Origin of the sequence: Pacificoceanicola niger, from assembly GCF_048553275.1 — a bacterium.
Taxonomy (GTDB): Bacteria; Pseudomonadota; Alphaproteobacteria; order Rhodobacterales; family Rhodobacteraceae; genus Pacificoceanicola.
Genome location: NZ_JBLZMW010000011.1, coordinates 1 through 115054, shown reverse-complemented (window position 1 = coordinate 115054; position 115054 = coordinate 1). Strand labels below are relative to the sequence as shown.

At 63.9% G+C, this 115054-nt stretch carries 98 protein-coding genes, 3 tRNA genes and 2 pseudogenes; 57 read left to right on the top strand and 46 right to left on the bottom strand.

Features of this window, described 5'->3' with window-relative positions; genetic code table 11:
* Positions 1-30 precede the first annotated feature (30 nt).
* Complete coding sequence (locus ACN2XU_RS14790) at positions 31-585, top strand: DUF1993 domain-containing protein (RefSeq protein WP_419411227.1); 555 nt, start codon at positions 31-33, stop codon at positions 583-585.
* Positions 586-844: 259 nt separating this feature from the next.
* On the opposite strand, the gene ACN2XU_RS14785 is transcribed toward ACN2XU_RS14790, so the two are convergent.
* From ACN2XU_RS14785 to ACN2XU_RS14730, 12 genes are all read right to left on the bottom strand, one after another.
* Positions 845-1441, bottom strand: coding sequence for an Isoquinoline 1-oxidoreductase subunit (locus ACN2XU_RS14785; RefSeq protein ID WP_419411226.1), 597 nt, complete (start codon positions 1439-1441; stop codon positions 845-847).
* A gap of 3 nt (positions 1442-1444) precedes the next feature.
* Entirely contained in the window at positions 1445-3607 is a 2163-nt protein-coding gene (locus ACN2XU_RS14780; protein ID WP_419411225.1) for a xanthine dehydrogenase family protein molybdopterin-binding subunit, read from the bottom strand.
* Between the two features lie 3 nt (positions 3608-3610).
* The gene (locus ACN2XU_RS14775; RefSeq protein WP_419411224.1) at positions 3611-4069 is read right to left on the bottom strand and encodes a (2Fe-2S)-binding protein; all 459 of its coding nucleotides are present in this window, start codon (positions 4067-4069) and stop codon (positions 3611-3613) included.
* Positions 4070-4253: 184 nt separating this feature from the next.
* A complete protein-coding gene (gene mprF / locus ACN2XU_RS14770; protein ID WP_419411223.1) occupies positions 4254-6866 on the bottom strand; it encodes a bifunctional lysylphosphatidylglycerol flippase/synthetase MprF in 2613 nt (870 codons plus the stop codon).
* 223 nt (positions 6867-7089) lie between these two features.
* Complete coding sequence (locus ACN2XU_RS14765; protein WP_419411222.1) at positions 7090-8004, bottom strand: substrate-binding domain-containing protein; 915 nt, start codon at positions 8002-8004, stop codon at positions 7090-7092.
* 51 nt (positions 8005-8055) lie between these two features.
* Positions 8056-8874 (bottom strand): ABC transporter substrate-binding protein, encoded by an 819-nt coding sequence (locus tag ACN2XU_RS14760; RefSeq protein WP_419411221.1) that lies wholly within the window; start codon positions 8872-8874, stop codon positions 8056-8058.
* 18 nt (positions 8875-8892) lie between these two features.
* A complete protein-coding gene (locus ACN2XU_RS14755) occupies positions 8893-9648 on the bottom strand; it encodes an ATP-binding cassette domain-containing protein (protein ID WP_419411220.1) in 756 nt (251 codons plus the stop codon).
* Positions 9641-10348 carry an ABC transporter permease gene (locus ACN2XU_RS14750; protein WP_419411219.1) on the bottom strand — a complete coding sequence of 236 codons (708 nt, stop codon included), beginning with the start codon at positions 10346-10348 and terminating at the stop codon, positions 9641-9643. Before ACN2XU_RS14750 ends, ACN2XU_RS14755 begins: the two co-directional genes overlap by 8 nt.
* A gap of 264 nt (positions 10349-10612) precedes the next feature.
* Complete coding sequence (locus ACN2XU_RS14745) at positions 10613-12007, bottom strand: hypothetical protein (RefSeq protein ID WP_419411218.1); 1395 nt, start codon at positions 12005-12007, stop codon at positions 10613-10615.
* Entirely contained in the window at positions 11985-12848 is an 864-nt protein-coding gene (locus ACN2XU_RS14740; RefSeq protein WP_419411217.1) for a PPC domain-containing DNA-binding protein, read from the bottom strand. Before ACN2XU_RS14740 ends, ACN2XU_RS14745 begins: the two co-directional genes overlap by 23 nt.
* Positions 12845-14455 (bottom strand): acyl-CoA synthetase, encoded by a 1611-nt coding sequence (locus ACN2XU_RS14735; protein ID WP_419411216.1) that lies wholly within the window; start codon positions 14453-14455, stop codon positions 12845-12847. Before ACN2XU_RS14735 ends, ACN2XU_RS14740 begins: the two co-directional genes overlap by 4 nt.
* On the bottom strand, positions 14452-15621 hold the full coding sequence (locus ACN2XU_RS14730) for an acetyl-CoA acetyltransferase (protein WP_419411215.1): 1170 nt from the start codon (positions 15619-15621) through the stop codon (positions 14452-14454). Before ACN2XU_RS14730 ends, ACN2XU_RS14735 begins: the two co-directional genes overlap by 4 nt.
* A 279-nt stretch (positions 15622-15900) precedes the next feature.
* On the opposite strand from ACN2XU_RS14730, the gene ACN2XU_RS14725 reads away from it, so the two are divergent.
* Positions 15901-17139 carry a sensor domain-containing phosphodiesterase gene (locus tag ACN2XU_RS14725; RefSeq protein ID WP_419411214.1) on the top strand — a complete coding sequence of 413 codons (1239 nt, stop codon included), beginning with the start codon at positions 15901-15903 and terminating at the stop codon, positions 17137-17139.
* 171 nt (positions 17140-17310) lie between these two features.
* Here the strand turns inward: ACN2XU_RS14725 and ACN2XU_RS14720 are convergent, their stop codons facing one another.
* Positions 17311-17895 (bottom strand): HNH endonuclease, encoded by a 585-nt coding sequence (locus ACN2XU_RS14720; RefSeq protein ID WP_419411213.1) that lies wholly within the window; start codon positions 17893-17895, stop codon positions 17311-17313.
* Positions 17896-18171: 276 nt separating this feature from the next.
* Between ACN2XU_RS14720 and ACN2XU_RS14715 the strand changes: the two genes are divergently transcribed.
* Together ACN2XU_RS14715 and ACN2XU_RS14710 are read left to right on the top strand one after the other, a co-directional pair.
* The gene (locus ACN2XU_RS14715; RefSeq protein WP_419411212.1) at positions 18172-19263 is read left to right on the top strand and encodes a carboxynorspermidine decarboxylase; all 1092 of its coding nucleotides are present in this window, start codon (positions 18172-18174) and stop codon (positions 19261-19263) included.
* Positions 19264-19312: 49 nt separating this feature from the next.
* Entirely contained in the window at positions 19313-20560 is a 1248-nt protein-coding gene (locus tag ACN2XU_RS14710; RefSeq protein ID WP_419411211.1) for a saccharopine dehydrogenase family protein, read from the top strand.
* Positions 20561-20639: 79 nt separating this feature from the next.
* Here ACN2XU_RS14710 and ACN2XU_RS14705 read toward each other — a convergent pair whose 3' ends face one another.
* The 3 genes from ACN2XU_RS14705 to ACN2XU_RS14695 all read right to left on the bottom strand — a co-directional run bounded on the left by ACN2XU_RS14705 (position 20640) and on the right by ACN2XU_RS14695 (position 32255).
* On the bottom strand, positions 20640-30593 hold the full coding sequence (locus ACN2XU_RS14705) for a hypothetical protein (protein ID WP_419411210.1): 9954 nt from the start codon (positions 30591-30593) through the stop codon (positions 20640-20642).
* A gap of 64 nt (positions 30594-30657) precedes the next feature.
* Positions 30658-31407, bottom strand: a complete 750-nt coding sequence (locus tag ACN2XU_RS14700) for a hypothetical protein (RefSeq protein WP_419411209.1) — start codon at positions 31405-31407, stop codon at positions 30658-30660.
* A gap of 119 nt (positions 31408-31526) precedes the next feature.
* Positions 31527-32255, bottom strand: coding sequence for a hypothetical protein (locus tag ACN2XU_RS14695; RefSeq protein WP_419411208.1), 729 nt, complete (start codon positions 32253-32255; stop codon positions 31527-31529).
* A 551-nt stretch (positions 32256-32806) separates the two neighbouring features.
* Here ACN2XU_RS14695 and ACN2XU_RS14690 point away from each other — a divergent pair.
* From ACN2XU_RS14690 to ACN2XU_RS14610, 17 genes are all read left to right on the top strand, one after another.
* Positions 32807-34864 (top strand): DEAD/DEAH box helicase, encoded by a 2058-nt coding sequence (locus ACN2XU_RS14690; RefSeq protein WP_419411207.1) that lies wholly within the window; start codon positions 32807-32809, stop codon positions 34862-34864.
* Positions 34865-34961: 97 nt separating this feature from the next.
* Positions 34962-35037 (top strand) — tRNA-Thr (locus tag ACN2XU_RS14685).
* 262 nt (positions 35038-35299) lie between these two features.
* The gene (ggt, locus tag ACN2XU_RS14680) at positions 35300-37093 is read left to right on the top strand and encodes a gamma-glutamyltransferase (RefSeq protein WP_419411206.1); all 1794 of its coding nucleotides are present in this window, start codon (positions 35300-35302) and stop codon (positions 37091-37093) included.
* 389 nt (positions 37094-37482) lie between these two features.
* On the top strand, positions 37483-38874 hold the full coding sequence (locus tag ACN2XU_RS14675; RefSeq protein WP_419411205.1) for a serine/threonine-protein kinase: 1392 nt from the start codon (positions 37483-37485) through the stop codon (positions 38872-38874).
* A 2-nt stretch (positions 38875-38876) separates the two neighbouring features.
* Complete coding sequence (locus ACN2XU_RS14670; RefSeq protein ID WP_419411204.1) at positions 38877-39884, top strand: FHA domain-containing protein; 1008 nt, start codon at positions 38877-38879, stop codon at positions 39882-39884.
* A complete protein-coding gene (locus ACN2XU_RS14665) occupies positions 39877-40785 on the top strand; it encodes a PP2C family protein-serine/threonine phosphatase (RefSeq protein ID WP_419411203.1) in 909 nt (302 codons plus the stop codon). Before ACN2XU_RS14670 ends, ACN2XU_RS14665 begins: the two co-directional genes overlap by 8 nt.
* Positions 40782-41951, top strand: a complete 1170-nt coding sequence (locus ACN2XU_RS14660; RefSeq protein ID WP_419411202.1) for a hypothetical protein — start codon at positions 40782-40784, stop codon at positions 41949-41951. The genes ACN2XU_RS14665 and ACN2XU_RS14660 overlap by 4 nt, the downstream gene beginning before the upstream one ends.
* 44 nt (positions 41952-41995) lie before the next feature.
* Positions 41996-44029 (top strand): dynamin family protein, encoded by a 2034-nt coding sequence (locus ACN2XU_RS14655; protein WP_419411201.1) that lies wholly within the window; start codon positions 41996-41998, stop codon positions 44027-44029.
* Positions 44026-44916, top strand: a complete 891-nt coding sequence (locus ACN2XU_RS14650; RefSeq protein ID WP_419411200.1) for a dynamin family protein — start codon at positions 44026-44028, stop codon at positions 44914-44916. Before ACN2XU_RS14655 ends, ACN2XU_RS14650 begins: the two co-directional genes overlap by 4 nt.
* Positions 44917-44985: 69 nt before the next feature.
* Positions 44986-45363 carry a hypothetical protein gene (locus ACN2XU_RS14645; protein WP_419411199.1) on the top strand — a complete coding sequence of 126 codons (378 nt, stop codon included), beginning with the start codon at positions 44986-44988 and terminating at the stop codon, positions 45361-45363.
* A complete protein-coding gene (locus tag ACN2XU_RS14640; protein WP_419411198.1) occupies positions 45360-46151 on the top strand; it encodes a hypothetical protein in 792 nt (263 codons plus the stop codon). The genes ACN2XU_RS14645 and ACN2XU_RS14640 overlap by 4 nt, the downstream gene beginning before the upstream one ends.
* A gap of 75 nt (positions 46152-46226) precedes the next feature.
* Positions 46227-49211, top strand: coding sequence for a hypothetical protein (locus ACN2XU_RS14635; RefSeq protein WP_419411197.1), 2985 nt, complete (start codon positions 46227-46229; stop codon positions 49209-49211).
* Positions 49212-49590: 379 nt separating this feature from the next.
* Entirely contained in the window at positions 49591-51420 is a 1830-nt protein-coding gene (ilvD, locus tag ACN2XU_RS14630; RefSeq protein WP_419411196.1) for a dihydroxy-acid dehydratase, read from the top strand.
* Between the two features lie 381 nt (positions 51421-51801).
* On the top strand, positions 51802-52074 hold the full coding sequence (locus tag ACN2XU_RS14625) for a hypothetical protein (protein ID WP_419411195.1): 273 nt from the start codon (positions 51802-51804) through the stop codon (positions 52072-52074).
* Between the two features lie 45 nt (positions 52075-52119).
* On the top strand, positions 52120-54165 hold the full coding sequence (locus ACN2XU_RS14620; protein WP_419411194.1) for a LodA/GoxA family CTQ-dependent oxidase: 2046 nt from the start codon (positions 52120-52122) through the stop codon (positions 54163-54165).
* The gene (locus tag ACN2XU_RS14615; protein ID WP_419411193.1) at positions 54158-55318 is read left to right on the top strand and encodes an FAD-dependent monooxygenase; all 1161 of its coding nucleotides are present in this window, start codon (positions 54158-54160) and stop codon (positions 55316-55318) included. The genes ACN2XU_RS14620 and ACN2XU_RS14615 overlap by 8 nt, the downstream gene beginning before the upstream one ends.
* Positions 55315-57981 carry a hypothetical protein gene (locus tag ACN2XU_RS14610; RefSeq protein WP_419411192.1) on the top strand — a complete coding sequence of 889 codons (2667 nt, stop codon included), beginning with the start codon at positions 55315-55317 and terminating at the stop codon, positions 57979-57981. Before ACN2XU_RS14615 ends, ACN2XU_RS14610 begins: the two co-directional genes overlap by 4 nt.
* 144 nt (positions 57982-58125) lie before the next feature.
* Here ACN2XU_RS14610 and ACN2XU_RS14605 read toward each other — a convergent pair whose 3' ends face one another.
* Entirely contained in the window at positions 58126-59025 is a 900-nt protein-coding gene (locus ACN2XU_RS14605; protein WP_419411191.1) for a DUF1353 domain-containing protein, read from the bottom strand.
* Between the two features lie 170 nt (positions 59026-59195).
* Here ACN2XU_RS14605 and ACN2XU_RS14600 point away from each other — a divergent pair, with 170 nt between their 5' ends.
* Positions 59196-59375: a CTP synthetase gene (locus ACN2XU_RS14600; protein WP_419411190.1), complete on the top strand. Its 180-nt coding sequence runs from the start codon at positions 59196-59198 to the stop codon at positions 59373-59375.
* Here the strand turns inward: ACN2XU_RS14600 and ACN2XU_RS14595 are convergent.
* On the bottom strand, positions 59366-59815 hold the full coding sequence (locus ACN2XU_RS14595) for a low molecular weight protein-tyrosine-phosphatase (protein ID WP_419411189.1): 450 nt from the start codon (positions 59813-59815) through the stop codon (positions 59366-59368). The two genes, ACN2XU_RS14600 and ACN2XU_RS14595, sit on opposite strands and share 10 nt — an antisense overlap.
* Before the next feature lie 46 nt (positions 59816-59861).
* On the opposite strand from ACN2XU_RS14595, the gene ACN2XU_RS14590 reads away from it, so the two are divergent.
* On the top strand, positions 59862-60548 hold the full coding sequence (locus tag ACN2XU_RS14590; RefSeq protein ID WP_419411188.1) for an NAD-dependent deacylase: 687 nt from the start codon (positions 59862-59864) through the stop codon (positions 60546-60548).
* A 76-nt stretch (positions 60549-60624) separates the two neighbouring features.
* Here the strand turns inward: ACN2XU_RS14590 and ACN2XU_RS14585 are convergent, their stop codons facing one another.
* The 4 genes from ACN2XU_RS14585 to meaB form a co-directional block, all read right to left on the bottom strand.
* Positions 60625-61131 carry a copper chaperone PCu(A)C gene (locus tag ACN2XU_RS14585; protein WP_419411187.1) on the bottom strand — a complete coding sequence of 169 codons (507 nt, stop codon included), beginning with the start codon at positions 61129-61131 and terminating at the stop codon, positions 60625-60627.
* 78 nt (positions 61132-61209) lie between these two features.
* On the bottom strand, positions 61210-61563 hold the full coding sequence (locus ACN2XU_RS14580) for a hypothetical protein (RefSeq protein ID WP_419411186.1): 354 nt from the start codon (positions 61561-61563) through the stop codon (positions 61210-61212).
* Positions 61564-61735: 172 nt separating this feature from the next.
* Positions 61736-62023, bottom strand: a complete 288-nt coding sequence (rpmB, locus tag ACN2XU_RS14575; RefSeq protein WP_419411185.1) for a 50S ribosomal protein L28 — start codon at positions 62021-62023, stop codon at positions 61736-61738.
* A 158-nt stretch (positions 62024-62181) separates the two neighbouring features.
* On the bottom strand, positions 62182-63159 hold the full coding sequence (gene meaB, locus ACN2XU_RS14570; protein ID WP_419411184.1) for a methylmalonyl Co-A mutase-associated GTPase MeaB: 978 nt from the start codon (positions 63157-63159) through the stop codon (positions 62182-62184).
* Between the two features lie 165 nt (positions 63160-63324).
* Between meaB and hrpB the strand changes: the two genes are divergently transcribed.
* The gene (gene hrpB, locus ACN2XU_RS14565; protein WP_419411183.1) at positions 63325-65769 is read left to right on the top strand and encodes an ATP-dependent helicase HrpB; all 2445 of its coding nucleotides are present in this window, start codon (positions 63325-63327) and stop codon (positions 65767-65769) included.
* A 1-nt stretch (position 65770) separates the two neighbouring features.
* Here the strand turns inward: hrpB and gnd are convergent, their stop codons facing one another.
* Positions 65771-67171 (bottom strand): NADP-dependent phosphogluconate dehydrogenase, encoded by a 1401-nt coding sequence (gene gnd / locus ACN2XU_RS14560; protein WP_419411182.1) that lies wholly within the window; start codon positions 67169-67171, stop codon positions 65771-65773.
* Positions 67172-67316: 145 nt separating this feature from the next.
* On the opposite strand from gnd, the gene ACN2XU_RS14555 reads away from it, so the two are divergent.
* Positions 67317-67508, top strand: a complete 192-nt coding sequence (locus ACN2XU_RS14555) for a hypothetical protein (RefSeq protein WP_419411181.1) — start codon at positions 67317-67319, stop codon at positions 67506-67508.
* Between the two features lie 6 nt (positions 67509-67514).
* Here ACN2XU_RS14555 and ACN2XU_RS14550 read toward each other — a convergent pair whose 3' ends face one another.
* From ACN2XU_RS14550 to truA, 4 genes are all read right to left on the bottom strand, one after another.
* The gene (locus ACN2XU_RS14550) at positions 67515-67877 is read right to left on the bottom strand and encodes a hypothetical protein (protein ID WP_419411180.1); all 363 of its coding nucleotides are present in this window, start codon (positions 67875-67877) and stop codon (positions 67515-67517) included.
* Between the two features lie 56 nt (positions 67878-67933).
* A complete protein-coding gene (gene argF / locus ACN2XU_RS14545) occupies positions 67934-68860 on the bottom strand; it encodes an ornithine carbamoyltransferase (RefSeq protein ID WP_419411179.1) in 927 nt (308 codons plus the stop codon).
* A gap of 70 nt (positions 68861-68930) precedes the next feature.
* The gene (locus tag ACN2XU_RS14540) at positions 68931-70106 is read right to left on the bottom strand and encodes an aspartate aminotransferase family protein (RefSeq protein ID WP_419411178.1); all 1176 of its coding nucleotides are present in this window, start codon (positions 70104-70106) and stop codon (positions 68931-68933) included.
* Positions 70107-70507: 401 nt separating this feature from the next.
* Positions 70508-71275: a tRNA pseudouridine(38-40) synthase TruA gene (truA, locus tag ACN2XU_RS14535; RefSeq protein WP_419411177.1), complete on the bottom strand. Its 768-nt coding sequence runs from the start codon at positions 71273-71275 to the stop codon at positions 70508-70510.
* A 182-nt stretch (positions 71276-71457) separates the two neighbouring features.
* Between truA and ACN2XU_RS14530 the strand changes: the two genes are divergently transcribed.
* The 6 genes and pseudogenes from ACN2XU_RS14530 to ACN2XU_RS14505 form a co-directional block, all read left to right on the top strand.
* On the top strand, positions 71458-72867 hold the full coding sequence (locus tag ACN2XU_RS14530; RefSeq protein WP_419411278.1) for a YcjX family GTP-binding protein: 1410 nt from the start codon (positions 71458-71460) through the stop codon (positions 72865-72867).
* Positions 72864-73334 (top strand): GNAT family N-acetyltransferase, encoded by a 471-nt coding sequence (locus ACN2XU_RS14525; protein WP_419411176.1) that lies wholly within the window; start codon positions 72864-72866, stop codon positions 73332-73334. The genes ACN2XU_RS14530 and ACN2XU_RS14525 overlap by 4 nt, the downstream gene beginning before the upstream one ends.
* Positions 73327-74340 carry a YcjF family protein gene (locus ACN2XU_RS14520; protein WP_419411175.1) on the top strand — a complete coding sequence of 338 codons (1014 nt, stop codon included), beginning with the start codon at positions 73327-73329 and terminating at the stop codon, positions 74338-74340. Before ACN2XU_RS14525 ends, ACN2XU_RS14520 begins: the two co-directional genes overlap by 8 nt.
* A gap of 78 nt (positions 74341-74418) precedes the next feature.
* A complete protein-coding gene (locus ACN2XU_RS14515) occupies positions 74419-77121 on the top strand; it encodes a DUF2339 domain-containing protein (RefSeq protein WP_419411174.1) in 2703 nt (900 codons plus the stop codon).
* 64 nt (positions 77122-77185) lie between these two features.
* Positions 77186-77899 (top strand): VIT1/CCC1 transporter family protein, encoded by a 714-nt coding sequence (locus tag ACN2XU_RS14510; protein ID WP_419411173.1) that lies wholly within the window; start codon positions 77186-77188, stop codon positions 77897-77899.
* A 104-nt stretch (positions 77900-78003) separates the two neighbouring features.
* Positions 78004-78204, top strand: a pseudogene (locus ACN2XU_RS14505) (CBU_0592 family membrane protein); the annotation flags it as partial.
* Between the two features lie 70 nt (positions 78205-78274).
* On the opposite strand, the gene ACN2XU_RS14500 reads toward ACN2XU_RS14505, so the two are convergent.
* The 4 genes from ACN2XU_RS14500 to ACN2XU_RS14485 all read right to left on the bottom strand — a co-directional run bounded on the left by ACN2XU_RS14500 (position 78275) and on the right by ACN2XU_RS14485 (position 81758).
* A complete protein-coding gene (locus ACN2XU_RS14500) occupies positions 78275-79444 on the bottom strand; it encodes an FAD-dependent oxidoreductase (RefSeq protein ID WP_419411172.1) in 1170 nt (389 codons plus the stop codon).
* Positions 79445-79516: 72 nt separating this feature from the next.
* Positions 79517-79930 (bottom strand): group III truncated hemoglobin, encoded by a 414-nt coding sequence (locus ACN2XU_RS14495; RefSeq protein WP_419411171.1) that lies wholly within the window; start codon positions 79928-79930, stop codon positions 79517-79519.
* Positions 79931-80217: 287 nt separating this feature from the next.
* Complete coding sequence (locus tag ACN2XU_RS14490; protein ID WP_419411170.1) at positions 80218-81048, bottom strand: polyamine ABC transporter ATP-binding protein; 831 nt, start codon at positions 81046-81048, stop codon at positions 80218-80220.
* Positions 81049-81215: 167 nt separating this feature from the next.
* Complete coding sequence (locus tag ACN2XU_RS14485) at positions 81216-81758, bottom strand: extracellular solute-binding protein (protein ID WP_419411169.1); 543 nt, start codon at positions 81756-81758, stop codon at positions 81216-81218.
* Between the two features lie 241 nt (positions 81759-81999).
* On the opposite strand from ACN2XU_RS14485, the gene ACN2XU_RS14480 reads away from it, so the two are divergent.
* From ACN2XU_RS14480 to ACN2XU_RS14430, 11 genes are all read left to right on the top strand, one after another.
* On the top strand, positions 82000-82167 hold the full coding sequence (locus ACN2XU_RS14480) for a hypothetical protein (RefSeq protein WP_419411168.1): 168 nt from the start codon (positions 82000-82002) through the stop codon (positions 82165-82167).
* Between the two features lie 86 nt (positions 82168-82253).
* Entirely contained in the window at positions 82254-85193 is a 2940-nt protein-coding gene (ileS, locus tag ACN2XU_RS14475; RefSeq protein WP_419411167.1) for an isoleucine--tRNA ligase, read from the top strand.
* A 221-nt stretch (positions 85194-85414) separates the two neighbouring features.
* Positions 85415-85894, top strand: a complete 480-nt coding sequence (locus ACN2XU_RS14470; RefSeq protein WP_419411166.1) for a histidine phosphatase family protein — start codon at positions 85415-85417, stop codon at positions 85892-85894.
* A 543-nt stretch (positions 85895-86437) separates the two neighbouring features.
* Positions 86438-86788: a hypothetical protein gene (locus tag ACN2XU_RS14465; RefSeq protein ID WP_419411165.1), complete on the top strand. Its 351-nt coding sequence runs from the start codon at positions 86438-86440 to the stop codon at positions 86786-86788.
* On the top strand, positions 86785-87333 hold the full coding sequence (locus tag ACN2XU_RS14460; RefSeq protein ID WP_419411164.1) for a head-tail connector protein: 549 nt from the start codon (positions 86785-86787) through the stop codon (positions 87331-87333). Before ACN2XU_RS14465 ends, ACN2XU_RS14460 begins: the two co-directional genes overlap by 4 nt.
* A complete protein-coding gene (locus tag ACN2XU_RS14455; RefSeq protein ID WP_419411163.1) occupies positions 87330-87554 on the top strand; it encodes a hypothetical protein in 225 nt (74 codons plus the stop codon). The genes ACN2XU_RS14460 and ACN2XU_RS14455 overlap by 4 nt, the downstream gene beginning before the upstream one ends.
* Positions 87555-88144: 590 nt before the next feature.
* The gene (locus tag ACN2XU_RS14450) at positions 88145-89635 is read left to right on the top strand and encodes a terminase TerL endonuclease subunit (protein WP_419411162.1); all 1491 of its coding nucleotides are present in this window, start codon (positions 88145-88147) and stop codon (positions 89633-89635) included.
* Positions 89626-89964 (top strand): HNH endonuclease, encoded by a 339-nt coding sequence (locus ACN2XU_RS14445; protein ID WP_419411161.1) that lies wholly within the window; start codon positions 89626-89628, stop codon positions 89962-89964. Before ACN2XU_RS14450 ends, ACN2XU_RS14445 begins: the two co-directional genes overlap by 10 nt.
* A gap of 3 nt (positions 89965-89967) precedes the next feature.
* On the top strand, positions 89968-91239 hold the full coding sequence (locus tag ACN2XU_RS14440; protein WP_419411160.1) for a phage major capsid protein: 1272 nt from the start codon (positions 89968-89970) through the stop codon (positions 91237-91239).
* Positions 91239-91817, top strand: coding sequence for an HK97 family phage prohead protease (locus ACN2XU_RS14435; protein WP_419411159.1), 579 nt, complete (start codon positions 91239-91241; stop codon positions 91815-91817). Before ACN2XU_RS14440 ends, ACN2XU_RS14435 begins: the two co-directional genes overlap by 1 nt.
* Positions 91818-91819: 2 nt before the next feature.
* Positions 91820-92884: a phage portal protein gene (locus ACN2XU_RS14430; RefSeq protein WP_419411158.1), complete on the top strand. Its 1065-nt coding sequence runs from the start codon at positions 91820-91822 to the stop codon at positions 92882-92884.
* Positions 92885-93047: 163 nt separating this feature from the next.
* On the opposite strand, the gene ACN2XU_RS14425 is transcribed toward ACN2XU_RS14430, so the two are convergent.
* Together ACN2XU_RS14425 and ACN2XU_RS14420 are read right to left on the bottom strand one after the other, a co-directional pair.
* Entirely contained in the window at positions 93048-93224 is a 177-nt protein-coding gene (locus ACN2XU_RS14425; RefSeq protein ID WP_419411157.1) for a hypothetical protein, read from the bottom strand.
* On the bottom strand, positions 93205-93453 hold the full coding sequence (locus ACN2XU_RS14420; protein ID WP_419411277.1) for a helix-turn-helix domain-containing protein: 249 nt from the start codon (positions 93451-93453) through the stop codon (positions 93205-93207). Before ACN2XU_RS14420 ends, ACN2XU_RS14425 begins: the two co-directional genes overlap by 20 nt.
* An 83-nt stretch (positions 93454-93536) precedes the next feature.
* On the opposite strand from ACN2XU_RS14420, the gene ACN2XU_RS14415 reads away from it, so the two are divergent.
* The 5 genes from ACN2XU_RS14415 (at position 93537) to ACN2XU_RS14395 (ending at position 96114) form a co-directional block, all read left to right on the top strand.
* On the top strand, positions 93537-93869 hold the full coding sequence (locus tag ACN2XU_RS14415) for a hypothetical protein (protein WP_419411156.1): 333 nt from the start codon (positions 93537-93539) through the stop codon (positions 93867-93869).
* Positions 93866-94225: a hypothetical protein gene (locus tag ACN2XU_RS14410; RefSeq protein WP_419411155.1), complete on the top strand. Its 360-nt coding sequence runs from the start codon at positions 93866-93868 to the stop codon at positions 94223-94225. The genes ACN2XU_RS14415 and ACN2XU_RS14410 overlap by 4 nt, the downstream gene beginning before the upstream one ends.
* 97 nt (positions 94226-94322) lie before the next feature.
* Positions 94323-94865: a hypothetical protein gene (locus ACN2XU_RS14405; protein ID WP_419411154.1), complete on the top strand. Its 543-nt coding sequence runs from the start codon at positions 94323-94325 to the stop codon at positions 94863-94865.
* Positions 94865-95047 (top strand): hypothetical protein, encoded by a 183-nt coding sequence (locus ACN2XU_RS14400; protein WP_419411153.1) that lies wholly within the window; start codon positions 94865-94867, stop codon positions 95045-95047. The genes ACN2XU_RS14405 and ACN2XU_RS14400 overlap by 1 nt, the downstream gene beginning before the upstream one ends.
* The gene (locus ACN2XU_RS14395) at positions 95044-96114 is read left to right on the top strand and encodes a tyrosine-type recombinase/integrase (protein ID WP_419411152.1); all 1071 of its coding nucleotides are present in this window, start codon (positions 95044-95046) and stop codon (positions 96112-96114) included. Before ACN2XU_RS14400 ends, ACN2XU_RS14395 begins: the two co-directional genes overlap by 4 nt.
* 20 nt (positions 96115-96134) lie before the next feature.
* On the opposite strand, the gene ACN2XU_RS14390 is transcribed toward ACN2XU_RS14395, so the two are convergent.
* The 5 genes from ACN2XU_RS14390 to ACN2XU_RS14370 form a co-directional block, all read right to left on the bottom strand.
* Positions 96135-96209 (bottom strand) — tRNA-Glu (locus tag ACN2XU_RS14390).
* Positions 96210-96399: 190 nt separating this feature from the next.
* Complete coding sequence (gene recJ / locus ACN2XU_RS14385) at positions 96400-98142, bottom strand: single-stranded-DNA-specific exonuclease RecJ (RefSeq protein WP_419411151.1); 1743 nt, start codon at positions 98140-98142, stop codon at positions 96400-96402.
* 82 nt (positions 98143-98224) lie between these two features.
* Complete coding sequence (gene glpX, locus ACN2XU_RS14380; protein WP_419411150.1) at positions 98225-99190, bottom strand: class II fructose-bisphosphatase; 966 nt, start codon at positions 99188-99190, stop codon at positions 98225-98227.
* A gap of 199 nt (positions 99191-99389) precedes the next feature.
* A complete protein-coding gene (locus tag ACN2XU_RS14375; RefSeq protein ID WP_419411149.1) occupies positions 99390-100676 on the bottom strand; it encodes a homoserine dehydrogenase in 1287 nt (428 codons plus the stop codon).
* A 132-nt stretch (positions 100677-100808) separates the two neighbouring features.
* The gene (locus ACN2XU_RS14370) at positions 100809-101144 is read right to left on the bottom strand and encodes a hypothetical protein (protein WP_419411148.1); all 336 of its coding nucleotides are present in this window, start codon (positions 101142-101144) and stop codon (positions 100809-100811) included.
* A 78-nt stretch (positions 101145-101222) separates the two neighbouring features.
* Between ACN2XU_RS14370 and ACN2XU_RS14365 the strand changes: the two genes are divergently transcribed.
* The 3 genes from ACN2XU_RS14365 to ACN2XU_RS14355 all read left to right on the top strand — a co-directional run bounded on the left by ACN2XU_RS14365 (position 101223) and on the right by ACN2XU_RS14355 (position 103300).
* Entirely contained in the window at positions 101223-101810 is a 588-nt protein-coding gene (locus ACN2XU_RS14365; protein ID WP_419411147.1) for a TetR/AcrR family transcriptional regulator, read from the top strand.
* Positions 101811-101874: 64 nt separating this feature from the next.
* Positions 101875-102987 carry a pyridoxal phosphate-dependent aminotransferase gene (locus tag ACN2XU_RS14360; protein ID WP_419411146.1) on the top strand — a complete coding sequence of 371 codons (1113 nt, stop codon included), beginning with the start codon at positions 101875-101877 and terminating at the stop codon, positions 102985-102987.
* 97 nt (positions 102988-103084) lie between these two features.
* Positions 103085-103300 (top strand): histidinol phosphate aminotransferase, encoded by a 216-nt coding sequence (locus ACN2XU_RS14355; protein ID WP_419411145.1) that lies wholly within the window; start codon positions 103085-103087, stop codon positions 103298-103300.
* Between the two features lie 2 nt (positions 103301-103302).
* Here ACN2XU_RS14355 and ACN2XU_RS14350 read toward each other — a convergent pair.
* Positions 103303-104507, bottom strand: a pseudogene (locus ACN2XU_RS14350) (pyridoxal-phosphate-dependent aminotransferase family protein).
* Positions 104508-104636: 129 nt separating this feature from the next.
* On the opposite strand from ACN2XU_RS14350, the gene ACN2XU_RS14345 reads away from it, so the two are divergent.
* Together ACN2XU_RS14345 and ACN2XU_RS14340 are read left to right on the top strand one after the other, a co-directional pair.
* A complete protein-coding gene (locus tag ACN2XU_RS14345; RefSeq protein ID WP_419411144.1) occupies positions 104637-105362 on the top strand; it encodes a fused DSP-PTPase phosphatase/NAD kinase-like protein in 726 nt (241 codons plus the stop codon).
* The gene (locus ACN2XU_RS14340) at positions 105359-107122 is read left to right on the top strand and encodes an ABC transporter ATP-binding protein (RefSeq protein ID WP_419411143.1); all 1764 of its coding nucleotides are present in this window, start codon (positions 105359-105361) and stop codon (positions 107120-107122) included. Before ACN2XU_RS14345 ends, ACN2XU_RS14340 begins: the two co-directional genes overlap by 4 nt.
* Before the next feature lie 3 nt (positions 107123-107125).
* Here the strand turns inward: ACN2XU_RS14340 and ACN2XU_RS14335 are convergent, their stop codons facing one another.
* Positions 107126-107803, bottom strand: a complete 678-nt coding sequence (locus tag ACN2XU_RS14335; RefSeq protein WP_419411142.1) for a TIGR04283 family arsenosugar biosynthesis glycosyltransferase — start codon at positions 107801-107803, stop codon at positions 107126-107128.
* 70 nt (positions 107804-107873) lie between these two features.
* Here ACN2XU_RS14335 and ygfZ point away from each other — a divergent pair, with 70 nt between their 5' ends.
* On the top strand, positions 107874-108611 hold the full coding sequence (gene ygfZ / locus ACN2XU_RS14330) for a CAF17-like 4Fe-4S cluster assembly/insertion protein YgfZ (RefSeq protein WP_419411141.1): 738 nt from the start codon (positions 107874-107876) through the stop codon (positions 108609-108611).
* A complete protein-coding gene (locus ACN2XU_RS14325; RefSeq protein ID WP_419411140.1) occupies positions 108608-109408 on the top strand; it encodes a fructosamine kinase family protein in 801 nt (266 codons plus the stop codon). The genes ygfZ and ACN2XU_RS14325 overlap by 4 nt, the downstream gene beginning before the upstream one ends.
* A gap of 19 nt (positions 109409-109427) precedes the next feature.
* Here ACN2XU_RS14325 and ACN2XU_RS14320 read toward each other — a convergent pair whose 3' ends face one another.
* Together ACN2XU_RS14320 and efp are read right to left on the bottom strand one after the other, a co-directional pair.
* On the bottom strand, positions 109428-109859 hold the full coding sequence (locus ACN2XU_RS14320; RefSeq protein WP_419411139.1) for a GNAT family N-acetyltransferase: 432 nt from the start codon (positions 109857-109859) through the stop codon (positions 109428-109430).
* An 89-nt stretch (positions 109860-109948) separates the two neighbouring features.
* The gene (efp, locus tag ACN2XU_RS14315; RefSeq protein ID WP_419411138.1) at positions 109949-110512 is read right to left on the bottom strand and encodes an elongation factor P; all 564 of its coding nucleotides are present in this window, start codon (positions 110510-110512) and stop codon (positions 109949-109951) included.
* 217 nt (positions 110513-110729) lie between these two features.
* On the opposite strand from efp, the gene ACN2XU_RS14310 reads away from it, so the two are divergent.
* Positions 110730-111053, top strand: a complete 324-nt coding sequence (locus tag ACN2XU_RS14310; RefSeq protein WP_419411137.1) for a DUF6280 family protein — start codon at positions 110730-110732, stop codon at positions 111051-111053.
* Positions 111054-111171: 118 nt separating this feature from the next.
* Here the strand turns inward: ACN2XU_RS14310 and ACN2XU_RS14305 are convergent, their stop codons facing one another.
* A complete protein-coding gene (locus tag ACN2XU_RS14305) occupies positions 111172-112167 on the bottom strand; it encodes a hypothetical protein (protein WP_419411136.1) in 996 nt (331 codons plus the stop codon).
* Positions 112168-112565: 398 nt separating this feature from the next.
* The gene (locus tag ACN2XU_RS14300) at positions 112566-113219 is read right to left on the bottom strand and encodes a protein-L-isoaspartate O-methyltransferase family protein (protein WP_419411135.1); all 654 of its coding nucleotides are present in this window, start codon (positions 113217-113219) and stop codon (positions 112566-112568) included.
* A gap of 187 nt (positions 113220-113406) precedes the next feature.
* Here ACN2XU_RS14300 and ACN2XU_RS14295 point away from each other — a divergent pair.
* Both ACN2XU_RS14295 and ACN2XU_RS14290 read left to right on the top strand, forming a co-directional pair.
* Positions 113407-113480, top strand: a tRNA-Cys gene (locus tag ACN2XU_RS14295).
* Between the two features lie 152 nt (positions 113481-113632).
* A complete protein-coding gene (locus ACN2XU_RS14290) occupies positions 113633-114295 on the top strand; it encodes a DUF6946 family protein (RefSeq protein WP_419411134.1) in 663 nt (220 codons plus the stop codon).
* 283 nt (positions 114296-114578) lie between these two features.
* Here ACN2XU_RS14290 and ACN2XU_RS14285 read toward each other — a convergent pair whose 3' ends face one another.
* Both ACN2XU_RS14285 and ACN2XU_RS14280 read right to left on the bottom strand, forming a co-directional pair.
* Positions 114579-114818 carry a hypothetical protein gene (locus tag ACN2XU_RS14285; protein ID WP_419411133.1) on the bottom strand — a complete coding sequence of 80 codons (240 nt, stop codon included), beginning with the start codon at positions 114816-114818 and terminating at the stop codon, positions 114579-114581.
* On the bottom strand, positions 114815-115054 hold a 240-nt coding region (locus ACN2XU_RS14280; RefSeq protein ID WP_419411132.1), incomplete at its 5' end, for a toprim domain-containing protein. The genes ACN2XU_RS14285 and ACN2XU_RS14280, both read right to left, overlap by 4 nt.

Below are 115054 nucleotides of genomic sequence, written 5' to 3'. Positions count from 1 at the left end.
TAGGGGCCGTCGCAAGATCATAACTAGATCATGACAACGTCCCTCTTCGATCTGAGTGTTCCGACCTACTTGCAAACGGTACGTTCAATCGGGGCGTGCCTCGACAAGGTAGTCGTCCATTGCTCCGAGACCGGAATCGACCCTGATGATTTCGTGGAAGCACGTCTGGTGTCGGACATGGCACCGTTCTGGTTTCAGATTGAATGCGTCGACAACTATTCCGTCTGGGGACTGGACGCTCTCAGGCATGGTGCCTTCAACCCACCTGAACTTGTCGGAGCGATCCCATTCGGCGAGCTGCGCAGCAGACTCTCAAAAACGGAGGCCGCGTTGTTGGAGTTCAAACCCGACGAGGTCAACGCATGGTCCGGAAAGCACCTGGACATGCAAATACACACAAATCCCCAGACGTCGGCGTTTACCTCTGAAACGTACCTGCTGTCATTCCTGCTGCCCAACTTCTACTTCCACGCGGTGACCGCCTACGACATCCTTCGCACGCGCGGCATGCCAATCGGGAAGAGCGATTTCGAGGGCCAACTGCGCGTTCTCGACACCTCAAACCTCGCAGGCGCTCATCACTGACATTCAATCGGTCAATGGGATGGCAGCTTCGTCCGCGAAGCAGACCATCGTGCGCCCTGTGTCCAATGTCTGGTTCGAGTGAGCAGTGCTTGGAGTTCGGGGCAATTGTTCCGGGCACGACCGACTGGGAAGAGTAAGAGAAACCGGCGGCTTGTCTCAAAGAAGTACGGCCTTCGACCTCTGCGCCGCAGATGCCCCGAAGAGCACGAAAAAGGCGACCACACGCGGTCGCCTTTGTGACGAAGCGGGCTTCCCGGACTTAGCTGTTCGGGCAGGCGGCGCCTGTGTCGATCCAGGCCTGAGTGAGCTCACCGAAGATCTCCTGCGTCCCCGGTGCCGGTTCACGCCCCTCACCCGGCTTCCAGCCCCAGCCGACAAGCCCGTCTTCTGCGTTGTGTTCATGCAGCTCCGCCAGTGTCCGATCCCCGTTGCGCTCGGGGTCCTTGAGCTGGGCACAGATCTCTGCCGCGCTTTTTCCGATCCAGCCCATGCTGATCGGTGCGAGCCGCCACGGCTCATGCCCCGGAATCGAGCCTTCGCCGGTCTCGAAGGCCATGTTCTCCGTGCCATGGCAAGTGCTGCACCGCATGCCCGGCGCGCCGAAATCCGCCACGCCGCGGACAACTGGCGGCTGATGCACGGCCATCTCCATACCCTGCCGCGGGGTGTTGTCCACCGGGTGACAGTTCATGCAACGCGGATGCTCGATCACGGCCATCATCTCACCGAAGAGCGCGGAAGAGCGCTCTGCCTCGTTCTCGATGGTGGCGAATTCGTCCGGTGTGCGCAGGCCGTTGACGGTGTCTGCATAGGCCGGGGCGGCGCAGAGCAGCGCCGCAATCAGATAGGTCTTCATGGTTCAGGCTCCGGCTTTGGCAAATGGCAGGGTGGTCACGGTCTTGCCGGTCAGGGCGCGCCATGCATTGGCAACGGCGGGGCCGACAGGGGGCAGACCTGGCTCGCCCACCCCTGTTGGATCGGCGTCGGACTGGATGATTTCCACCATCACCTCCGGCATCTCGTCGATGCGGAGCATGCGGTAGGTGTCGAAGTTCGACTGCTCCACCGTGCCGCCCTCGCCGAGGGTGATCTCATCGAAAAGCACAGAGCCAAGGCCATAGCCAATACCACCCTCCATCTGGGCGCGGATCACGTTGGGGTTCACGGCAACGCCGCAATCCACCGCGCACCAGACGCGGTGCACCTTGGGCATGCCGCCCTCATCCGACACCTCGGCGATTTGCGCCACGTAGGTCTCGAAGCTTTCATGCAGTGCCACGCCGTACGCCTTGCCCCCCTTGACCGACGTGCCGTCCCAGCCCGCCATCTCGGCAACCTTTTCAAGCACGGCGCGGTCGCGCGGCTTGTCTGCCTTCAGCAGGTCCAGCCGCCCCTGCACCGGGTCCTTTCCCTGCGCCTCCAGCACCATGTCGAGAAAGACCTCTGTGGCATAGCCGGTGTGAGAGTGCCCCACCGAGCGCCACCACAGCACCGAAACCGGGCTTTCCATCGCGGCCCAGCCGATGCGTGCATTTGCGAAATCATACGGCATCCTGGTCGAACCTTCATAGGCCGTGGGATCCATGCCGTCCTGCATCATCTGCGCCATCGGCCCACCGGCCATGATGGACTGGTTGGCAACGATGTTTTCCCAGCCGGTCAGGCTGCCGTCTTCGGCAAGGCCTGCGCGGAATTTGTGCACGGTGAGCGGGCGGTAGTATCCACCGTGCAGATCATCTTCGCGCGTCCAGACCAGTTTGTAGGCGCCGGGTCCGCCCGCCTTGGCAACAGCGGCCAGCTCCGAGGCGAAATGCGCCGTGTCCTGCGCGCGGCGGCCAAAACTGCCCCCGGCCAGCATGACATTGATCGAGACCTTGGACGGGTCCAGCCCGAGCGTACCCGCCACCGTTGGCAAATCGAGCCCGGGAAACTGCGAGCCCATCCAGACCTCGGCACCCTCTTCGCTCAGTTCGAGCACACCATCGAGCGGCTCCATCGGGGCGTGGGCAAGATAGGGAAAGCGGAACTCCGCTTCGATCACGCGGGCCGCGCCGTCGATGGCTGCCGCGCCGTCGCCGATCACTTCGGCATCCTTGCCGCCCTGTGCTGCAGCCTCGGAAAAGGCCGTGTAGATTTCATCGCTCGTGCGGGTCTCCGCCGCGCTTTCATCCCATTCGATGCTGAGCGCGTTGCGCCCCTTGATTGCCGCGTAGGTCGACGCGGCATAGACCGCCACGCCCTGCGGGATCTGCCGCACGGCGCTGACGCCCGGAACCTCAAGCGCGGCGGCATCGTCGAACGAGGCGACTGTCGCACCGAATTTCGGCGGGTGGGCGACGACAACGGTCTGCATCCCGTCACGGTAGACATCCATCGTGAAAGTCGCCGTGCCATTGGATTTGGCCACAGTGTCAAGCTTCGGTCGGTCCTTCCCGATCAGCACGAACTGATCCGGGGTTTTCACAGCCGGATCGTCCGGCGGGGTCTGTTGCGCGGCTTTTTCGGCCAGCGCACCGAAACTGGAGGTCTTGTCACCGTGCGCGATGACACCTTGCGAGACGGTGATCTCTTCGGCGGGAACGCCCCATTCCTCGGCAGCGGCAGCAACCAGCATGGCCCGCGCGGCGGCGCCCGCCTTGCGCATCTGCATATAGCTGTTGGCCATGGCGGTGGACCCGCCGGTTCCCTGCATCCCGAACGCGAGGTTCTTGTACAGTTCATTGTTCGCCGGCGCGCTCTCGGCGCGCATCTGTGACCAGGCGGCGTCCATTTCTTCCGCGACGAGCGTGGACAGCCCGGTGTTGGGCCCCTGTCCGAACTCAATGTGCTTGATCATGACGGTGATGGTGTCATCCGGTGCCACCCGCACAAAGGCGTTGGGTGCGAACGTGGCCTCATCGGTTGCGCCGCTGGCCAGCGCCAGCGCCGCGCCGGACTGGGCACGGGCGGCGATGGGCAGTGTCATGCCGATTACCAGACCGGCGGAAGAGGCAAGAAACCCCCTGCGGTTCATCTTTGTCATGGGTCAGCCCTCCAGCGTATCGGCAGCATCATGGATCGCCTTGCGGATCCGCACATAGGTGGCACAGCGGCAGACGTTGCCCGCCATCGCGTTGTCGATATCCTCGTCGGTCGGCTTGGGGATTTCTCGCAGCAGCGCCGTGGCGCTCATCACCTGTCCTGACTGGCACCAGCCGCATTGCGGCACGTCCAGCGACGCCCATGCGCCCTGAACCGCCTCTGCTTCCGGTCCGTCGACGCCTTCGATGGTGGTGACGAAACTACCGTCAACCATTGAGATCGGCGTGACGCAGGAGCGGCGGGTCATGCCGTTCAGCATCACGGTACAGGCCCCGCATTGCGCGACCCCGCACCCGAATTTCGTCCCTGTCATCTGAAGTTCGTCCCGAAGGACCCAAAGCAGCGGCGTGTCCTCGGGGACATCGACCGTTACCTCTTTACCGTTTAGTTCAAACGTGGCCATGCGTTTCCGCTTCCTTGCTCAAGTTTTCTGGACTGTTGGATCAAACGTAGATTGAAACGACAAATCGTCGAACACTAAAAAGGGGCAATTTCATGCTTTGCCGCTGTCGCACGCGGATCGCTCTGCGTGCCGGACCGTGCATCGCCCGCGCAAGGCGCGGCGCTGCGGACCCGGGATAACCGGCTTAATGCGCGGGAACCGATGGTTTCTTTGGTGACGAAACCGTGGACCGTGCGCCGCCGCCGATGAGGGTCACGATGGCCGTTGCGACCGCAAGAATATTGGCGCGCGGCGGCAGCGCGACGTAGATCGGGCGCCATTCGGGATCGAACTTCTCCTTGAAACCGCGCAGGCCCTCGAAATTGTAGAACTGCCGACCGTGTTTGTACACGAAGGCTCCCATGCGCGCTGTCAGCCGCGCACCGCGCCGGGCCTCCAGGCCGGAAAGCGGCGCGTTGCCAAGGGAAAACTCGCCGAATCCCTCCGCCGCAAAATGCAAGAGCAGCTCGGTAAAGAGAAACTCCATCAGGCCTGGCGGAGCATCATCCACATAACGCATCAGATCAAGCGACGCCGCCACCTTCTGATCCGTCACCCAAAGCGAGGCAAAGGCGACAATCCTGTCGTTCAGGCGCACAAGCGCGATGGGCGATTGGCAGAGCACCTCCGGATCGAACCGGCCCACCGAGAAGCCCTTCTCCCCGCCGGATTTCGAGGTCAACCAGGCATCAGAAATGCCGCGCAGCTCCTCCAGGAGGTCAGCCGCGATGGGCGGCTGAATCACCTCGAAGCGCAGACCATCGCGCATCGCGCGGTTGTGCGCCGTGCGCAGGCGCTTTCGGCGCGGGCCTTCAAGGCTGAAGTCCCCGAGCGGGACCACGGCCTCCTCGCCCATCTTGATCAGCGCCAACCCCATGTCGATGCAGAGCGGAACATGCCCGGTTGACACCGAATAGAAGATCGGCCGGGCATTGGCAGAATAGGCCGCATCGTGAAAGGCCCAGGCCAATTGCCGGACTTCGGACGGATCGCCGAACGGCTCGTGCAGCGCAATCCAGCTGCGCCCATGAATCCGGTACATCAACGCGGTGCGCCCGCTATCCGAGAACATCAGGCATTTATCCCCCGTCAGCGCGATATGCGCCTCCGGGTCCGGCTGGGCCATGACGAGGGCGCGGGCGCGCTGCAGCTCTTCGGGTGTGGCCAGAGCGTGGCGCAGACTGCCAGGGCGCAGAGCAAAGACCAGCAAGGCAACCGTCAGCACAATTCCCCCGATCAGCGCCGCCCGCAACGCGCGCGGGGCGCTCTGATCCGAGGCGAACTGCCACCACAGATCATGGGCATAGGGCGTGGCCTTATGGGCAAAGAACAACACCGCCAGCAGGGCAACCACCAGGCTGATCATCATCAAGGACCAGCGCAGGCTGAGCACATCGCGGGTCAGGCGCGTGGTGCGAAAAAACTCCCGCCGGGTGGGCAGAAGGATCAATAACGCCGCAGCCAGCATAAGGGCGCGGTCGTAATCGAGACCGTTGGCAAGGCTCGCCGCTATGCCCCCCGAAAGCGCCAGCACCGCCAGCCACCACGCCCCCTGCACCCGGCGCAGCAATCCATGCGCGATAACCAGCATCGACGCACCGATGGCACTGGTCAGCAAGGCGCCGCCTTCGATGAGCGCCGTTGGCAAAAGCATCTCAAGATCCTCGGCGAAGTCCGATGTGGCCGGGATCAGGCTGGAGATCATCATGATCACGCCCGACGCAAAGATCATGGCAGCCATCGCAAGCGGAACAAGCGCACTGATCGAGCGAAAGACACCTTGCAGCGCCGGATGCACGGCGCGACCGGACGCCAGCCGCAACTCCGTCAGGGCGAGGATCACCAGCGCAACGCAGAACGGCACAAGATAGTAGATGAGGCGAAAGAGCAGCAACCCGGTCGCGGCCTGCTCGACCGAGACGGAAGGCGGCAAAGCGGCAATGATGACGGTCTCGAACACGCCGACACCGCCGGGCACATGGCTGATGACCCCGGCCATGACAGCCGCGGCAAAGACCGCAAGAAACGTGGCAAAGCCAAGATCCACCGGCGGCAACAGCAGGTAGAGCGTGATCGCGGCCAGCATGAGATCCACACCGGTAAAGATAAACTGCCCCGCCATGATCCCCGGAGATGGCGGCCGAAGGGTGATGCCGCGGATCGTCACTTCCGATTGCCGGGCCGCGATCGCGAACAGGATCGCGGTGGAGGCGGCGACGATGGCCAAAGACACCCAGCGTATGGTCTCTGGCGCCATCGGGATCATGTGGCCAAGGGCATTCGGATGGTAGGCCAGCGCGCCGAAACCGATGATTGTGGCCCCGAAGCCGAAGGCCATCGCACCGAATGCGGCGATGGCGGCAATGTCATAGGCCGACAGGCCAAGCGCCGAGTAGATCCGATAGCGTACCGCCCCGCCGGTGATCGGCCCGGCGCCGATGGTATTGCCAAATGCATAGCCAAGAAAGGCACCGAGCGCCGTCACCGAAGGCGGCAGCCGCTTGTCGATATAGCGCAAAGCGGACCAATCATATCCAATCAGCGTCGCATAGCTTGCGGCGGTGGTCAGCAGCGCCAGCGCGATGACGTGCATGGGCGTGGCGCGCACCTCGGTCATGACGGCCCGCAGGTCGACCGGTGCGAGAAGATGATACAGCGCCCAGGTTCCCGCCGCAAAAAGTGCGGCCGTGACGAAATACGGCAATACCGTCTTGATGCGATACCACGAAGCGGTTTCGGAACCGGTCTCGTCCGTCATGCGTAAGTGCTCTCCCCCGTGGTGTTCACAGCTGACCTGTTCTGACGCTGTCATTCTCTAGGACAAAGGGATCGGCCAGAAAAGCCATGCTCGTTCGTCCCACGACAAAGCGCGCACGCCGCAGGCCTGCGCAAGCCGTTTTTCCCCGGGCCATCGTGCAAGACATCCGCCGCACTGTAGAGCCAAAGTGTATCAATCGTGCAAATGACGGCGTGCGTCTGTCTCAGGCATTCCAGAGCACGTCGCCCAAACCCCGGATGTCGTATCCGCCGTACCCCTCGGCCCGGATTTGGAACGCCTCGCTGCTCAGAAATCCCAGGAGCGTTTGCAGCGGCGCGTCGAAAAACGCCCGGCGATCGACCAACAGGGCAAACTCCTCGTCGATCAGATGCGTGAACGACAGCCCATATCCCTTGGCAACCGCCTCAAGACCGAACGTGACATCGGCGCCGCCGCGCCGGACCGTCTCGACCGCATCGTCTTCGGTGCGCGCGACCTCGGCGAACGCGACATCCGCCAGCGCGACACCGTCCCGCTCCGCAAGGCTCAGGAACAGCCGGTCGGTGCCGGAGCCCGGCTGCCGGGGGACAACGCGCAGCCCGCGTATATCAGACATCGCGCCAAGCGGCTGGCGGTCCGGGCGATAGACCAGGCCGCGCCGTCGCGTGGCCAGCCGGATCAACACAACATTCAGCCCCTGCACGTGCCGCTCCACGTCGGGAATATTCCAGCCACCACTTGCCGCGTCATACAAATGCAGACCGGCGGCCACTCCTTCGCCCTGTTCGAACCGGCGCAGACCATCGGTAGAGCCGTCAAAGAACGTCGGCAGCCCGCAACCCGACTGACGGATCGCCCAGTCCAGCAACGGATCATGGCTGCCCAGAAAGACTGCGGGGCGGCGCTGTTCCGTCCCACTCGGCGCATTTGTTGACGCGGCGGGAAACTGCCCCGATTGCGCCTGCTCCAGCCAGGCGCGCACTTCGCCCGCCGGAAACAGCAATTTTCCGGTCGCGCGCGAACAGGGCACCGCGCCGGAAGCCGCGAGGTCATAGATCTTGCGCTCTTTCAGCCGCAGAAGCGCGGCCAGTTCCCTGACCGTCAGGTAGTCGTGCGGTGGAAAATCCGTGTGTGTCATGGCCTCGGCGGGGTTTGGCAAGGGCGCCCGATGCGCCCCCGTCCCTGTCTATCAATTCGCGGGCGCGTTGGGAAAGAAGAGTTGCTGATCGGCGACCTTGTAGCCGGCGATGGCCGCCTGCCCTTCGGCCGAGATCAGCCAGTCGGAGAAGGTCTTGGCCGCCTCGACTTTCACCGAGGGGCATTTCTCCGGGTTCACCGGGATGACGCCATATTGGTTGAACATGTCCGGATCGCCCTGCACCTGGATGGCGTAATCCTGTTTGTTGCCAAAGCTGATCCACGTGGCGCGGTCGGTCATGACATAAGCGCCCATGCCGATGCCCGCATTCAGCGTGGCGCCCATGCCGGAACCGGTTTCCCGATACCAATCACCGGAGCCGGCGGTCGGATCGAGACCGGCATCGGCCCAGAGCGCGCGCTCTTTCTTGTGTGTGCCGGAATCGTCGCCGCGTGACGCAAACAGCGCGCCCTCTTCCGCGATTTTCGACAAAGCGCCTTCAACATCATCCATGCCACCCACGCCCGCCGGGTCCGCCGCCGGACCGACAATGACAAAATCGTTATACATCAGGTCCGTGCGGTCGGTGCCATAGCCAGCGGCAACGAATTTCTCCTCGGACGGCTTGGCATGAACCAGCAGCACATCGCCATCGCAATTCTCGGCGTTCTTGATCGCCTGCCCGGTGCCGACGGCGACCACGTTGACCTGAATGCCGGTCTTGTCCTGAAACATCGGCAGCAGGTAGTCGTACAGGCCCGAGTTTGCCGTGGACGTGGTCGATTGCACGATGATCGACGCGTCATCCGCATACGCCGCACCCGTCAGCATGACCAGCGCCAGTGCTCCGGTGATCCCTGTCTTTTTCATGAGTTTAACTCCCTTGTGTCAGACCGTGATACGGCCATTCAGATAGTCCCGCGCAACCGCGCTTTGCGGCGCGCGAAAGAAGATGTCCGCCGGGCTGTGTTCGGCCACGCGCCCCGCGCTCAGGAACAGAACGTCATCCGCGAGGCGGCGCGCCTGTCCGATGTCATGGGTGACGAAAATGATCCGCACTCCGCGATCCCGCGCCTGCGAGACGATGGTTTCAATGCTGCGCACGGAGGCCGGATCGAGGCTGGCGGTGGGTTCATCGAGGAACAGCACCTCCGGCTCCGTGGCAAGCGCGCGGGCCAGCGCCAGCCGCTGCGCCTCACCCCCGGACAAGAGCCGCGCCGGTTGACGCGCCTTGTGCAACAAGCCGACATGATCGAGCAGCGCGTCCCGCCGGTCCCTCGGTTTGCTCCGGCTGCGCAGCACGAAATCCACGTTCGCCGCCACGGAGCGGCGCAGCAGAACCGGCCGTTGAAACACAAGCGACTGTCGCGCCGTGGCCTCCAGGGCCGAATGCCCGCCCCAGTCGATTTGTCCGGATGTCGGCACGGTCAGCCCATGCAACACCTTGAGAAGATGCGTTTTCCCGGCGCCATTCGCGCCCATGACCATCGTGCAGCCACGCGCAGAGAGATCAAGATTCACATCCCTCAGCACCTGCGCCGAACCGAAAGTGAGGCCGAGCGCGCGCACCCGCAACGGCAACAGCGGCGCGGCCTCCTGTATACCCGCGTCTCGCGCGGACCGGATCAGCGCCGCGTCAGACATAGGCCTGCCGTACCGCAGTCATCCGGACGGAATAGACGGCGGCATTGACCCCCAGCGCAATGACCAGCAGCACGATGCCCAGCGCCAAAGCCATGGCCAGATCCCCTTTCGACGTCTCAAGCGCGATGGCGGTGGTCATGACGCGGGTCAAATGGTCGATATTGCCGCCCACGATGATCACCGCGCCGACCTCCGCCACCGCCCGGCCAAAGCCCGCCAGCCCCACCGTCAACAGCGAATACCGCGCATCCCAAAGCAGCGCCTGAACCGACTGCAACGGCCCGAGACAGAGCGAGCGGAACTGCTCGGCGTATTCGCTGTGCAGGTCTTCGAGCACTTGCCGCGACAGCGCCGCCACGATGGGCGTAATCAGGATGGTCTGGGCGATGATCATCGCCGTCGGGGTATACAGCAAACCAAGAAAGCCCAGAGGCCCGGACCGGGACAAATGCAGATAGACCATCAAACCGACGACGACCGGCGGCAGTCCCATCAGTGCGTTCATTAAGATCAGAAGGAGGCCCCGACCACGGAACCGCGCAATCGCCATGAGCGCGCCCAGCGGCAGTCCGATCAGACAGGCCAGCGCAGTCGCGGTCAGGCTGACGCGCAGGGACAGGCCGACGATCTCCACGAGATCCCCGTCGCCCGTCGCAACCAGCGAGATGGCCAGCCCGAAGGCATCTCCCAAATCTTGCAAAATTTTCCTCCACTCGGGCGCATCCGAAAATTGCGGAAACTTTGCAGTGTTGAGGGGCGCGATGCAAGAGCCATTCGCGCGGACAGGGTATCAAAATTTATCCATGACAGGCAGATTCGCCGCATCGCGGGCAAAGAGGGAACTGCATAATTTCCGAAAGGCCCTGCCGATGCGCAGGCCTGGCATTTCAGGATGCAGGCAACGCCGCAGCGCGATCAGGCCCGAATGGGGCCACACCCGATCCTGCGCAGGCGATCAGGCGTCTCAGCGCAGCAACGCGATGGCCACCGCAAGCCAGACCGCCCCGAGACTGAAGAACACGCTGTTCCATCGCCACGCGATCGTAAAGGACGAGACCGGCGAAAATTGTGACATGAACAGGGTTGTACCCGAGAGCGGGGAGACAGCGGTGCCCATGCCCCAAAGCGCCATGAAGACCGCCCCAAGCAGCGGCAGCGGCAAGCCCAGCGCGGCGGGGTCGGCCAGGGTGGTAAAAACCACGAGCAGGATCACCGGGTGGAGACCCGCCGCGCAGACCGCGAGATAGGCCCAGATCGCAAGCAGGGTATCGACAAAGTCAACGCCGGTGCCAAGCCCGGCCCAGGGAACGGCACCGTTCGTGCCATGATCATGCGGAAGTGACGCAGAGATCGCGACCCCGAAGATATTCGCCGCCACGAAGAGCGTGCTTTCCGTGCGCATCCCCGGATAGGATTGGATAACGCCGCGCACCACCTGCGCAATGCGCTGAGGATCGCGCCGGGCATGCACCAGTGCCAGCCAGGACAGGCCGAAGCACGGCGCCGCAATGGCAATGGCAGTCGTCAGGCGCAGCCCGCCGATCTCGATCAGCGACAGGGTCAGGGCGAACAGCAAAAGGATGGCAACCAGCATACGCAGCGCGGCCGGCCAAAGGTTTGGCATCGGCGCACGCGGCGGCGCCGGTCCTTCCGGTTTTGCCCCGCGATGCACAAGGCGGTTGTAGACCGCAGCCCAGATCAGAAATCCCACCGCGATGAACACGCCGTAGGGTGCCATCTGAAACCACGCCACCCCCGGCAACGCAGAAAGCACAACCGCCGTTCCGACAAGGAAGGGCGACCAGCTCGCCGCCGTGCTGAACCCCCACAGGATCGCGCAACGCAGCCGCTGTCCGGCCTCCGGATCGTCCTTCACATCGTCAAGGATCGGGGTCAGCAGCCCCATCCCGGCAAGATTGAACCCGGCCCCGAGCCCATGCGCCGCGCTGGAGATCGCGATGAAACGCCGCCCCGGCGGCATCCGCGACAGCCCCTGCCGCAGCGCCATGAGAGACGGGCTTTCCCCGGCGGCGGCGCGCAACCAGCCAACGGAGGCAAAAATCAGCATGAAGGGCAGCGTCTTGAGCACACCCTCGCTCAGAATGGACCACAAAGCGCCGAACCGCAGGCCGAGACCGATGGAGACCACAAACAGCACCAGTGCCGCGATCTGCTGCGGGCGGCGGATGCGGGCAAACTCAAGCAGGACAAAAGCCACCAAGGCCGCGCCTGCAACGGGCAGCGCGGCGGCAAGACCGAAGAGATCGGCACAGGTCGCCAGCGCCGCCGCGATGGCATAAAGGCCCATCGACACAGGACGCGGGGCCGTGGCGGCATCAGCGGGGGGCATTGCTGTCATTGGGCGGGTCATGGTCCTCGACGATCATCAGCTCGAAGGTGACGCAGACCGGGCCACCGCCGGGCTGCAGGACTCCATCAAACTGCCTGCCCTCAGGATCGACGCAATGCATGGGAAGATGCAAGCGCCCATTCCAGTGTGCGCCCGGCAGGACAAGCACCTCGGAGATCGGTGATGCCATGTCGCCGCCTTCGGCGAACCGCGCGCCGATCAGGCTTCCAATGCCAAGGATCCGCGTGTTTTCAAACCCCGCCTCCTCGATCATCGCGGTGATGGCGCCGTGCACATCGTGATGCGGGTTCACCTTGGCCAGCAGAGCATTGCCTTGGCCACCCTTCCCGCTCCCAACGGGATGGAAAATCGGGAACCGGGTTTCTTCATCCAGTGCCACCTCGAACCTGCCGCCGTCAAAGGTGTGCAGCATCACAGTGCTGTCCTCCACCACGATCATCCGATCCGGCAACAGGTGGCCGCAGAATATGGCACCCGCCTCCTCCCAGACCGCATGGCAGTGCAGCCACCACGCCCCGTCCCGCCGGCCTACGATGGCCGTTCCAAAGCGGATGCGAGCCTGACTGCCCTCACGGGTTTCACTGTACCAGGCCGCGTGCACCCCATCGTCGCAGGTGTCGGGCATGACATAGGCGAAAGGGCCCATAGCCATGCCATCCACCGTCAGAGCCGCGCTGTCGCACCCGGCGCGGTCCATGACATCCGCCACCGCCTCCATCAGCGTCTGCCCGGCAGGCAGAGACACAGGCATGGAGCGGGCATGGCCATGGACAGCGCGAAACCCCACCTCGGCGGGCGGACCCAGGTGGCGCAGGCGATCGCGCGTCACGCCCCCTCCATCGGCCAAAGGCCCCGCGCCTCAAGCGCCTCGCGCACCAGATTCTTGGTGATCTTGCCATAGCCGGTCTTGGGCATCTCATCGAGAAAGATGTACCGGTGCGGCAGCTTGTATCGTGCCAGCTGTGGTTCGAGCAGCTGCGCGAGCGCCGCCGGCTCCACCGTCTGCCCCGGCTCGCAGACACAGACCGCCAACCCCACTTCGCCCCAGCGCGAATGCGGCATGCCGAGGATCGCCACCTCGGACAACGCCGGATGCGTCAGCAGAAGCTCTTCGATCTCGCGCGGATAGACGTTTGATCCGCCAGAGATATACATGTCCGAAGAGCGACCGGTGATAAACAGATAGCGCTCATCGTCCATATGGCCGAGATCGCCGGTACGGAACCAGCCATCCCGGAAGGCTTTCTCATTGGCCGCGTCATCGTTGTAGTACCCTGCGCAGACCGCCGGACCGGCGACGCAAATCTCGCCGGTCTCAAACGGGCCAAGCTCTGTTCCGGCATCATCCTGAATGCTGACATGCAGCCCGGTGCGCTCGACGCCGCAGGTGCCGATGCGGGCCTGCGGCCCATCCTCCAGGCTATGATCCTGCGCCGGCAGGACAGTGATACATCCGGTGACCTCGCCAAGGCCGAAATACTGCACAAGCACCGGCCCGAGCGTGCGCAGCGCCTGTTTCTGATCCTCGCGATACATCGGCGCCCCGGCATAGATCACATAGCGCAGGCTGGAGTGATCATGGGCGGTGACGCTCGGGTGTTCCGTCAGCATCTTCACGATGGTCGGCACGGTGAACATGTTGGTGATCCGATGCCGCTCGACCAGCCGCCACGCCTCTGCGGGATCAAACTTGCCGGAAGGCAAAAGCACGGAACCAACGCCGCCCGCGACCATCATCAACTGATGCATGCCCGCGCCATGGCTCAGCGGCGCCACGACAAGGCTCATGTCGTCGGGCGTGGTGCCGGGGCACAGGTCATTGAGGTGGTTGAGCGCCGTAAAGGTCAACTGACCATGGGTCAGCACAACCGCCTTGGGCCGCCCGGTCGAGCCGGAGGTGAAGAACAGCCAGCATGGCGCATCGCGGTCAACGGGCACATTCGCAACCTGCGCCCCATGATGGCGGGCGATGACATCCCGATACGGTGTGCCAAAGCCGGTGCCGATGCAGATCACCTGTTCGAGCTTCGGCGCCGCAGCGACACAGGCACGGGCGTGGTCCGGATAGCCCTCTTCACAGAACATCAGGCTGACATCGGATTTCTGCGCGAGATAGGCCACTTCATCGGGGCGCTGGCGGAAGTTCGACGGCACCCAGACAGCGCCGATACGCCAGCAGGCGAACATGATCTCGGTCATCTCGGGGTTGTTCGGGGATTGCACCATGATGCGATCCCCTGGCCGGACACCGAAGTCTTCGGCCATGGCGGCAGCCAGCGCGCTGACCCGCGCATCCAGTGCTCTCCAGCTCAACACGTGATCCCCCCGGATCAGCGCTGGTCGGTCCTTCAGCCGTGCGGCGTTCTTTGTCAGGAAATGCGCAAGATTGTGTCCGCGCACGGACCACGGCAGTTTCGGATCCCGGTTCGCGCTCATTTCACCCGCTCCATGATCGACACATAGGACGCCACCGCCGCGCCCCCCATGTTGAACACACCCGCGAGCTGTACATCCGGCAACTGCATCGCCCCAGCTTCTTCGGCCAATTGCATCGCGGCCATGACATGCTGCGACACGCCGGTGGCGCCGATGGGATGGCCCCTGGACTTGAGCCCGCCAGATGGGTTGACCGGCAACGGCCCGTCCCGCTGCGTCACCCCATCGCGGATCACCCGACCGCCCTGTCCGCGCTCCGCAAGGCCCATGGCCTCATACTCCAGCAGTTCGGCGATGGTGAAACAATCGTGGGTCTCAACCATGTCGAGATCGCTCAGCGTCAGCCCTGCCGCCTCCAGCGATCCTGCCCAGGCGCGGCGCGGTCCGGCAAATTCCGTCGGGTCCCGCCGGGAAAGGGCGAGGATATCATTGGCCTGTGTGCGGGCGCGGAAGGCGATGGCGCGCTGCATGTCCGCCGCCACATCCGGATGCGCAATCACCAACGCCGCCGCGCCATCGGAGACAAGACTGCAATCGGTGCGCCGCAGCGGTCCGGCTACACGCGGATTTTTCTCCGAAACGGTGTTGCAGAACTCCATGGAAAAGGGCTTTTGCATATGGGCGTAGGGGTTGAGCATCCCGTTGGCGTGGTTCTTGGCCGCGATCATAGCAAGCTCGCGGGAATGATCGCCGTTCTGCTGAAAATAGCTCTGCGCGATTTGCCCGAACACCCCGGCAAAACCGGCCTCGCCGCCTTCTTCCGCGCGATAGGCCGCAGACAGCAGGATATCCCCGATCCGCTGGCCAGGCGTTGCGGTCATCTTCTCCGCACCAACCACAAGCGCAACCCGGCCTCGCCCTGCGGCGATGAAATCCAGCGCCGCATAGAGCGCAGCCGAGCCGGTGGCGCAGGCATTTTCCAGATGAACCGCAGGCACGGAGGCCAACTCCGGCACCGCCATGCCGACCAACGCCGCCTCGAACCCCTGCTTTGAGAACCCGTTGTTGTAGCAGCCGACGAAGATGCCTTCGATATCCTCCGCCCCGATCCCGGCATGGGTCAGCGCATCGGGCACAACGCTGCGGATCAAGGCCAGCAGGTCTTCCTCCGGTGCCTTGCCAAATTTGCTATGGGCCCAGCCAACGATCTGTGGATGTGCAGCCATGAAACGATCCTCCCCTGCGCCCCCCGATAAGCCGGGCTCCCAAGCGAGGACAGTGCCCCGAAGTCGGGCCTGCCTCAAGGGGCCGGACGTCGCGGCGTGACGCCAGCGGCGCGTAACCTCCTTGACAAGGACCCCCGCTTGCCGGTCACAATACTCAGAATTGCGGCATTCCAAAGGATCACACGCAATCAGGGAATGACGCAGTATGGATGGCCAGTGAGCGCGAGCGACTGTCCGGAAAAGCCCCGGTGACTTGAGGGTGAAACAGAAAGGCGCGTCTTGATCTCCCACCACTTCAGAGATGCCATCACTGCCGAAATCGGGAACAGACCCGAAGATCTGCGATGGAAGAAGCGGCGCATCCTCAAAACCCTGAGGGAGCTTTTCGAGATGGATGCGGCCTTCATTTCGCGCTTTACCGCGACCGAACGGGTCTTTGACGAAGTCGACGTGGACGGGACCCAGGATGCCGTTCGCGCAGATCAATTGCGCCCCTCGCCCCTCAACGAAAGCTATTGCAGCCGCGTCGCGCGGCGCCAGGTGCCCAATATGCTCACGGATGCGCGGCTTGAGCCGTCCGTTGCGGACATTGCAGCCACGCACAGCCTGCCCGTTGGAGGGCACATCAGCGTGCCGATCGAATTCTCGACCGGCCGGATCTACGGCATGCTCTGCGCCTTCAGCCGGCAGCCGAAACCGGATCTGAAAGAGCGCGATCTGGCCTTTTTCACCCTGTGCGCCGACCTGCTTGCCCGTGATATGGAAACCATGGCGCAGCACAGCGAAGACGACGGTGCATCTGCAGACATCTTGCAAGACGCGCTGGGAAACGCCACGTTCGATTTCCATCTGCAACCGATCCGCGCCCTGCCAGACCGAACCGCCCTTGGCTATGAGCTGCTGACCCGCTTCCCGGACAGACTGGGCATGACGTCAGAGGTGTTCCAGCGGGCAAAACACCTGGACATGGTTGCCTCGCTGGAGGAGATCGTCGCCCGTGGCTCCGGCACGGTTCTGGATCTGTTGCCGCCGGGCGCGTTCCTGACGATCAACTTTTCCACATCTTCCATCGAGGATCTGGATATTGCCGCGCTGTTCCGGCCTGCGGATCGGCACCGCGTGGTCATCGAGCTGACCGAACACGAGCGTGTCGCCGATTATGCCAGTTTCGGCACGGCTATACGGGCGCTGCGCGCCCTCGGGTTCAGGATAGCGGTGGACGATGTCGGGGCCGGCTATTCCAGCCTGCGCCATGTTCTGGTGCTGAAACCGGATTTCATCAAGCTGGACCGCTCTTTGATCAGCGGGATCGACACGAGCGTCGAGCAACAAAACCTGGTATCCTCGCTGCGGGCCTTCGCGCAGCTGCAGGGTGCCGGTATCATCGCAGAGGGCATCGAAACGCAGGAGGAACTCGCCGAACTTGAGCGCCTCGGTGTCGATGCGGCGCAGGGGTTCCTGCTGGGCCGACCCCAGCTATACACCGAGGTTCTTGCCGGGACGCAGAACAGAAGCTGATCCATATTGGCGGTGAATTCGACCGCCCCGCGCGTTTGGCTTGTTCTGAACGAACCGCTTTGACCTGCCGAAAATGTCGTTGGTCGAAAGAGCGTCTTTTGCCCGGCACAGCGTCAGGACCGAAGGCCACTGCGGCCCGTTGATCAATTGGCCGGAAAAAGACAGGTGGCCTCAAGCTTGCAATTCAGCGTCCCAATAAAGGAAATCCATCCAGCTTTCGTGCAGATGGTTCGGCGGGAATTTCCGGCCAAGATTGAGCAGCTCCTGCGCCCCCGGCTGGCGCGGCGGTTTGCGCAGGGAAAAGCCAACCTGCCGCACGCTCTTGGAGCCTTTGCGCAGGTTGCACGGCGCGCAGGCTGCCACGACGTTTTCCCAGCTTGTCACGCCCCCGGCGGCGCGCGGGATGACATGGTCAAAGGTCAGTTCGGAGCGACTGCCGCAGTACTGGCAGCGAAATTCGTCCCTCAAAAAAAGATTAAAGCGCGTGAAGGCCACGCGCTTTCTCGGTTTTACGTAATCTTTCAGGACGACGACACTGGGTATTCGCAAGGTCATGCTTTGACTGTGCACAACCTCGTCATACTCGGCCACGATGTCGACCCTGTCGAGATAGGCCGCCTTGATCGCCTCCTGCCACGGCCAGAGGCTCAGCGGATAGTAGGACAAGGGTCTGAAGTCCGCGTTGAGCACAAGCGCCGGATGATGTTTCAAGGCGCCCGGCTCGCGGACAAAATTGGTTCTGAAATTGCCGTCCATTGGGGGACTCATCCTTCGCCCTGCCTGCCTTCACGATCGAGACCCAGGGCGGGACACCCCGCCCCAGCTTAGAGCCACTATATCTCGCGTTCGCGCTCTGGCAAGCCCCGCAACATACAGTAGTCCGCCCAAGCAATAGAGCCGCCGCGTAACGCCTATATGACGGGCAGTGCCTCAAAAGAAGTGTAGCGCGGCCGCGCCAACAAACCATTGCCAGCGGTGCTTTGGCGCACTAGGTCAGCCACGACCGACGCTGCGACCAAGGGCTTTATCATCATGCACACCCCTTACTACCTGATCGACAAGTCCCGCTTGCTGCCGAACATGGAAAAGATCGCCTGGCTTCGTGAGCACTCCGGGGCCAAGGCGTTGCTCGCGCTCAAGTGCTTTGCAACGTGGTCGGTGTTCGATTTCATGTCCGAGTATATGGACGGCACCACCTCCTCCTCGCTCTTCGAGGTGAAACTCGGCCGTGAAAAGTTTCCCGGCGAGACGCATGCCTATTCCGTGGCCTGGGCGCCCGATGAAATCGACGAGGTGCTGGCCTCTTCGGACAAGGTGATCTTCAACACCGCACAGCAACTTGCCCGGTTCGAGCAGGTCAGCCGGGGCCACACCCGCGGGCTGCGCGTCAATCCCGGCGTGTCGACTTCCGGGTTCGATCTGGCCGATCCGTCCCGCCCCTTCTCCCGCCTGGGCGAACATGCGCCCGAAGGGATCGAGCCGGTCGCCGATCTGATCAGCGGCTTCATGTTCCACAACAACTGCGAGAACGCCGATTTCGAGCGGTTCGACGCCATGCTGGGCATGATCGAGCAGCGCTTCGGCCACCTGATCCGCCGCATGGACTGGATCAGCCTGGGCGGCGGCATTCATTTCACCGGCGAAGGCTACCCCCTGGACAAGCTGGCCGAGCGGCTCAAACGCTTTGCCGGGGAGAATGAGGTCCAGGTCTATCTCGAACCCGGAGAGGCGGCGATCACGCAATCGACGACGCTGGAGGTGACGGTGCTCGACACCCTCTTCAACGGCAAGAACCTGGCCATCGTCGACAGCAGCATCGAGGCGCATATGCTTGACCTGCTGATCTATCGTGAGAGCGCCAAAATGAACGAAAGCGGCGATCAGGAGTGGATGGTTTGCGGTAAAAGCTGTCTTGCGGGCGATATCTTTGGCGAATTCCGCTTTGAAAACGCTCTGAAACCGGGGGATCGGCTGTCCATTCAGGACGCCGCCGGATATACCATGGTCAAGAAAAACTGGTTCAACGGCGTCAAGATGCCCGCAATCGCGGTGCGTGAACTGGACGGAACGACCCGTCTGGTGCGCGATTTCACCTATGAGGATTTCTCGGCGGCGCTGTCGTGAAACTGTCGCCGAAAGGCGAGAAAACACCCAAAAACGGAGGCTGGATACGTTGAAGAAGAACGTGCTCATCATCGGCGCTGGTGGCGTCGCACAGGTCGTGGCGCATAAATGCGCGCAGAATAACGACGTGCTGGGAGATATTCATATCGCCAGCCGAACCAAATCGAAATGTGACGACATCATCGCCTCTGTCCACGACAAGGACGCGATGAAGCAGGACGGCATTCTGGCCTCTCATGCGGTGGATGCCACGGACAGCAGCGCCGTGGCCGCGCTGATCCGGGAGACGGGATGCGGGATCGTCATCAACGTCGGCACCGCTTTTGTGAACATGCATGTGCTCGATGGCTGCATCGAAGCAGGCGCCGCCTATATCGACACGGCGATCCACGAAGAGCCGGACAAGATCTGCGAAACCCCGCCGTGGTATGCCAACTACGAGTGGAAAAAGCGCGATCTGTGTGCCGAAAAGGGCATCACGGCGATCCTTGGCGCCGGCTTCGATCCCGGCGTGGTGAACGCCTATGCGCGCTTTGCCATCGACCAGATGGACACCGTGAAATCCATCGACATCGTCGACATCAACGCCGGCTCCCACGGCAAGTATTTCGCCACGAACTTCGACCCGGAAATCAATTTCCGCGAATTCACCGGCGTGGTCTACTATTGGGAAGACCAGCAGTGGAAAGAGACGACCATGTTCGCCTCTGGCCACGAATGGGACCTGCCCGTCGTTGGCCCGTCCAAGGCCTACCAGTCCGGCCATGACGAGGTGCACTCGCTCGCGACCAACTACCCCGAGGCGGACGTGCGCTTCTGGATGGGCTTTGGCGATCACTACATCAACGTCTTCACCGTGCTGAAGAACATCGGCCTGCTGTCGGAGCAACCGGTGTTGACCGCCGAGGGACAGGAAGTGGTGCCTTTGAAGGTGGTCAAGGCCTGCCTGCCCGACCCGTCGAGCCTCGCGCCCGACTACACCGGCAAGACCTGCATCGGCGATCTGGTCAAGGGGACGAAGGACGGCAAGGACGTCGAACTGTTCGTCTATAACGTCGCCGACCATAAGGAAGCCTATGAGGAAGTGGGCAGCCAGGGGATCTCCTACACCGCCGGTGTTCCGCCGGTGGCAGCCGCCTTGCTGGTGGCCTCCGGGGAGTGGGATGCGGGAACGATGAAGAACGTCGAAGAGCTTGATCCCAAACCCTTCTTCACGCTGCTTGATCAAATGGGCCTGCCAACACGGGTTCAGGTCGGCGGCCTGGGCGGCGACGACAAGGCCTGGACCGACGTCTGAACCTGAACGGTTGTTCTGACATTCCGAGCGCCCCGCCTTGCAACAGGCGGGGCGTTTTTTCTGGCGGCGCGCCGTGCGCTTACGCGCCCGGGGCCTTGACCACCGACAGGTCCAGCCTGAGATCCGTCAACCGCAGCAGAGGAAGCTGGTTCAGCCCGCTTTCGAGCTGGGAGAACAGAGTGATGTCGAAGGACAGGAAGGCCCCCGGCGGCGGTGCGTTCGGCGCGCCGGACTGGCCAAGGGCGATGTCCTGCGCCGTGAACCAATCGGCAAGGACCGCGGCGAAGGGTTTGAGATCCCCCGTGTCATTCGACAGACCGACCCAGCCCTCGATGGCCTGTTTCAGCCCGGCAACCGGCAAATCGAAGGACCGCACGAGGACAACCGGCATCAATGGCACGAGGTTCATGGCCTGCGCCGACGATCCGGACGGTGCGCCGATCGGGAACCCGTACCGCACATCCAGCTTCAGCCGCCGGTTCTCGGCCATGGCGCTGACGTCATCCATCCTGACCGAGGACAAGGTGCCGGATATCTCGTCAAGGCCCATCAGCTCTTCCAGCAGACGCCGGATATAGACGCCCAGATCCTGATCCCTCTCTTTGACCACCTTGGGCCAGATCGGATAGATCGTGTTGTTGACCACGAAGGGAGTCAGCGGGTTGGTCAGCGCCACGATGGGCGTTTGATAGATGAACTCAGGGTTCGAGAGTACCGTGGGGTCCGGGTAGATCTGTGCGTTACGGCGAGTGCCGATGCCGGAATTGGCGTTCTCGAAGGCCAGCGTCGTCAACCTGGACACCTGCACCCGATGTGTCACGAAATTTCCGGACAGCATCCCGCCCGGATCGTATTGCGTTGTGGTGATCCGATCGCCATGCGTGCTGGTCTGCCCCTCATAGGGCTCCATGGTTCCCGGATCGAGCGCGACAACCGTCTTTTCCCCGACCCATGGGTTGGGGCCCGTCACAAGCGGATCAGACGTCAGCGTGATCTCTCGCGCGCCCCCCTCCTGCAGCTTGTCCGTGACGGTGTCCTGCTCTAGCGTGTAGACTGGGCCGGTCGCCTCGAACAGCGCCGTGTTCGCCGGCACCCAATCCGAATTATTGGCAAGCTGCGTGACCAGCGTCGCGAAACTCTGCAGCGCATCCGCCGCGCCGCTCTCCGGGACCGGGCTGATCTGGCCGCGCAACACCTCGTAGCCGGCCGCGAACCGCGCCAGCGCCTCGAACAGCGTATAGCTGACCGGTGCCCCGACAAAGTCGGCCGTGACCGACGATCCCGCCTTGATCCGCGTGTTGTAGATCAGGTTGAGCGTGATCTCGTCCCGGGACAACAAACGCGCCTGATAGGTCGTGGTGTAAATCCAGCTTGTCAGCTCCGCCAGCGACGCCGGCTCCGTCACATCCGGCACTTTCGTGCCCTGAGCGATCATGGTCGGCGGCGTCGGATATTCGCGATAGGCCAGCGGGATGATCGTCTCGCCCATCTGCGGCGCCACGGTAAAGGCGTTGATGAATTGCAGCCAGACGGAGGGCGGCGCCTTCTCGTCGTGGGTGCAATAATCCAGCGCCCGATCATCGAGGAACACCTGAAGGTGCGTCACCGCCCATTCGAGCGCGAATTGCTCGAAGGCGTCCTCTTCGATCTTCTGATCCGACACCCCGTAGAGGAAGCTCGTGGTCGTTTTCTGCCCACCCTCCCCGGCCGGGATATCCACCCGTGCGGTGCCAAGACCAAAGCCGCCGCCCTTTGTTTCCACGCCGGTCTGCCCGGAGGGGCGCTGCATCTGGCCAAAGAGTTGCAGACGGTTGTTCATGTTCTGCGGCAACGCCTTGGCAAAGCTGACGTCGGTCTGAACGATCGTGTTGATCGCATAGGCACTGCCGAGCGCCGCGCGCATCTGCTGCGCCATGAGATCCTGCCCCTGACACAGGTCGCTTCCCTGCCCCTGGAAGGCCGGATCCTTGAGCAACCAATCCACCTCATTGTCCGAATAGCGGTCGGCAATGGCCTCCCGCGCTTCGGCAATCGCGCGATAGGCATCGGGGGCCTGCGCGAAGGTGTTGGAGGCATTCTCCGCGCCAAGGATATTGTCGATGGCCGAGAACGCGCCCCGCGCCATCTGATCGAGATCCACGTCCGAGAAGGTCCGCCGTGCCGGCAGACTGCCCAGACCGGGAAGGTCGTTCGGCATGGCAACGTCGCCCGAGCGCAGCTTGGTGTCGAGCGGCTTGGGCGCGAGATAGGCCCGGCGCGTCTTGCTGATCTGCAGATCCGTCACGTTGGTGGAGACAGCCCAAAGCCCCTTGGGCTGGGCAGAGCTGCTCTTGGCCTCATCGGCCAGCGCGGTCGGCGCGGGCTTGGGCACGACCACACCGTTCGCATCCGCCGGTCCGGTTGCAAGCGTATAGCCCGGGAAGGCTATGGCGAAATCGGCTGCGAGCTGCTGAAGGGCCTCCGGATCGGATTGCGCAGGCACGGCATTGAGCACGCGTATGGCGTTCTCATAGCCCGCCGCCATGACCTCCGGCGCCACGAAGTCCACCCGCTTGATCCCGAAATCAACCGCGATTTCAAAGACAAGCGGCAGGGCATCCGCCGCGCCCGGCACCGCAATGCTGAGCGTGACGCCCGGCAGATCGGCGCCCGTGCCGCCGGTCAGATAGCTCTCGACATCCGAGATCATCGACAGCACCGCCAGGGTCTGCGGCCCATCGAGCGCGATGTCCGAGCCGGTGCTGTCAAGGTTTGTGCGCACGAACATCTGTGTCGTTGCCGTGCCATCCGGCCCCTTGGCCGAGAGTTGGTCAAACAGTGTCCGGTAGAGCTCAGCCGTGGCAAGCGCGCTGTCCGATCCCGGTGTCGGGAGCGCATCGGCGGACGGGCATAGGTAGACGCTGAGCATGCCCGGCTTGGCGACGGCCCCCGTGGCAAGCCCGGTGCCTTCGTCGATGGCGGCGCAGGTGGTGTTGTCCGTCGGATCGGACCAGGCGTTGAAGTCAAACACCGAGCGAATGCCCGACCAGTTGCCCAAGGGGACAAGATCGTCGAAGAACAAGGTCGCATGATCCGAGACAAGGGCGCGCGCCCCGCCGAAACTGTTGCCGAAGGCGTCGACGATCAGCGCATCGACGCTCGCGGTCTGACCGATGGAGGCATAGCGGTTCGGCTCCGGCGTCATCGGCGGATTGTCGACGGCCAGTTTGTAGAGCGGCACGAACAGGCGCCACGACTGGGTGGTGTCCGTCTCGCTTTCCTTCTGCGGGCCCGATGGCACGGACAGCCCCGATGCGCGGTAGCCCGTGCTGCCCGGCACCTGATAGGCGATCAGGCTGTAGAGATTGGCCAGATGGTCCATGACGGCCTCACCTGTCGGCTCCGCACGGCTCAGCTCAAAGCCAAGCGCCCCCGCTGCGGTCGAGACATAGGACGTCTCATCCGCCGCCTCTGTGGTCTGGGCAAAGTAGAGCAGGTCCGGCGTGGTGTTCTCAAGCACAACCGCATTGGCGTATTGCGGCACCTGATAGACCTGCCCCGCCGGAGCCAGCTCCAGCTCGAACAGGAAGGTCACCGGCGCAAAGTTCTGCGAGCCGAACAGCGCATCGGGCAATCCATTGCCATCCGCGGTCTCGAAGGTCAGGAAATATCCCGTCTGATTGGTGACGCTTGCCTGTTCGAGGATCTGCAGGAAGCCCTTGGGATCGTTCGCATTCGCGCCGACGGCGACCGTCTCTTCCTGCGTCAGGGCCAGCGCCTCGATCGTCGCGGGCGGCACGCTTTGCGTGGTGGTGTTGGTCCGCAGCACGAAAAGCTGTTTGGCCGCTGGGTCAGAGGCCAGCCCCGGTTGATCGGCGGCGCTCTGGAACAGCAGATCGACCGGTTTGGCGGTGGCCGTCCCGGCGACAAGCGCCGCGAGCAATTCGCGCATGGCCGTCTGCTGGGTCAGGTCCGCCGCGCCCAGCGCATAGGTGGTTTCGAGGAACTGGCCTTCGCCCGCCGGAACCTTGCGGATCACCATCTCGATAGACAGCGCAAAGGTCGTGTCCGTGGTCGGCACCGGGTTTGTCTGTGGATCGAAGGCTTTGCCGGTCCGGCGGGTGGACAAGCTAATGGCGAGCGGCGCAGAAGCCTTGAGCGCCGTCAGCATGGAGGCCGGGAAAGGCCGAAGCGAGCGCGCCGTGCCGCCCGCCGGTGTCCAGGTGATGGGATTGGCCAGCGCAAAGGCCTGCGGCCCGGATTGCAGAACCGGCATGACGCTGGCACCGGACGGCACGGACAGACCGCTGCCGCTGATCGCATAAGGCGCAACATCGGCGGCGGTCACCTGCCAATCGGCATCGACCGTGAGCCAGGCCTGTGCCGCATCGCCAAGCAGGCTGACGGTGTAATCCTGCGTCGCGCCCACCGGAAATTCCTGCCAGATCAGCGCATAAAGCGGATTGGTCTCCGCAAGCGGGCCATCCGGCACCTCCATCCCCTCGGTCTTTGGTAGGCGCAGGCCAGAGCGGAAGAATTGCGCCATCTGCCCCGCCACCTTGCGCATCTCGCCGCTCTTGACCGCTGCGAGATAGATATCCGACAGCTTGCCGCTCTCGGTCTCGTCATTCTGCATCTGCGTCAGAACCGCATTGAGCGCCGAACGCACCACCGCCTGGAACCAGTCGAGGAACATCGACTGGCCCAGCGGCACCGTGTCATCGGCCACCTCCGCGAGGGCGGCATCGCCCGCAGGGCTGGTGATATTGGTGTAAAGTTCGTTGAAATAGTCCTGCAGCGTGGTGTTGATCCAGCTCTTCGAGACGTTGCTCTTGCTGGAGAACTTGTAGCTCAGCTCCGTATCACGGCCCTTGGTCGCCAGCGTCAGGAACGGCGGCATCGGGAAGATCGTGGCGTATTTGTCCTCTTTCTCTTCTGCCGCCATGCCCGCAGGCGCGGCTGGCGGATTGGTCACGTTGAGCGTGAACATCTTGCCCAGCCCCTGGAGCAGGACGTCATAGGTCAGACCACCGACCAGATGCTCGGGGCTCTGGTTCAGGGAATTGACATCCTTTTGCGTAATCTCGGCATCCCAGCTTGGCAGGTTCGCAGCCCCGCTCATCGCCCAGGCCAGCATTTGCCCCGCGAGGGTCTCGAACGGCTTCAGGGTTTCGATCGTCGCCGCGCTCGGCTCCGGGAGGTACTCCATGGTCAGAGAAACCGCGAACCACGGCGCGCCGGTGGCCGCCGGATCGCTCCAGACTGTGGTGAACTCCGGTGTCATCCAGCCTGACAAGGCCGGATTCAGCCCAGCCTGCAGCGGGTAATCCGGACTCCAGGGCGTATCGCCCGCCATCGCCGCAAGAATGCTCTTCATTTGCAAGGCTTCGATATGCGCGGCGCTGTGCTGTTTGGCGATCTGCCATTCAAAGCGGAAGCTCGCCTTGAACGAGAAGCTGATGGTGATGGAGAATAGGAACAGGTTGATCTTGAGGCTGACCGACACGCTCAGGCTCGCCTCGACATAAAGCAGCAAATCACCGCCCAGACCGTCTTCGACGATCAGCTGAATGCCAACGGAGGCCTGAATGCGCACGTTGACGCTGGCCTTGATGATGACGAAATCAAGCGAGCCGTAAAGCTCGCCAATGACGCCGAATTGGCCTTTGAGCGCAAGCGCCTTGGGCTGCGTCAGCCATTCGACGATGTCTGTGTCACCCTCGCCACCATCATATTCCCTGTAGCCGACCGCGCCTTCGATAATGCCAAAGAAGGTCAGGCTGACCCCGGCCTTGAGCGGCCCGGCGACGAAATTCTTGCCCACGCCCAGACGCACGCCAAACCCGGCCGCCAGGATGGTGCTGTAATCCTTGGCGGTGAAGGTATCGTCGGTGGCGGAACTGAGCTTGGCGATGTAGAACCCGCCCGACCCGGTCACCGGGATCGGCCCGGCAAAGGCCTCGACCCGGAAACAGACGGACCAATTGTCATTGGCCGGAAACCCGAGGTCGATCTTGAAATCGCTGTTGGTATAGATCGACAGCTTCAACGCCGGCAGCGTCAGGCTGGCCGCCCCGACCTCGAAGGTGCGCAGCGCGTCCGGCAAAGTGAAATTGATGAAGAACAGCCCGACGTCGTCGCTGATCTTGGTATAGGTGATCTCGAAGGACAGCCCCTTGATGCTGCCCTTGGTGATGTAGATCTTGAGCGAGTAGAACGGCGTGTCGTCATAAAAGACAAAGCCAAGTCCGACCAGATCGAGCACCACGATATTGGCCACCACGATCCAGCCGCCATCGGGTTTGTAGACTTTGTCGTAATTGCCGTCCTTGACGGCGCTCCAGAAGTCCTTGCGCATATAGCCGAGGAATTCGTCAAAGCTTTTCAGCTTCTTGTCCGGGCCGACACGTTGGCCCACCCCAAGGTAATCGAGCTTGAGCACGCTGGAGCCTTCGTCCCCGTCGTCTTCGGGCTTGGCCAGGAAATGTGCCGGCGCTTCGGCCATCTCGCGCTCGACCGCCTCCGAGACCTCTTTGCGGGACGCATCCTCAAGCGCCGCCATCGGCCCGTCCATGGACAGGCCCTCGCTCTTTTTCTTCGGGTCCTGCGCATTCAGCGCGGCAATCCAGCCGATCTTGTCGTCGCCCTTGGTTGGCGCGAACAGCGCCAGATCGAAAAAGACGTTTCCGGGCGGAATCCGGGTGCCGAGGATCTCCATGTAGGAGTTGTGCATGGCCAGCACGAGCAGCTTGGTGCCCGGGTCCTGCGTGTTGTCGACGTATTTGAGCTGAAACAGCTCGATGGCGATCTTCAACACGCCCTCGATGGTCAGCTCCAGCTTGCCATCCGCCTCTGGCATCTGCACCCCGAAGACCAGCGCGTTCGGCGATTTTCCGGTGGCCGGCTGCCAGCCGAGGATGATCGAGAACTTGAACGCCGACAGGTCCCCGACAAGCCCGCCGAGGCTGCCCAGATCGAGATCGAAGATCAGTGCGAAGTTGAACTCGGGGCTGGTGTCCACATCGCCGAGCGTGTCGAGACTGATCCCGAAATAATCCAGATCGGAAATGCTCTGGCCGTCTTCGGAATAGAGAAAGCTCTTGAGCTTGAACGGCAGCAGCGCAAGCAGGCTGTCGTCATCGGCGCGTTGCTGCGTTTCACCGAAATCGAAGCGCAGGTTGCCCGGTGCAAAGCTGAGCGTCAGGTTCCTGGTCTCCGGCGGCGTCGGCAAGGGGTGCACGAGCAGATCATAGCCCATCTCGATACCGAGATCGGCGAAGGACAGTTTTTCAAAACTGAACATGTCGAGAAAATCGAGCTTGTTGAACTCCATGCTGCCCCAGATCCCGAAGCGCGAGCTGATGCGGCTGCTGTCCGAACCGCCGTCCTCCTCCGTGGTGGCCGAAAATTGCACTTTGTCGAAGGTGATTTTCTTCAGGTAGGTGTTGTCCGCGAAGGCGAATTCATAGGTCTTCTTGGCCACGAACGAATAGGTCTGTGCCCCGTCATGCTCGGAATAGCTTCCGTTGATCTTGATGATGTTGTCGCCGTCACCGCCCGGCGCACTTCCGCCCCCGCCCCCGAGGTTGACGCCCACGGCAAACAGGTTGTTGACCGTGAGGTCGACCTCCGCGTCGAAACTGGACAAGGCGTTGTTGGTGAACAGCGCCCGCACATAGATCACCTTGAATCCATAGCAGGTCAGCCCGTTTGCGCCGCAGGGATAGATGCTGTCCAGCACGTCGAGATCGAGGGCAAGATGCTCCGGCGACCGGGTCTGAAGCGAGGTGTTGGCGCTACCGTCATCTTCGTAGTCCACAAGCGCGAAAATCGAACTGGACTCCAGCGCCACGCACGCCCCGTCGCCGGTATCGGAGATCGAAACCCCGACGTGATGGGCGCGGAAGGCGGCAATATTGCTGTTGCCGTCCTTGTCGACCATGCCGCCCATCAGCGCCTTGATGACCGCCGGCAATTCCTGCAGGTCCAGCGCCGTATTCAACGCGAGCAGGCCGGTGAAATTCTGATCGTTCACCACTTTCACGAAATTGCTGTAGATCGAGGTTTCGCCGTTCTTCTTCACGTCGGCCTCGGCGGCCTCGATGATGGCGAGGATCTGCGCTTGCCGCGCTTCGGCGTCGGTGCAGAAGGTCGGCGCATCCTCCCAGAGCGCCCGGTTCTCGACCAGCGCCTTGATGGATTTGTCGCGGAAGAACTTGACGATCAGCACCGGCGATTCATCCAGGCTGCCCTGGGTCAGGCGCAGATCAAAGAACCAATCCGCAAGCTCGACCGTCGCGTCGGCCTTGTCGAAGGTGAACAACGGCCCCGTGTCCGTGTCATCCCGGTCCATCACGAGGAAGACCTGGTTCTGGTAGAAGGCGGCCCGGATCTCGTCACCCATGTTCTGGAATTGCAGGCTCCGGTTTTGCGCCGCGCCGCTCAACGCAAAGGTTGTCTCCTGCCAGAGGTTGTTCCCATCAAACCCGCCGACAAGGCCCAGCGGCGTCATGTTGTACTGCAGCGCATCCGCCGACGCGCCCGCGCTCGCCACCGCCATTGGCGCAAAGCTCTTTGCCGTGTTGGCATTGCTGAGCGCCTTGCGCCGCGCCGGGTTGATCCCCTTGCTTTCGGTCTGCTCAAGCGCCGGGGCGGTGATCGGGTCGATGGAGGCAAGCCCGCCATAGGGCACCATGGGAAACAGGGGGCTGGCGGTCACGCCCGCCGCGGCGCTGCCCTGGGCGGGCCAGGCCGGGATCGCCTTGAGCTTGAGTTTGTGAGCCGTGTTCGGCGTGGCCGTGTCATCCGCGCCGTTCGGCGCTTCCGGCGCGCCGCCGGTCGAGCCGTCATCTTCGAAAATCGGGCTGCCCTGCGGCTGGCTGTAATAGGTCGGCTGTGCCGTGCTTGACGAGATGCCGATCCAGGAGGTCGTGGCCGCATCCGTGAGATAGGTCGCCGGAACGGCGGGCGTCTCCTTGGTCGCGGGCCTGGCCGGGGTACTCTCGACAAAGGCGTTCTGCAGGGGCGTAAACTCCAGCACATCGCCCTGCGTGAAGGAAAACACCTCCGTCGAGGAATACCCGCAGATCAGCGCGCCGGTCTGCGCACCGCCCGCCTGCGACAGCGAAAACGCCCCCATCGGCGTCAGGTAGTACGCCTGCACCTCTCCGGTCTGCGTGACAGGACGGTCCGCAAGCACGAAGCGCGGCGTCACGCCCTGGGTTCCGCCGGTCGGGGCCAGGTTGATCTGATGGCCAAGCGTTGTCGTGAAACCGCTGGACAGGGTGCTGTCCGCCAATTCGAAGAACGTCCGCTTCGGGTCCATCGGCAGCGCCACGTCCGCATAGGCCGTCAACCGGATCTTGCCCCCGGCCCCACCCCCGACTAGGAAGGTCGGATACCGCAGCGCCAGCACATCCGCCCCGCTCTTGGCCGGGCCAAAATACATCGGGCCGGTCTCGAACGCCGCCTGATCCGTCAGATCCAGTTCCAGATCGGTGCGCAGGGTTCCCGGTGCCGGACCAGTCAGTGGAATGATCAGATCGCCCATCGGCATCATCACCTTTTCCGCCGCCCCCGGCGCGGCGGCGTGCCAGGTCACCGTGACCTGCGCCCCGACGACAAGATTGGTGATCCGGAACTCGGACAGGCCGTCGTCATAAGACACCTTGACCTGCTCGTTGCCGGGCTGCTGCACGCGCAGGACGATGTTGCGGAACGCGAAATCCGATCCGCCGTTCAGCACCTGCTGATTTGCGGTGCCCGTCACTTCGAGGAAATCAAGCCCGTCTCCGTTGATATCGAAGAACCCGAACCGGCGGTTTGAAACCCCGCGGATCTGCGATTTCATCCCGCTGGCGAAACTGGCCCAGTTACTGCCACGATCGCTGGCCGGAAAGAAAACATAGAAGCTGTCCGCATTGTAGAAACTGCTGCCAAGATCAAGGCTCTCCGGGCGCTGGTTCCCGAACACCATCGCCCCCCAGGTCGCGTCCTGCGGGTTCGACGGATCGACAAGATAGAGGCCGGTACCACCAAGTTGACCAAGTTGCATATCGTGTTCCTTTTCATACGAACTGCAGGTGTGACCGCCCTCGATTGCGGCACCGGCAAGGTGTCTAGTCCGGCGCCCCCCTGAACAGGCGCGACAGCCCCTGCGCGCTCGTGGCGACAAGGGACCGGATGAACGACAGGCTCTGAAGCGCGATTTTCGCATCGCTCGAATTCTGGGTGCTGTCCGCCGAAATCCAGACCCAGCGCGTGCCGTTGCCCTTGACCCGATCGTCCGTAAAGGTCGACTGGCCGCTCGTCTCAAGCTGAACGACGTTCTTCGACTTGGCCGTCTTGCCGAATTTGCTCAGCTGGCCGTCATAGAGCGGCGTCGGGCCCGAACGGTTGACCCGCACCACCGCCGCCTCCCGGCGCATCTGAACGCTGATGAACTGGGTCGAGAGGTTCTGTACCGTCAGCGCGGACCACCCTTCGGGCGGCACGGCGCAATAGCGTGTGAACTTTGGAAAACTGTGGAACTGCCCGTCCGCTGGCAGCGTCTCGGCGGTTATTCCATTGGTATTGGCGGGCATCGACACGCTGACCATCAGCGCCTCGACCGTTGCCGTGCTTCCGACGCCGATCGAGAGGGTCAAAAACTCCGTATCCTCTCCGGACACGAAGATCATGCCCGCGGGCCCCTGATCGTTGGTGGTGGATTGCAGCGTGACCCGTCCGGGGGGCACATCGTTGCTCCAGACCACGGTCACATCCACGCTCTGGGCATGGGGCGACGTATTGTAGAGCAAGGCGACATACAATTCTCCCTTGGTCAGGGCGGCACAGCGCGCGGATGTGCCACCCTTGATCGTGATCAATCGTCCATCGTTCCAGTCAATCGCCGAGGTATTCTCCTCCGGTTTCGCGCCGGTGCCGGACTGCGGGATTCGCGCTCCGGCACCGGCTTTGACGCCGGATCTGACGCAGATGCGTCAGGTCAGATCGACTGCAGCGAAATCGTTGCTTCGGACGAATCCTGTTCACTGTCAGCGTTCATCCAGACATATTGGAAACCGCCGCCCGAAATCGTGTTCATCACACTCCGGGACGATGTCAGATGCGGCGTGACCACGCCCGGCTCTGCCGCGGCGCCGACGCTGACCACCTGCCCGTCGAGCAGGCCATTCGGCGTCTCCCCGACGACATAGACAACGGCCTTCGACGACGTGAACTGCACCGAGATGAATTGCGTGATCGTGCTGACGATGGTCAGCTGATGCCAGCTGGAGGCAGGAACAGACCAATAGCGGCGATACTTGTTGAACTCATGCTGTGCGCCATCGGCGGGCAGCTGTTCATTGGTGAGCCCGGTGGTGTCGGTGGGCATGGAAACGCTGCCAAGCCAGATCTCGACCTGCGCCATCCCCGAATTGGACGGCATGGAAACACTCACCGTCTGCGTGTCGGACCCGGACACAAACGCAAGAGAGGCAAGGCCGGCATTCGCCGTCGTACCCGGTATCGTCACCTGCTTCGGCGGCTCTTTGTTGGACCAGTTCACGAAAAGAGTCGCATTGGTGTCATGCTGCGCCGAATTGTACACGAACACAGCGTAAAGCTGACCGGGATTCAGCGTTGTACAGGTCGCGGTTTCCCCGGCCCTCAAAGTGATCCGTTTGCCCCCGTTCCAATTGAGTGCGCCTTCCGGCAGAGCGAGAAAAGCCATGGTAATAAACCCCTGTTATCCAGTGATGACCGATGTTGCAGAGCCGCTCTTTTGCGACGGCCTGAATGATCGAGGTAAACCATAGGTAGAGAAACCAAATTCGGGCAAGGAAACTTTTCCGAAAAAAACGCTTGCTTGCTGTGACGTGTGCGGACGTTACGTAAACACAATTAATACATGTATTGCGCGGCGGCGAAGTAACCGATTGGAAACCATCGCGAACAAGACACCGCCATGGCACGACGTCAGCGGGCAACTGATTCGAAATCCGGACAAAAGAAATTTTCGCAATCCGTCGCGATTTCCCGACATCTCCCCGAATTCTCCCGATGCCGAAGCCGTGACAGACTCAAAATTCAATGATTTTAGTGTGATACAGATCACATCCCTCCCCTCACAGACCGAATCCCAAAGGCCAAACCACGCACGATTCGCCCACGATTCCCTCCCTGTCGGCTCCCGCAGATAACGAATGGATGGACTTCACGGCGGCTTTCGGGTATCGCAGGCCTCTTGCCCTTCCCGGCCTCCCTACCCCGGACATTCCACCGATGATCTCGACCCTATCCGATGCCCTCGCCGAGCGAGGTTTTGACCAGTTGACCGACGTGCAGGTTGCCGTCACCGAAGACAATCTGAGCGGGTCCGACCTGCTTGTCTCGGCACAAACCGGATCGGGCAAGACCGTCGGCTTTGGCCTTGCTATTGCGCCCACGCTCATGGGCGAGGATGCCCGGTTCGGGCCGCCCGCGACGCCGCTTGCCTTGATCGTCGCGCCGACCCGCGAACTGGCCATGCAGGTCAAGCGCGAGCTCGATTGGCTCTATGGCAAGGCCGGTGGACGCATCACCTCCTGTATCGGCGGCATGGACGCCCGCGACGAACGCCGCGCGCTTGAGCGCGGTGCACATGTGGTTGTCGGCACGCCCGGCCGTCTGCGCGATCACATCACGCGCGGCGCGCTCGACCTGACCGACATTCGTGCCGTGGTGCTCGACGAAGCAGACGAGATGCTCGATCTCGGGTTTCGCGAAGATCTGGAATTCATGCTCGGCGAGGCGCCGGAAGACCGCCGCACCCTGATGTTCTCCGCCACGGTCTCTCCCTCCATCGCCAAGCTTGCCGAGCAGTACCAGCGCGACGCGGTCCGCATCTCGACGATCTCCGGAAAATCCCAGCACGCGGACATTTCCTACAAGGCGGTTCAGGTCACGCAGCGTGACACCGAGAACGCCATCATCAATCTGCTGCGCTTTCACGATGCCCCCACCGCCATCGTCTTTGCCAACACACGCGCCGCCGTTGCACGCCTGACCGCGCGCTTTGCCAACCGGGGTTTCTCGGTTGTGAGCCTCTCCGGCGAGCTGTCGCAGGACGAGCGCAGCCATGCGCTTCAGGCTCTGCGGGACGGGCGCGCCAAGGTCTGCGTGGCGACCGATGTCGCCGCGCGCGGCATCGATCTGCCGAACCTCGATCTGGTGATCCATGCGGATCTGCCCACCAACACCGAAGCCCTGCTGCACCGGTCCGGCCGCACCGGACGCGCCGGGCGCAAAGGCATGTCGGCGCTGATCGTGCCGGACAAGGTCTCCAAGAAGGCCGCCCGTCTGCTCAAATGGGCCAAGATCGAAGCCGAATGGATCCACGCGCCAAGCGCCGAGGAAATCCTCGCCTCCGACGAGGCACGCCTGCTGTCCGATGAGACCTGGGACGCGGAGATCAGCGACAACGACAAGGCCTTCGCCGCCAAACTGCTCGAAGAGCATGGACCCGAAAAGGTCGCTGCCGCCTGCCTGCGCCTGTTCCGGGCCGGCCTGTCCGCACCTGAAGAGCTGAACAAGCCGGGCGAGCGCCCGGTGCGCGAACCCCGCGCCGCGTTCGGCCCCTCCGCCTGGTTCTCGCTCAGCGTTGGCCGCGACAAGAATGCCGAAGCCCGCTGGCTTCTGCCCCTGCTGTGCCGGGTCGGAAATCTCGACAAGGACCACATCGGACGCATCCGCGTTCAGGAGAGCGAAACGCTGGTCGAGATTGCCGAAACCGCCGCGCCGGGGCTGCAGGCACAGCTCGGCAGTGACGGTTTGCTTGAAAATGAAGTGTTCGCGACCCGCCTGAACGGCGAGCCCGAGGGCATCAACGCCCCGGCGCCCCGGCGCCCTTCGGGCAAGCCGCCCGCGCGCAGAACCCCGGAGCGCGGCCCGCGACCCGACCGCCCCGCCCCCGCGCCTGCCCGGGCGACGACCGACGAGGCCCCCGCGCCGCGCAAAAGCGCCCCGCCGAGAGACGAGGCACCGCGAGAGGACAGCGCGCCGCGCGCCAAACCAAAAAGCAAGCCATTCGACAAATCCGGTCCCAAACCGGCCGGAAAATTTGGCGGCAAACCTGCGGGCAAACCCGCCGGAAAGCCCGGCGCGAGACCAGCGGGCAAGCCGGGCGCAAAGCCGTTCGGAAAACCCAAAGGCAAGACGTTTGGCTCCGGCCCCGGCAAGTCGCCGGACGGCAAGCCCCGCGGCACTGGAAAACCTGCGCACAACAGCGATCCAAGCAAACGCGCCACCAAACCGACGAACCGCGGCGGCGACGCGCCACTGCGCCGCAAGCCAAAGTCCTGAACACGCGAAAATCCTTGCGATAACCCTATTGTCCTTCGAATTAGCCTCGGTTAAACGAGGCTTGTTCAGACGGTTTCGAAACACAAACCGTCCAGGCGCCCCTATAGCTCAGCTGGTAGAGCAACTGATTTGTAATCAGTAGGTCCGCGGTTCGAGTCCGTGTGGGGGCACCATTTTCTGCAGAATAGTTTATCACGATCAGCGCGGTGGGCGATGCGCAGGCTGCTTGTCCCCCTTTCGTCCCGCTTTGACGACATGCAGCGCAACGCTGCGGCCTGCGTCGATGAACGCCGGCCTGTTGTGACGGCGGTTACATTCAGGCGGCGCATACACGCAGCCTGCCACACAGCGTAAATACATCTTATGCGTGTTCACCGTTGCATTCTGCGGTCACTGCGTCAGAGTTGGCGGTGCGCAGCCAATGAGGATACTCACATGATACGCACCCTGCTTTCGTCGGTGGCACTCACCGCGTTCTTCCTGACACCATCCATCGCACAACAGGCCGCAGATGCCGTTGCCCCGGAAACGAGCAGCGACCTGTCCGCGTTCGACACCCTGTCGGACGCTGCACAGGCGGCGCTGGCGACGAAGGAGGCCGGGAGCCCCACCACAGCGCAGACCTGGATGGTTGCTGCGGCCAATCCCCTCGCCGTCGAAGCCGGGGCAGCGGTGTTGCGCGAAGGTGGCACCGCGGCCGACGCCATGGTCGCGGTACAGGCCGTTCTGGGGCTGGTGGAGCCGCAATCCTCCGGGCTCGGCGGCGGGGCGTTTCTGGTGTGGTACGATGCGACGTCCGGAGAGGTCACGACGCTCGACGGGCGCGAAACCGCGCCCTTGGAGGCGACACCGACGCTGTTTCAGTCGGACGATGGCGAACCTTTGGGTTTTTGGGATGCGGTCGTCGGAGGCCGGTCGGTCGGAACCCCGGGGACGCCCATGCTGATGGAAGAGGCCCACGCGCGTTGGGGCCGCGCGGATTGGGCCGGTCTGTTCGGTCCGGCGATTTCCCTGGCGGAGGACGGCTTTACCGTATCCGGACGCCTGGCCGGTGCCATCGAGGGCGGGGCCGAAAGGTTGCAACGGTTTTCCAGAACCGCCGATTATTTCTTTCCCGATGGCGAGGCGCTGCAGGCCGGTGATACGCTGATCAATGCAGAGTATGCCAACACGCTCCGCCTGATTGCCGCCCATGGCAGCGATGCCTTCTATACCGGCCCGATTGCGGACGATATCGTCGCAACGGTGCGCACGGCGGCGGGCAATCCCGGTGTCCTCAGCGCCACGGATCTGGCCATCTACGAAGTGATTGAACGCGAACCGGTCTGCGTGCCTTACCGCACGAGCGAGGTCTGCGGCATGGGGCCGCCCTCCTCCGGCGCGCTGACCGTTGGTCAGATCCTCGGCATGCTGGATCGCTACGATCTGGCCGCCATGGGCCCGGACAGTGCCGAGGCCTGGCGCTTGATCGGGGATGCCTCGCGGTTGGCTTTTGCGGATCGTGGCCGTTACATGGCCGACAGCGATTTCGTGCCAATGCCGACCAAGGGCCTGACCGCATTGGCCTATCTCGATGAGCGCGCGGCGCTCCTGGGCGGCGATGCGGCCCTGACGGAGGTTTCTGCCGGATCGCCCGAATGGGATCACGCCATGCTTTGGGCCGATGACGAGGCGATCGAATTTCCGTCCACCTCGCATATCTCGATTGTCGATCAATACGGCAATGCGCTGTCGATGACGACAACCATCGAGAACGGCTTTGGCTCGCGTCTCATGGTGCGCGGCTTCCTGCTGAACAATGAGCTGACCGATTTTTCCTTCCGCACGCACAGCGACGGACTCCCCATCGCGAACCGCCTTGAGCCGGGCAAGCGGCCCCGGTCCTCGATGTCCCCGACCATCGTCATGACGGACGGCAAGCCCAGCCTTGTGATCGGATCGCCGGGCGGCAGCCGGATCATCGGCTATGTGGCACAGGCCATCGTCGCCAACATGGATTGGGGTATGGACGTGCAGCAAGCCGTGGCGATGCCCCATTTGGTCAACCGGTTTGGAACCTACGACCTTGAAGCGGGCACCGACGCCGCCGGGTTCGAAGGCGCTTTGACCGACCTGGGATTTGAGGTCAACGTGCGGGATCTGAACTCCGGCCTGCATGCCATCGCCGTGTCGGACACGCTCAGCGGCGGCGCCGATCCCAGACGCGAAGGCATCGCCTTGGGAGAATAAGCGCGCAGCCCCTGACCCGCGCGCGGCCACAGGCCAATAACACATGACACTTGGGCCGGACCGTGACAGACCACGATCCGGCCTTTTTCTTTCACAGCGACACCGGCGCAGATCAGCACGGCCCGCATCGCACGGCTGGCGTGACGCGGGGGGCCGGTGCGCCTTGTGCGGGCGACGCCGGTCGAACCGGCCCCTTCCCGGTGTCGAGACGATTTTCATGAAATTCAAATGTGTCGCATTTTAGCGTTTAGTCGGCTGGTCGCCAGCGCTCCGACACCTTTCCGCCCAATTGGGTGGCTCTTTTGGACAGTGATCCGCGGCGCGCCGGAACAGTTCCCTTGCGCACCGCTCCAATCCAGACAGACCGGTCCAAAGGAGGCTGTGAAATCATGGAAACCACGTCGCCCTCCCCGCCGGACGCCGCTGCGCCGTTCGGCGACGAACTGCCGGAAGGCACGGTCCTCTGTCAGGGCCAGTACACCATCGTGCGCTATCTCAATTCCGGCGGTTTTGGCGTTACCTATCTTGCGCATGACAGCCTCGGCCGCAAAGTGGTCATCAAGGAATGCTATCCCGGCGCGATGTGTTGCCGGACGCAGGGCACCGTGCGGCTGCGCTCTCTGTCCAACGAGACGGATTTCGACAGGGTGGTGTCGCTGTTCGAGCGCGAGGCGCGCGCGCTGGCACAGCTCGAACACCCCAACATCGTTGGCGTCCACCAGATATTCAAGGACAACGGCACCGCCTATATGGCGATGGATTTCATCGACGGCCCTGACCTGTTCGATCTGCTGGAGACGCAGCCGGGCCTGTTCGAGCCCTCCGAAGTCACCCGGATCGTCAAGCATCTCCTGAACGCGCTGGCCTATGTGCACGACAACGGCATGCTGCACCGGGACATTTCGCCGGACAATATCCTGCTGGCGCCCGGCGGCCTGCCGGTTCTCATTGATTTCGGCGCCGCGCGCGAGGATGCCGCAAGGGCAACCCGCATGCTGTCGCGCATCCATACGGTCAAGGACGGCTATTCCCCGCAGGAATTCTACCTCGCGGGCAGCTCGCAGGAAAAGTCCAGCGACCTCTACGCCTTGGCGGCGACGGTTCACCACCTGATCGTGGGACGACCGCCCCCGAACAGCAATATCCGCCTCGCCGCCGTCGCGCAGAAAATGCCGGACCCCTACGTTTCACTGGCCGGGAAAATTCCGGGCTATGACTACGCGTTTCTGGCCGCTGTTGACACCTGCCTCAGCCTCTTTGCCAAGGACCGGCTGAGCACGGCGCATGACTGGATCGACCTTCTGTCGGGCTTTGGCGGGACCAGACACCTGGTCTCGACCCATGAGCCGAGCGCCCCGCCCCAGCGCAACGAAGGTCCGTTGCTCAGCGATGACATGCAGCGGCGCATTTCCGAGCTGGTAACCGAGACCGCCTGTGTCCTCGAAGAGGACGACGCGCCGCTGACGCCCCGCGCCCGGACGCTGATCCTCGATACACCCGATCCGCTGGAACAGCAGCGGGCCGAGGAACGCGCCTATTGGGCCAGCGTCAACCGCGAGCTTGAAGAATGCCGGGTCGAGATCGAACGCGAACAGGCCCTGCAACAGCGTCGCGAAGCCGAGGAAGCCCGCGCCCGCGCCGAAGCAGAGGCGGCCGCACAGGCTGCCGCGCTCGCGGAGCAGGCCGGTAGACCGTCGCGGTTTGGCCTTTGGGTCCGTGGCCTGTTCCAGACCAACAAGACCGACGCGACGAAAACAGTGCTGCAGCCAGTGAAGGAATAAGCATGTCGAGCTTTCGCAACATCATCGCACGACGCAGGCCTTCGGGCACGGTGGAGCCCTCCCTCAGCGTCTCCCCTGATGACACCCAGGACGAGACCGCAATGATGACATCCCTGCTTGATGACATCGACCCGTCCAGCGCGCCGAGCCCTGCCAAAAGGCCGCCAGCGCCGCCGGAGGTGCCGCGCTGGGAGCTTGAAAGACCGCGCAAGACAATGGGCGAAGAGCTGCTTGGCCTCGCCATGGACCAGGACGACGCCGACGAGGACGACCTTTTCGCATCTCTCCCGGACGAGCTGACCGCTCCCCCGGTGTCAGCGCCGATGGCGCAGGCGCCCGCGCCAGCAACCCCCGCGCCTTCAGCACCGGAACCCGCCGCGCCGGGGGCCGCCCGCCGCAGGATCTGGGACATTGAACCGGACACCGCCGCAGCGGAGCCTCCCGCCGCGCCCGCCATCCCGCCCCGCGCCGCCGAGCCTGCGCCGCAGGCCCCGCTGCAGCCTGCCCCACCGCGCCAGCCCGCAGCCCCCGCCCCGGCGCGCGCCGGACGGGTCAAAACGCGCCTGCTCGGGTTTCACAACGATGACAGCGCCGTCGATGCCTTTGCCGCCGACAAGGCAATCACCGCGCCGCAGTCCGTTCAATGCCCGGTGGGTTGGATCGTGATCGTGGACGGCCCCGGACGGGGGGCCTCCTTTGCGCTGGGACAAGGGCTGTCGACCATCGGTCGCGGCACGGATCAGACCATTGCGCTCGACTTCGGCGATGATTCCATCTCGCGCGACAACCACGCCTCAATCGCCTACGACGAAGAGGAGAACACCGTTCTGATCGGGCATGGCGGCAAGTCAAATCTCGTGCGCCTGAACGGCAAGCCGCTGGTGTCCTCCGCAGAAATGCAGGACGGCGATCAGGTGCGCATCGGCAAGACAACCCTGCGCTTCGTGGCCCTGTGCGGCCCGGATTTCCGCTGGACGCGGACTGCCGAAGGTGCGGCGGGCCATGACTGAGCCGATTGCCGATGTTGCCACGGCGATCGCGCTCGGCCAGCGCCAGCGGCAAGAGGATGCGGTCATCGCGAATTTTGCCAACGGCGCCGACAGCGGCTTTGCCGTGCTCTCCGATGGCATGGGGGGCCATGATGACGGCGACCTGGCCGCGCGCATCATCGTCTCCGAGGTCTTTGGCGCATTCAACATCGCCAGCCGAACCGCCAGCAAGGATCAGGCAACGCTCCGCGAGCGCCTGCGACAGGCCATCCTGATCGCCAACCAGAGCCTGCGCGATCAGGTCGATGCCGGTGTGGGACAGGAAGGCATGGGCGGCACCGTCATCACGGCATTCATCCGCGACGACACCATGAGCTGGATTTCCATAGGCGACTCCGCGCTCTACCTGTTTCGCGAAGACCAGTTGCAGCGCCTCAACGAAGTGCATTCGCTCGCCCCGCAGATCGACCTGCTGCTGGAACAGGGGGCCATCGACGAGGAAACCGCCCGCAACCATCCCCAGCGCAGCTGCCTGACCTCCGCCCTCGTCGGCGCCGCGATCAACCTGATCGACTGCCCCGCCGATCCGCTGCCGCTGTTGCCCGGCGATATCATCGTCATGGCTAGCGACGGGCTGGAAGTGCTGCGCGAGCATCGCATTCGGGAAATCCTGTCCCACCACCGGCATGCCTCCAGCCAGCAGATCGCCCGTGCGCTCATGGAAGCTGTTGCCGAGGCGGACTCGCCAGAACAGGACAATACTTCGGTGATCGTGATCAAACCCGCGTTCGCGGACATGGAGCACACAGCCACCCGGTCCGGGGCCGTGGCCGACCCGAGGTTTCTCGATCCGGTGCGCGGCAGTCTCTTCGATCTGCGTCAGAACATTACAGCCATGCTGACCGGGCGTTCCGCGTTATGAGCCGGACCGCTGACAGTCTGGCGCGTCTGGCGGCCCTGCGGGACCAGCCGGGCCTGTCGTCCCGCGCCATGCAGCGCTGCGAACGGCTGATCGAGCGGCTTTCTGCCCCGGTTCGGCTTGCCGTCTTCGGCCTGCCCGATGCGGGCAAAGCAGCCGTCGCCAACGCCCTGGTCGGGGCAGAGGTTCTGGCGGTGGGTCAGCAAGCCGCGCCTTGCCTTCTGCGCCACGGTACCCGGCCAACCGCCAAGATCACCCGCTTTGACGGGCAGACCATCCTCGGCGCAGCGGATCTGCCCTTTGCCCCGGCTGCGGATGCGGCCCTGGTCGATCTCGCGCTGCCGGTGGAGGCGTTGCGCCGGATGTCGGTGCTGAACGTCGTCGCCGACGCCTCGCCGCAGGATATGGCCGCGGCCCTTCGCTGGGCGGCGGCGCGCTGCGACATCGCGATCTGGTGCTCCCGCGCCTGGACCGTGGAAGAGCAGACCCTCTGGCTCAATGGCCCGGAGGCGCTCAAGGATCACGCGTTGATCGCTGCCACCGATGTGCCTGCCGCCACGGTCATCGGAGATTTGCGCGGCCTTGCGCACAGCTCCTGTCCGCTGGGCCTGTCCGAGGATGGCCGCGCCCTGCGGCCCGAAGCCGCCGAGACGCTGCGCGACCGGATCACGGGGATCATTCAGGACGCCAGCGCCGAGGACCTCGACGCCGCTGATCTGCTCATCGTCAAGTACGGCATAGAGCCGGAACACCCCGCCGCACCGGTCGCTGTGGCGCCCGCCCCCGGCACCGCCCGTCCCGCATCTGCCGCTGTGGCCCGCTCTGCGCCGCTGCCGTCCGCCGAGGGTCAGGCCACGCTGGCGCGGATGTTCCAGACCCTGCGGCAAAGCGCACGGGATCTGCTGTCGGATCTGCAGCGAAACACCATCGCCCCGGAGGATGCCGGTCCTGTGCTGGAGCGGGTTCAGCAAACCTTCGAGACCTGCCTCGACCTTGCCGAGGATGAGCCCGCCTTTGCCGAAAACTGGCCTGCGCTTCACGACACGCTGAACGAGGCCAGCGAGCTGATCGTGCTCCTGGGCCTTGAGACCGAGACCACGCAAGCGGCCGACGCCGCCACCCTGCTCGCACAGGTGCGGCAAGACATGGAATGCGCCCTGGCAGCCTGAAGCCCCCACGGCCGCCCAACACTGAAAACAGGAGACTGATCCCGATGCCGACACCCATGAGCGCCACGCAATTGCTGGAAGGAACCTTCGCCGGGTTTCGCCCGCTGGCGGAGCGGCTTTCGGCGCTGGATGCCCGCCTTCAGGACGCGGCCAGTTCCGAGACCGCCGCCATCGCGGGCCGCGCCCGCCAGTTGCGGCGCAAGATCCGCGACTTTGAGCCGAGCGTCACGATGATTGGCCAGGTCAAGGCGGGCAAGACGACTTTGGTCAACGCCCTGACTGGCTGGCAGGATCTGCTGCCTGCGGATGTGAACCCGTGGACCTCCGTCGTCACAGGGCTGCATTTGCGCACCGGCGAGCGCCGCAGCACCGGCAATGCCCGCTTCAAGTTCTTCACCGAGGACGAGTGGACCCACCTCGTGCAACGCGGCGGACGCATGGGTGAGCTGGCGGGCCGCGCCGGGGCCGACGACGAATTGGAAAAGGTCCGCGCGCAGCTTGAGGCGATGCGGCAGAAATCCCGCGACCGCCTTGGCCAGCGCTTCGAGCTGCTGCTTGGGCAGTCGCACGATTATGACAACTTCGATGCCGGTCTGATCGAACGCTATGTCTGCCTCGGGGATGACTTCTGGGAGGAGGACGCCAGCGACGATCAGAAGGGCCGCTTCGCGGATATCACCCGCACCGCCGATCTGTGGTTCACGCAGCCCGAGCTGCCGGTCAACCTGTGCATCCGCGACACGCCCGGCGTCAACGACACCTTCATGATCCGCGAGCAGATCACCATCAATGCCCTGCGCGGCAGCCGCCTGTGCGTGATGGTTCTGGCCGCGACGCAGGCGCTGACCTCTGTCGATCTTGCGCTCATCCGGATGATCTCCAACGTCGCCTCCCGCGATGTGATCATTTTCGTCAATCGCATCGACGAGCTGGGTGATCCGGCGCGCGAGGTGCCGGAAATCCGCGCCAGCATCATCGAGACCCTGCGCAAACACGGTGGCCCGACCGAGGCAGAGATCATCTTTGGCTGCGGCCTGTGGGCCGGACAGGCGATGGACGACGGCATCGAGACCCTCGCGCAGGACAGCGCCGAGGCGCTCCTGAGCTGGGCCGAGGCGCATGCCGACCCGGACAACCCCTTCGACAGCCTTGAGGAGATGGTCTGGGACCTGTCCGGGATGCAGGCCCTGGGCAAAGCCATCGCCGGGCGCATAGAAAGCGGCGCCGGGGCGCAATTGCTGCAGGAAATCGAGGTCGAGATCGCCAACCTCGACCAAAGCCGCAAGGCGGCGGCTGTCGTGGCGGGCACGGCAAGCGCCGCGCAGGCTGGCGGGGCCTGCCGGATCGAACCCGCCGCGTTGATCAAGGCGCTCGACGACATCGAATACCGCACCCGTTCGCATCTCGTCTCCGGTCTCATTCCCCTGCAACAGGCGCTCGGAGAGCGTATCGAGAACTCCCGCCGCACCTTCGTCAGCCGCGCCACCGCCGCCGTGCTCGCGCATCTCGAATCCTATGGCGAGCTCGAAGTCTGGACCTATGATCCCTGCGGCCTGCGCGTGCTGCTCCGCTCCAGCTATCAGCGCTATGTGCGCAGTGTGGTCAAACACGCGGAGGAGAGCCTCGCGGCCGGTGCCGCGGAGATCAGCAGCCTGTATCAGGAGGCATTCGATCTTGGCGGGATGCAGACCGACATTGCCTCGCCCCCCCTGCCACAGCCGGAACCGCCTATCGTTCTGGGCCAGACCATTGCGCTCGATCTGCGCGGCACGTGGTGGTCGCGGTTCTGGCGGCGGCGCAAGGGCTATCAGGCCTGCGCGGATGATTTCGCCAGCCTGATCCAGTCCGAAACGCAACCCATCCTCAACCGGCTGATCTCGGAGAATGCCGAACCCTTCGAGCAGAGCATCATCGACACGCTCGGCGGGTTCCTGACAGCGCATCGCAAGATCCTGCTCGACATGGCCGGTGCCGGCACCGCCCCGGCCGACGGCATGGATCCTGCCGCCCAGCAGGCCAATCGTATTCTGTCCCGCCCGGCGCCCGGCGTCGGCTATTCCATGGAGGCTGCCCGATGAGCGCCCAACCTGCCTTGCAAACGACCCCCTCGGCACACCATCCGCGACGTCCGCGCATCGCCCTCATGGGCGAATTCAGCGCCGGCAAGAGCACACTGGCCAACCTGCTGCTCGGACAGAGCGTCTCTCCGGTCAAGGTCACCGCGACACAGTTGCCGCCCGTCTGGTACACGCTCGGCGATCCGGCGGTGCTGCGGATCGACAATTCCGGTGCGGAGTTGCCGATTGCGGCCAATGATCTCGACGCGGTCTCACACAAGGAGACCCAAGCCGTGCGCATCCAGTTGCAGGCCGAGGTGCTGGAGTTCTGCGACGTGATCGACATGCCCGGCACATCGGACCCGAACATGCCGCAGGACATTTGGGAGCGCATGCTGGCGCGTGTTGACGGCGTGATCTGGTGCACCCCCGCGACGCAGGCCTGGCGTCAATCCGAGGCCGCTCTTTGGGAGGGCCTTCCGGCGGCGCTGCACGACAACAGCCTGTTGCTGATCACCCGCATGGACAAGTTGCAGACCGAGAAAGACCGCGACCGCGTTGTCGCCCGTGTCCGCCACGAGACCCACGGCCTTTTCAGCAAGGCGCTGCCGATCTCGCTGCTCGAAGCGCTGGCAGACCCGGAAAACCCGGATACGTTGCAACGCTGCGGTGCGGATCTCTTCGTGGAATCGCTGGTTGAACTTGTCGAAAATCTCGGAACACCGAGCCATGATCGTGGCCCGGTCAGCTTTGCCCCTATCAAGCAAGGCACGGCACCCGTTTCCGCCGCCCAGACCGCGCCGGCCCCTGCTCCGGCGGCGGCCTGCAGCGATGGGGTCGTGCCACGGCGCGTCGTGCCGAAACGCGTCCGGCGTCCACAGCAACCGGGGCCGCAGGCATCAGCCTGATCCTTGCCAGTCTAACGCCATCTTAACCGGTGCCGGGGCAATGATAATCCGGGCAACCCCTGAGGGCTGATGACTGGCGCACCGCTTGCAGAGTTCAGAAGAGGTTTCGCGGGCTGCGAAATCGCCGTCCTTGCGGATGTTTCCGCACGGTCGGTCCTCGCGTGGGACAGCGCCGTCAAATGGCCGCAGGAACATCTGGATGCGCTCTGTACTCTTGCCGCCGAGCTCCTGAGCATTTCCGCCTGCGGGGCTGTACGGGAACCGGAAACCGCTGTCCTTGCCGACCCCATCGGCACGAAGGTCTTTGTCCGGGCCGCGCCCGGATCGCACGAGGTGCTCTGTACCGTTTTTGCCCCGACCGCGGTCTTCGACGGGGTGTTCGACGCCAGCCGCACCTTATGTGCGGCGATGCTCAAGGCCGCCCCGCCGAGACAGGCTGTCCCATGACCGGTCAAGACCCCACCGCCGGGCTGCAGCAGGCCCTGATCCGGGCCGCGGCGCATGGCATCGACGCCGGGCGCGCCCTGACCCTCGACACCGCCAACGATGCGCCGCGTTTCGTGCTGGCGCATATCACGGCGACGGTCTTGCCGCGCCGCCTGACGTTTTCCAGCAACGGGAGCGATTGGCTGACATGTGATGTGAGCGGACGCCGCCTTTTGCGTGTCGGCTTTCTGAAGACCGGACGCGCGCACAGCTTTGACTCGGAGCCGGACTCAGACGAATCTGCGCAGGCCCTGCAAGACCTGATCACGGCGATCACCGAGGCCTGCGCCCCTGCGGACCGGATCTGCGTGCGCAGTGCGCCATTGCCACAGGCGGACCATACGACGCAGACAGGGGTGTCGCCGGACAGACTGGCCAGCTCGTTCGGTGTTCGGTCCGCTCCACAAGCGTCACTGGACACAATGCAAACCTTCGTCGATGCGGCGGGCGGGGCGATCCTCACCGCCGCCTGTCTCGATGGCGAGATGCTCTACGCGCTCAAGGGCGACGACGCCGATATCGACGCCCTCGCCACCACGGCGGAGGACGGCCTGCCCGAAATCGAAGCCCTGCCGCATTGGCCGCTGCCCGGCAGCACACAATCTGCGCTGCTGTTCATTGGTCAGGACGGCGGCTCCCCGGCGACAATGGTCCTGTCAGAGGCGGGGGTGGTGCTGATTGCCCGGGTTGCCCCCGAAGCCCAAAGCGGTCTGACCCGGCTTTGGCATCGCAGGCGAGGCGCAGGCTGACCAAGGGTCAATTTCCTTGCGCCGCGCAATTTCTGCATGCATTCTGACGAAACTATTACCTCAAAGGCTGTTGCCATGCTCCGGATCCGCGCCCTCCTTGCTCTCCTGCTTCTGCCCCTGGCTGCGCCGATGCAGGCGCAGGGCGATCTCTTGCCGCTGCCATCCGAGCTGCCGCTGTTGGACTATCAGGCGGCGCTCTATCCGTTCATTGCACAGCGCGATTTTGCCGCCGAAGGCTGGGTCCGCGACAAAAGCTGGCGCGACACCGGGCCTTTCGTGCTGGAAACGCCCTACGGCGTGCATCCGGCCGTGCGCATTTACTATTCACCGGAGCTGATCACCTGGCTTGAAGGCGGGCGAGCGGGTGCAATCCCGGATGGCGCCATGGCGGTCAAGGAAATGGCCGCGCCTCCGGCGGCGCGCTACAACGAATACCGCGCGGATCTCATGCGCAGGACTCCCGGCGATCCCGCCAAGGTCGAAGCCGAAATGCTGGCCTTCCTGAAGGGCACCGGCGGTCTCAACTGGACCGTGATGGTCAAGGACAGCAGCCTGTCCCACGGCGGCTGGTTCTTTGCCTCTGTCGCGCAGGACGCCCAAATCGACAGCTTCAAACCGCCGTTCAATCCCGCCTCCGGGCAGGCGGCGGATGGCATGTGCATGCGCTGCCACGCCTCTGCGGATGCCGAGCTGATCTTTTCCGATCTCGACAATATCGAGGGCTTTGCCGGGGAGCCGTTGATCTTCCGCGTTGACGAAAGCTGGCGCAATGATCCGATTTTCAAGCCCGGCCCCTTCAACCTGCCGCCCGCCCAGCGTCCCGGCGCGGGGCAGTCCCAGGCAGCCCTGATCGAGGATTACTTTCACGATCAGGACGCTTTGGAGCAATCCAATGCCACGGTCGATGCATCGCCCACGGCCCAGAACCGCGATTTTCTCCGGGCCTTCCCGCCCACGGGCGGCATCGACATCGCCCGGACCGCGCTGCAGACCCTGCCAAGCGAATGGCTCGACCACGTCCCCGCCCGCCCCGATGACACACAGCATTTCCTGACCTCGGACAACTGCCTCGGATGTCACGGCGGGCTTGGCGGGCCGCCCTCCGGCACCACCATGTTCCTGCAGACCGGCCCGGACTATGGACAGGGTTACAATATCTCCGAATATGGCGAATGGCGCTGGTCGCCCATGGGCCTCGCCGGGCGCGATCCGATCTTTTTCGCCCAGCTTGAGAGCGAATTCGCCCTTTTGGAGGCGGCGGGCGCGGGCGATCTGGCGTCCAATCTCGGGACGACATGCCTTTCGTGTCATGGCGCGATGGGCCAGCGTCAGTTGATGATCGACGCCCATGACGGCACCGCCACGGACGTGAATCCGAACAACTTCAAACCGTCTTACACCCTGCTGCACGATCCGCTGACCGAAGAAGAGGTCGCCGCGCAGCAGGCCGATGGCACTTATCCCTATCATGAGTACGGCAACCTCGCGAGGGAGGGAATTTCCTGCACCGTCTGCCATCATATCGCCCCGCCCGAGCAGGCCGACGGCCAACCCGCGCTGAACAAGCTCGACACCTATCTGATGAACGGCACCACCGGTGTGTTCCGCACGACAGATGCCGACATGCTGATTGGCCCGTTTCCGAATGTGCGTCAAAAGCCCATGGAAAACGCCATGGGGATCACCCCGGTGCAGAACGATTATATCAAGGACAGCGAACTCTGCGGCGCCTGCCACACCATCAACCTGCCCAATGTCGATGCGCCGAAGGACGCGCCGCTCGAAGGCTATACCGCCGCCGATCAGGCCGTGTTCAACGATGCGGCAAAGAACGGCGCACGCTTCCTCAAGGAGCAATACGGCGTCACCTTCCCCGACGCGCTGACCGAGTTTCAGCATTCGGTGGAACAGGCGACCTATATCGAATGGGTCAACAGCCTATACAGCGAACCCGGCACCGCGCGATCCTGTCAGGATTGCCACATGAAGTCGGATTTCCAGAGCGCCGACGGCGCCCTCTCGATCCCCGAAATCACCACGCAGATCGCCACCATTCAGGACAGCAACTACCCGGATGTGGCCAACCTGCTGCCACAGGAAGAGGTCGATGTGCCCTTCCGCAGCGGCTATAAGCGGCACAACTTCGTCGGGCTCAATGTCTTCATGGTCGAAATGCTCAGCCAGTTTCGCAACGAAATGGGCCTGAGCGAGACCGACCCGATGACCTACGCCAAGAATGGCGCGCAACTGTCGATCGACACGATGGGTCTGCAGGCCGCGCATGAAACCGCCGATGTCCGGCTATCGCTGGCCGAAGGGTACGGCGGGCTTGTCGCCAAGGTTCGCGTCGCCAACAAGACTGGCCACCGCCTGCCCTCCGGCGTCGGCTTTCGCCGCGCCTTTCTCGAAGTGAAAGCGGTCGATGCGCGTGGAAAGACGGTCTGGTGCTCCGGCTGCACCGATGGTGCGGGCGTGATCGTCGATGGCCACAAACAGCCGCTCGACACCGAATTTCTCGATGTGGTGCCACCCGGCGAAACCATCGCGCTCTACCAGCCCCATCACCAGATCATCACCGACCAGTCGCAGGTACAGATCTATGAAGAGTTGACGCAAAACGCGGAGCGGGACTTTACCACGAGCTTTGTCCACCGGGTCTATCATCCCAAGGACAATCGCCTGACGCCGCTGGGGGCGCTGAAACCCGGAACCCCGGAATTCACCCGGAAATTCGGCGACAGCGAGATCACCACCGCCTTCATGAAAGCCACGCTGCCGGAGGGAAAGGCCGCCGCCGATCGCGACTTCCTGCCCGGGATGGACAGCCTTGAGTATCGCATGACCCTGCCCGCGGGCACCGACCCCTCACAGATGACCGTCACGGCCACGCTCTATTCCCAGGCGATCCCGCCCTATTACCTCAAGCAACGGTTCGAGACCGCACCGGATGGTCTGGCGACGCAGCGGCTGTATTACCTCGCCAGCCGCCTGGAGACGAAGGGCACCTTGATCGAGGACTGGAAGCTCGCGACCGCTTCGGCCAGTGCGGCGTTGCAATAGAGCGCGCGCCCTGCGCCATCGCCCGCCACGGCAGGATCTGCCGGGCGGGTCTTGCGTGTGATGATGTGAAGTCCTGAAAAGGGCGGCCGCCAGATACGGATCAGCATGGCCGGGCGTGTCAGGCCCGGCGTATTCGCCTGTACAGATCGAACATCCCCGAGGGGCTGTGCGCCATGGCTTTGTCAGAGCCGCCGCGCCTCAATCCGGTTTTTTCGGTTGGTACCGGGGACGACAATCCGCCGGGCGCGTTAAGAAACCCTTGGGGCACCGTGCGCAAGGCCGTGAGGTTCGAGACCCGAGTTTGCGCCACACCTCCCTTGTGGAAGGGCCCCAAGCCATGGCATGACAGGCGCCAAGTCCATCGAAAGGAAGCAGACCCATGCCCCGTTTACGTTCCTTCACCACGACCCATGGCCGCAACATGGCCGGAGCGCGCGGCCTGTGGCGAGCCACCGGCATGACCGACAGCGATTTCGGCAAACCGATCGTCGCCATCGTCAACAGCTTCACGCAGTTCGTGCCTGGTCACGTGCATCTCAAGGATCTCGGCCAGATGGTCGCCCGCGAGGTCGAGGCCGCCGGCGGCGTTGCCAAGGAATTCAACACCATCGCGGTGGATGATGGCATCGCCATGGGCCATGACGGCATGCTCTACTCGTTGCCTTCGCGCGAAATCATCGCCGACAGCGTCGAGTATATGGTCAACGCCCATTGCGCCGACGCCATGGTCTGCATCAGCAACTGCGACAAGATCACGCCCGGCATGCTCATGGCTGCAATGCGCCTGAACATCCCCGTCGTCTTTGTCTCCGGCGGGCCGATGGAAGCAGGCAAGGTCGTCTGGGAAGACGAGGAGAGGGCGCTCGATCTGGTCGATGCCATGGTCGCCGCCGCGGATGAAAAATACAGCGATGCGCAGGTTCAGGCCATCGAGGAGGCCGCCTGCCCGACCTGTGGCTCCTGCTCCGGCATGTTTACCGCCAATTCGATGAACTGTCTGACCGAGGCGCTTGGCCTGTCGCTGCCGGGCAACGGCTCGACGCTGGCCACCCACGCCGACCGCAAGCGCCTGTTCATCGAGGCCGGTCACTTGATCGTCGATATCGCCAAGCGTTATTACGAGCAGGACGACACCTCGGTCCTGCCGCGCAATGTCGCCAATTTCAAAGCGTTCGAGAACGCCATGTCGCTCGATATCGCCATGGGCGGTTCGACCAATACCGTGCTGCACCTGCTCGCTGCCAGCCACGAAGGCGAAATCGGCTTTACCATGGAAGACATCGACCGGCTGAGCCGCAAGGTGCCCTGCCTGTGCAAGGTCGCCCCGGCGAAATCCGATGTTCACATGGAAGACGTGCACCGCGCGGGCGGCATCATGGGCATCCTTGGCGAGTTGGATCGCGGCGGCCTGCTGCACAGCGATCTGCCCACCGTGCACAGCCCGACCATGGGCGATGCGCTCAAGCGGTGGGACGTGGCACAGACCGATGCCAATTCCGTGCATGAGTTCTACTCTGCCGCGCCGGGCGGCGTGCGCACGACGCAGGCTTTCAGCACCGACCGCCGCTACCCCGAGCTGGACCTTGACCGCGAGAAGGGTGTGATCCGCAGCAAGGAACACGCCTTCAGCCAGGACGGCGGTCTGGCCGTGCTGTTTGGCAACCTTGCCGAGCAGGGCTGCATCGTGAAAACTGCGGGGGTGGATGACAGCATCCTGAAATTCTCCGGGCCGGCCTATGTGGTCGAAAGCCAGGACGACGCGGTCAACGACATCCTGACCGGCAAGGTCAAGGCAGGCGACGTGGTGATCATCCGCTACGAAGGCCCGCGCGGCGGTCCGGGCATGCAGGAGATGCTCTATCCGACGTCTTATCTCAAATCGAAAGGTCTGGGCGCGGCCTGTGCCCTGGTCACGGATGGGCGCTTCTCCGGCGGCACCTCGGGCCTGTCCATCGGGCACGTCTCTCCCGAGGCTGCCGAGGGTGGCACCATCGGGCTTGTCGAACATGGCGATCTGATCGAGATCGACATCCCGAACCGCATCATCAACCTAGCCGTGGATGACGCGACCCTTGCCGCGCGCCGCGCCGCACAGGAAGAGAAAGGCTGGCAGCCCGCCAAGCCGCGCAAGCGCAAGATAACGACCGCGCTCAAGGCCTATGCCGCGCTGACCACCAGCGCCGCCCAAGGGGCCGTCCGGCAGGTCTGATCCGGACGAATCCCCGGGCGCGGCCTCCCGGTCGCACCGCACAGACACCAGCAAAAACGAAAGCCCGCGAGTATCGCGGGCTTTTTCATTTTGTGCTGTGATGCAGCGCACATCTGAATTGAATATGCCGTTTACTTTCCTTAATGGCCCACCGCAATTACGCCGCACGGTCACGACAATTCAATGAGCCAAGCGGCACTCACCATCCCCCCTAAACCCTTCACTCTCAACAATATAAGGCCAGAATGCCCATGACAGGGGCGGATCCATACCTGGACCCGGCCACAACCCATTGCCGTTACGAAAAAATGTACCGCAAAAGGAATTGCATAATTTACGATTTCAACTCAAAATAGATTTATTCAAGCGAGGGGCAGCCCCATGGATCGACGGCAGTTCATTTTCACCGCCAGCGCGGCAACCTGTGCCATCCCCGCCGGTCTTGCCGCCCGCCCCGTCATCACGCCAACCGCGCAGCAGATGCTTGGCCTGACGCGGGCCGTTCAGGCGAATTTCGGACCGGGGTTCGCGATCCTGTCGGCCACCTTCGGCGAAAATCAAACACGCGCCGTGATCGGCGCTCACGGCGCGTTTTATGAAATCGAGGATGGTGGCCGATCCGGCTGGCGCATCCTGTCCAGCACAGAGCTCTAGGCGCTTCGCGGCGTTCCTGTATCAAGACTGACCGGGAGACACTCAATGGCAGGCACCATTACACGGATCAGGGTCTTCCCCGGGATCGGAATGGCCCGACTCGGCGACAGCGACGCGTATTTCATCGGCCCTGAGGCCCCCGGTCAGATCCCCGATCCCGGCGCACCGCCCGACGGCCCTCCGGGCCCCGGCCCCGAGGGTGGCACCTATCGGGACAGCCAGATGCGCCTGAAGCGACAAGCCCAGCGCTATCGCATTTACGGCTATGACGAGAGCGGCGCCGTCGTCGCCGAACTGACCGCCGATCAGTGCAAGGACATCCAATGGCGCGTCCACGTGCGCAACATGAAGGCGGCGAACTACGCGTTTCAGGGGGCTTACCTGTTTGACCCGACGCAGCTGCGCAATCCCAACATTCAGGGCGATGTGCCCGATCCGATCGACCGCACGGACCTGATCATCGACCCGGGCGCACAGACCATCGCGCTCAGTGAAAACGCCCCGGTCAAGGTTCTCGCCGGGGATTGTTTTACCAACGTCAGCGAAAGCCAGCTTCCCGGCTATCTCGATTACGACGATGCGGCCCTGTGTGACCGCGACCCGAGCCAGCCGGTCACCGTCACCTACACCCCCGCCACGAACATCGAGATCGGCCGGATCACGCTCGACGATATGGGGCGGCTGATCTTCATCGCCGGCCCCGGCCAGGCCGACTGCGTGACCACGCCGAAGATCAAGCTGTCGAACCCCTCCGAACACTATGACGCGCCGAACGGGCCGGTCATCGACCACGCCTTCCAGCCGCTGGTCAATCAATTCGCGTATTTCAACGTGCCTGGCTGGTGGGATGACACCTGCGGCGGCGAGATCGACGCGACCGTGACCCTGCTCGATGGCACCGTGCTCAGTACCCGCGACGGGGTCTCCGCGCCCGGCGACGAAGGCACCCGCAACGCCAACAATGGCGGCTGGATCGTCACCGCCCCGCCGAAATACGCGCCCTACATGTACCACGTGGTCAGCATCAAGGACCGCGTGTTCGAAGCCTTCCCGGAGGCCGATCCGAACCACGGCAAACCGACAGAGTTCTACCGTGACGTCTACCCGATCCTCGCGCGCGCGGTGAATTACGGTTGGGTCAGTGCGGAGGCGGCGGGAGTGACCGCGCAGAACCGCAACCTCGCGCACGGGCCAAAGCAGGCCGGAAACATGCTGAGCGAGGCCAATCTCGCGGTGTTTACCGATCCCTCGGATGCGTCGATGTTCGCCCGTCAGCAGATCTACAAGCTGATGCGCGTGGCCGAGGGTGGCAAGCTGATCGACACGCTGCCCCCCGCACCGCCCGCCCCCGCTGGCCCGCCCCGGCAGGCGATGCGCACCGCGCGCGGCAACAAGATGCCGAAACTCTGGGGCAGCGCGGGCAAACCGTTGCAAAACCAGCAGCTTGGCCATGACCTGCCCAACCAGTACCTAAGCCTGACCGCGCCGGATCTGGCCCGGCTCAAGGATTGGGCCGAGGGCAATTTCACCACCGGCACGCCCTTTGTTCCGCAGCCTCTGGAAGACTACCCGCTGGCCGAGCAGCCGACCGCCATGGACTGTGCCGCGCTGGAGCCGACCATCGGCGGCGGCTTTCATCCCGGCATCGAGTTCCCCTATCTCATCTGCTATCCGGAACTGTTCGCCGAAGCCTTCCGCGTCGGACAAGGCACGGAGCCCGGCTCTGTCGCCGCCTATATGTCCAGCCCTTGGCATGGCGATTACTGGTCCTGCAACACCGCGTGGTGGCCGGTCCAGCGTCCGGAGATCGTCTTTGAATATTATCCCGAAACCGGCAATCGGACCTTTCGCGAATGGTTCCGCGGCTATGACCAATACGGCCTGCCGCTCTCTGGCAGCGATGGCTACGATCAGATGGTCTATGCCTGGCCAAAGCTTGGCATGGTGCTGCCGTCCAGGGACGCCAGCGGCAATCCGGTCACCGACAATGGCGCAGTCGTCTACGAGGAATACGAACGCGATCCGAGCCTGAACGCGCCGCCCGCCAACCCGCTTCCGAATGCCTGCCCCGAGGACGATCCAGATGTCTGACTGCGATGTGCTCATTGCGGGCGCAGGGCCTGCTGGCTGCGCTGCGGCCATCCCGCTGGCCAAGGCCGGTCTGCGGGTGCGCATGATCGAGCACCATAACAAGCCGCGCTTCAGCGTCGGAGAGACGCTGCCGCCGCGTGCCGTGGATCAGGCGGAGGCGTTGCTTGGCCCGGCTCTGGAGGACTGTGCCTATCGCACCCGGGGCACGGTGTCCGTGTGGGGCGATGAGGCGGCGGTGATACAGGATTTCTTTTTCACGCCAAAGCAATACGGGCTTTGCGTTGATCGCGGCGGTTTCGACGCGGCGCTGCGCGCCAGGGCAATCGCCGCAGGGGCGGAGCTGTCGCAAGGCGCCCGGATCACGGAAATCCGGCAACTTCCGGACCAAAGCTGGTATGTCGAGAGGGAGCATCAGGGCGCGCGCCGACACGGGACCTGCCGGGTGCTGATCGACGCGACCGGACGCTGCGCCGTGCTCGCCCGGTTGCTCGGGATGGAGCGGCAGGCGGATGACACGCTCTTTGCCTATGCCCAGCGCTTCAGGACAGACGCGATCACCGCCGATCAGGACCGGCTCCCACGGATCGAGGCCCTGCCCTTCGGCTGGTGTTACAGCACCGTTCTGCCCGGGCAGCCGGACACCCGCATCGTCGTCCTGCACACGGACCGCGATCAGCCGGAAGCCTGGCTTGCCCGCGACCCCGAGGGTTTCCTCTCCCTGCTGAAACAAAGCACGCTGATCCGGCCATTGCTTGAGGCCCACGCATATCGCCCCGAGGGCCGGATTTGCGGCGCGCAGGCCGGTCAGTCCCGGCAAACCGACGTTGCCCCAGCAGGGTTTTTCACCGTCGGCGATGCGGCACAGTGCTATGACCCCCTGTCATCGCAGGGCATCACCGAAGCCATCGCCAGCGGCACCTACGCCGCCACGGTGATCGCCAAGGCCCTGTCCAGAAAGCCAGGCAAAGTCGATCTCGACAAGGCTCAGAGCAAATACGCCGCCCGGCAGGCGCAGGCCTGGCACAGCTACGCCGACAGCTACACCAGGATTTACGCGCAAGAGTGGCGCTGGCCAGCGGCGCCCTTCTGGCTGCGCCGTCAGGGTCAGGCCACGCCGCCAATCCCGCCTCAATCAAGGACAGCCTGCTTATGACACGGACACGCATTGCCTCTCTCTTCGCGGCGCTGACGGCTCTGGTCGCATCGCCTGTTCTGGCCAATGACGGGCTGACGGTGCCGCCGCCGGTGTTTCAGACCGGCGACACCCCGAGCCAACCGCTGCCAGAGGGCGGCGCGGAGGCGCAGGGCTTTGTCGACTTCTTCAACAAGACCTATCTCAAGGAGGCACAGGACATCCCGCTGCTGACACGCGATCAGGTGGTCTGGTTCCCGCCGCAAAGCGCCGGAGACACCTCCCTCGAACTGGTCGTGCGCAGCACCGAAGGCAATCCGCCGAACTGCAATCCCGGCGACCCCGGCTATCCGCCGCAGGGCTATCCCATCGTCTGCCGCGACGACTTTTCCACCGGCGAGTTCTGCCAGGCCTGCCATGACAGCGCGCTCTTCGTCGAAGGCGGCGGCCTGCCGGAGATGATGTATTCCACGTCCAGACAGGACCACGACCAATGGCTGGTCAACTGGTCGCAATACGGTGACTGGTCCGCCAATATCATGCGCCTCGCCACCCGGGACCCCATCTGGCAGGCGCAGATCGAGACCGAAACCAACAAACACCCCTACGCCGATCCGCATGTGGTGCAGGACGTCTGTTTCTCCTGCCACGGCGAGATGGGCGAGCGGCAGGTGGAGTTCGATTTCGGGACCGAAACGCCCTTCTGCACCGATCTGTTCTATGCCACGTTGCCCGGCATCCTGTCGGATCATGAGCGTGGCAAGCCCTTCCCTTTCGATCCCACCTGCGCCCCTATCGCGGGCAAGCCGGTTGGGGACCACCCGGAGCTTTATGCAAAATATGGCTCCCTCGCGCGTGACGGCGTCTCCTGCGAGACCTGCCACCGCATCGGCAAACCCAACGAAGGTGGCCGCTGGACACCCACCGACGATCCGCAAAGCTACGACGTCTTCTATGGCCCCAACAAATACGATGTCGCCATGCGTCAGCCGTCGGAGCAGAAGCTGCCGCTGCAGCACGAATTCACCGCAACCTTCGATTACGACATGGAAACCATCATGACGCCGGACCCGCTGGAGATGCTGGATGCGGCGCCCATGCTCGATGACGACAATCTCGTGATTGCTCAGGCGATCGACACCACCACCGGCACCAGCTACCTGCGTCAGGCCGTGCTCTGCGGCACCTGCCATGTGCTGATCGTGCCGGAAATCCCGACCAGCTACAAACCCGGCGCGCCGCTCCCCGACAGCACACCGGAGCTGAAGGCGCAGTATCCCTACTATGATCGCCCCGCCGCCTGCTCGATGGAGACCACGACCTTCGCCCCCGCCACGCGCGGCGACTACGGCAATCCGCTCACCGATCCCTGCGTCACGCTCGGCTATGAGCAGGCGACCTATCTGGAATGGATCAACAGCGATTTCGCCAGTGAAGAAGACAATGGTAATACCTGTCAGGGCTGTCACATGCCGCTGGTCACCAACCCGGCGAACGGCGATGACCACACCGCCATCCTTGCGCAATCAACCCAAGGGCTGACCGCCAAGACCTACCGCCGCCATCGCCTGATGGGCATCAATCTGCCGGTTTTCGAGATGTTCGTGCAATTCCCGGACGTGCTTGGCGTCTCGGCGTATAACGACAACGTACCGGATTACGCGACCACCTCGATGGGCGAGGAGATGGCGGTCATTCAAAACTACCTGCTGAACGGACAGATGGCGATTGTCGATCAGGCCACCAGCCAGGCCAACGGCACCGGCCTGCCTGACGGATCGACCACCGTCATGCCGCAGGCCGCCGTCGAGCTGACGCTGTCGGATGTCAGTATGGAGAGCGGCACCGTCAACGCCACCGTGCTCGTCACCAACAACGCCGGGCACAAGTTCCCCTCTGGTGCCGGGTTCCGCCGTGGTATTCTCAAGGTCGAGGTGCTCGACGCAGGCGGCGCTACGCTTTGGGTCTCCGGCGCGGTGAACCCCTATGGCGCCATTTGTTCCGGCCCCTGTGTGCCGAACGGCGATGGCACGTGGAACCTGCTGCCCTCGGAGACGCCCGCCATGGGACTGCCGGCCAACCTGCAGCCGCATCACACGATGATCACCGACGAGACCCAGGCCCAGATCTACGAGGTGCAGGCCATCGACGACACCGGCCATCTGACGTCCCGCACCCTGGCGCTGTTCCACGATGCCAAGGACAACCGCATCCTGCCGCGCGGATTTGCCAGCGCAGAAGCGCTCGGCTGCACCGGAGAGCCGGGCCAGAGCCAGTCGATCTTCGGCATCGAACGCTGCACCGCCGCCTATGCGACCGGCCCGCAGATTGAGTCGCTCGTCACCGGCAGCCAGATTGCCGACGATCCGTATTACAGCGACCCCGCCCTCGCTGGCGCGGATGAGATTGCCTATCAGATCACCCTGCCGCAAGGCGCCGCTCCGGCCTCCATCCGCGTATCGATGCAGTATCAGACCATCCCGCCCGGCTTCCTCGCGGGCCGTTTCAAGGATGGCTATGTCGCGGGCGAAGGCTTCCTTCCTGCCACCGAGCGCAGCATCTACCTGACCAGCCATCTCAACACCAACCTGCCGCTGACAAGCGCGCATCCGGACAACGAGGGCGTGCTGTTCACCAAGGATTGGACGACGACGATCTTCACCGCCGAAGCAGCGCTGGACTGAGCTCGGCGCACCGTGCCCCGCGGTACGGCGTAACGAGGGCCCCGGCACCGCGCTCAAACCCATGCACCGGGGCGGGTGGTTGGCTTTGCGTTCCCTTGATTTTTCGGGGTCCGCCCCCGTGTGAAGCCCAACAGATCCCGCCTGTTAGAGAGCGAGCTCCGGAGTGCCCTCTACCGGAATTTCGGCTGGGATGCCGCCATTGCCGCCAGTCGCGGGCATCTCATAAGCCTCGTACGGCGGTTCTTCATACGGCGTCTCATAGGGAAGCTCGTACGGCGGTTCTTCATAGGGGGACTCGTATGGCGGCTCATTCGGCGCCGCTATCGGCGCCTCCACCATCGGCGGCTGTGATCGCGCCGCCCCGCCCGATTGCGCATAGGCCGTGATCATTGCCGTATCCAACCGGTCCAGGAACCGGATCAAGGCCCCCAGCGACGGCTCCTCCCGCGCAATGTAGGCCTTTGCCTGCCGCATCGCCTGCCGCTTGCGCGACGCCGGCACATGATCCAGCGTCCGGGCCGTCTCCCAGCGCGGCCCGCCAAGCCAGACAGCCGCGAACATCAGCTTCGCCGTGCCCGGTGCCACGCCACTCACAACCAGCCCGTCATAGAACATCTTGTGCACCGCCTGCCACGTGCCCTCATGGAACATCGCGCCCGCCTCGTTGCCGATCCCGCAATAGGCATCGTGCATCGCCGCCGCATTGATGAATTCCGGGCTCGTCGGGTCGCCGACGATGGAAACGAATATCTGCGGAATCGACGCGCCATCGGTCAGCGTCCGGTTCGGTGCGATCCACTGCCTGCCTCCGGCATCGACAAACGTCAGCCGCTCCGCCGTTGGAAAGAACTCATAAGGCCGCCCGATCCGCATCGGTTCCGGCAACACGCGCAGCGGCGCGCGATCGAAACTGCAGCCGGGGCCGGTGTGGCTATCACAGCTGACCACCGGCGCATCGACCTTCTGCGCCGTGCCGATCACCGCCAGCGGCGCACAGCCCGTCAGGGCCATCGCGCCAATAGCAAGAACAAGAGAAAACCTCATCCGTCTCTATCCATTTTCCGAAATAACTGGGTGCTATCTAGCGGACCCGCCCCGCGCCATTCAAGCGTTTCGAGCCAATCCCGCGCACGCCGCCCCGGCGAATGATGCAGATCAAGGCAGACACATTTCGAAAGACATATGTGTTTTCGAAAGACCCACAGGAGGGCATCATGCTCCGTCTCGCCGGACTTCTCTATTCTCTGATCTCGACCACCCTCGCCGGGACATTCATCATCGCGGTTCTGGTCATGGGCTATGGCACCCTGATGCCGATCCTCGTGGCCGCCGCGCTCGGGTTCGCCCTATCCCTGCCTGTGGCCTGGCTCATCGCCAAAGCGCTCTACAGCTGATCCAGCAGCCCGGCGGCGCAGGCCTCGACGATATCGAGCGTGCCACCGAAATCGCGGGTGTAATAGGGGTCCGGCACGGTGTCGGTCCCGATGTTCGGCGCATAGCCGGCAAACAGCGCCAAGGCGGCCCCACCCGCTGCGGGCCGCATCTGCTCCAGATCGCGCAGGTTGTCCGGATCCATCGCCACGATCAGATCGAACCGCCCGAAATCCTCCGCCGAGACCATCCGGGCGCGCTGCGCGGACAGATCATAGCCCCGCGCACGCGCCGCCCGCTGCATCGGCGCATAAGGCGGCTCGCCCACATGCCACGGCCCCGTGCCCGCGCTGTCGAGGCTCAGATCGAGACCGCGCGCCGCCGCCATCTGCCGCACAACGGCCTCGGCGCTGGGAGACCGGCAGATATTGCCCAGACAGACGAATAGGATACGGTTGCTCATGGCCCCGGCCTACCCCCGGCGCCCCGGCAGGGCAAGAGGACAGCACATGGACAAGATCGTGATTCTCACCGGCGCGGGCCTCTCCGCCGAAAGCGGACTTGGCACCTTCCGCGACGAAGGCGGTCTTTGGGCACAGCACCGAATCGAGGACGTCGCAACGCCCGAAGGCTTTGCCCGCGACCCGGCGCTGGTTCATGGATTCTACAACGCCCGCCGCCAGCAGGCCGCCGGGGCGGAGCCGAATGACGCCCATCGCGCCCTTGCCCGGCTGCAACGCGATCACCCCGGCACGGTCATCCTCGTCACCCAGAACGTCGATGGTCTGCACGAAAAGGCCGGGTCCGAGGTCATCCACATGCATGGCGCGCTGGACCGGGCGCTCTGCGCGGCTTGTGGTCTGCGCTGGGACGCGGCGGCGGAGATGACACCCCGAACCCGCTGCCCCGGCTGCGAGGCCAAAGCCGCGCGCCCGGACGTGGTCTGGTTCGGCGAAATGCCCTATCACATGGAGCAGATCGTCGATCACCTCGCCGATTGTGCACTCTTCGCCGCGATCGGCACCTCGGGGCAGGTCTACCCCGCCGCCGGTTTCGTACAGGAGGCCAGCGCCGCCGGAGCCGAAACCGTCGAACTCAATCTGAACGCCACGGACATGTCCCGCGCCTTCGACAGCCACCACATAGGCCCCGCGTCCCGAATCGTACCCGCCTGGGTCGAGTCGCTGCTGCCCTGAAACGACACTGCGCCCGACCTCGGGCCGGGCGCAGGGCTTTCGTAGGGCGGGGCTATGCCCCGCACCCCTTTCCGGATCAGTTCTTCGGCTTCATGCCCTGCATGTCATGCTCCATGCCGTGCGTCATACCCTGCTGCATGCCAGGCACGTCCTGCCGCTCCAGATCCACCGGGATCTCGACCTGCACCTCGCCCGCCTTCTCGAAAACCAAGGTCACCGGCACGGTTTCGCCCTGCACCATCGGTGCGGAGAGCCCCATGAACATCACGTGATCCCCGCCCCGCGCCAGCGCATGGCTGCCGCCTGCGGGAATCGCAAACCCTTCTTCGACGTGCACCATCTTCATCACGCCGCCGCCCTGGTCCTGATGCGTATGCAGCTCCACCTTCACGGCGATGTCGGAACGCACATCGATGAGTTGATCCGGCATCTCACCGGTATTCTCGATCACCATGAAGGCTGCACCCGTCTTGGCGCCCGGCATTGACGTGCGCGCATAGGCGTCGGTCACGATGATATCGGCATAGGCAGCGGTGCTCAGGCTCAGCAGGGCCGCGCCCGCGAGAAATGCTTTGAATGTCATGTCTTGTCCTTCCATCCGCCTGCTTGCGGCCCTCGGGCCCGGCAACGCAGGTCATGTTTCCTCTGATGGACTTCGCGATCAGAGGAAGGACGGCGGCCCTCGCGCCTGTGCGGTCGGTGCGGCCCGCCCTGCACCCCGAACACCGCCCAGATCGCGCCCAAGCCCGAGCCAGACCGCCTCCGGTGCATCGGCTGCGCCTGCGGCCCCTTCCTCGACGAACAGCGACAGCGCCACGTCCGGGCACAGATGCACGCCGGTGCGGGTTGGCTGGCCGTCCGCGTCGACAGAGACCGTGACCACGGTCTGTCCGATGCAGAGCACCATGGTGCCAACCGCCGGCGCGGTACCACGGGCCGCCGCCACCTGTACCGAAGTAAAGGCGAGCAGCGCCACAAGGGCGAAACCGAACCATCTGCAAAGCACGCGTGTCATGACATCATCATCTATGCCCGACGGCCCATGAACAAAAGCCAAATCCGCGCGGCTGTTTGTCTCGCATTCGATTTTTAGAATGCTTCCCCCGCCAAACCCGCCCCACAAACGAAAACAGCCCCTGACCCGTGCGGTCAGAGGCTGCAAATTCGTCGTCAGAGACGAAAAGCGATCAGGCGGGCGCCTGTGCCTTTGCGATCTCTTTCTTGACCTTCAGGGCGCGGTCCGAAAGCTCAGTGTCTTTCGCTTTCGCCAGGAACTTGTCCAGGCCACCACGGTGGTCCACCGAACGCAGTGCATGCGCGGAGATGCGCAGCTTGACGCCGCGACCGAGCGTCTCGGACTGCAGCGTCACGTCGTTCAGGTTCGGCAGAAAACGGCGCCGGGTCCTGTTGTTGGCGTGGCTGACATTGTTTCCAACCATCGGGCCTTTACCGGTCAGTTCGCAAACACGCGACATGGGTCTATCCTCATTCTTCAGGGCGCGGCCCGCCTGATCGCCGGTTGCGCCAATATCAAAGGGCACCACCACGGCGCCCGGAATCTCGTTCGCTGGTCTCTAAGCAGATGCGCCCCGCACGTCAAGAGCCTATCCCGCCGTTTACACCCAAACGTCGCTCACATCATCAGGTATTCGCGCATCAACTGGTCGGCGGCGGCCGTCGCGCTCAGATCGCCATCCTCCACCTGCCCCGCCAGCGCCCGCATCGCCCCCTTGACCGGCTCGCGTTTGAGACGGGACAGCAGCGCCTCGCGGACCTCCGCTTCGAACCAATACCGCGCCTGTGCCGCGCGGCGCGCCACGAAATGCCCATGCGCGCGCCGCCACTCGGCAAGCGCCTGCATCTCGGTCCAGGCCGTATCCATCCCGCTCTCCTCTACCGCCGACACTGTCAGCGCCTTCGGGAAACCCTGCGGATCCTGCGGCCGCTTGCGCAGCAGCCGCAGCGCCCCGGCATAATCGGCGCAGGTCCGTACCGCCGTGGTCTTCAGCGCGCCATCCGCCTTGTTGATCAACAGGATATCGGCCATCTCCATGATTCCGCGCTTCACCCCCTGCAGCTCGTCGCCGCCCGCGGGGGCCAGCAGAAGCAGGAAAAGATCGGCCATCTCCGCCACCATGGTTTCGGACTGACCGACACCCACGGTCTCGATCAGAATCACGTCGAATCCCGCCGCCTCGCACAGGTCGATCGCCTCGCGCGTCCGCCGCGCGACCCCGCCAAGCTGCGATTGCGAGGGCGACGGGCGGATGTAGGCATTGGGATCGCGCGCCAGCCGCTCCATCCGCGTCTTGTCGCCAAGAATCGACCCGCCGGAACGCGCCGAACTCGGGTCCACCGCCAGCACCGCCACTTTCAGCCCTTGCTCCGTGAGCATGCAGCCAAACGATTCGATGAACGTCGACTTGCCCACCCCGGGCGTGCCCGACATCCCGATTCGCAGCGCCTCGCGGCCATGCCCCCGCAACCGCTCCAGCAGATCGGCCGCCAGCCTGCGGTGATCCTCGCGCCCCGATTCGACCAACGTGATCGCGCGCGCCAACGCGCGCCGCTCTCCCGCCAGAATACGCTGTGCCATATCTTCCATATCCATGACCAAACTCTTCCCCCGCAGCGCGACGAATGTCCAGAACCCGCGCCCAAAGATCGCGCAACCACCCCGGTCGTCTTTGGTCTTCAAATACCTCGGGGAGCGCGAGGGGCTGGCCCCTCGCTCCCGCCCTTTCCAAACGCGCCAAGCTTCCTCATAACGCCCGACATGACGCAAACCTTGCCCATCGACGACGCCTTGCCCGACCTGATCACAGCCCTGCGAAAGCATGGCCGCGCCGTACTGCAAGCGCCCCCCGGGGCGGGCAAGACCACCCGCGTGCCGCTCGCCATGCTGGAAGCGGGGCTGACGCAGGGAAAAATCGTCATGCTGGAGCCGCGCCGCCTCGCGGCCCGCGCCGCGGCGCAACGCATGGCCGAGACCCTGGGCGAAGAGCCGGGCCAAACCGTCGGCTACCGCATTCGCGGCGAAAGCAAGAGCAGCAAACACACCCGCATCGAAGTCGTCACCGAAGGCATCCTCACCCGCATGATTCAATCCGACGCCGAGCTGCCTGGCATTGGCGCGGTGTTGTTCGACGAATTCCACGAACGCTCGCTCAACGCCGATCTGGGCCTTGCTCTCTGCCTTGAGATCGCCGGGGCCCTGCGCGATGATCTGATCCTGCTCGCCATGTCCGCCACGCTGGATGCGCAGCCAGTGGCCGATCTCATGCAAGCGCCGATCATCACGTCAGAGGGCCGGGCCTTCCCGGTCGAGACCCGCTGGCTCGACAAGCCACTGCCAAGAACAACGCGGTTCGATGCCGCCATGGCCGACCTCATCGCCGCCGCCTATGCACAGACCACCGGCGGCCTGCTCGCCTTCCTCCCCGGCGAGGGCGAGATCCGCCGCACCGAGGGCCTGCTCAAATCCCGTCTACCCGGCGATGCCATCCTCCGCCCGCTCTTCGGTGCCATGCCCTTTGCCGAGCAACGCGCCGCGATCCGCCCGGAGGCGTCGGGCCGCAAGGTCGTTCTGGCCACGTCGATTGCCGAAACCTCACTCACCATCGAGGACATCCGCGTGGTGGTGGACGGCGGCAAATCCCGCCGCGCGCGGTTTGATCCCGGCTCCGGCATGTCGCGCCTTGTCACGGAACGCGTCACCCGCGCCGAGGCAACCCAGCGCGCGGGTCGCGCCGGACGCGTCGCCTCCGGCACCGCCTACCGGCTTTGGACAAAGGGTGAAGAAGGCGCGCTAAGTCCCTATCCAACAGCGGAAATCGAGGCTGCGGACCTCTCCGGCCTGGCGCTGGAACTGGCGCAATGGGGCGCCGATCCCTCAGAGCTTCCTTTTCTCACCAAACCGCCATCCGGAGCCTTTTCGGAGGCGCAGGCGCTGCTGCGAATGCTGGGCGCTCTGGATCAAAACCACCGGATTACCGCCCACGGACGCGCACTAGCGCGACTTCCTCTGCATGTTCGGCTTGCACATATGCTGCAAATCTCCGGGCCAAATGCGGCCAATCTGGCAAGTCTCTTGTCCGAACGCGATCCACTCACAAAAGCGCCCGCAGATTTGACGCTCCGGCTCGAAGCCATCCGCGATCCGCGCAGATTCTCCGAACGCCGACCCTACGCGGTCAACCGCAACATCATCCAACGCATCAAGAGTGAAGCCAAACGCCTTGATAAAACGTTAAAATCTGGGAAGACAGATTTAACGCCTGCGGAAATGGCCGCTTTGGCCTATCCCGACCGCATCGGCCTGCACCGCAAAGGCGATGCCCCGCGCTACCAGTTGTCGGGCGGAAAGGGCGCGATCCTTGACGAGGGTGATAGCCTCGCAGGTGCCCGTCTCATCGTCGTCACCGACACCGACGGCAACCCGCGCGAGGCCCGCATCCGTCAAGCCATCGAGATCAGCGAAAGCGCCCTGCGCGGCCTCTTTTCCGATCAGATTGCATGGCACGACACCGTCGAATGGTCCCGCCGCGAGCGCCGCGTGATCGCCCGTCAGCAGGAGCGTCTCGGCGCCATTGCCCTCGATGATCGCATCTGGAAAGACGCGCCCGACGCCGCCCTCGCCCGCGCCATGCTGGACGGGGTGCGCGACCTCGGGCTGACGCTACCGGACGCCGCGCGCCGCTTTACCGCCCGCGTTGCCCTCGCCCGCGACGCCGGACAGGATCTGCCGGACATGGACCCGGAGGCGCTCATGGAGACGCTCGAAGACTGGCTCCTGCCCTATCTCTCCGGCGTCAGGACCGCTGCCGACTGGAAGAAATTCGATCCGCTGCCCGCGCTGCGCGCCCGCCTCGACTGGGACCAGACGCAGGCGCTGGACCGGGCGGTTTCGGCACATTTCACCACCCCCCTCGGGCGCAAGATCCCGATCGACTATTCCGGCGATCACCCGGAAATCTCGCTCCGCCTGCAGGAAATGTTCGGACAGAAGACGCATCCGACCGTCGGACGCACGCCGCTCAAGGTCACGCTGCTCTCGCCCGCCCAGCGCCCGGTACAGACCACCATGGACCTGCCCGGTTTCTGGGACGGCTCCTACGCCGATGTACGCAAAGACATGCGCGCGCGCTATCCGCGCCACCCCTGGCCCGAGGACCCGCGCGACGCGGACCCGACGCTCCGGGCGAAACCGCGCGGGACCTAGATCAGCGCCACCACGGTCCGTGGAAATCGCCCTCCTGGTCGGTCCGCTCGAAGCCGTGCCGACCAAAGAAGTCCCGCTGAGCCTGGATCAGCGCCGCCGTGCCGCGCCCCTGCCGCATGACATCCCAGAACGTCAGCGCGGCGGAGAGAACCGGCGTGGCATAGCCCGCCTCCGCCGCCCGCGTCACGACCTCCCGCAGCGCCGGAATGCCCTCCATCATTACCGAGGAGAACCGCGGCGCGAGGAACAGCTGCCCCTCCGGCGGGCCCTCCGAAAAAGCCCCGGCAATATCGTCGAGCAACCGCGCCCGTATGATACAGCCCGCCCGCCAGATCTCGGCAATGCGCACGGGATCGAGGCGCCAGTCATATTGGTCCGACGCGGCGGCCAGAATCCGGAAGCCCTGCGCATACTCCAGCACCCGCGCCGCAAGCATCGCCCGCTCCAGCAACCCGACATCGAGATCAAGCGCCGCGCGATCCGCGCCAAAGGTCTCTTCCGCACGGGCACGCAGCCCCTTCTCTGCCGACCATGCCCGCGCGGCCACCGCCGCCTCGATCATGGTCGCGCTCTGGCCAAGCCGCACCGCTTCGATGACCGTCCAGCGCCCGGTCCCCTTCTGCCCGGCCCGGTCCTCGATCAGATCCACGAACGGCAGATTTGTCGGCGCATCCGCATAGGACAGCACCGTCGCTGTGATCTCCATCAGATAGCTTTCCAGCCGCCCCGCGTTCCAGCCTTCGAAAATCTTGCCGACCGCGCGCACATCCCGCCCGGCGCCGAACCGCAACAGGTCATAGACCTCCGCGATCATCTGCATGTCGGCGTATTCGATGCCATTGTGCACCGTCTTGACGAAATGCCCGGCGCCATCGGGACCAAAGCGCGCGACGCAGGGATCGCCCTCATGCTGCGCGGCGATCCGCGTCAGAATCGGTTCAAGACCCGCCCAGCTCTCGGCGCTGCCCCCCATCATCATGGACGGCCCATTGCGCGCGCCCTCCTCGCCGCCGGACACCCCAAGGCCGACGAAATGAAGATCGTGCTCCGCCAGCCGCACCGCCCGCCGCCGGGTGTCGTGGAAATCCGCGTTGCCCGCGTCGATCACCGTATCGCCGGGGGCGAGCTGCGCAATGACCTCGTCCAGGAACGCATCCATCGGCGCCGTCGACGGGATCATCGCCACCACAAGCCGCGGCGTGGGCAAAGCCGCGATCAACCCCTCAACGCTCTGATGCCCCTCGATCTTTTCCGCCAGAGGCCCGGCCTTCTCCATGAAACGCAGCACCGCCGAAGGCGTCCGATTGGCGACATGCACGCGCACGCCCTTCTCCGCCAAGTTGAGCGCGAGCGCGGCACCCATGGTGCCAAGACCGTAAAGGCCGATTGTGGGGGGCGTCATGGCGGGGTCCTTTCCTGAATGCCGGATGGCACAGGCTAATCCGACCGAACGCCATGACAAGGCCCAAAGCGATTAGGCCGACCTTAAGACCCGATGCGATAAAACAGAGGCACGTCGGGGGACAAATGCCGAAACAGGAGCTGCCATGCCTGAAGGATACGCCACCAAGACACCGCAACCGGCCCTGCCGGCCAATATGATGGCCCGCTATCAGACGCGGGCCATCCGCCATGTCGGCATGCACCCGGCCCTGCCGCTGGCCTGGGGCACGGTGCTGATTGCGGTGCCGCTGTTCTGGCTGACCGCAATCGCTTGGTTTACCCGGATGGTGTTCTGATCGGTCTCAGCCAATCGGTGCGCAGGCGGTCAGGGGTTTGGTCGCTTGTGGAAAATGCCAATCCGAGCGGACCCAGACAAACGTCTCCGCCGTGACGAAAATCAACCGCCACCAGACCAGATCACCAGTGTCGTCCCGTCGCCATTCCTGTTCCATCGCCATGTCGATGGACTGCGGCCCCTGGCCCAGCACGCGGTACGCGCCGCGATCCGTCTTCACCCCGCCCAGGTCCATCTCTGCGCCGGTTTCGAACCAGATCGTCTTTCGGTCCGCGCTGACCGAGTAGAACAGACCATCGATGCATCCGGCCGCATTCGCCGCGTTCCAGACCCACCCCTGCGCGGACAGCCGGGTGAACGGATCGGGCACCCCGGCAACCGCCGACGCTGCTTAGACCGTCAGCAGAGCCGTGCCGAGGATTGCCCTCACGCGCCGAGGCACCAGCGCATCACGGCCTTCTGGGCGTGCAGACGGTTTTCCGCCTCATCCCAGATCACCGAATGCGGCCCGTCCATCACCTCGGAGGTGACTTCCTCCTCGCGGTGCGCGGGCAGGCAATGCATGAACAGCGCGTCCGGCTTGGCCGCTTCCATCAGCGTCTTGTTCACCTGGTAGGGGCGCAGCATGTTGTGCCGCCGCTCGCGGGCGCTCTGCGCGTCGTGCATCGACACCCATGTATCGGCAACCACCAGATCGGCCCCCTCGACCGCCTTCATCGCGTCGCGTTCGATGGTAATGGTGCTGCCCTTGCCCCGGGCAAAACCGACAAATTCCATTTCAGGATCAAGCTGCACCGGCCCCGTAAATGTCAGGTCAAAGCCGAACTGACCCGCCGCATGCAAAAAGCTGGCACAGACATTGTTGCCATCGCCGCACCACACCACCTTCTTGCCCCGGATCGGGCCCCGATGCTCCTCGAAGGTCAGCACATCGGCCATGATCTGGCAGGGGTGCGTGCGATCCGTCAGGCCATTGATCACCGGAACAGACGCATATTCCGCCATCTCCTCCAGCACGCTCTCATCGAACGTGCGGATCATGATCATGTCGACATAGCGGCTCAGAACGCGCGCGGTATCGGCAATCGTCTCGCCATGGCCAAGCTGCATGTCGCTCCCGGACAGCACCATGGTCTGCCCGCCCATCTGCCGCACGCCCACATCAAAGGACACGCGGGTCCGCGTCGATGGTTTTTCAAAAATCAGCGCGACCATGCGGCCATCAAGCGGCAATTCATCGTCGGGTGCGCCCTTGGGACGTCCGGCGCGGGCGTCCTTCATGGATTTCGCGCTGTCGATGATGCCCCGAAGCGCGGATTCTTCGGTTTTGTGAATATCAAGAAAGTGGTTCATATCAGTGTTCTTTTTGTCGGGCCGGGGGAGGATCGCCCTGCCCCGGTATCGTGAAATGAAAGAGAAAAGGTCAGCCGCGCTCCACGGCACTGGCCGCGAGATCCAGACGGGCGATCGCCTCGGCGATTTCCTCTTCGGTGATGTTCAGCGGCGGCAGGAGCCGCACGATATTATCCGCAGCCGGGACCGTGATCACACCGGCGTCATAGCCCGCCTTGACCACATCCGACGGCGCCGATTTGGTGCGCAGCCCAAGCATCAACCCAACCCCGCGCACGCCCTCGAACGTCTCGGGGTGCGCCGCCACCAGCCCCTCCAGCTTCTGCCGCAGGAAACCCGCACGGGCGCGCACCCCGTCGAGAAACTCGGGATCGGACACCACGTTCATCAACGCCAGCCCTACGGCACAGCCCAGTGGGTTGCCACCATAGGTGGAGCCATGGGTGCCCACCGTCATGCCGCGCGCCGCCTCTTCCGTGGCCAGCACAGCCCCAAGCGGGAAGCCCCCGCCGATCCCCTTGGCCACCATCATGATGTCCGGGGTCACCCCGGCCCATTCATGGGCAAACAGCTTGCCGGACCGGCCCACGCCGCATTGCACCTCGTCGAGGATCAGCAGGATTCCCTTTTCGTCGCACAGATTGCGCAGCCCTTGCAGGCACTGATCCGGCAGCGGGCGAATGCCGCCCTCGCCCTGGATCGGCTCGATCAGGATCGCGCCGGTGTTCTCCGTGATCGCCGCGTTCAGCGCCTCGTGATCGCCCCACGGCAGATGCACGAACCCCTCCAGAACGGGGCCAAAGCCCTTGACCATCTTCTCTGCGCCGGAGGCGGCGATCGCCGCCGAGGAGCGCCCATGGAAACAGCCAGAGAAGGTCAGGATCTCGATCTTCTCGGGATGTCCCGCATCGTACCAGTATTTGCGCGCCATCTTGACCGCCAGCTCGCAGGCCTCGGTCCCGGAGTTGGTGAAGAACACCGTGTCGGCAAAGGTCTCGTCCACCAGTTTCGCGGCCAGTGCCTCCTGCTGCGGAATCTCGTAGAGGTTCGACAGGTGCCACAGCTTGTTTGCCTGCTCGGTCAGGGCCGAGACCAATTCCGGCGCCGCATGGCCCAGCGCGTTGACCGCGATGCCGCTGCCCAGATCAAGGAAGCGTCGTCCGCTCTCATCGGTCAGCCAGGTGCCTTTGCCTTCGACGAAATGCAGCGGCGCGCGCGCGTAGGTCGGCAGAACGGGAGAGATCATGTCACGGTCCTCGTGTGATAAGAGGCTTTTGGGTGCCAAGGCGCCCGGGGCCTGTCAAGGTTTTAAGAGAGGAAGGAATGCAAAAGCGCGCTCCCGTGCACGTCCGGCACGGGGGTCAGGAGAGCTCAGGCTCGTCGGATTCGCGAAAATTGCATCATGGCCGGGTGTTTACGGCATCCCCGGAAAAACACAAGCATTCTGTGGCCAATCCTGGAAACGGCACCCGAAGTGGCCCGGCTGTCCATCCCGCGCGGCGGCCTCGGCTTGGCCGGAAAGGTCTGGACCTGGCCAGGGCTGGGCAGGGTATGCCTCAAACGCTGCGACCACATCGCGGCGCGCGGCTTGGGATAGTCGCAAGCCGCCTTTTGGTGCCTCGTATCCATCGGACTTATTCCGGCTTTTTAATCGAAGACCGGCTCCGGATACCCCACGCCCATCAGATAAAGCCCAAACGGCGGACACACCGGCCCGCAGGCGGCGCGATCTTGCGCCTCCAGCGCCGCGCGTACATCCTCCGGCGCCCAGGATCCGGCGCCGACCCGCTCCAGGGTTCCGACGATGCTGCGCACCTGATTGTGCAGGAAGGACCGCGCGCGTAGCGAGAACCACACCTCAGGCCCTGCCAGCCCCTCGACCCGCTCTACCCGGATTTCATCCATCGTCTTCACCGGCGAATGCGCCTGGCACACGACGGAGCGGAAGGTGGTAAAGTCATGTTGGCCAATCAGAAAATCCGCCCCGGCCTGCATCGCGCCCACATCGAGATCGTGGTTCACCCGCCAGACCGCCCCCTCTTCGAGTGTCGCGGGCGCCCGCCGCATCAACAGCCGGAACAGATAGCGCCGTTCCACCGCCGAAAACCGGGCGTGCCAATCCTCGGCGACCTGAACACAGCCCCGGATCGCCACCGGAGCAGGCTTGAGATGGTAATTCAAAGCCTCCGACAGGCGGAACGGATCCCAGTCCTTCTCCATATCGCAATGCGCCACCTGCCCGCGCCCATGCACGCCGGCATCGGTGCGCCCGGCGGCAGCAATCGTGTGCGCACGCGGTTCCAGCCGGGCCAGCGCCGCCTCGATTGCCCCCTGCACCGAAGGCTGATCCGCCTGCCGCTGCCATCCGGCGAAGGGGCGTCCGTCATATTCCACGAGCAAAGCATATCTGGGCATGGCCGCGCCTTACCGCGCGGCGCGCAGCAAGGCAACGCTGATGTCGGCGCGCCCGGTCCAGTCCCCGGCGCCGCACTGCGGTCTCGGCCAGAGATTTCCCCGCCCTGCGCCTCTGGCTCTTCTGCTTCCGTACCCTTATCTTGAACACAACGACAAGACTTGAGGGGCAGACACAGGTGTTCATGGGAACCATCGCCGACACGCTCACCCGCAGCGTCGAAAACGTCACGGACACGGTTTCGGGTGTCTTCTTCGATCCCGTTGTCCGGCTCGGCGTTACGGGGCTGTCCCGCGCTGGCAAGACGGTGTTCATCACCTCCCTCGTTGCCAATCTCCTCGACCGGGGCCGCATGCCCCAGCTGGTTGCCCAGACAGAGGCGCGCATCCTCTCCGCCTACCTGCAGCCACAGCCCGACGACACCCTGCCGCGCTTCGACTACGAATCGCACCTCGGCGCCCTGTCCGCCAGCACGCCAAGCTGGCCCGACAGCACCCGCGCCGTCTCCGAATTGCGCCTGTCGCTCAAGGTCCGCCCGAACGGCATGCTCTCCGGCCTCCAGGGGCCGCGCACCGTGCACCTCGACATCGTCGACTATCCGGGCGAATGGTTGCTCGATCTCGGACTGCTCGAGAAATCCTACGCCAACTGGTCTGAAGAGATGCTCAAACGCATGGCGCACCGGCCCAAGGGCCCCGACTATGTCGCCATGGCACAGGCCGAAGACACCGGCGGCGCGCTGGACGAATCGCGCGCCCGTGCCCTTTCGGAGACTTACACAAGCGCCCTGCATGCGGCGAGAAACGCCGGATTTTCAGACTGTTCGCCCGGTCGTTTCCTGTTGCCCGGCGAACTTGCCGGCTCTCCGGTCCTCACCTTTGCGCCGCTGCCGCCACTCGACAGCCCGCCGCGCAAATCGCTCTGGCGCGAGATGGAACGCCGCTTCGAAGCCTACAAATCCCGCGTCGTGCAGCCCTTCTTCAAGAACCACTTCGCCCGCATCGACCGGCAGGTCGTGCTTGTCGATGCGCTCGGTGCGATTCACGCCGGTCCCCGCGCCGTCGAAGACCTGCGCCAGACAATGGCAGACATCCTCGGCGCCTTCCGTCCCGGCGCAAACGCCTTCCTGTCACAACTTCTGCTTGGCAAACGAGTGGAGAAAATTCTCTTTGCCGCGACCAAGGCCGACCACCTGCATCACATGCAGCACCCGCGCCTGACCGCCATCATGGAAGCGCTGGTGCGCGATGCCCGCGACCGCGCCCGCTTCTCCGGAGCAGAGACCGAGGCCATGTCCATCGCCGCACTGCGCGCCACGACGGAACAGACGATTTCCCATGTAGGTCAAGACCTTGACTGTGTACGCGGCACGCTGCTCGACAGCGGCAAGCAGGCTGCCTTCTATCCCGGCACCCTGCCCGAAGACCCCGGCCACCTGCTTGCCCCGGCGCGCGACGGTGCAGAGAAATGGCTCGATCAGGATTACAAGATCATGCGCTTTGCCCCCGCCCGCCTGACACTGAAACCGGGCGAAGGCCCGCCGCACATTCGCCTCGACCGTGCCGCGCAGTTTCTCATCGGGGACAAGCTGTGAGCGCCGCCGTCACGCTGCGCCGCGCCCGCTCGACCGATGCGGGAAAGCTCGGTGCGATGCTCTCCGCGTTTATCGACGACACGCCATGGATGCCGCGCCTTCACAGCCGCGCTCAGGATGTCGGCTTTACCGGCCTGATGATCGAGCGCGGCTGGGTCACGGTCGCCGCCACAGATACCGGCCCCTGCGGCTTTCTCGCCCGCGAGGGCGCCTTTGTCCACGCGCTCTACCTCGCGCCGGAGTCACAAGGCAAAGGGATTGGCCAAACCCTTATGACCCAGGCAAAATCCGAGACGGATCGCCTCGAACTCTGGACCTTCGAAGCCAACACCGGCGCCCGGCGCTTCTATGAGCGGATGGGCTTTGCCGAGGCCGAGTGCGGCGACGGCTCCGCCAATGACGAAGGGCTGCCGGATATCCGCTATGTCTGGCCCGCACCCCTGAAACTAGGACATGACAATGGCTGACCCAAAGGGCCCCATCCTGATCGACCTCGAAGAGGACAGCGCCGCGCCCTCCCCCTCGGAGGCCCCGCCCGTTCCCGATCTGCACCCCGAGACCGACCCGCCAAAGGGGCAAGCCATGGCGACCGCCGCCGCCCTCGCCGCGCGCCGGCCTTCAAAGCTGGCGCGCTGGTTCTGGCGGCTGCTGGTCACGTTGATCGGCACGCTGATCTCCATCGCCGCATGGAATTTCGTCACCGGTCTGATCGCCTCGACGCCGCTTCTGGGTTATGCTGTCGCCCTGATGATGGCGCTCTTTGCGCTGGTCGTGGTGCTGATCGCGGTCAAGGAACTCTCTGCCTTTGCCCGCCTAGCCCGCATCGACGCGCTCCATCACGAGGCCAGCAGCGCCCGCGCCGCCGACGACATCAAGGCCGCCCGCGCCACCGTCACACGGCTCAAGGCGCTCTACTCCGGCCGCGACGACACCAGATGGGGCCGCGAGAGGCTGGCCGAGCGCGAGGCCGAGGTCTTCGATGCCGGGGCGCTTCTGGACCTTGCCGAGCACGAACTGCTCGCGCCGCTCGACATCGCCGCTCGTACCGAGGTGGAGGCCGCCGCGCGGCAGGTCGCCACGGTCACGGCGCTGGTGCCGCTCGCGCTGGCGGATGTCGCCGCCGCACTGACCTCCAATCTGCGCATGATCCGCCGCATCGCGGAGATCTACGGCGGCCGCTCCGGCACCTTGGGCAGCCTGCGTCTAACGCGCGCCGTCATGTCCCACCTCGTTGCCACCGGCGCCGTGGCGGTGGGGGATGACATGCTGGAGCCGATCCTCGGCGGTGGCCTGCTGGGCAAACTGTCACGCCGCTTCGGCGAGGGTCTGGTCAATGGGGCGCTCACCGCCCGCGTGGGCGTCGCCGCCATGGAGGTCTGCCGCCCGCTGCCCTTCTCACAGGGCAAACGCCCCTCCACGCGCTCGATTGTCCGCACCGCGCTCAGTGGCCTGTTCTCCAAGGAAAAATCCTGATCACCGGTGGGGAATAACCGACCTTACATCCAATTGTCCCGGGGCTAGACTGCGCCGATCAGCCAGAAGGACGCGCCCGTGACCGATGACGCCATTATCGCCCTGATCATCCTGTTCCTGCTCGCGGTGCCAATCACTCTTGTCTATCTTCTGATCGTGGTCATCCGCCTGAAACGCCGGGTCGCGGCACTGGAAGCTGGTCAAACCGCGCCCATTCCGGAAGCCATGAAGAGCGCCGCAACCGGTCCGGCGCGCCCCGTGCCCGCACCGCCCGCCCGAATTGACGCGGCACCCGCAGAGGCCGGCACGGCAGCAGAGGGCCGCGCACCGTGGCGCAGCCCGCCAAAGCCCCCCGCCGCGCCAAAGCGGCCCTCCGTCCTCGCGGCGCAGCTCAGCCGCCTGACGCACTGGCTGCGGGAAAACTGGTTTTATGCCGCCGCTGCGGCGTCCCTCGCCCTCGCCGGACTGTTCCTTGTGCAATACGGCGTCGAGAACGGCCTTCTGCCGCCTGCCGCCCGCGTTGCCGCCGCGCTCTCTTTCGGGGTGTTGCTCATCGCCGGGGGCGAGGTCATCCGGCGCCGATTCGGCGATTCCGAAGCGAGCGCAACGGCTTACCTGCCTTCCGTGCTCTCGGGCGCGGGCCTCGTGTCGATCTTCGGCGGCCTGGTCGCCGCGCGAATGCTCTATGGGCTGATCGCCCCGACGCCCGCGTTGGTCCTGCTCTTTGCCGCCGCACTCGGCGGTCTGTTGCTGGGTTGGCGACACGGGCCACTGCTCGCCGCCATCGGCCTCATTGGCGGTATGCTCGCGCCCTTCCTCGTCGGCGGCTCTTCGGACACACCGCAAACCCTCTTCGCATATTTCGCCCTCCTCGCCGCGCTCGGCCTTGGCTTCGACACGCTGCGCCGCTGGGCGTGGATCTCCGTGCTTTCGGTTGTGTTCGCCACCGCCGCAGGCTGGCTGCTGCTCTCGGTTTCACTGAACACCGACGCGTTCGGCATCTCCTTCGCCGCCTTCGTCGCCATACTCGCGATCCTCGCCACGCTGATCCCGGCGCGCGGTCTCACGCCGGACCACGATGGCCCCTGCCTCGTCGAAGCCGTGCTGAAAAGGCAGGGAAAACCGATCTTCCCGGCGCTCCTCTCTCTCGGCACGCTCCTCGCGGCTATCCCCGCCATCCTGCTCATCGCGGGCCACAGCCCGATGACGGCATGGGCCGCAATCCTTGTCCTGACCGCGCTTGGCGCTGCCTATGCGCTCTGGTCGCTCAGAGCGCCAGCGCTGCAGGATCATGCTCTTCTGCCGACCCTTGGCCTGCTGGCGATCTGCGCCGTGAATGACCTGAACGCACCGATCTTCGATGCCCTGCGCCAACACCTCGCAGACACGGCAAGCCAGACCGAAACCCGCTTTTCTCTCGACATCACCTGGATGCTGCTCGCCGCGACGGTGCTCAGCGTGGTCTTTGCATGGCGATCCCAGACGGGCGCCGAAAACCGTCTGCCCTGGGCCGGGGCCGCCGCGCTCACCGCGCCGCTTGCCGGACTGCTGCTGGAGGCCACGCGCCATCCTGCCGGGATCATCGGCGCCTATCCCTGGGCACTGCATGGCCTCGCCCTTGCCGCACTGATGACGCTCATGGCCGAACGCCTCGCGCGCCAGACGCCCGAGGACAAGAGCCGCACCGCCCTGCCGGTGCTCTCCGCCCTCGCCTGCCTCGCTTTCGCGCTGGCCATCACCCTCACCAGTACCGCGCTGACCCTGGCCATCGCCGCCACCATCGTGGCCGCCGCTGCGCTGGACCGGCGCTTCGACCTGCCGCTTATGGGGGCCTATATCGCCGCCGGGGTGGTCGCGATCGGCCTGCGGCTGACGTTCGATCCCGGCGTCGGATGGGCCACGCAAACAACTCTTTTGCCAATGCTGCTGGCCTATGGCGGCAGCCTCACCGCGCTGCTCGCCGCCTATGCCCTGATGCAGGGTCGTCCCCGTCCCAAGTCCCGCGTCTTCCTCGAAAGCGCGGCATGGTCGGTGGCGGGCATGACGCTCAGCCTGACCCTCTTTCATATCATCCGCACTTTCGCGCCGGAGGCGGGACTGCAGACGCATTGGGGCTACGGGCTGCTCGCTGCGCTCTGGAGTGGCGTCGCCATGGCCCAGCTCTTCCGGCAGGAACTCGGGGGTTGGTTGAGGCCGCTGCGCATCGCCCTTGCCGCGCTGTTCGGGGTCATCGCCGGGGTCTTCCTGCTGCTGCTCCTGACCGATTTCAATCCGCTGATCGGGCGCGAAACCGTGCTTGGGCCGGTGCTGCTCAATACGCTGATCCCAGCCTACCTTTTGCCCGCGGCCTTCCTCGCGATTGCCGCGTGTCGCCTCACCCGGCAACCCAAGGCCCTGCGCCGCAGTCTGGTCTGCGCGGCGCTGGCGCTTGCCGCCTTCTGGGTGATGCTGACGATCCGTCACGGATGGCAGGGCGGCAGCGGCATGCGTCTGAACGCGGGCGTGACCCAACCTGAACTCTACAGCTATACCGTCGCGCTCCTGCTCGCCGGCGCCGCGCTGTTCTATCAGGCCCTCGCCCGCCGCTCCGATCTGCTCCGCCGCGCCGGGGTGGCGATCATCGCGCTCGCCGTGGCCAAGGTCTTCGTGATCGACATCTCCGGCCTGTCGGGCCTCGTGCGGGTGTTCTCCTTCCTGCTGCTGGGCCTGTCGCTGGCCGGGCTGGCCTGGCTCAATCGCTGGGTTCAGGGCCGCGCCGCGCCAAACCGCCCCCCGGATTGACCCACGTCAAGGCCGCAAGCGCGCGCCTGCGGCACCGTCTGTCGAACCGCGAAGGACATGCCGCATGAAACTCTCCGAGCACGGCCACACACAGGCCGAAATCGACGCCCGTCTCGCCACGCCGCCGGGGCGCGGCGATCTGCGCGATGTGGTCTATGGCGCAATCGACGGCGCGGTGACCACCTTCGCCATCGTCGCCGGGGTTGCGGGGGCGGGCCTCTCGCCGCTCGTGATCGTCGCGCTTGGCCTCGCCAATGTGCTCTCCGACGGCTTTTCCATGGCCGCCGGCAATTACTCCGCCACCAAGGCCGAGCTTGACGACATCCACCGCCTGCGTGCCGTGGAAAACCGCCACATCGCGACCAATCCCGAAGGCGAGCTTCGTGAGTTGCGCACTATCCTCGCGCAAAAGGGCCTCTCCGGTGCGACCCTTGAGGACGCCACACGGCAGATCGCCGCCCGCCGCGAGACCTGGATCGCCGCCATGCTCGAAGGCGAATATGGCCTCGCTTCGGTCGATCCGCACCCGCTGCGCGCCGCGCTTGTGACCTTTGCCGCCTTCCTTGCCGCCGGGGCGGTGCCCCTGATGCCCTTTCTGCTCGGACTTCCCCGCGCCTTCGACACCTCCGTCATCCTTACGCTGGTCTGCTTTTTCGCGATCGGCACCCTGAAATCGCGCTGGTCGCTCAGCCCGTGGTGGCGATCCGGTCTCGAAACCTTTGGCATCGGCGCCACGGCGGCCGGGATCGCCTATGTCGTCGGCACGCTTTTCGCCTGATCTGACACCACGTCCGGAATACCCGACTGTCACCGCCGGACCGGCGCCTCTAAGGTCGAGCCATTCACGCTGTACGCTCTCCATTTTTTTCGGGCGATTTCATTATGTCAGACGTTTTCCCGATGGCGCTCGACGCCATCCATTTCCGCATCATCGGCGTCGTTGGCTTCGGCATCTACGTGACGCTTTACACCTGCCTGAGCCTGCGCATTCTGCACTCCGGTCAGGTGCGGTATTTCTGCGGCAATCTGCTCGCTGCCAGCCTCGTGCTGATCTCGCTCAGCCACGATTTCAACCTCGCCTCGGCCCTGATCCAAGGCTTCTGGATCGTGATGAGCCTGCCCGCCATCGCCCTGCGCCTGGCGCAGCGGCGGTCTAACCGGGCAGCGAGCCGCTCGGTGGCAGCAAATCTCCACACACCAGCCGCGTCAGCACACCGGGGAGCGGCGCAATTTGTGACAACGGAAACAGAACACGGTCCCGCAGGACTGGCAGGACCCGGCTATCGGATTGATACTGCGGCGTAAACGCCCAGCTCATTGACTGATAGCCCCAGACATGCCAGCGCCGCGCGCGGGTGTAGTGCAGCGCTGCCAGCTCGGCATCACCCCGCGCCACCGCCAGGGCCCGCACCAACGCCCAGGCATCCAGCAATGCCATGTTCGCGCCCTGTCCCAACTGCGGACTGGCGCGATGCGCAGCATCGCCGATGTGAATAATCCCATCCGTGACCGGCCGCGCCAGAGTGCCATGCGAATAGCGCGCCATGGTCATCTGGGCCGGATCGCGGATCTGCGCGGCAAAGGGCGCAAACTCCGGCCAAAGCGCTTCTGCCTCGGCCTGCCAGGCCGCCAGACCGGCCTGCCGCCACGCGTCATGGCCATCACGCGGCAAAGACCAGAAAATCGCCGCCTTGCGACCCGTCTGCCCCGGAACGGTGCCAATCGGCAGGACGCCCAGCATCCGGTCCGCCCGCCGATAGACCTGCCGAAGCACGTCGCGCGGCAGATCCGTCTCGGGCCAATCCACCGTAGCCCACAGCGCGCCATAGGCCAATCCGCGCGCCCGCAACGGTGACAGCGGCGAGCCCGCACCGCAGGCGTCAACAATCAGATCAAACGGCCCGTCCGAGCCGCCCTCGAACCGCACGACACCACCGCTGGCCGAGAGCACCCGCCGCCCCGCCGCGATGGTCACGCCGGAGGCCTGCGCGACCTCCAGCAGGGCGTTGAACAACGCGGCGCGGTGGATTGCCAACCCGAACCGCTTGCGCCGTTTCGAGACATAGGACACGTCCAGAACCCGGCGCCCGCTGCCAGCCTCCCGGCCCAGCATCCGAACCACCCGGTTGCCCTGCGCGAGGGCCGCGCCGCTGGCTCCGAGCCGCTCCAGAACCGACAGGCCCACGGGCTGGATCACCAGCCCCGAGCCCACCGGCGCGGGGGCCTCGAACTGGTCGAACACTGTCACCGCATGGCCCGCCTGCGCCAACCCCGACGCCGCCGCCAACCCGCCGATCCCGGCCCCTGCCACCGCTATGCGCACCGCTCATCTCCCGCACCACGCCCGGAGCTTCCTAAAGAAACCGGACCGATTTCCTTGAAATAAACCACAAGCCTAGCGCAAGATCGGAACACCGCCGGGGCCTTGCATCTTCTCTACGACACCGGCCCGAACGGACCGGCCAATGCGATGCGCCAGCGCCGACCATGCCGCCGCCTGCTCTGGCCGCAACTCTCGCTCCAGCACCAGATCAAACAGACCCAGCCAAGCATCGAACATCCCCGGCCGCACGTTCCCCGCATCGCGGTGCACGGCGACCGGATTGCCGTCGTAACTGCGCTCATGCAGGATCGCGTTGGCCCAGAAGTTGGCCACCTTCGCCTCATGCGCGGGCCAGTCGTCCACATGCACGGCAAACACCGGGCCCAGTCCCGGATGCTCTCGCACCAGCGCATAAAACGCCGCCACCACGCGCTCGATCTCGGTGCGGGTTATCTCGAATTTCGGCGGTATCCCGGTTGCGGTCATGACGTCTCCTGCGATCTGCTCAAATCAAACGCCCCTGCGCCCTGGACGCAAGGCGCAGATGGCCGCAGCCCGGAAAAACACCGCGCCCGGTGTCGTCCTGTTGACAGGCCGGTCACGGGCGCGGGCATAGCCGAAGTCGATGCAAACAGACAAAATCAGCGACACGCGCCACCGCTTGCCGCCCCTGATCGCCCCTATTCTGTGGTCGCGGCAGCTTTTCCCCCACGATATCTCGGATCTGGACGAAGTGGTCGTGAAAGTCGCGGGCTACGAGCCCAAATGGATCATCACGGACCTTCTGCAATCCTGTGGTGCGGCAAAACGTGCGTTCGCGCCCGGCCTCCCAGATGGGCCTCGAAAACCGCGCTGCGGGCAGCAGCATGAAACACAGTATCCACAGCAGCGGCGCCAGAAAGGTCCGTGACACCAGCCGTTTTTGCAGCGAGCCGGAGGTCATCGCGCGCCCTCCTGCACAAAAAAACGAAGAGGTCAGCGGGCGGGGCATGAAGATGCACTGTGCGGCCTTCGGCGGGGCGAAAGGCGTTATCGGGATGGGCCGAATTCTGCCAGTCCCAATAGATCTGCCCGGTCGTGGTACCCGTGGCACAGCGGAACCGGGTCAGGCTGCCGTGAAACAGCGCATCCCCGATCCGGCAGGGCAGAGCGTTGACGGCGCTTGTACGGGTGCCTCGGGCAGCGCCGACAGCGGCTCGTCCAGCAGCACCTTGGGCAAGCGCCACGCGCTGACGCTGCCCGCCGGACAGCTCATGCGGCATGCGGTCGCTCTTTTCCGCAAGCTCCACCATTTCAAGCGCGTCGCGTACGACGGTGGCGGTTCTGGCCTTGGGCCATTTCAGTCGCTCAAGGCCAAAGGCCACGTTGCGGCCAACGCTGAGCTGCGGGAACAGGGCGTAGTCCTGAAAGACCATGTTCACATCGCGATCACAGGGCGGCACGTCTGTTACATCCGCATCGTTCAGGACGATCTTGCCTTTGGTGGGTGTGTCGAATCCGGCCAGCAAGCGCAGTAAAGTCGTTTTCCCGCAGCCGGACGGCCAAAGCAGGGTGACGAACTCGCCCGCTTCGATGCTCAGCGAGGCGGGGTCCAGCGCAAGCACGGTGCCTGCTAAAATTCAGGTGGCATCGGAAATGTCGATCATTTGACATACTTTTCGCGGTCCGCGCCAAGGAAGGCTCTGGTGCGGCGTCAACGCAGGCGTTGAGGGGCCCCGTGCGGGACAGATACCGCATGACCCTAGGTCAGAGTATGGTCATAGCGCGGCCTTCACGGCATTCCGGGTGTGGCATATTCCACGGGGCGCGCGGGTGTCAGCCACATTGCCGGGGACTCGAGGATTTCCGGATCGCCCACATGCTTTTCGGCGGTCTCTTCCTCGGTTATGCAGGACGCGGCCCCGGGGTTGGTCGGCCAGTAGCCGGTGACGCCGGAGACGGCACATTGCCCTTCGGGAGAGTTCATGTATTCCATGTCCTTGTAGGCGCAGTAGGTGTTGGGCGTATCCTTGACCAGCATCCATTTATCGATCCAGCCATCGGCCCCTTCGACCGGGATGAATTCGGCCACCGGGATGCCCGGCTTTTCCAGTGCGCCCAACATGGGTCCATCCCAGGTGTAGGAGATGTAAATCGCTCCCAACGCCATCAGGTTTGTCGGCTGCCAGTAGGGATCATTTTCGAACACCTGGCGGACAATTTCATGAACCGGAACGGTCAGATCCACGGGGCGTCCAAACGCCATACACCCGCAGGCATCGTTCTGTGCCTGAAAGGTTTCCCTGAGCACCGCACCATCTGTGTCCGTTGTCACGCTACAGCGCCTGATCATTGATGCGTTTACGAATCGATTTCGTCGACAAGGTTCGAGATCTGCGATCGCAAAAATCGAAAGCACCTGGTTTTCTGGCTAAAATTTCAGAAGAGACGTGGTGATGGCTGCTATCGAGCATAATTCAGGCACACAAGGGATGCATTCTTGAATCATTGCTCGACAGGCTCCGCTCCGAGCCGCAGCGTGGCCGCGCCTGTCGCGCGCCCGTCGGCCTGTTGACGTGGCAACACCCTCGGACCTCTTCGCCGCGCCGGGTCGTCTCTTCATGCGCCGCGATCTTCGGACACGGCAAACCACGGCGCTGGACCTCCCTCAAATCCAGCGCTACAAGGCGCGCATGATGGCACGGCACCTGATCATCATTCGAATTACATGCCCGGCGCTCTGATCACACGAGCCGCCGGGACAAGGCGTATGGACTTTCGCGCCGCCCCCACACCCTGACATTTCTGCAAGATCCGAAGGACGCCACAGATGTGCGCCGAAACGCCTGACTACAAAGACACACTCGCTCTTCCGAAAACCGATTTCCCGATGCGCGCTGGCCTGCCCAAGCGCGAGCCCGCATGGCTCGACCGCTGGGAAAAGATCGGCATCTACGATCGCCTGCGCGAGAAAGAGGGGCGCCCCGATTTCGTCCTGCACGACGGTCCGCCCTACGCCAACGGCAATCTTCACATCGGCCACGCGCTGAACAAGGTGCTCAAGGACTTCATCGTGCGTAGCCAGCAGATGCTTGGCCATGACGCGCGCTATATCCCCGGCTGGGACTGCCATGGCCTGCCGATCGAATGGAAGATCGAAGAACAGTACCGCAAGAAAGGCAAGAACAAGGACGAGGTGCCGCTGATCGACTTCCGGCAGGAATGCCGCAAGTTCGCCGAGGGCTGGATCGACATCCAGCGCGAGGAGTTCAAGCGGCTGGGCGTCACCGGCAACTGGCCCGATCCCTACCTGACGATGAACTTCCACGCCGAGCGCGTCATCGCCGAGGAGTTCATGAAATTCCTGATGACCGGCACGCTCTATCAGGGCTCGAAGCCCGTGATGTGGTCGCCGGTGGAAAAGACCGCGCTGGCCGAGGCGGAGGTCGAGTACCACGACAAGGAAAGCTTCACCATCTGGGTGAAGTTCAAGGTTGCTTCCGCACTTTCGAATGCGCCCATGGCTGGCGTTGGTGACGCGAGCGACTTGCTCGGGGCTAATGTCGTCATCTGGACCACCACCCCCTGGACCATCCCGTCCAACAAGGCGGTCGTCTATGGCGCGGACTATTCGTATGGCCTCTACGAAGTGACCGCCACACCGGACGAATGCTGGGCCGCCGTTGGCGAGCGCTTCATCCTTGCGGACAAGCTGGCCGCGCAGACGTTCACCCGCGCCCGCCTTGAAGAAGGCCAGTGGACCCGCGTACGCGACGTGCCCGCAGACGAATTGGCCACGCTCTCCCTCGCCCACCCCCTCGCCGGGGCCGAAGGCTCGAACGGCGAATGGGATCAGCCGCGCGACTTCCGCGCCGCCGATTTCGTCACCGACGAGGAAGGCACCGGCTTCGTGCACTGCGCCCCCTCGCACGGTATGGAGGAATACGAGCTCTACCGCGATCTCGGGATGCTTGATCAGGTCATCACCTACAACGTCATGGACGACGGCGGCTTCCGCGCGGATCTGCCGTTCTTTGGCGGCACCTACATCCTCGACCGCAAAGGCAAGGAGGGCAACGCCAACAAGACCGTCATCGACAAGCTCGCCTCCGTGAACGGCCTTCTGGCGCGCGGCAAGATCAAGCACAGCTACCCGCATTCCTGGCGCTCCAAGGCCCCGGTGATCTTCCGCAACACCCCGCAGTGGTTCGCCGCCATCGACCGCCCCGTCGGCGACGGGCAGGACACCTACGGCAAGACGATCCGCGAACGCGCCCTGACCTCCATCGACCAGCTGGTCAAATGGACGCCGCAAACCGGCCGCAACCGCCTTTACTCGATGATCGAGGCGCGGCCCGACTGGGTCCTCTCGCGCCAACGCGCCTGGGGTGTGCCGCTCACCTGCTTCGTCAAGAAAGGCGCGCTGCCCACGGATGACGACTTCCTGCTGCGCAATGAGGAGGTGAACCAACGCATCGCCGAAGCCTTTGAGGCCGAAGGCGCCGACGCGTGGTACAAGGACGGGGCCAAGGACCGCTTCCTGGGCAATATCGTCAATCCGAACGACTATGACCAGGTCTTCGACATCCTCGACGTCTGGTTCGACTCCGGCTCCACACATGCCTTTGTCCTGCGCGACCGGCCCGATGGCGCAAAGGACGGCATCGCCGACCTCTATCTCGAAGGCACGGATCAGCACCGCGGCTGGTTCCATTCGTCGATGTTGCAAGCCTGCGGCACCACGGGCCGCGCGCCCTATCGCGGTGTGCTGACCCATGGGTTCACGCTCGACGAGAAAGGCAACAAGATGTCCAAATCGCTGGGCAACACCGTCGCCCCCGAGGACGTCACCAAGCAATATGGCGCGGATATCCTGCGGCTTTGGGTGGCTCAGTCGGACTATACCGCCGACCTGCGCATTGGCGGCGAGATCCTCAAAGGCGTCGCCGACAGCTACCGCCGCCTGCGCAACACCATGCGATACATGCTTGGCGCGGTTGCCCACTATGACGAGTCGCAAAAAGTCGACGCCAAGGACATGCCGGAGCTGGAGCAATACATCCTGCACCGGCTCGCCGAACTCGATACGGTGGTCCGCGAAGGCTACAAATCCTATGACTTCCAGGGCGTCTTCCAGCAGATCTTCCACTTCTGCACGCTCGACCTGTCGGCCTTCTACTTCGACATCCGCAAGGACGCGCTCTACTGCGATGGCGACACCCTGCGCCGCCGCGCCGCACGCACGGTGATGGACATCCTCTTCCACCGCCTGACGACCTGGCTCGCGCCGATCCTCGTCTTCACCATGGAAGAAGTCTGGCTCGAACGCTTCCCGGGGGATGACAGCTCTGTTCACCTGACGGACATCCCCGAAACCCCGGCGGACTGGCTCAACGCCGATCTCGCCGCCAAATGGCAGCAGATTCGCCGCGCCCGCCGCGCCGTCACCGCCGCGCTCGAAGTGCAGCGCACGGAGAAGGTCATCGGGGCCTCGCTGGAGGCCGCCCCGGTGGTGCATGTCGCCGATCAGCCCATGCTGGACGCGCTCAAATCGGTCACCTTCGAGGACATCATCATCACGTCCGATGTCAGCCTGACGACCGATCCCGCCCCTGCCGAAGCCTTCCGCATACCGGAAATCGACGGCATCGGCGTGGTGTTTGAAAAGGCCGACGGCGAGAAGTGTCAGCGCTGCTGGAAGATCCTGCCCGACGTTGGCCAACATGCGCACGCGGGCACCTGCAAGCGCTGCAACGACGCGCTGGGCTAGGCCTCAAGCCGGACCAGAAGACCAAAGCCCCGCAGAGCGTTGTAACCGCCCTGCGGGGCTTTTCGTTTGCGGCGCGGTCTTTTATGGACCAAAGCCCGAGGCCCGCTTGCGCCCTACCTACCAGGAACGACCGCCTCCACCGCCCTTTGACGCCAGACTTCCCAAAACACAGGTCCGACGATATGCTTCCCTTACGTCAAGTTGTTGTCCGGAGGCTCCCCATGCGCCGTCGTCATTTTCTTACCCTCGCAACCGCCAGCCTGCTCGCGGGCTGCGCCACCGGCGGCATCCGCGCCCTCGCGCCCAATTCCACGATCATCGTCACCCGCCACGCCGAGCGCACAGGAGCGGACCTGAACGACGCAGGACGCGCCCGCGCGCGTAAGCTCGTCAACGTGCTCGACGGCATCGAGATCGACGCCATCCACAGCCCCGGCATCCAGCGCAACATGGACACCGCCGCACCGCTTCTTGCTGCGCGTGGACTGCCCCTGGAGCGCATCGCACAGGAAGACCCCACGCCGCGTCTCATCCGCTCCGCAGCGGGCCGCACGGTGGTCTGGGTCGGAAACAAGGGCAACATCCAGACGATCTGGGACGACCTCGCCCTGCCCGCCCCCGCGCCGCTGGATTACGGCGATATGTTCATCATCCGCAGCGACGCCATGGGCCGCGTCAGCGTCGAACGCCGCCTCTACTGACCAGGCGCGCATCCCGGATGCTCCGGGCGGACCCAACCCGATGATGCTCAAAGAAATCGGTGCCTGCCTCCGATCGCGCGACTCAATGCTCCGCCAGTGATCATGAGAAAATCACTGAAAACTGTGCGAAGCTCAGCATTTGCCCGGAGGATTTGTACTCACTTCGGCCAACACCCGACCAGACTTCGTTTAGCGCGACCCTCAAGAGGTCAACCGCGTCACAGTTCGGCAGTCCGCCCATTGCTACAGACGAACCGACGCACCCCGCGCCAAACACCGCACGGCCGATCTTCCGCAACCCAGATCAAGCCGCAAAGCGAAGGCTATCGCACACAACCGCGATCGCATGTCGCTGTGCTATATCATATTGAGTGAGTAAAAGTGGCAGCCCGTAGGGTTGTCGCAGTTGTCAGCGAAATCAAGCCTGTAACCCGTCCAACCGGCCAGAATACACCCATTGAAAACAAAGCGGAAAATCCCGCTTTGTCCAACGCCAGAAAGCCTTCCAGCCTCGCACGATTCATCAAGCCCAGACATAAGCGCATGTCGCGGATGCTCGGCTATTGCCTGACGCTCGGCACCGAATGGGCGTGGTCCGGGTTTGCCGTGGTCGCGTCCGCGCACCTGTCCGTGACGGAGCGGGCGGCGCTGGCGTTCGCGGCGCTCAAGTCCCTCAGTGCCGACCATGCAAGAATGACCGCAGCGGCGGTGCTTGGTACGGCGGACGAAGGCTTGCCGCCGTTCCTCGGAGGTAAGGCGGACGCGCAGGCTTGGGCTTCCTGTGCCGATCCTGCCGAACTAAAAGCCTACGCCCTTGCGGCCTTCGAGGCCATGAGCGCGAGGGATCAGGCGGCGTTTTTCCGAAAGATCAGCGAAGTGGAGGTTGCCGCATGAAGATGCTTGTGCAGCGGGTGGCGGGCGATGCGCTCCCGTTCAATATCGAGGACCTGAAAGACCATCTGCGGCTTCTGGGAGAGGACGACTTTGACGGCGAAGTGTTCAAAGCCGGGAAAGCCGCTGCGGAGGAAATCGAACACTTCGCCCAGGTCGCGCTTCTGACGCAGACGATCAAGGTTACGATCTTCAACGCGCCGTGCGACTTGGGCTTGAGCCTGCCTATTGGTCCGGTTTCGGACAGTGACATGCCGGTGGTGACCATCGACGGCGCGGCCTTCACCGCCTTCGACTTTGTGGGCGGCGTCCGGCCCTACATCCGCTGGCAGGCGGACTATTTCTCGCTGGCGCGGGAGACGGTGACCATCGTGTACCAAGCGGGCTTTGGCGCGGACGCCGGGGCGGTGCCCCCGGACCTTGCACAAGCCCTCATGGATCAGGCGGCGTTGCTGTTCGACGGGCGTTCCCCGATGGACGCCAAAGCCCTGACCACATCGCCGCACATGGCGCGGATCGGGGCCAGGTATCGCGGGGTGCAGGTATGACCGCCTCGGAGCTGGACGAACTCATGTACCGCTGGCCAACCGTCCTGCGCCACGTGATGGCCGGGACAGACGAATGGCTCAAGGGCTTTGCCCGTTCCGTGGCCAAGCACGGCAAGCGCGCCGCGTGGCGTCCCACGGCGAAGCAAGCCCAGATCATGCGGCGGCTGGTGTCCGAGCTGGATACCGCCCCGGAACAGGACATCGAACTTATCGAGAGGTGAAACGAGGCGACCCTGCGCGCCACCCCAGACGCAGGGCCGATGTAGTGGAACGGGTTAGCAACGGTGGCTCCACATCGGTCAGCCTACCACGGGCGGGATCACAGGCAAAGGGCAGTCCGCAAGGTTGAGGCCCGATCCCCGGCACCGCGCTCATGGTGTCGCAAGCAGCAACCGACCGACCGGCAGGAGCGCATGACCGGACGGGCCCAAAGCGATGGACCGGCTCCGTTGAGCAGGGACGCAACGCCAAGGGCGTAGGGACTGCCACGGCTTCGCGCCGTGGGCAGTCGTCCTATGCCCTTCGCTCCGAACCTCACCATTGAGCAGGTGAGCCACGGTTGAACGTAGAGAGACGCGCGAGAGGACACGCGATGACTGAGACGGCGAAGAAAAAAAGAGCATGGCGCAAGGCGGATGGTTCCGAGCTTCCGCCCGCGCCCCTTCGCCTGTCGCCTGCCGAGCGTGGTCAAGCGGACCTCTTCGATGGTCCCAATGCCGCAACTTCTGCACGCGCGTGGGACCGGGGAGGAGAGTTATCAATTTTCGCGCCCGGTGGGGAACTGGAAAACGCGGCCCCGGCGGAGCGAGCTATGCGGTTCATGCATAGCCTTGCCATTCCCGAGGGGCCGAACGCCGGGAAGCCGGTTCACCTTGCCCCATTCCAGCGCCGTTTCATCGAAGGGGCCATGTCCCCAGACACGGCGAACGCGGTCCTGAGCATCGGACGCGGCAACGGCAAATCCGCCATCACGGCAGGTTTGGCCCTCGGTGGTCTCATTGGAATCTGGGACGATCAGCCCCGGCGCGAAATCATTGCCGCCGCGCGGACCCGCGATCAGGGGCGGATCATCTGGGACTTTGTGGCAGGTTTCGCCGCGTCCCTGCCGCTGGAGCTGCAACGTCACCTGATCTATCGCCGTGCGCCCCGGCTCGAAATCGAATTTGGCGGCAACGGTGGCGGGCATGTTCTGCGCGTGATCGCGGCTGACGGCAAATCCGCCCTCGGTGGCGCTCCGACCATGGCCATCCTCGATGAGCGCGGGCATTGGGCGCTGGATCGCGGCGACGAACTGGAACACGCGCTGTTGTCCGGCCTCGGCAAGCGTGACGGGCGGGCGTTCCTGATCAGCACTTCCGCCAGTGACGACACGCACCCGTTTTCCCGGTGGATAGATGACCCTTTGCCCGGCACCTATGTGCAGGAACATCGCCCCGCCCCCGGCCTGCCTGCTGACGATCCCGAAAGCCTGCTGATCGCCAACCCCGGCGCGGATCATGGCATCGGCGGCTCCCTCGCATGGCTCGAAGCGCAGGCCAAACGGGCGATTGCGCGGGGCGGATCGAGTCTCACGTCCTTTCGCCTGTACAACCGCAATGAGCGCGTGTCCGGCGAATCCCGTGATCTGCTGATCACGCTGGACGAATGGCTGAACTGCGAAGCCGACCCCCTGCCGCCGCGTGAAGGTGGCGTGGTGATCGGTATCGACCTGGGCGGCTCTGCCTCGATGACGGCGGCGGCGTTCTACTGGCCGGACACCGGGCGGCTCGAATGCATCGGCACCTTCCCTTCCATGCCGAGCCTCTTGGACAGGGGCCAGTCTGACGGCGTGGCGGGACGTTATGTCGAGATGCAGGAACGCGGTGAGCTGACCGTTCTGGGAGACAAGACGGTGCCCGTCGCGCCATGGCTTGTGGACGTGATGCGCCATGTCGAGGGCGAAACCATCGCGGCAATCACCATGGACCGCTACAAGCAAGCCGAGCTGTCCGAGGCCCTCGCCCGTGCGGGCATCCGCGCCCCGCTGGTCTGGCGCGGTCAGGGCTTTCGGGACGGCGGCGAGGATGCGGAGCGTTTCCGCCGCGCGGCCTTCGACGGGCAAGTGAAGGCACGGCCCTCGCTGATGCTGCGCTCGGCTTTCGCGGATGCGGTCTGCCTGCGCGACCCGGCGAACAACATCAAGATCGCCAAGGCGCGGTCCACCGGGCGGATCGACGCCGCGTCCGCTTCGGTGCTGGCGGTGGCGCAAGGGGCGCGGATCGCGGCGCAACCCAAATCGAAAGCGAGACTGTCATGGGTGTGAGGCGCGATCATCATCGGTTTTCCAAGCGCGTGACCCGCACCAAGCGGTGGAAGGCGCTTCGCGCGGAGATCCTCGAACGCGACCGATACCGTTGCAGATCCTGCGGCTGTGGCGGGCGGCTCGAAGTCGACCACATCAAACCGGTCAGGACACATCCTGAACTGTCCTATGACCCGGCAAACCTTCAGGCGCTTTGCCCGAGTTGCCACACGCGGAAAACCCGAATCGAGTGCGGGCATCCCCCGCCCCGAGAAGACCGCCAAGATTGGCGGCAAGCCGTCGAGGCGCTTGAGCGTCCCGGCACAAAACCTATTGAGCAGAAAGGATAACACATGCTCGACTCCGTGAAGATCGCCCGGCGGCAAAGCGAAATCCGCCAGTCCCTTGCCGAGCTGGCAGGGAAAGAAACCCCGTCCGAGGATGAAGTCCGTAAGATGGACGAGCTGGACCGGGAGTATCGCTCGAACGAAACCCGCTATCGCGCCGCGTTGATCGCGGAGGACACCGAACGCCGGGACGCGGGCACCGAACTGGAAACCCGCTCGGCACAGGAATGGGCCGACCTCATGGCCGGTTTCCAGATGCGCCAGGTTGCGCTTGCCCTCGATGAAGGGCGCCAGCTCGAAGGCCAGACCGCCGAAATCGTGTCCGAGCTGCGCAGCGCGGGCGGTTTCCGGGGCATCCCGGTGCCGTGGCAGGCGCTCGAAATCCGGGCCGGTGAAACCGTGGCCGGTGGCACCCCGAACCCGATTCAGACGCGCCCGATCATCGACCGGCTGTTCCCGGACAGCGTTGCCGCCCGCATGGGTGCGCAGATGATCAGCATCGACGCGGGCGCGGTGGAATGGCCGGTGACCACCTCGGCCGTCACGGCGGGATGGGCCGATGGCGAGACCGCCAATGTCGCCGGTCCGACCACCTACGCGACCACGGATCGCGCCATGTCGCCGGACCACAATCTCGGCATTCAGATGCGGATCACGCGCAAGGCGCTCAAGCAGTCCGGCGCGGCGCTGGAACAGGCGGTCCGGCGCGACATGAGCGGGGCCATGGGCGCGGCGATGGACAAGGCGGCATTCCTCGGCACCGGGGCCAATGGCCAGCCGCTGGGCGTGATCACCGGGGCGGCAACCTATGGCATCACATCCACGGCGGTGGATGCGCTGGCGAGCTGGGGCGCGTTCCGCTTGGCGGTCACCCGCTTCATGGCCGCAAATGCCGCCGGATCGCCGGACGCGGTCCGGGCGCTGATCCGCCCCGAGCTGTGGGACTATCTGGACGGCGTTCTGATCACCAATACAGCGGTGTCCGAATGGGACCGGCTGGTGAAGAACATCCCGGCGGGCAACATCGCCATGACCAACAACGCGCTTGCCGCCCCGTCCGGCACCCCCTCGGCAACTTCGGCGCTGCTGACAACCGCGGCGGGCGGCGTGGCTCCGGTGTTCATCGGGGCATGGGGCGCTGTGGACATGATCCGCGACCCGTTCAGCGATGCGCAGTCCGGCGGGCTTCGCATCACCGCGCTGGCCACCATGGACGTGACGGTGGCGCGTCCGGCTCAGCTCGAACTGCTGACCGGCCTCGAACTGGAAGCCGCGTAATGCTCTGGGGCGCTCATGTCGGCAGCCTTGAGCTGCGCTCCGTTGGCGGGGAAACCCGCCTTCGGGCAACCTTCCCGTATGGCCGGGAAACCGTGCTTGCCGAGGCTGTGGGCATGGGGCGTGAGCGTCGTGAGATGATCGCGGCCCGCGCCTTCGCGGATCGCCTTGACCGGGGTGAGGACGTGCATTTCCTGTCCGGTCATGACTTCAACAAACCGCTGGCCTCACGATCCGCCGGCACATTGACCCTGACCGAAACCGATGACGCCCTGACCGTGGAAGCGACGATCAGCGCCGATATGGGGCAAGTCAGCTATGTGCGGGACTTCCTGTCCGCCCATGCGGCGGGGCTGGTCCGGGGCCTGTCTCCCGGCTTCCGCGTTCGGCCCGGTGGCGAGACCGTCGAGGAGCGCGGCAACGCGATCCTGCGGACCATCCGCGCGGCGGACCTGATCGAAATCAGCGCCGTCACGAAACCCGCCTATCCCCAAGCCCAGATCGAGGCGCGGAACTGGCAACCCATTGGCGAGGTGGTCCGGCACATGACCCACCGCCCCGCCGCGATCCGGTGGAGGTGACCATGCTCGGATGGTTCTTGAACAAGCTTCGCCCGATCGAGGCCCGGTCCAGCGGCTCCGGTTATACGGCCCAGGTCATGGCGGCACGGGACAGCTACATCAGCGGGCGGCGCGGCGTGGCGGAACTGACCGCCACGGTGCAGAGCTGCGTCAGCCTCTGGGAAGGCGGCTTTGCCATGGCGGATGTGAGCGGCACCGAGCTGCTGACCCGCCAGACGATGGCGATGATTGCCCGAGGGATCGCGCTGAACGGCGAGGCAGTCTATCTGATCACCGAGCTGGGGCTTGTCCCGGCGACGGATTGGGACGTGACCACCCGCGACGGCAAACCCCGCGCCTATCGCCTGTCCATTCCCGAGGCGGGCGGCGGACGGACTGTCACGGCGCTTGCCGCCGAGGTGCTTCACCTGCGGATCGGCGCGGATAACCTGACGCCATGGATCGGCACCGCGCCGCTGCGCCGGTCCAGCCTGACCGGGGCCATGCTTCACGCGGTCGAATCGGCCCTGAGCGAGACCTTCGAGAACGCCCCGCTCGGCTCGCTGATCGTGCCTTTGCCGGATACGGGCGGCGAAGACATGGCCACCATGCGGGGGGCGTTCCGGGGGCGGCGCGGCTCCACGCTGGTGATCGAGGGCGTGGCGCAGGCGACAGCGGCGGGCATGAACCCGCAGCTCGGACAGAAACCGGATCAGCTTTCGCCGGACCTGTCCAGGAGCATGACAGCCGAGACGCTGGCAGCGGCGCGGGAGGGCATTCTCATGGCCTATGGCGTCCTGCCGTCGCTGGTCAACCGTGCCGCCACCGGACCGGCGGTCCGGGAGGCGCAACGTCAGCTTGCCATGTGGACCCTGCAACCGATTGCCGAGCTGCTGGCAGAGGAAGCCACCGCCAAGCTCGGGGCGGCGGTCCAGATCGACACCACCCGGCCTCTGCAAGCTTTCGACGCGGGAGGCCGCGCCCGCGCCCTGTCCGCGATCATCAAGACGCTGGCAGAGGCCAAGGAAGCGGGCATACCGCCTGCGGACGTGTCCGGGGCCATGCGCATGGTGGACTGGAAAGAGTGAAATGCCGTGCCACGGCATTTGCGAAAACTGGAATAGGCAGGGTGCGCCTCGGTGAGCGACGGACAGGCTCACGAAAACCGAAAGCACCCCGGATCAGTCGGTGAGTACCGCAACAACCCCGACAGCGCACGGCCAGCTTCCAATCCAGCGGGCGCGGTGCGCACTATTTCGCAACAGTTGTTTGGTTGATCCAATTGGCCATGTGGAAATCCAGCTCACGCAAAACTTCCTCCGCCTTCGCAGAGTCTTTGCGATTCAACAGATGATCCATCGCGATATGTAGGCCACGGTGCATGTCTTTGACAGCATCTACCGCTTCCTTACTGGCTACCTTTTTCATTCGAGACCCCTCTCAATCTGACACCGGCACCACCACCATTTTCGGCGATGAACTCAACCCCGACATTTTCAAGAGCTTCTCGCAGTGCGGAAATCGTTCGCTCATACGGCTGACGATCTTCTTTTTCGAAGCTGGCAATTGTTCGCTTCGCCACGCCGGAAGCCTCGGCAAGCCGATCCTGCGACATTGCCACGAGGGCACGAGCTGCGCGACATTGTGAGGGCGTCATTTTCAACCTTGCATCAATAGTGCAACCTGCGCTAAAGATGCAGCGTTGCCATAATGGTGTAACCCAATCAGGAGTCCCTGACAATGACCAAAGACCGCGCCTGCGCGAACACCCCCGCTATGTCCCGCCGCACCCTCTTGGCCGCGCTTCCCGCCTCGGTGGCGCTGGCGGGTCTGCCGACAGCAAGCCCCGCCTTCCCGTCGCACAGGACGCATGACGGCGAAGAAATCCTTCGCCACGTCAGCGCCATCTGGGAACTGTTGAACAAGTCGCTTCCCGAGGGCTGCAACGCTCCTGAAATGGTCTCGCTGGTCCCCGGACGGTTCATGGCACTGGCCTTCCCGCGCGACTTCGCGCTGCACGGCGCTCACTGGAAATTCGACATCACCGCAGGCCAATGGGTGGAAACGCAATGACTCCCAGCGCCATATCCCGCCGCACCCTCTTGGCCGCGCTGCCTGCCTCTGGTGTCGCGCTGGCCTTGCCCTCCGCTACCAAAGCCGACGCGGCCATTTTGGACGTGATCCACGAGCTGGAAAATTGGCAGACTTGGGAAATGTCCAGCATCATCGCGGCGAAAGCCTATGCGGCCTATCGGATGCGCGAGGCGCTTGGGATGGCGTTGCCGGACCCAAAGTATGCGCGACGGCACCTCGATTTTCAGGGCCAATCCTTCTTGGACTACAAAGGCACGGTCGGGTTTGAGCGCGACCGGGCAGGGGGCAAGATCATGACGCCGCCGCGTCCTGCCTCGGACTTGGCGTCCGGGTAAACGGAGAAAAAATCCAATGGGCTTGACCTGCGCCCTTCATTGGAGCAATGTGCCGATAACAATAGTTTCGGACAGGCCGATGCACCTCGGACAATTCATGACCTTTCTCGCCCCCCTGCTTCGTCTTCCTGAGAAGACCTTGCAGGTGCTTGGACGTGCCATGCGTGAAGTGGAGTACGTCCATTCCTCGGGTCGCGGGAGGAACGCCCACCGCCTGACCCACCTCGAAGTCGCGCGAATCCTGATCGCCGTCATGGTTTCCGAAAGCACCACCACCGGCGTTGAACGGCTCCCGCACTTTGCGGCGTTGCCCCTGAAAGCAAAATCAAACCAGAACACCACCTTTGAGGTCGCATTCGCACATCTGCTGAAACGCTATGCAGAAGGGGAAGCGCGGACTTGGTATGTCGAGATTGATATTGGCATGTCCGAGGCGAAAATTGGCACTCAGCTTTGGGAAGAAGGCTTTGGACATGAGGAGCATGTCTTTGGTCTCGACTTCGATGATGAGGACTTCAAACTCGCATCCGACGACTATCCTCTTCCCTACCTTTGCTCGATTCAACGGAAGTCCCTGATACACGGCTCGACGCTCAAAGCCATTTCGCGCCGCGTGTTCGCGGATGGGGAGGTAAACTGATGGCAGCCCGTCCCGCCCTTGTCTCGCAAGCTGAAATCAAGCGCACCCTACAGGCGGCGCTGTCCGCTGGCCTGCGCATTGGCAGGGTCGAGGTGGATCACGCCACGGGCCGGGTTGTCGTGTTCCCCGAGGGCGCGGCGACGCAGGTTGTTGGCCCCGATCCAGACGAGCTGCTGAAATGACGCGGCGCAAGAACCCATATCCCGGCGTCCGCAAGAACGTGGTGAAAGGGCGCGTCTACTGGAAGTTTGAGCGCGGCGACTTCCGCACCAATATCCCCGGCCCCTATGGATCGCCCGAGTTTCTGGCAGCCTATGAGGCTGCGCTTGCCGGTTCCAAGGCATCCAGCTCATCGACGGCCCTAGCCGGAACACTGGCATGGCTTATCGAGCAATACCTGCGCAGCCTGCGTTTTCAGAACCTTTCCGACAGCCGCAAGCGCACGATCCGCCTTGAGCTGGATTGGCTGCGCAAAGAGGCAGGCAAATATCAATTCGAGCGACTGGAAGTCCGGCACGTCGAAGCCCTCATGTCGAAAAAGAAAGGCCCGACCGCCGCGAACACGGTCAAGAAGAACATGTCCATGCTGTTCAACTTCGCGGCCAAAAAGCTCGGCTACACCGGCCCAAATCCGGCGCGCCATGCCGAACGGATGAAAACGAACCCGGACGGCTTCCATACATGGACAGACGCCGAGGTGAGCCGCTTCCTTGATCGGCACGGCCCGACCACCAAGGCACGGCTGGTGATGCTGCTGGCGCTCAATACCGGCATGGCGCGGCAAGACCTCGCCCGCGTCGGTCGCCAGCACGTCAAGGCGGGCCGGATCGCCTATCGCAGGCACAAGACCGCCGTCGCGGCTGACATGCCGATTCTGCCCGAGCTGGCCGAGGAGCTGCGCCACGTCCCCAGGGACCGGCTGCTGTTCGTCACACAGGACAAGAGCGATAAGCCCTATGCGGTGGCATCGCTGGGCAACTGGTTCCGCGATAGATGCGCCGAGGCAGGTGTTCCCGGATCGCTGCACGGCCTGCGGAAGGCTGGGGCCACCAGACTTGCGGACGCCGGGGCGTCGGAATGGGAGATTGCGTCTTACCTTGCGCACTCTGACACGACGCAGGCGGCAGTCTACACCAAAAAGGCCAACCGGGCGCGCCTCGCCGACAGCGGATTTGCGAAGCTGAAAGCGGGGAAAGTGTCCAACCTATCCGACGAGTTGGACAGGAAGGAAGAAAAAGCCAATGAATAACAACGCATTAGCTCAAGAAGTGGCAGCCCGTAGGGGAATCGAACCCCTCTTTCCAGGTTGAAAACCTGGCGTCCTAACCGATAGACGAACGGGCCACTCTGTTCCGCCGAGTGGTTGGCTCTGTGTCCAACCCTGCGGCGTGAGGCGGTTTCTATGAAAAGCGCTGCGTGCTTGCAAGCGGAAATTTCAACTTTTTCGCCATTCGGGGAAGTTTTTTTAAACAGGTCGCAAGATCTTTAAAAACAAAACGAATACAATGCCTTAACACAGACCTCCGGAAGCTCCTCAATGCGCCGGAGCGGCATCTTCGAGCAAAAGCTGCACAGAACGGCGACCGCCCCACTCATTTACCTCGAGTCGACCCGCAAGATGGAAGCGTTTGCCGCCGTGATTCATCAAGGCCGCTCCCATCGGCCCGTCAAATGCGCCAAAGGCTATCCCATCCAACTTTGCGCCAAGCCCGTCATTGCAGGAAATTTTCAGGTGCCCGGTGCCGACCTGCTTGGAGAATCCGATCTGCACATCGGCTATGGCAAACCGTGGTCCCGGCGCGCCCTGACCAAAAGGACCCGCCTTTTCGAGAGCCTCCAACAGATCGAGGCTCGCGGCCCCCGGCATCAGCATACCATCAACCCGCAGATCCCGCGGCCCGCCCTGCCCCGCGCCTTGCTTCGCCAGAAGTTCCGACAGCCGCGCCATCGCCGGCTCCAGCTGATCCTTTGCCACAGTCAACCCCGCCGCCATACGGTGCCCGCCACCTTTGATCAGCAGGCTCTCACTGGCCAGACGCTGCACCGCTGCGCCCAGATCGACGCCCGAAACCGAGCGTCCAGAGCCCTTGCCTTCTTCGCCATCAAGCCCGATCACCACGGCAGGTCGATTGGTCAACTCCTTGAGCCTGCTTGCAACAATTCCGACGACACCGGGATGCCATCCCTCGCCCGCAGCCCAGACCAACGGCGCGTCAAGCCCGCGCTCCTCCGCTTGAGCCAGGGCCGCCGCACGGACTGCCGCCTCGATCTCCCGGCGCTCGGCATTGAGCTGCTCCAGCCGCTCGGCCATCGCCTGGGCTTCATGCGGATCATCGGTCGACAACAAACGCGCGCCGAGATCCGCCTGACCGATTCGCCCGCCCGCATTCACCCGCGGCCCAAGCACATATCCCAGGTGATATGCGGCCGGCGCGCTCTCCAACCGCGCAACATCCGCCAAAGCCACCAGCCCGACCCGCCCGCGCGCGCCCATGACTTTCAGCCCCTGCTGAACAAGCGCGCGATTTACCCCCTTGAGCGGCGCCACGTCAGCAACCGTCGCCAAAGCCACGAGATCGAGAAGCGCCATCAAATCAGGCCCCTGCGCGTTAGCCTCGCGCATCTGGCGACCGGCTTCAACCAGCATCAGGAACACCACCGTCGCAGCACACAGATGCGCCAGATCGCCGCTTTCGTCCTGCCTGTTCGGGTTCACCACAGCGACGCAGTCGGGCAAGGTTTCGCCGCCGAGGTGATGGTCGAGGATGACCACATCCGCCCCCTCCGCCGCAGCGATCGCGTCATGAGACAAAGTCCCGCAATCGACGCAAACAATCAGATCATGCCTGACCGCCAGTTCCCGCATGGCAGGCTCATTCGGCCCATAGCCCTCATCGATGCGGTCCGGAACATAGAGCGTCGCCTGCCGCCCCATCTGCCGCAGCCAGTGGATAAGCAAGGCCGCCGACGTCCCGCCATCCACGTCATAATCGGCAAACACGGCGATCCGTTCGCGGCTGCGCACCGCTTTCAGAAATCGCGCGGCAGCCGTCTCCATATCCTTCAAGGAGCGCGGATCCGGCAGAAGATCCCGCAGCTTTGGTTCAAGATAACCGGGCGCCTCTTCGACCGCGACGCCCAACCGCGCAAGCACCAATGCCAACCCGCGCAGGTAACCATGCGCCTGGACAAGCGCCTCGGCCTGCCGCTCTGTCTCAACCGACGGTCCAACCCAACGCCGCCCGGTCAGGCTGGTCTCGACACCCAGATATCCCAAACCACGCCCCTGCTTCTTCTTTGTCCAAATATCCCCGGGGAAATCCCGAAGGGATTGGGGGCGGAGCCCCCGGAAACCCATATCAGGCCGTCGGGTTACGGTAGCTCATGCGCCGCACCGAGCCGGTCTTGGAGCGCATCAGCAGCGTCTCCGTCGTTAGCCAGCCAACCTCGCGCTTGATCCCCGGCAGCAGCGAGCCTCCGGTCACGCCGGTCGCGGCAAAGATCACGTTGTCGGTGACCATCTCATCGCGTGTATAGATCTTGTCGAGGTCGGTGATCCCGGCCTTCGCCGCGCGGCCCCGCTCGTCATCGTTGCGGAACATCAGCCGCCCGAAAATCTGGCCGCCCATGCATTTCAGTGCCGCCGCCGCCAGCACCCCTTCCGGCGCGCCGCCGGAGCCCATGTACATGTCGATGCCGGTGATGTGCGGCTCGGCGCAATGCATGACCCCCGCCACATCGCCATCGGTGATCAGGCGGATGCCAGCGCCGGTTGCGCGCACCTCGGCGATGATCTCCTCATGGCGCGGGCGCTCAAGAATGCAGACGGTGATGTCCGCCGCAGTGCAGCCCTTGGCCGCCGCAAGCGCCTCGACCCGCTCCCTGGGCGACATGTCCAGCGTCACGACCCCGTCGTCAAAACCGGGGCCGATGGCCAGCTTGTCCATGTAAACGTCCGGCGCGTGCAGCATGGTGCCGCGGGGCCCCATGGCGATCACGGTCAGCGCGTTCGGCATGTCCTTGGCGGTCAGGGTCGTGCCTTCCAGCGGGTCGAGCGCGATATCCACGCCCGGCCCGTTTCCGGTGCCGACTTCTTCACCGATATAGAGCATCGGCGCCTCGTCGCGTTCGCCTTCCCCGATGACCACAACGCCCTTGATGTCCAGCTGGTTCAGCTGCTCGCGCATGGCGTTGACCGCCGCCTGGTCTGCGGCTTTCTCGTCACCACGGCCAATCCAGTTGGCGCTTTCGATGGCGGCCTGTTCGGCAACGCGGGCGAGGCCGAGCGAAAGCATACGGTCATTGAAATCAATCTTGCTGGTCATGGGGCGGTCTTTCCTGAATGCAAAGCGTGCCAGCGGTGTAGCCCGACCCCGCACCGAGCGGCAAGGGTTGCTGGCGCTAACGCCGAACCTTGGGCTGCCCAAGCGACAGGTCTTTCCAGATCCGTTGAGCAAAACCGCCCCGAGTCGCGCATCAACGCCGCCTTTTGCAGCGCATACAACTCGTCGTCGCGCGGTGCCGTCAGACTTCTTCGATGCGCAGAGCGACCGGCTCGGTCGAGACCACTCCGGTCGTGCTCATCCGCGCCAGCGCATCGTCGAGCGCAGCGCGCGTGGTCTTGTGCGTGACGATAAGCACCGGAGCGCTTTCGTTGACGTGGTCATACTGGCGCATCCTGTGGATCGAGATGCCCGCCTCGCCCAGAGCCGTGGCAATCTTGGCCAGTGCACCGGGCTTGTCCATCAATCCCATGCGCATATAGTAGGGCGCGGGGGCGGCGGCCTGGGCCGGAGTGCTCTTGACGAGGGTTTCCGCTTTCTGGCCGAAGGTGGTCATACGCAGCCCGCGCGCGATGTCGAGCACATCGCCCATCACCGCACTTGCGGTCGGTCCCTCGCCGGCCCCGGCGCCCCGCAGCACGATTTGCCCAACCTGATCGCCCTCGACCACCACCATGTTGGTGCCGCCCTCAAGCTGCCCCAGAGCCGAGCTTGCCGGAACGAGGCAGGGCGCCATGGACTGCTCCAGCCCCCGGCCCGTCATCCGCGCCACCCCAAGCAGCTTGATGCGATAGCCCATGTCGGCGGCCTGGCGAATATCGTCGATGCTGACCCGCTGAATGCCTTCCAACTCGACCGAATCGAAATCGACCTGCGTGCCAAAGGCGATGGACGACAGGATCGCCAGCTTGTGCCCGGCGTCGATACCGCCCACGTCAAGGTTCGGATCCGCTTCGAGATAGCCAAGCTTGTCCGCCTCTTCAAACAGCGCGTTATAGCCCTGCCCGGTCGCCTCCATCTGCGTCAGTATGTAGTTACAGGTGCCGTTCATCACGCCCATCACGCGGGTAATCTCGTTCCCGGCAAGACTTTCGGTCAGGGACTTGATGATCGGGATGCCGCCCGCGACAGCGGCCTCGAACCGCAGAACGCAGCCCTTCGCTTCGGCCAGTTCCGCCAGGGCCTGCCCGTGATGCGCGAGCAGCGCCTTGTTCGCGGTGACCACGTCCTTGCCCGCCTTCAGCGCCGCCTCGGTCGCGGCCTTGGCCGGACCATCGCTGCCGCCCATCAGCTCGATGAAGACGTCCACATCGTCGCGCGCGGCCAGCGCCACGGGATCGTCCTCCCACGCGTAATCGGCAAGCGACACGCCCCGATCCTTGTCGCGGTTTCGCGCGGAGACGGCAACGATCTGAACCTTGCGGCCTGTGCGGGCCTCCAGCAGAGCGGATTTCTGGCGCACGATCTTGACGACGCCGGCCCCCACAGTCCCGAGACCGGCAATAGCAAGACGCAAAGGACTGGACATGACGAGGACTCCTATCGGTGAAAGCGTTGTTGCGCACCCGTTAGCGCCCCGCGCGTCAAGAGGCAACGGGGGCTGTGAGAACAGCGTCAATTGTTCCATGGATCAGGGCCGAGGCGCGCCGCCTCTGCCCGATCACTCCGCGCTTCGCAGCGCAGCCGCTTTCTGCTGCAGCCGGGCCAGCCTCCCCGCAATTCCGCCAGGTGCCGGGGGATGGCGGCGCAGCCGTGCCGCGCGGGCCTGCAGCCCCGCGACCCGGCCTTCGATCGAACCGGCCATTGCAACCGTCGCGCGCGGCTCTGGCCCAACAAGCAGGCCATCGAGCGAGACGAGTTTCGGGAACGCGGCATCGCGCAGGCCCGGCGTCTGCGCCGCATCAAGGTCCGGAAACGCCGTACAGCCGCCCAGCGCCGCCACAAAGGACAACGACAGCACCGCACAGCGCATCGGAATTTGTAAACGCCCCATCATGTTACCGTCATGCCGCAATGCTGGCAGTCGCGCAAGCGGCAGACTTGATCTGAACGACCGTTCAGTTACGCTGTGGTCATGGCACGAACCCAAGGCTCCCGCTCCAAGATTACTGGTCCGCGCGTCCGCGAGGCCGCGCTCCACCTGTTTGCAAAGCACGGTTTTGCAGCGGTTTCCATGCGCCAGATCGCGGCGGAAGTCGGGGTGCAGGCCGGAGCGCTCTACAATTATACGCCTGACAAGCAAGCCCTGCTGTTTTCCCTGATGAAGGGGCATATGGACGATCTGCTGGAGGCATGGCACGACCTGCCGCAAGCGGGCACGCCGGACGCGAGGCTGGAGGCTTTCGTTCGGTTCCACATCGGGTTCCACATGCCGCGTCCCGAAAGCGTGTTTGTTTCATACATGGAGCTGCGCAATCTCGATCCGGGGAATTTCGAGATCGTCGAGCGGCTTCGTCACGAATACGAAGACGCGCTCGAAGCGATCCTGCGCGATGGTGATGCCGCCGGTGTCTTTGACGTCCCCGACCCAAAAATCGCCACTTTGGCGGTGATTGCCATGCTGACCGGTGTGACAACCTGGTATCGGCCCGGCGGACGGTTGTCGGAAGACGAGGTCTCGGATCAATATTGGACGATGGTGCGCAAGGCCGTGAGGCGCTGAGCCGACCCCGGCGCGGATCGCCAACCCACTTGCACAAAGCCGCGCCGTTGGCATAGTGCGCGCCATGACCATCGGACCCAGATATCCCGCCCTCATCGCCGCGTTGCCCTCCACCGTGCCCTTTGTCGGACCAGAAGTGCAGGAGCGCGACCGTGGCGTCCCGTTCCGCGCCCGCCTTGGCGCAAACGAGAGCCTGTTCGGCCCTTCGCCCTTCGCCGTGGCTGCGATGCAGGACGAAGCCGCGGATATCTGGAAATACGCCGACCCCACGCATCATGACCTGATGGCCGCGCTTGAGGCGCATATGGGCTGCACCCGCGATCATATCGTGATCGGCGAAGGCATCGACACTCTGCTCGGATATACTGTACGATTGCTCGTCGAACCCGGCGATGCGGTGGTGACCTCCGATGGTGCCTATCCGACCTTCAATTTTCATGTGGCGGGCTATGGCGGCACGCTGCACAAGGTCCCCTTCAAGGACGACCGCGAGGATCTGGAAGCGTTGATGGCCAAAGCCGCCGAGGTCGATGCCAAGATCGTCTACCTGTCGAACCCGGACAATCCCATGGGCACATGGCATAGCGGCGCCGCGATCGAGGCGGCCTTGAAGAAACTGCCCGATGGGACCCTGCTGGTGCTCGATGAGGCCTATATCGAATTTGCCCCCGAAGGCACCGCTCCGAGTATTGCGGCGGACGATCCGCGCGTGGTCCGGTTCCGCACGTTTTCAAAAGCTTACGGCATGGCCGGGGCCCGCGTCGCCTACGCCGTTGGCGCGGCCGGCATCATCACTGCCTATGACAAGATCCGAAACCACTTCGCCATGAACAGGGCTGCCGACGCCGGGGCGCTGGCGGCGCTCCAGGATCAGGAGTGGCTGTCGCAAGTCGTGCAGCTGGTTGGCGAATCGAAGGCAGAGATCGTCCGCATCGCGGAGGCAAACGGTCTCTCCTGTCTGCCGTCGGCGACGAATTTCGTCGCCATCGACTGCGGGCGGGACGGCGATTTCGCGCGGGCCGTCCTTGCGGCATTGATCGCGGAGGGAGTCTTTGTGCGTATGCCGTTTGTGTCCCCGCAGGACCGGTGCATCCGTGTCAGCGCAGGCCGACCCGAAGACATGGCCATATTCGGCGAGAGTCTGCCAAAAGCGCTCGAAACGGCAAAAAACTGCTAAATTTACCGAAAATTCAGGTCTTTTCGGGATCGTGAGAGGAACGCGCATTTGTTTTGCGCTACCTTGATCGTACCGCGCCCCATATCAGGAGTGAAAGATGGAAAACCGTCATCCCAATGCCGTTGAGGACTTTACCTCAGCCAATCTCGTCCTGATCTTCGTCAATCTGCTGTGGATCTTTGCCGTGGTCTGGTCGAGCTGGGGCCTTGGGCCGGTCCTGGTTCTTGGAGCGATCCTCAACCATCTGATCACGCGGCTGGAATGTCACAAACGCCGTCAGGCGTCGCGTTTCGTGGAGACCGAGGAAATCTGAGGTCAGGTCCTGAGACTTTCTGACAGGAATTGCGCCGCTGCGGTAACACCGCCCGCGCCGTGCGGAATATCGAGTGCCCCAAGACCCGCTTCGACAACGCCGATGAGGCCGAGAATCATGTGACCGTTCACATGCCCCATATGCCCAAAGCGGAAGAAGCCGGTGCCCTTGGGATCGTCCGGTTCGGACATACCGATGCCAAGTCCGAGCGTCACCCCCATCTGTTCCGCGCACCACGCCCGTAACCGCTCGCCATGCGGCGCACCAAGGCGCAGCGCGGTCACCGCGTGCGAGCGCAACTCCGCATCGCGAATGTTCATGGTCAGCGGACCGCCCTGCCCCCAACGATCGGCAGCGGCCCATATCGCACCGGCAAGGGTCGCGTGCCGCGACCAGACGGCCTCGATGCCTTCGGCGCGGATCATGTCGAGCGCCGCACGCAGCCCATAGAGATGATGCGTCGGCGCGGTGCCATTGAAGAACTGGTAGAACATTTCCGGAGCCGCGCGGTTGGTCCAATCCCAGTAGCGCGAGACCTGTTTCATGCCACGGCGCGCCTCTGCAGCCTTATCGTTGAAGAAGGCAAAACCAAGCCCCGGCGGCGTCATCAACCCCTTTTGCGAAGCGGTAATCATCACATCGACACCCCAGGCGTCCATGCGGAATTCGTCACAGGCCAGCGAGGCGATGCAATCCGCCATCAGCAGCGCCGGGTGGCCAAGCTCGTCAAGCACCGCGCGCAGCGCCATCACGTCATTGCGCACAGACGTGGATGTGTCGACATGTATCGCCAGAACCGCCTTGATCGCGTGGCCCTTGTCCGCTTCCAGCGCGGCGCGCACCTTTTCGGGATCAATGGCGCTGTGGCGGTCGTGGTCGATCAGATCCACCTCGATCCCCATTGCCTGGGCCGTATCTGCCCATCCATAGCCAAAACGCCCGGAGGCCGGAACCAGAACTTTCTCGCCGGGTGCCACCGTGTTGGCCAGCACGGCCTCCCACATGCCATGCCCGTTGCAGATGTAGATGGCGACCTCGCCTTCGGTCTGCGCCACGTAGCGCAGATCGGGGATCATGCCGTAACCATCTCCGGCAGCGCGCCTTCGTAGATGTTCGGCGCGGGCCTGTGCATGGCCTGCAAAACCGCGTCCGGCATGACTGACGGACCGGGAATCGCCAGGTAGGGACGGCCATTTGCTAATGTCATGGGACACTCCATATGCCCTGAAAGCGGGTCGGCGACACACTACCCATCGCGGCAGGGGCGTCAATGCCGCGCTTGCAACAGGGGCGCTCAGCCTCTACATCCGGCCCCTGATATGACGGGAAAGTCTTGATGCTGCGTAAACTCTGGACCCGACTGGACGATGCGGAACGCCGGTTCCGCCGGTCGTGGGGCAAAGACATCTCGACACCCTCCGCGCGGCGGTGGGCAACGCTGCATTACAACCTCTTCGATCATGCGTTTCTGCGGATATTCTGGACCAACTTCTGGCCCGTGGCCCCCGGTGTCTGGCGCTCGAACCAGCCGACACATGCGCGATTTGAAAAATATGCCGCCATGGGGATCAAGACCGTGGTCAACCTGCGGGGCGAGGACAAGCACGCGCATTACCTGTTCGAAAAGGAAAGCGTCGAAGCCTTGGGGATGACGCTTGTCAACGCCAAGCTCTGGGCCCGCGAAGCCGCGCCGCGCCGCCGCATCATCGGCGTGATCGACGCGCTGCGCACCGCGCAAAAACCGATGATGTTCCACTGCAAGAGCGGCGCGGACCGCGCTGGTTTTGTCGCGGCCATGTACCTGATGATCTTCGAAAACACGCCGGTCGCGGAAGCCAAGAAACAGCTCGGGCTGAAGTACATCCATCTCGATTTCACCGCCACCGGTGTTCAGGACTACATCCTCGATCTTTTTGAGGCCCGTCAGGACCTCGGCGACATCGGGTTTGAGGACTGGATCCGCAACGAATATCGCGCCAAGCCAATTCAGGCGGCCTGGCTCGCCCGGACGCCCCCAAAGGATGTTGCGCAGACCCTGATCGACCGGCAGGGCGAGCCATGAGCAAGAAGCCGAACGTGCCCGTCGATCCCGACGCCGCCCGCGGGCTGTTTCTTTGGCTGTGGCGCGGCTACCTGAAGCGCTACACCGGGTTGATGATCGTTGCGATGATCTTCATGTCGATCGAAGGTGCCATGTTCGGCTTGCTGTCCTACATGATGAAACCGATGTTCGACGATGTCTTTGTCGGCGGCAACGAAGACGCCTTGAAATGGGTGGCCTTTGCGGTTCTCGGCATTTTCCTTGCCCGGGCCGTGACGGGCATCGCCCAAAAGGTCCTTCTGACGCGTGTCTCGCAACTGTCGATGGGCGATTTGCGGCGGACCATGCTCGATCACATCATGGCGCAGGACAGCGGCTTTCATCAGGTCAACGGTCCCGGGCTGATGATGCACCGGGTCGAAGGCGACGTCTCGGCCATCGGCAAGATCTGGAATACGCTGATCACCGGCGCCGGGCGCGACGTGGTGGCGCTGATCTCGCTGTTCTGGGTGGCGCTGCTGATCGACTGGCGCTGGACGCTTGTCGCGCTGGTGGGCGCACCGCTGCTCGTGGTGCCCTCTGTCCTCTTGCAACGCTACGTGCGCAGCACCTCACGCGTCTTGCGGGATGTCACCGCCAGCATGTCGACCCACCTCAACGAGGTGTTCCACGGCATCACGCCGGTCAAGCTCAACACGTTGGAGCGCTACCAGTCAAAGCGGTACCGCGCGCTGACCAAGGGCCGCGTGCGCTCCGAGACGCAAGCGGCGGCGGGCAAGGCCGCCCTGCCCGGTCTGATCGACATCATGAGCGGCATCGGCTTTGTCGGGGTTCTGCTCTATGGCGGGCGGGAAATCATGGCCGGTGACAAGACCGTCGGTGATTTCATGGCCTTCTTTACCGCCATCGGCCTTGCTTTCGAGCCGCTGCGCCGTCTTGGCGCGGTCAGTGGCGCGTGGCAGCAGGCCGCCGCCAGCATCGAACGGATCAAGCAACTGATGGACACGGAACCGGCGTTGAAAAGCCCGGCCAACCCCATTGCCCCGCCCGAGGGCGTGCCGCAGATCACTTTGCGCGACGTACACCTGAGCTTTGGCGAAGCGCCTGCCCTGCGTGGGGTGTCGCTGATCGCGGAGCCGGGCCAGACCACGGCGCTCGTCGGTGCATCCGGTGCAGGGAAATCGACGATCTTCAATTTGCTGACCCGCCTTCTGGACGCCGATCAGGGCGAGGTGTTGATCGGTGGCGTGGCCACGAAGGACATGGATCTCGCCGCGCTGCGCCGGTTGTTTTCCGTGGTCAGCCAGGAGTCCCTGCTGTTCGACGAGACCTTGCGCGAGAACGTGGTCCTGGGGCAGGATGTGCCCGACGCCTTGCTGATGCCGGCACTGGAAGCGGCCCATGTCACCGATTTTCTGCCGCGTCTAGAGAAGGGGCTGGAGACGCCCGTGGGGCCGCGCGGGTCCAACCTGTCCGGCGGACAGCGCCAGCGCGTCGCCATCGCCCGCGCCCTGCTCCGCGACACGCCGATCCTGCTTCTGGATGAGGCCACCAGCGCGCTCGACGCGCAATCCGAAGCGCTGGTCCAGGCGGCGCTGGAGAAGCTCTCGCAGGGCCGCACGACGCTGGTCATTGCCCACCGTCTGGCCACGATCCGCAGTGCGGACAAGATCGTGGTGATGGACAAGGGCCGGGTCGTCGATCAGGGCACCCATGACGAACTGATCGCGCGCGAAGGCCCTTACCAGGAACTCTACCGCCTGCAATTCGATACGGAGTAGGCCTCAGGCGCGGTACCGCCGCGCCAGGCGCTCCGGGTTCACTCCCATGAAATAGCGCAGAAGCGTCAGCAGGTTGCGCCCCCCCCGGCGCAGCCACCCCTGCCGCTCATATTTCTCTGCGCTGGTGATCGCATCGACCCGAAGCGCCCGGAGCTGACCTCGCGCCCGCCGCGCCAGCGCCACGTCCTCCATCAACGGAATGTCCGGGAAGCCGCCGATGGCGTCATAAACGCGGCGATGGATCAGCAGCCCCTGATCGCCATAAGGCAAGGCAAACAGCCGCGAGCGCAGGTTTGCCCATCCCGCCACGATGCGCGGCGCCACGCCCGGCGCATCAAAGCGGAGACGGAAGTGATAGGCGCCGGGCCGGTCGAGACAGGCGCGCACCGCCGTGCTCCAGCCCGCATCCAGCACCGTGTCTGCATGCAAGAACAGCAACCAATCGCCCCCGGCCGCCGCCGCACCGCGCGCCAATTGCCCGCCCCGGGAGGCCCCGCCTCGCACCACCTCTGCCCCGGCCGAGGCCGCGATCGCCAGCGTTCCATCCGTCGAGCCGCCATCGGACAGGATCAACTCGCGGATCACCCCCGCGCTCAACCCTTCTCCGAGTGCCCCGAGACAGGCAGGCAGCGCCTGTTCCGCGTCCAGTGTCGGAATGATGATCGAAATCGGAGCGCGCATGGGGCCTGTTCCCTGTCAGTCAGCCGCCCTATATGGCAAGGAAAGCAGGCAAGATCAAAAGGGGAAAACCATGGCTCGAAGCGAACGCAAGGTTCTGAGGGTCAGCGGCGCGGATGCCGCCGACTTTCTTCAGGGGCTGATCACCAATGATGTAAGCCGCCTCAAGGACGGTCTGGTCTATGCCGCGCTACTGACGCCGCAGGGAAAATACCTCGCCGATTTCTTCCTCGTGCCGGACGGAGAGGCCATTTTACTCGATGCGGACGCCGAGCAGGCCGACAGCCTGATGCAGCGGCTGAGCCTGTACAAGCTGCGCTCCAAGGTAGACATCACACAGACGGACACAGTGGTGACCCGGGGTCTCGGGACGCCGCCCGAAGGGGCCTTTGCCGACCCGCGCGATCCGTCTCTTGGCTGGCGCGGCTATGCCGGGCAACCGGGGGAGGACGTGGATTGGGATGCGCTGCGCGTCGCCGGCTGCGTCCCCGCAAGCGGCATCGAACTCACGCCGGACACCTTCATTCTGGAGGCGGGGTTTGAGCGCTTGAATGGCGTCGATTTCAAGAAAGGCTGCTATGTCGGGCAAGAAGTCACTGCCCGCATGAAGCACAAGACCGAACTGCGCAAGGGCCTCGCCAAGGTCCGCGTACAGGGACAAACCCCCATCGGCACAGAGGTGCTCGCAGGCGAGAAACCGGCCGGAACACTCTACACCCAGAGCACCGGTGCCGGCATTGCCTATTTGCGGTTCGACCGGGCAACCGGGGCACTGACCGCGGGAGACGCGGTGCTGCAGTTTCCCGCATGAGCGCCACGGCGCTTACCGAGACAATCCTTGGCGCACATGTGATCGCCCGAGACAGGCTCCATGGCGGCGATCTGTCCAAGGTTGACAGGCTCGACCTGTCGGATGGACGCAATGTCGTGTCCAAGCAGGGCGCACATGTCGCCACAGAGGCCGTCATGCTGCGCGCCATGGCAGAAGCCGAAGCGCCAGTGCCGCGCGTGCTGTACCAGACCGGCCGCCTCCTCATTCTCGAATGGCTAAGAGAAACGCCAGCCTCGACGGCGGGCTGGCAAGCCTTGGGCCGTGGCTTGGCAACGCTGCACGCGGCCCAAGGCCCCGACTACGGCTGGCCTGCCCCCTACGCCTTCGGCGCCTTGTCCATCGACAATGAAAGACTGCAGAACTGGCCGGATTTCTGGGCGCGGCGGCGGTTGCTGCCTTTTGTTGCCGATTTGCCAAAGCCGCTGGCCCGGCGGGTGGAGAGGCTGGCCGCCGCCTTGCCGGATCGCCTGCCCCGCACCCCACCCCCCGCACTCCTGCATGGCGATCTCTGGACTGGTAACGCGCTGTTCTCCGGCGCATCCGCCTATCTGATAGACCCGGCATGCTACTATGGCGATGCAGAGGTGGACCTTGCCATGCTGTCGCTTTTTGGCGCGGTGCCGGATGCGTTTTTTGAAGGCTACGGCCCCCTGGCTTCGGACGCCAAAGACCGCCGAGCGATTTATCAGGTATGGCCTGCCTTGGTGCATCTGTCGCTCTTTGGTCCCGGATATCTCGGCCTCGTGGAGAACCGGCTGCGCGCTGCAGGCGTCTGATCTGGTCATGGCGCCGGGTTTACCTGAGCGTGCAGTCTGGCGCTCTTGCGCCGTACCGCGCCATAAGGCCACGCGCGGCGCAGGTGTCGCCGGGCCCCGCGACCACCCACCCATCGAAGGCTCCGGCGATCTCCTGCTCAAACCGGGCAATCAGCCGAGACGCCACACCGCGCCGGCGCAGGATCGGCATGACGTAGACATGGTCCAGCCGTGCGAGGCTTCCCACCGGCAGCGCCGTCCATGCCAGGTATCCCCGCGCCACGCCTTCCGTGCGATAGGTCAGAAACCGCGTTCCGTCCAACTGCGCCCGCCTCAGCCCCTCGAACAACGCGCCGTCCTGTGCGCCCCGCCTATCGCGATGCGGCTGGAAGTGGACCGGCAGCTGCTGCAGATCGTGCAGCAGGGTCTCAAGTCCTTTCAACTCCGTCTCGGTGGTGGTTTGGGTGATCATGAAAAAGGCCTCCTGGCGGTAATGCCGGAGGCCTTTTGCTTTGGATATGTCGCCCCGGCGGTTGCACGGGGAACGGATCGGCGCGCGGGTTATGCGCGTTCCGAATATTCCATGGTTTCGGTGTTCACGACGATGCTCTCGTCCTGCCCCACGAAGGGCGGAACGCTGATACGAACGCCATTATCCAGCACCGCGGGTTTGAAGCTGTTGGCCGCGGTCTGTCCTTTGACGACCGGCTCGGTCTCGACGATCTTGCAGATCACCTTCTGCGGCACCGTGGCGTTCAGCGCTTCGGTGTCGTGGAATTCGACGACAATGGTCATCCCGTCCTGCAGGAACGGACGCCGATCGCCGAGGATATCCGCAGGCAACTGAACCTGGTCGTATGTCTCGGTGTCCATGAAGATCAGCTGCCCGTTGTCCTCGTAGAGGAACTGCATGTCTTTCTGCTCCAGACGCACGCGCTCCACCTTGTCGGCACTCCGGAAGCGTTCGTTGAGCTTGGAGCCGTTCCGCAGGTTCTTGAGCTCGACCTGGGCGAAGGCGCCCCCCTTTCCGGGTTTGACATGATCGACCTTTACAGCGGCCCAGAGACCGTCGTTGTGCTCGAGAACGTTTCCGGGGCGGATCTCGTTTCCGTTGATCTTTGGCATGTGACAATACCTAGGCAAAAGGTTGACGTTATTTCGACCGCCCCTATATCTCGCGGATCAGCCCCATGCAAGACAACGATATATCGTGGTGCATTTGATCTAAGATATGCGCGTTCCGCATGGGTGCTATGCGAATATGGGGTATCCGAATCGCACCGAATAGGTCATAACGCCCTTCACGCCGGAAAAGACAAGAGCAATAATCAAAGGTCCACTCATGAAAGATTTCGTAGACGGAACAGCCTTCAATGCCGAACAGGGCAACCGCGCGCGCAAGCTGTTCGCGGCTGTTGTGCTGGCTGCTCTGGATGATGCCATTGCGGACGACAAGAAGTATGGCAACGGCCCTGAGCAGATTGCTCGCTGGGCGCGCTCGCGCGACGGTCGCGAAGTGCTGTCTTGCGCCGGGATCGACCCCAACGAACGGGTTGTCTCGGGCCTGATGGACTTCGTTGGCAAAGGTGTCCGCACCTCTGTTGCGCTCTCGCGCGAAGAAAGCGAGCGTCGCAGTGCGGCCGCTCAGCAGGCGGAAGCCGCCTGATTCAGACTTGAACTAAACGCTGCCAAGCAGAAAAGCGCGCCCCGAAGGGCGCGCTTTTTCTTGTTTTTACCGTCAGTGAGATGTTTGCCGCATGCGCCGCGATCGTCCGGCTCCGCGTTCAGTCAAATTCCTGAGACAGGATCGCCCGGTGGATCTCCCGTCTTACCAATTTGCGCACGTTCCGCGTTATCCGCTCGCCCAGCGCCCCTTGAAGCTCCTGCCGCACGATCTCCGACACCATCAGACGCAGCGTCGCCTCATCAATCGTCGCAGGGGTATCTTCCGGGTTTGCCGTGACGCTGTCCGGCTCTACCACAGCCTGAACCTGGGGCACGGCAGTGTCTTCGCGATCCTGCCACTCCAGTGTCCTAGCGGGTCTGTGAACGAAGGTCGGCTCGGCTGCGTCTTCGCTGTCCCAATGGCCGGACTGACGCGCGACCATCTTTTCCAAGGCGGCAATCTTGCTCTCCAGCGCCGATCCGGCGGTGGCGTGCGGATCAGAGTCGTCTTCGACTGCGGCTTGTGTTTCCTCAACCTGCCTGTGCGCCCCCGTCACAGCGCCAACGGTGGTATCCTCGGCCAAGAGCGCTTCGAGGTCGCCTGAGGCAGCATGTTCAGGAGCCGCGTCCGCTTCGAGCGTAACCGCAATGTTCTCGATTGCTGCGTCGAACGGGAGATCCGCGTCGTCTTCGTCTGTGTCGTCGATCTCGTAAGTGAACACCCGGGCGACTTCCCGCTCTACCAACTGGCTGAGAATGGCCGTCGCTGTGACCGACTCCTCCTCCGCGGCCTCGGTTTCTTGCGCCGACGCCGCAAACCCCTGATTGGGGATGTCGGCGCCAAGCACCTCCATCTGACCATCATCACCTGCGTCCAGCTCCACGTTCAAATCCTGCGTGCGCGCAAGATCTTGGGCCAGTTCCAGCAACAGCGCTTCGTCGCCCCGATCCACGTCCGGGTTCTGGCGTTCTGACGTGTTGTCCGCTGACACCTCAGACGGCTCATCCTCCGCAACCGGGGCCGCGCGTTGCGCCCGCATTTCGTCCGCCGCTTCACCGAAACGGGCATCCAAAACCAGCTCGTCACCGGCCTCGTTCGGATCCACCTCAGCCACAGAACGCTCAAAACGCGTTGGGGACGTCAGAAGAACCGGCGGCTCTGTTTGGCGTGTCTCGTCCTGCAGCGCAGTTTCGGAGGCTGCGGGTTCACGCCCTGGCTCGGGAACGCGAAGCGCAGGCGTCAAGACAAGCCGGTCCGGCTGCGGCTTCGGCGCAGGTCGCGGTTTAGGCCGCGAGTCTTCCGATACCAGACGCCGAATCGAAGACAGAACATCTTCGATCTCCATGTTTGTTACAGGATCAGACATGATTGTTTTCCACTCTCGCCTCGCGTCAGAGTTTACCTGCCCTGCAGAGCTCACACAACAGACCGGAAAAAAGTTAGGCTTTTAAATTCGGTATTGGAGACACACCGCAGCGCCAGGCACGAGGCGTCCGAGAGGTGTCGACGCCATCACAGTGCAAAAGCGGCCTTTTTCTCAAAGCCGGGCAGGATCGCTGCGGTCGCATTAAACGCAAACCGCCAATTGACCTTGCCGTCTACCTTGTGGCCGATCCGCACCGTACCAAGCGCATTTTGCATAAAAATGACGGCAATTCGTCCACCGTCCTTGAGCTGATCCATGAGACCGTCCGGCAAAACCTCGACACCGCCTTCGATGATGATTGCATCATACGGACCATGCTCCGCAGCCCCGTCCGCCAGTGCAGCACGGTAGGGAATCACATTGTCCGCATGGTGTTCGGTCAGCAGGGTTTGTGCCTCCGCAATGCGGTCTTCGTCATCCTCAACGGCGACGACGGCCTCCGCGATGCGGGCGATCACCGCAGCCGAGTAACCGTAGCCCGCGCCAAGATCGAGCACGAAGTCCGAATTGGACAGGTTCAGCGCGTCCAGCATCTTGGAAAAAGTCCGCGGTTCGAGAAGAACACGTCCCCCGCCTAGATCAACCGGCGCATCCGCATAGGCCGCCTCGATCCGCTCCCGGGGCACGAACGCTTCGCGCGGAACGGTAAGCATCGCGTCGATGATCGGAAATTCGGTCACGTCCGAGGGGCGTACCTGGGTGTCGACCATCATGCGGCGGCGCGTTGCGAAGTCAGTCATCAACGAAACTCTCTCGTTCAGATCAAGGCCTCTTTTTATTGCCACACCCGCATCGAAACGGCAATGTCCGCAGCTCCCTTCGTGACCTTTTGCCATGACTTTGGCAAAGCAATCGTTACCAAGCGAAGAAACCGGATTTTATCCGCTTGACGAATTCCTGCGCACAGCCTAATCAGGCCTCCACTCTGGCGAGTTGGCGGAGTGGTGACGCAGCGGATTGCAAATCCGTGTACACCGGTTCGATTCCGGTACTCGCCTCCACCTTATTTTACTGGGCTTTCTGGCAAAATCGGACCTCTCGCGAGGGGCCAGAAATAGTCCGGTTTACAGGCCGGTCTACAAACTGACCCGCCCTATCCCCTTCCTGGCATCAAAGGTCTTGCCAAATTCTGGGCAGCCAAGGATGCTTTGGCATGGCCAAGATCTACATCCCGACCCGCTCAGCAGGCGACTGGCGTGCCCTGCTCGCCGACCCAGAAAAGCATTGGCGCGCTGGGTACTCGGCCATGGCAGCCGCCCAATCATGGGAAGCCGCAGACGGCCTGCCGCCGGAAATCGCCGCCATGTTCGCTTCCGAGGCGCAACTCCTTTTGGCCATTCCGGAACATCAGGTGCCCCTGCCCGGTCGCGGCGCGGCAAGCCAATGCGACGTCTTCGCCTTGGTGCGCGAATCCGATCGCCGGATCGCAGTGTCTGTCGAAGCAAAAGTTGCCGAGCCTTTCGGGCCGACCGTGAGCGAATGGCTGCGAAACGCCTCGGACGGCAAGCGTGCGCGCCTGTCGGCCATCTGCGATCTCCTGGGGTGCGGAACCCCACCGGACGATCTGTACTACCAACTGTTCCACCGCACCGCTGCGGCCCTCCTGGAAGCGCGCCGCTTCGGGACCGAAGCCGCCGCGATGATCGTGCAGTCATTCTCGCAGGAGCACCGCTGGTATGACGACTTCGCGGCGTTCTGCGCGTTCCTGGGGACGACCTCCAAACGCAATGCGCCCAGCAGGATCACGGTGCCGTGCGGCATGCCGTTGATCCTTGGCTGGGCGACAGGAGATGACGAGTTTTTGGGAGAGAGATGAATGAAAGCTTTGGGCTTTATTCGTCGCATTTCCTGCGCTGCTCGTTCAGCTTGTCGAGACCCTCATCTGCGATTTCCGGTACAACGGCGGCGTACTTCTCGATGATGTTGGCCGCGTGGCGAAGGCCCCATCCCATTGTGACGGCGATCTCATTCAGGCTGCAGCCTGCGCAGAGCAATTCCGTCGCCGCAGTGCCTCGCATGTCATAAAGACGCAGTTCATCACGAATGCGGATTTTTGCGTCGACTTTCTCGGCAGCTTTATTCGCCCTGGCCTTGAGATCTCAGACAATGCCAGAGGCGCGCTCCGGGGTCAGCTTGCGTCCCTCGAGCGAGACGACAAGATACTCTTGGATCGCCGGTGTCTCGTCCATAAGACGCCCTAATGTCGGCGTCACGGGTATGCTGACGGGATTGCGCAGGGCTTCAACCAGGTAAAGCGCTGGACGTATGGCCTCCCTGACTAGCGATTGCGGTGCTTCAGGGACAAACTGGATTGGAGACGTATGATATTGAATATTCATGCCCCGACCTCCTTCCCGGTCAGTGCGTCATTCCAATCGAGCCCGTTGGGCGACGGAAGAGTCGAGACGGTCCAACCCAGCACATGCGCCCGCGTTGCCAGAGCGACAGCGACGGCTTTCCCATGCGCATCGCCATCGGGGGCGATGATCAGTTCTCCCGGGGTAATCCCCCCCGATTTTAAGGGGCTGCAAACGTAGAATTTTCTCGGCAAGATGAACGAGGAGATTTCGAATGA

What these genes read in the sequence shown, in the direction of transcription:
- ACN2XU_RS14720 (WP_419411213.1), bottom strand. Translation starts at nt 17,895, where the DNA reads ATGGACGGCAATTTCAGAACCAATTTTGTCCGCGAGCCGGGCGCCTTG.
- ACN2XU_RS14320 (WP_419411139.1), bottom strand. Translation starts at nt 109,859, where the DNA reads ATGATCACCCAAACCACCACCGAGACGGAGTTGAAAGGACTTGAGACC.
- ACN2XU_RS14365 (WP_419411147.1), top strand. Translation starts at nt 101,223, where the DNA reads ATGGCACGAACCCAAGGCTCCCGCTCCAAGATTACTGGTCCGCGCGTC.
- ACN2XU_RS14655 (WP_419411201.1), top strand. Translation starts at nt 41,996, where the DNA reads ATGCCGACACCCATGAGCGCCACGCAATTGCTGGAAGGAACCTTCGCC.
- ACN2XU_RS14405 (WP_419411154.1), top strand. Translation starts at nt 94,323, where the DNA reads ATGACCTTTCTCGCCCCCCTGCTTCGTCTTCCTGAGAAGACCTTGCAG.
- ACN2XU_RS14665 (WP_419411203.1), top strand. Translation starts at nt 39,877, where the DNA reads ATGACTGAGCCGATTGCCGATGTTGCCACGGCGATCGCGCTCGGCCAG.
- ACN2XU_RS14760 (WP_419411221.1), bottom strand. Translation starts at nt 8,874, where the DNA reads ATGAAAAAGACAGGGATCACCGGAGCACTGGCGCTGGTCATGCTGACG.
- ACN2XU_RS14615 (WP_419411193.1), top strand. Translation starts at nt 54,158, where the DNA reads ATGTCTGACTGCGATGTGCTCATTGCGGGCGCAGGGCCTGCTGGCTGC.
- ACN2XU_RS14625 (WP_419411195.1), top strand. Translation starts at nt 51,802, where the DNA reads ATGGATCGACGGCAGTTCATTTTCACCGCCAGCGCGGCAACCTGTGCC.
- ACN2XU_RS14395 (WP_419411152.1), top strand. Translation starts at nt 95,044, where the DNA reads ATGACGCGGCGCAAGAACCCATATCCCGGCGTCCGCAAGAACGTGGTG.
- ACN2XU_RS14600 (WP_419411190.1), top strand. Translation starts at nt 59,196, where the DNA reads ATGCTCCGTCTCGCCGGACTTCTCTATTCTCTGATCTCGACCACCCTC.
- ACN2XU_RS14495 (WP_419411171.1), bottom strand. Translation starts at nt 79,930, where the DNA reads ATGACCGCAACCGGGATACCGCCGAAATTCGAGATAACCCGCACCGAG.
- truA (WP_419411177.1), bottom strand. Translation starts at nt 71,275, where the DNA reads ATGCCCAGATATGCTTTGCTCGTGGAATATGACGGACGCCCCTTCGCC.
- ACN2XU_RS14695 (WP_419411208.1), bottom strand. Translation starts at nt 32,255, where the DNA reads ATGGCTTTTCTCGCTCTGCCGGAAGGCGCACTCAATTGGAACGGGGGC.
- ACN2XU_RS14520 (WP_419411175.1), top strand. Translation starts at nt 73,327, where the DNA reads ATGGCTGACCCAAAGGGCCCCATCCTGATCGACCTCGAAGAGGACAGC.
- ACN2XU_RS14360 (WP_419411146.1), top strand. Translation starts at nt 101,875, where the DNA reads ATGACCATCGGACCCAGATATCCCGCCCTCATCGCCGCGTTGCCCTCC.
- ACN2XU_RS14785 (WP_419411226.1), bottom strand. Translation starts at nt 1,441, where the DNA reads ATGAAGACCTATCTGATTGCGGCGCTGCTCTGCGCCGCCCCGGCCTAT.
- ACN2XU_RS14690 (WP_419411207.1), top strand. Translation starts at nt 32,807, where the DNA reads ATGATCTCGACCCTATCCGATGCCCTCGCCGAGCGAGGTTTTGACCAG.
- ACN2XU_RS14650 (WP_419411200.1), top strand. Translation starts at nt 44,026, where the DNA reads ATGAGCGCCCAACCTGCCTTGCAAACGACCCCCTCGGCACACCATCCG.
- hrpB (WP_419411183.1), top strand. Translation starts at nt 63,325, where the DNA reads ATGACGCAAACCTTGCCCATCGACGACGCCTTGCCCGACCTGATCACA.
- ACN2XU_RS14620 (WP_419411194.1), top strand. Translation starts at nt 52,120, where the DNA reads ATGGCAGGCACCATTACACGGATCAGGGTCTTCCCCGGGATCGGAATG.
- glpX (WP_419411150.1), bottom strand. Translation starts at nt 99,190, where the DNA reads ATGACCAGCAAGATTGATTTCAATGACCGTATGCTTTCGCTCGGCCTC.
- ACN2XU_RS14435 (WP_419411159.1), top strand. Translation starts at nt 91,239, where the DNA reads ATGCTCTGGGGCGCTCATGTCGGCAGCCTTGAGCTGCGCTCCGTTGGC.
- ACN2XU_RS14465 (WP_419411165.1), top strand. Translation starts at nt 86,438, where the DNA reads ATGTCGCGGATGCTCGGCTATTGCCTGACGCTCGGCACCGAATGGGCG.
- ACN2XU_RS14660 (WP_419411202.1), top strand. Translation starts at nt 40,782, where the DNA reads ATGAGCCGGACCGCTGACAGTCTGGCGCGTCTGGCGGCCCTGCGGGAC.
- ACN2XU_RS14675 (WP_419411205.1), top strand. Translation starts at nt 37,483, where the DNA reads ATGGAAACCACGTCGCCCTCCCCGCCGGACGCCGCTGCGCCGTTCGGC.
- ACN2XU_RS14415 (WP_419411156.1), top strand. Translation starts at nt 93,537, where the DNA reads ATGACCAAAGACCGCGCCTGCGCGAACACCCCCGCTATGTCCCGCCGC.
- ACN2XU_RS14605 (WP_419411191.1), bottom strand. Translation starts at nt 59,025, where the DNA reads ATGAGGTTTTCTCTTGTTCTTGCTATTGGCGCGATGGCCCTGACGGGC.
- ACN2XU_RS14645 (WP_419411199.1), top strand. Translation starts at nt 44,986, where the DNA reads ATGACTGGCGCACCGCTTGCAGAGTTCAGAAGAGGTTTCGCGGGCTGC.
- ACN2XU_RS14355 (WP_419411145.1), top strand. Translation starts at nt 103,085, where the DNA reads ATGGAAAACCGTCATCCCAATGCCGTTGAGGACTTTACCTCAGCCAAT.
- ACN2XU_RS14400 (WP_419411153.1), top strand. Translation starts at nt 94,865, where the DNA reads ATGGCAGCCCGTCCCGCCCTTGTCTCGCAAGCTGAAATCAAGCGCACC.
- ACN2XU_RS14455 (WP_419411163.1), top strand. Translation starts at nt 87,330, where the DNA reads ATGACCGCCTCGGAGCTGGACGAACTCATGTACCGCTGGCCAACCGTC.
- ACN2XU_RS14290 (WP_419411134.1), top strand. Translation starts at nt 113,633, where the DNA reads ATGGCCAAGATCTACATCCCGACCCGCTCAGCAGGCGACTGGCGTGCC.
- ACN2XU_RS14595 (WP_419411189.1), bottom strand. Translation starts at nt 59,815, where the DNA reads ATGAGCAACCGTATCCTATTCGTCTGTCTGGGCAATATCTGCCGGTCT.
- ACN2XU_RS14580 (WP_419411186.1), bottom strand. Translation starts at nt 61,563, where the DNA reads ATGACACGCGTGCTTTGCAGATGGTTCGGTTTCGCCCTTGTGGCGCTG.
- ACN2XU_RS14285 (WP_419411133.1), bottom strand. Translation starts at nt 114,818, where the DNA reads ATGAATATTCAATATCATACGTCTCCAATCCAGTTTGTCCCTGAAGCA.
- ACN2XU_RS14440 (WP_419411160.1), top strand. Translation starts at nt 89,968, where the DNA reads ATGCTCGACTCCGTGAAGATCGCCCGGCGGCAAAGCGAAATCCGCCAG.
- ACN2XU_RS14375 (WP_419411149.1), bottom strand. Translation starts at nt 100,676, where the DNA reads ATGTCCAGTCCTTTGCGTCTTGCTATTGCCGGTCTCGGGACTGTGGGG.
- ACN2XU_RS14430 (WP_419411158.1), top strand. Translation starts at nt 91,820, where the DNA reads ATGCTCGGATGGTTCTTGAACAAGCTTCGCCCGATCGAGGCCCGGTCC.
- ACN2XU_RS14445 (WP_419411161.1), top strand. Translation starts at nt 89,626, where the DNA reads ATGGGTGTGAGGCGCGATCATCATCGGTTTTCCAAGCGCGTGACCCGC.
- ACN2XU_RS14325 (WP_419411140.1), top strand. Translation starts at nt 108,608, where the DNA reads ATGAGCGCCACGGCGCTTACCGAGACAATCCTTGGCGCACATGTGATC.
- ACN2XU_RS14310 (WP_419411137.1), top strand. Translation starts at nt 110,730, where the DNA reads ATGAAAGATTTCGTAGACGGAACAGCCTTCAATGCCGAACAGGGCAAC.
- ACN2XU_RS14755 (WP_419411220.1), bottom strand. Translation starts at nt 9,648, where the DNA reads ATGTCTGACGCGGCGCTGATCCGGTCCGCGCGAGACGCGGGTATACAG.
- gnd (WP_419411182.1), bottom strand. Translation starts at nt 67,171, where the DNA reads ATGACGCCCCCCACAATCGGCCTTTACGGTCTTGGCACCATGGGTGCC.
- efp (WP_419411138.1), bottom strand. Translation starts at nt 110,512, where the DNA reads ATGCCAAAGATCAACGGAAACGAGATCCGCCCCGGAAACGTTCTCGAG.
- mprF (WP_419411223.1), bottom strand. Translation starts at nt 6,866, where the DNA reads ATGACGGACGAGACCGGTTCCGAAACCGCTTCGTGGTATCGCATCAAG.
- ACN2XU_RS14530 (WP_419411278.1), top strand. Translation starts at nt 71,458, where the DNA reads ATGGGAACCATCGCCGACACGCTCACCCGCAGCGTCGAAAACGTCACG.
- ACN2XU_RS14670 (WP_419411204.1), top strand. Translation starts at nt 38,877, where the DNA reads ATGTCGAGCTTTCGCAACATCATCGCACGACGCAGGCCTTCGGGCACG.
- ACN2XU_RS14510 (WP_419411173.1), top strand. Translation starts at nt 77,186, where the DNA reads ATGAAACTCTCCGAGCACGGCCACACACAGGCCGAAATCGACGCCCGT.
- ACN2XU_RS14775 (WP_419411224.1), bottom strand. Translation starts at nt 4,069, where the DNA reads ATGGCCACGTTTGAACTAAACGGTAAAGAGGTAACGGTCGATGTCCCC.
- ACN2XU_RS14300 (WP_419411135.1), bottom strand. Translation starts at nt 113,219, where the DNA reads ATGACTGACTTCGCAACGCGCCGCCGCATGATGGTCGACACCCAGGTA.
- ACN2XU_RS14745 (WP_419411218.1), bottom strand. Translation starts at nt 12,007, where the DNA reads ATGACAGCAATGCCCCCCGCTGATGCCGCCACGGCCCCGCGTCCTGTG.
- ileS (WP_419411167.1), top strand. Translation starts at nt 82,254, where the DNA reads ATGTGCGCCGAAACGCCTGACTACAAAGACACACTCGCTCTTCCGAAA.
- ilvD (WP_419411196.1), top strand. Translation starts at nt 49,591, where the DNA reads ATGCCCCGTTTACGTTCCTTCACCACGACCCATGGCCGCAACATGGCC.
- ACN2XU_RS14640 (WP_419411198.1), top strand. Translation starts at nt 45,360, where the DNA reads ATGACCGGTCAAGACCCCACCGCCGGGCTGCAGCAGGCCCTGATCCGG.
- ACN2XU_RS14715 (WP_419411212.1), top strand. Translation starts at nt 18,172, where the DNA reads ATGCACACCCCTTACTACCTGATCGACAAGTCCCGCTTGCTGCCGAAC.
- ggt (WP_419411206.1), top strand. Translation starts at nt 35,300, where the DNA reads ATGATACGCACCCTGCTTTCGTCGGTGGCACTCACCGCGTTCTTCCTG.
- ACN2XU_RS14410 (WP_419411155.1), top strand. Translation starts at nt 93,866, where the DNA reads ATGACTCCCAGCGCCATATCCCGCCGCACCCTCTTGGCCGCGCTGCCT.
- ACN2XU_RS14540 (WP_419411178.1), bottom strand. Translation starts at nt 70,106, where the DNA reads ATGATCTCTCCCGTTCTGCCGACCTACGCGCGCGCGCCGCTGCATTTC.
- ACN2XU_RS14730 (WP_419411215.1), bottom strand. Translation starts at nt 15,621, where the DNA reads ATGGCTGCACATCCACAGATCGTTGGCTGGGCCCATAGCAAATTTGGC.
- ACN2XU_RS14425 (WP_419411157.1), bottom strand. Translation starts at nt 93,224, where the DNA reads ATGAAAAAGGTAGCCAGTAAGGAAGCGGTAGATGCTGTCAAAGACATG.
- ACN2XU_RS14590 (WP_419411188.1), top strand. Translation starts at nt 59,862, where the DNA reads ATGGACAAGATCGTGATTCTCACCGGCGCGGGCCTCTCCGCCGAAAGC.
- ACN2XU_RS14335 (WP_419411142.1), bottom strand. Translation starts at nt 107,803, where the DNA reads ATGCGCGCTCCGATTTCGATCATCATTCCGACACTGGACGCGGAACAG.
- ACN2XU_RS14555 (WP_419411181.1), top strand. Translation starts at nt 67,317, where the DNA reads ATGCCTGAAGGATACGCCACCAAGACACCGCAACCGGCCCTGCCGGCC.
- ACN2XU_RS14420 (WP_419411277.1), bottom strand. Translation starts at nt 93,453, where the DNA reads ATGACGCCCTCACAATGTCGCGCAGCTCGTGCCCTCGTGGCAATGTCG.
- ACN2XU_RS14585 (WP_419411187.1), bottom strand. Translation starts at nt 61,131, where the DNA reads ATGACATTCAAAGCATTTCTCGCGGGCGCGGCCCTGCTGAGCCTGAGC.
- ACN2XU_RS14345 (WP_419411144.1), top strand. Translation starts at nt 104,637, where the DNA reads ATGCTGCGTAAACTCTGGACCCGACTGGACGATGCGGAACGCCGGTTC.
- argF (WP_419411179.1), bottom strand. Translation starts at nt 68,860, where the DNA reads ATGAACCACTTTCTTGATATTCACAAAACCGAAGAATCCGCGCTTCGG.
- ACN2XU_RS14635 (WP_419411197.1), top strand. Translation starts at nt 46,227, where the DNA reads ATGCTCCGGATCCGCGCCCTCCTTGCTCTCCTGCTTCTGCCCCTGGCT.
- ACN2XU_RS14450 (WP_419411162.1), top strand. Translation starts at nt 88,145, where the DNA reads ATGCGGTTCATGCATAGCCTTGCCATTCCCGAGGGGCCGAACGCCGGG.
- meaB (WP_419411184.1), bottom strand. Translation starts at nt 63,159, where the DNA reads ATGGATATGGAAGATATGGCACAGCGTATTCTGGCGGGAGAGCGGCGC.
- ACN2XU_RS14765 (WP_419411222.1), bottom strand. Translation starts at nt 8,004, where the DNA reads ATGACACACACGGATTTTCCACCGCACGACTACCTGACGGTCAGGGAA.
- ACN2XU_RS14790 (WP_419411227.1), top strand. Translation starts at nt 31, where the DNA reads ATGACAACGTCCCTCTTCGATCTGAGTGTTCCGACCTACTTGCAAACG.
- ACN2XU_RS14705 (WP_419411210.1), bottom strand. Translation starts at nt 30,593, where the DNA reads ATGCAACTTGGTCAACTTGGTGGTACCGGCCTCTATCTTGTCGATCCG.
- ACN2XU_RS14460 (WP_419411164.1), top strand. Translation starts at nt 86,785, where the DNA reads ATGAAGATGCTTGTGCAGCGGGTGGCGGGCGATGCGCTCCCGTTCAAT.
- ACN2XU_RS14340 (WP_419411143.1), top strand. Translation starts at nt 105,359, where the DNA reads ATGAGCAAGAAGCCGAACGTGCCCGTCGATCCCGACGCCGCCCGCGGG.
- ygfZ (WP_419411141.1), top strand. Translation starts at nt 107,874, where the DNA reads ATGGCTCGAAGCGAACGCAAGGTTCTGAGGGTCAGCGGCGCGGATGCC.
- rpmB (WP_419411185.1), bottom strand. Translation starts at nt 62,023, where the DNA reads ATGTCGCGTGTTTGCGAACTGACCGGTAAAGGCCCGATGGTTGGAAAC.
- ACN2XU_RS14780 (WP_419411225.1), bottom strand. Translation starts at nt 3,607, where the DNA reads ATGACAAAGATGAACCGCAGGGGGTTTCTTGCCTCTTCCGCCGGTCTG.
- ACN2XU_RS14610 (WP_419411192.1), top strand. Translation starts at nt 55,315, where the DNA reads ATGACACGGACACGCATTGCCTCTCTCTTCGCGGCGCTGACGGCTCTG.
- ACN2XU_RS14470 (WP_419411166.1), top strand. Translation starts at nt 85,415, where the DNA reads ATGCGCCGTCGTCATTTTCTTACCCTCGCAACCGCCAGCCTGCTCGCG.
- ACN2XU_RS14370 (WP_419411148.1), bottom strand. Translation starts at nt 101,144, where the DNA reads ATGATGGGGCGTTTACAAATTCCGATGCGCTGTGCGGTGCTGTCGTTG.
- ACN2XU_RS14735 (WP_419411216.1), bottom strand. Translation starts at nt 14,455, where the DNA reads ATGAGCGCGAACCGGGATCCGAAACTGCCGTGGTCCGTGCGCGGACAC.